Source organism: Shewanella vesiculosa, from assembly GCF_009994065.1.
GTDB lineage: Bacteria > Pseudomonadota > Gammaproteobacteria > Enterobacterales > Shewanellaceae > Shewanella > Shewanella vesiculosa.
The window spans coordinates 1-115,343 of the sequence record NZ_JAACSD010000009.1 but is presented as its reverse complement, the minus strand read 5'-3'; the positions used below and the strand labels follow the sequence as shown (position 1 = coordinate 115,343).

Here is a 115,343-nt window from a genome sequence, read left to right as displayed (position 1 = left end):
GAGGTGCCTTTTGTGCCTTGCTGGTCGGTGATGCCCCAACGGATGCCTAAATCTTCAGACACATCGTCTTTCACTGTCACCATGCGGGCTTCAATCAATACTTGCTTAATAGGAATGTCTAATACATCTATTAATCTGTGTACGTTCTCTAAAATTTCCGCAGTGTCTTTTACCAATAGCGTATTTGTACGTTCATCAACGGCAACACTGCCGCGAGATGATAGTAGAGTGGAATCGGTAGTTTTAAGTAAATCCGCTATATCGACGGCTTTAGCATAGTTTATTTGTAAATATTCAGAATATAACGGGGCTAACTCTTTTACTTCTTGGCGATTTTTCAAGTCGTTACTTTCGCGAATAGCAAGCTCTTCACTTGGTGCAACCATTAAAATATTGCCTTCAATACGTTTATCCAAACCTTTAGTTTGTAAAATAAGGTCCAAGGCTTGATCCCAAGGCACGTCATCTAAACGTAAGGTAATTTCACCTTCTACGGTATCGCTGGTAACAAGGTTAAAGTTATTGTAATCAGCAATAATTTGTAAAACAGTACGGACTGAAATATTTTGGAAGTTAAGTGACAATGAGCGACCATTATATTTTTTGGCCTCTTTAGCAACCGAAACTCGTTCAACTTTATCAATGCTAACTTTAAACACATTACCGTCTTGGCGGTAGTTGTAGTCATAGTTACCATCAACATCAACCAAGATACGGGCAGTAAGATCGTCTTTAAATGTTTCAAAACTATTCACTGGTGTGGCAAAATCTTGTACATCCATAACATAAAGCAAATCATTACCAATATCGGTGTTATAGAGTTTTATTTCGAGCTTTGAACCAACTTGTTCAACATTAGCGGCTACAGAACGATTGCTTAGATTAAATAATATTTCTCCGCCACCAGTTTTGTTGCGACGAAAATCAATACTACTAATACCGTTAACAAATGGATTATTAGCTTCTACTGGACCAGCGACATCATCATTAATCGTTAACCGATAACTATTACCAACAATTTTACCTTGGTACGGTTTTACTTTATTCATTGCAACAATGATCTGTAAATCGCCACCTTGTTGTTGTGTATTAATTTCTTTTACGCCAACAGTATTCACCGGAATATTGTTTTTAGTTAAATTAGAAATAGTATCAGAGAAATTCAACATGATTTCTGCTGGATCTGCCGATAAATCGACAGACGGTGACACTATTGATGATTCAAAAATCAACTCTAATTCTAATTGATGATCAACCATTGAATGGTATTTGACGTCCATAAGACGATTAGCAGCTATCGCACTGGGTATTAAACCCATTAATAATACTGCGCCTAAAAACGCTCTAAAAAATAATAACTTTGTTATTGCTTTTTTTATCGCGGCAGAAGATTCCATTATTCTCTCATCCTTCGCACGTTATTTTCCTGATAATTCTAAATTGCTGGATCTTTCTGACCAACAACCCGAACCATCAGGGATTAATTCTATAATTTCGATAAATTGCGGCGTTACTTTAGCAATTCGGCCATGATAAAGCCCTAAATACTCGCCTACACCCATGCGATAAACATTGGCATCGCTAGATTCGACTAAAGCCCAAATAGTTCCATCTTCGCTTAATGTTCCACGCATTCTTAAATTGTCTAATGCATAAGTTTCTAAACGACTTTTGCGACGTTTTAAGTCTGGTTGTAAACAATCTTTAGATGTATCAATCACCTCTTCTGTCAATTCCCTTGATGGTGGAACAAACGGGCTGCGCATTAACTCAGCTTGATATGCAAAATGTTCAAACTTTGGTGTTTGCTTCAAAGGCGGTATACGGGCGACGTGTTGTGCCTTTGTAGTAGTAACAAATAGCTCTAAATCGCTGCGATCGCCAATACAACCACTCAATAAAAACACCATTGATAAGAATAAAGGCAAAAATTTCATTATTTCTGTCCCTTATTGGCCTGTTGCGTTAATTCTGCCCCTTCTTTAAAGCGATAGGTTTTAGCGAGAATATCCATTGATAAACCACCACTATCGTTCTGCTTTATAATAAAGTCGTGCAGACTGACAATTCGAGGTAATTTTGCAACCCCGCTCACCATATTACCTATTTTATGATAATCACCTTCCACTGACATCTTAATTGGGAATTCAATATAAAAATCACGTTCGATTTCATCATCCCAATCTAGGCTATTAATTCTAAGGCCAGCATCAGTAGCAACAAACGTTAAATCATCTAATAAACCAGGCATCTCATTTTCAGAAGGCAACATTTTAAGCAATTCGGCAAACTGCACTTCCATCACGTCTAATTGCTCACGGTACAGTTTAAGATTAGCTGCTAAACGATATTTAGTTTCAAAATCTTCACGTAATTGAATTTCTTTTTGCTGTTCAGCTTCCATCTCATTGATCGAGTCGGAAATAAACAAGTAATAACTGCCACCAATAACACATAGAGACAAGAAACCAGCAAATACAATTTTTACCAGCTTAGGCCAACCACCAATGTTTTCAAAATCGATATCGTTAAATTGATCTAGGTCGAGATTCATTTTCTCGCTCCTTGGTTCGGATCAACATTCGCTTCTTGTGAATCATCACGAATAGTGACACGTAATTTAAAACGTTGTAACTGCCTTAACTCTTCATTTTGGGTCACAATCGATTGCATACTCGGATCATTCAGATAAGCAGAAGTTTTAACCTTTCTCATCATATTAGCGACGTTATTGTTCGATTCACTTCGTCCCTCAATTAATAACACGCTACCTTTCTTCTCTATACTTGAAAGATAAATACCAGGCGGAACAATTCGAACTAATTCATCTAAAACATGGGTCGGTAAATTACGCGATTGTTGTAAATTGAGAATAATCTCTGTGCGACGTTCTATGTCTTTTTTACGTTCGGTAATTTTTCTAATTTCGGCAATCTGGGTATCAAGCAAACTAATTTCCGATTCCAAATAGGCATTGCGTTGACGTTGATCATCAGTGACCACTTCCAGAAAACCCAGAAATAAATAAACGATTAATGAAGTCACTAAAAAGACTAATGCTAAAATACCGATGAAGTCGCGTTTTTGCTTCTCTCTTGCCTCTTCACGCCAAGGTAATAAGTTTATGTTCGCCATTGAGCATAACTCCTTAACGCAAGACCACATGCCACCATATATTTACTCATATTAGGTTGAAGCTGACTTTTCATCACATCATCTGCATGCAAACAGCCTTGGAAGGGGTCAGCAAGAATAGTATGAGTACCTAACTCGTTGGTAAGTAATTCAACCATTCCTTCTAACTTAGCTGTACCACCACATAAAACGATGTAGTCAACTTTTTCACGGCCACTGGCAGTACAGTATATCTGTAAGGTTCGTTTAATTTGTTGTAATAATTGCGTCTGAAAAGGTGATAGAACTTCGAACATATAATTACGGGGTAATTGCCCTGTTATCTTGGCTCGTTCAGCCTCATCATGGGGCATTCCATAAAATGACAAGATTGATTGAGTAAATAACTCACCACCAAAAGCTTGTTCACGTATGAAAGTAGTATCACCATTTTCAACCACTGAGAATGTGGTCATATTGGCACCGATATCAACCATGGCGATTGATTTATCTTTAGCACCATCAGGTAACTGGCCATAAATTAATTCTGCAGAACGTCCTAAAGCATAGGCTTCCACATCGACAACTTTTACATCCAGCTCGACAGCATCTAGTGCATCTACTCGTGAATCAATGTTTTCGGTGCGACATGCACTCAGTAGCACATTCACTTTCGTTGGATCGGTAATGTTAGGATTAAGTCTTTCAAAATCAATACTGACTTCATCGAGCGAATAAGGAATAAGATTGTCAGCTTCAATCTCAATTTGAGCTTCCATTTCCTCTTCATTCAACGCAGCATCCATATAAATGACCTTAGTCATTACAGCAGATCCTGAAACAGCAACAGCAGCAAATTTGAGGGATTTAGGTAATCCCCGTCGAATTTGTCTTAATGATTCAAGTACCGCTTCAGAATCACGAATATCATGATCAACTACAGCTCCTTTTCTAACAGGAACCGCCGCATGGTTTTGAATTTTATATCCATCCGCAGTCTTGCTCAACAATATGGCTTTGATTTCATGAGATCCAATATCGATCCCGACCATTTGAGGTGCTTGACGCTTCCATAATTTTGAAATCATAGTCCGTCATCACAATTGTATTTTTATTTTCTAAGAGATTAGCACATAATCAACTCGTTATAAGTATTTGTATAAAATGTTTCAACATTTTACAAATACTATTTAGTTATTTCATGTTTTACTTCACCAAAAACCCTCACGCTTATATACTAACGTCACTATTTGTAATTTTTCTGGAATTCTAGAGTGAAGTGGTTTAAACGTTTATTAATTGCATTTTTTAGCCTATCACTACTTGGCATTGCTGCTATAGCTGCCGCTTATTTTTATGTGCTACCCGATTTACCCGATGTTAATTCGCTAAAGACGGTTCAATTACAAACTCCGCTGCGTATTTATAGCCGCGATGGCAAACTGATTTCTCAGTTTGGTGAAAAACGTCGTATACCTGTTGAGTATGAAGAGGTCCCGACTCAGTTAATTAATGCCGTGCTCGATACCGAAGATGCGCGCTTTTTTGAACATAATGGCATTGATCCAATTGGTATTATTCGTGCGGCGGTCATTTTGATAACGACGGGTAAGAAAAGTCAAGGTGCCAGTACGATAACCCAGCAAGTTGCCCGAGGGTTTTTCTTATCGAATGAGAAAACGTACATTCGTAAAGTAAAAGAAATATTTCTAGCGCTAAAAATTGAAAAAGCACTCTCTAAGAAAGAAATCTTAGCTCTTTATTTAAATCGCTCATTTTTAGGTAACCGTGCCTATGGCGTTGGTGCTGCAGCGCAAGTTTATTATGGTAAAGAACTTAACCAACTGACGTTACCAGAGATGGCAATGATTGCCGGTTTACCACAAGCACCATCAGCAGCAAATCCTATTAGAAATACCGAACGGGCAATATCTCGTCGAAATTGGGTTCTAAGCCGCATGCTCGAGAAACGTAATATCACTCAAGCAGAATATCAAGAGGCCATCAATAGCGCTTCTACCGCGAAATATCATGGCGCTGAAATTGACTTATACGCTCCATATGTTTCGGAAATGGCACGTGATTACATGATCCAGAAGTACGGTGAAGAAGCCGCCTATACCAATGGATATAATGTCTACACCACTATATCTTCAGATCTACAATTGATGGCTCAGGAGTCATTAAGAGATAATGTTTTTGCTTACGACCAACGCCATGGTTACCGAGGCCCTGTCACTGAATTATGGACTGATACACCACTAAGCAACGATGAGATTGTGGCGATTTTAAAGCGCACGTCTTCGGTACAGGGCATTATGCCTGCAGCTGTGCTAAGCGTAAAAGACCAACAAGCACAAGTGATTGATGAAAAAGGCGAACTACTGACTCTTGAATGGAATGGCTTAAAATGGGCGCGTAAGTTTATTAGCGATAAACGTCAGAGCTTACCACCGAAACTTGCAAGCGATATATTAACCGCCGGCCAACAAGTCTGGATCCGTCACAATGGTAAGCATTGGCAATTATCACAAATTCCTCAGGTATCGAGTGCAACCGTCTCACTTGAACCTCATGACGGAGCAATTAAAACGCTTGTAGGCGGATTTAGCTTTAGCCAGAGTCAATTCAATCGAGTGACTCAAGCTAAGCGTCAATTAGGCTCTAATATTAAGCCTTTTATTTATGCCGCAGCTTTAGAAAAAGATTACACCTTGGCTACGCTTATCAATAACGCACCAATTAACAAACCCGATACCCGCCAAGGTACTGCATGGCGACCAAAGAACTCACCTGATATCTACGGCGGGCCAACACGCTTACGTGTGGGTTTAGCTCAGTCGATTAACGTTATGTCAGTTAGAGCAATGCGACATACCGGTTTAGACGACACCATAAAAGAGCTAATAAAGTTCGGATTCGACCCAAGTGATTTACCACGTAATGAATCGTTAGCTTTAGGTTCTGCATCGGTAACACCATTACAAGTTGCTACTGCATTTAATACTTTCGCTAATGGTGGCTACTTAGTTGAGCCTTACTTTATCGATCATGTCACCGATGCATACGACAACATGGTTGAACAAACCATTCCAACTATTGCATGCAGTAAACCAGAACCATCTATAACAGGGCCAACAGAGCTTACTGATATTGATGACCCATTTACTGTGATGGCAACAGAGGTAGATCAAGAGAATGTCAGCTCAATCACTGCAGAGCAAAATGTATGTACTAATCCACAAGCTCATTTTGCCAAAAGAGTTATCTCTGAACAGACAGCATTTTTGATTACTGAAGCTTTAAAAAGCGTGATTTGGGGTGGCGGTGACTGGAGCCATGGAACGGGATGGAATGGTACGGCTTGGCGAGCATCAAAATTAATTAAACGTCATGATATTGCGGGTAAAACAGGAACAACTAACGAATCTCGTGATACTTGGTTCAGTGGTTTTAATCCTACACTAACCGCAACCTTCTGGGTTGGTTTTGATGATCATGGTCGTCAATTAGGCCGTTCAAGCTGGATGGCTAATGGCTATCCAGATCAAATATCCGGTGCTGAAGCAGGAGCAAAAACTGCCGGTCCTGGTTGGAATGACTATATGAATAAAGCCCTATCTGGCACCCCAGAAGCGCCCGTCATTCCACCTAAAGGGATTGTATCTGCGCGTATTGATTTAGCCACGGGTAAATTGACTCGAAAAACAGACTATACGACAGAGTTTGAGTACTTTGTTGAAGGCACTGAACCTAAAGAATATGTCACTGAAACTCAGCAAAGTGGAGATATCTTTATCGACAATGTTGCTGAAGATTTATTCCAATAATATCGATTTACATTAGCTAATAAAAAAGCCATTCAACTGAATGGCTTTTTTATAACAGATGATATGACATTACAATGTAGCTAACCTGCTACTGATGTGTTCGGTATCAATAGTTGATGTAGCTCAGTTAAATTTCGTACCTGATAACTGGGAACAATATTATCGCTTATAGGTTGGTCATGATGATTTAACCAACATGTGTCGATACCCGCATTGATCCCCCCTAAAATATCTGAGTGTAGGTTATCACCGACCATCAGCACTTGGTGCTTCTGCGGCTCTCCCATTAAGCTGAACGCATGCTGAAAAATAGCTACATCAGGTTTTGCTTTACCCAGTTGTTCAGAAATTACCACTGGATTAAATGCATCTTGGAAACCGGTACGACTCAAACGGATATTTTGTAATTCGGTAAAGCCATTAGTAATAATGCCTAAATTGACCTTACCCGACAATGAATCAACTAATTCACGAGCTCCCGGTAAAGGGAGACAAATATCAGCCATAGCACTTAAAAACTGACTATTTAAATGCTGTGGTGTTACAGATAATTTAGCAGCCCAATGAGTAAATCGAGTGTGTTGCAAATGTGCTGCGCTGATTAAACCGTTCTGATACTCGACCCATAACGGTTTATTAACCTGCTGATAAACAGAAAAATCTTCTGCACTAAAATCAATATCAAAGCGCGAAAACATTAATTTCAATCCAGCAAATGCATCGAAATGAAATAGTGTTTCATCTGCATCAAATAAAATCCATTTATACTTATTGAGCATATTTGACATCAATTAAATCCTTATTTTAAAAAACGCTAACCTAACTAAGTTTGAATAATAAAAGTTATCGAGCAGAGCTTTGGTCTACTATTGGTATTGGCTAGCAATGGGCAATATAACGAGATGATTTTTACGATACTGGCTAAGCGCTAAATAAAGACATTAACCTAGTTTCTTGCTGCAGTAGACTTTGATAAATGGTTAACTGATTGATGGCACGATCAAGATTATGGTTTTCATATTTAATCCCAAAATAAATGTCACCATTTAAATAATCAGTTAAAAAACGAACACCAAGCATTAATGGCATCACTTTGGTTCCTAGCCACAGACTACGCTTTTCAAGCGGAGTAATAATACCAACAAGAGAAGCAATATAAGAGTTGGCAGCGGCGATAATAATTTCAGGACGCGCGTAAACATTGGCTAAATTAGTCGAATCTTCCGCCTCAGGTGAGCAAAATGCACGAACCATATCGCCAAAGTCATACATTAAATATCCTGTCATACAGGTATCTAAATCAATAATAGCTAAACTAGACATGTCTCGACTATCAAACAACATATTATTGATTTTAGTATCATTATGGCAAACCCTGATCGGTAAATCGCTTTCATATTGCAACAATGTTGTCACTAAATCAGTTTGAGCCAAACAAAAATCGACCCATTTTTTACACTGAGCTAATCGCTCATGACTATCGTTAATCTCAGCACTATGCAATTGAGCCATACGTTGAGGTAAATTTAAAAAATTGGGGATCACATCGATAATATCAGTGGGGGTTAAGTTACTCAGTGCCGCAGCAAAATGCCCAAACGCCTCGGCCGCTAACTTAGCTTGCTCGGGCGTATCAACTACTTCAATTGTATCGCTATGGGGCAAATAATCTATTGCCCGCCAAAATCCTTGCTCAGCTAAATCTACGTAAAGCGCGCCAGAAACGGTAGCGATTGGACTCACCACTTGCAAGGGATATTGTTGCTGTTGCCGCTTAGCCAATAAATGCTGACTAATGTTAGCGGCATTTTGAATCATAACCCTAGGATCAGTAAATATTTGAGTATTAATCCGCTGCAACACCATCGTTTTAGCTTGATCTCGCACCAAAAAAGTCTGATTTATATGGCCATTACCCAGTGGATGAATGGAGCTGTGCTCGGTACTAAAACCAAACTGAGGTAACACATTGCTACGGATAAAATTAACCAATCAACACTCCAACACTAATATCACCAAAACCTAAGGTAACCAATACATCACTTTGGTCCGGTTTCTCTCTGTAATCGTTACTGACTCAGTATCATTTCAAATTGAGGGTTTTGCATCAAGGTTGCTTGACTGCCCTTTAAGTTAAATTCATAGCCACACAACTTAAAGCTGCCTCTGAGCGCGACATCATTGACAATGGCATCTTTGTCTAATGGTGTAAATCTAGCCTCACTGGCACCATCATTAAGTAAATCAACGGTGATAGGTCGATAGCGACTACCGTCATTAAACTCAAGATTAGCGCAGGTTTTATCACCCGTTGCTGTCGCTAAACGCCACATATTTTGCGCAGCGCCGCTATCTCCTAACCAGCGCACAATCAAGATTTCACCCTCTAACGCCAGCCAAAATCCGTCTGGTAGTTTTACCATCTCTCGAGTGCCAGCTTGTTGTTGATGACTTATGCCATCAAGGTGTGCGGCTTGTTCGGTTTCGTCGCTAGAAAAAACATTGACCAATGCAAAGACCAAATACACGACTAAACAGATAGCCAAGATAAGCGCAGTAATTTTACCAATTAAAATAAGCTTTTGCTGGTGTAATTTGGCCACATTAAGCCAAGATTTTGCTAGCTCGGTAATCGACCCAGATTGTAATGCATCTTGATCGACATAAAGCGGTTGATTATTACGCACTGACGCTGTGGAAAATGAGCTAGTGTATTGGTCATCTATTGCAGCATCTGCATCGAGGGCCGTGTTATCTTGCTCAATATCAGCCTGTGGTAAAACATCATCAATAGTCTGATTGCTCTGGGTTTCGCCAGAATATGGCTCAGATGATGTACTAAAGTTCACGTCATTATCAGTTAACTCTACGGCTGAAAATGTACTCTCTGGCGTTGCCTGAACAGGCATAGCCTGCCCTTTCATAACTGGCTCTTGTCTGTGATAAACCGAACCTATATTGGATACTGGCGCCATATTTGGTCCATTATATCCTTGTACATAATTAATGATATTTCTAGGCGGTAAAAATGCCAAATAGCCACCACAGGCTAAGCCGAATAAAAATACGCCAGCTGACGCGCCCAAAGGCGCCATAAAGTAAGTCAATATGCCAAAAGCCAATACAGGTATGACACAAATCATCGCTAACTTAGCCGATTTATTGGCATCATTTAAGCGACGAAGTGCAGCCAAACCAACAATAGGCATAACCGCCAGCGTCACAATCACATTAATTACACTCGTCGGAAATACGATAGCAGCAACGGTTAACAACAAAAATGCAGCGAATATAATTGCCATTAACCTTAAGCCTGTGTCACGACCATCTCGGCACAGTAGGGTTTTTACAGACATCAATCATTCCTATTCATTTACGAAAAAATCAAAAAAAACAGCTAGGTACATAACAGAATTTATCGGTAATTATACACAGTGATGGCAAGGTGATTAGATTGTTTTCACCATCAAAACTGACAACCACTATCAATAGCGCAAAGCCTACAGAATTAATCTTATAAAGCCAGACCCAACCTAGGTTTTACATAACTTTTTTATTCATTAACCTGTCTGTTGCTTGTCGCCCATTTATCGCAACAAGGCACAGTAGCAATCGCTATGATTGCGCTAGCATAACCTTACAGTTAACGAGTATAATATTAAGCTTTCTTAATGAATAATCGGATGAGAAACCCTATTTATGAGCACTCGTGGAAATCTTTTTATTGTGTCAGCCCCCAGTGGCGCAGGTAAATCATCACTTATATCAGCACTATTAAAAGATACACCATCTGATAAACAGGTTTCAGTGTCACACACGACCCGTAAACCTCGCCCTGGCGAAGTCGATGGCCAACATTATCATTTTGTCACTGTTGAGCAATTTAAAGCATTAATTGACCAAAACGCCTTTATTGAATGGGCTGAAGTCTTTGGCAATTTTTATGGCACCTCCAAAACCGTCATTGAACACACTTTGACTAATGGTATCGACGTCTTTCTAGATATCGACTGGCAAGGTGGTGAACAAGTTAAAAAACTAATGCCATATGCGATTGGGGTATTTATTTTACCGCCATCGAAAACTGAACTAGAGCGTCGTTTAACTGGTCGAGGCCAAGACAGCCAACAAGTGATTGATTCACGCATGGCACAAGCGGTTTCTGAAATGTCACATTACGCACAATATGAATTTGTGATTGTAAATAATGATTTTGATGACGCCCTAACCGATTTAAACGCCATTATTCGCAGCCAAAGACTAACCTGTGCTAGTCAGCAGCATACCCACAATGATATGCTTATTGATCTCTTGGCAGACTAATTGTCATAGTGTACAATTTTGCGTCATTTTTCCCCATAGATAACACTGGAGTTTCAACACATGGCTCGCGTAACTGTAGAAGACGCCGTAAACAAAATCGGCAACCGTTTTGATATGATCCTGGTTGCAGCGCGTCGTGCACGCCAAATCGCCGTCCAAGGTAAAGAACCTATGGTTGATGAGATGAATGATAAACCAACGGTTGTCGCATTACGTGAAATCGAATTAGGTTTAGTCACCTCTAACACTTTAGATGCTGATGAGCGCCAAACTGTTCGTGAACGTGAAGCAGCTGAAATTGCCGCTGTAGCAGCCATAGCAGAAGGCCGCGTTTTATAAGGAGTAGCGCCACTTGTATCTGTTTGAAGGTCTAAAAGAGTCAGCATCCAGCTATCTAGAGCCGGATCAAGTAGAATTACTCAAGCAGGCCTATTTGGTTGCGCGTGATGCCCACGAAGGGCAAATGCGCACAAGTGGCGAGCCTTATATCACCCATCCCGTTGCGGTTAGCCGCATCTTGGCAGACATGCGCCTCGATCATGAGTCGCTTATGGCTGCCTTGCTTCATGACACCATTGAAGATACACCGGTAACCAAAGAAGAACTCACTGAGTTATTTGGTGCTGATGTTGCCGAACTGGTTGAAGGTGTTTCCAAGCTTGATAAAATCAAGTTTCGTGACAGAAAAGAAGCCCAAGCAGAAAACTTCCGTAAAATGATGATGGCAATGACTCAAGATATTCGAGTTATCCTCATCAAATTGGCCGACCGCACCCACAATATGCGCACATTAGGCGCTCTTCGCCCTGATAAGCGTCGTCGTATTGCTCGCGAAACGTTAGAAATATATGCTCCAATTGCTAATCGATTAGGTATTCATAATATTAAAATCGAACTTGAAGATCTCGGTTTTCAAGCCTATTACCCTATGCGACACAGAGTGATCCGCGATGTCGTAAAAGCAGCTCGTGGTAATCGTAAAGAACTGATTAACAGTATTGAAGTGGCTATTGAAACACGCCTTGAAGAAGCTGGAATTCCTACTAAAGTCAAAGGCCGTGAGAAAAATCTCTATTCAATCTATCGAAAGATGCGCAGTAAAGAACTTCAATTTCAAGAGGTTATGGATATATATGCGTTCCGCGTTATCGTCGACTCTATTGATACCTGCTATCGCGTATTAGGTGCTATGCACGGATTATACAAGCCGCGCCCTGGACGTTTTAAAGATTATATCGCCATTCCAAAAGCCAACGGTTACCAATCACTGCATACCTCGTTATTTGGCCCCCATGCGGTGCCTGTTGAAGTGCAAATTCGTACCGAAGAAATGGATCAAATGGCCGACAAAGGTGTCGCTGCGCATTGGATGTACAAAAACAATACCGATGCGGCTCAACAAAGCACTTCTCAAGTTCGCGCTCATAAATGGATGCAAAGTTTGCTGGAATTACAGCAAAGTGCTAGCAGCTCATTTGAATTTGTTGAAAACGTTAAAACTGAATTATTCCCTGAAGAAATTTACGTATTTACTCCAGAAGGCCGTATCTTAGAATTACCAGTCAATGCCACGGCGGTCGATTTTGCCTACGAAGTGCATACTGATGTGGGCAATACCTGTGTTGGCGCACGCGTTAATCGTCAAGCATACCCGCTGAGCCAACCATTAATTTCAGGGCAAACCGTTGAAATTATTACCGCCAAAGGTGCCCGCCCTAATGCTGCATGGCTAAATTTTGTGGTAACGGGTAAAGCCCGAGGTAAAATCCGTCAGGTATTAAAGAGCCTTAAAGGCGATAATGCTATCGCATTAGGCAAACGTTTATTAAACCATGCCTTGGGTGATACCAAGCTGGAAACTATTCCCGCTGAATTACTTGAGAAAGTGATCAAAGAAACCAAACACACATCATTAGACTCGCTGCTAGCAGATATTGGCTTAGGCAATGCCATGAGTATTGTGATTGCACAGCGCTTGGTTGGTGAGCAGTTTGATTCTCAAGACAGCAATAAAGAACGACCACAAATGCCAATTCGCGGTGCCGAAGGTATGTTGGTCACTTACGCCAATTGCTGCCGCCCAATCCCCGGCGATGCGGTCATTGCTCATGTGAGCCCAGGCAAAGGTCTGGTAGTGCACATGGAAAGCTGCGCCAATATTCGCGGCTATCAAGGCGAGCCAGATAAGTACATTTCAGTACATTGGGACAACGTAGAAGGGGTTGAATACCAAGCTAACTTACGCGTTGAAATTGTAAACCACCAAGGTGCGTTGGCAAAAATCACTTCGATCATTGCTTCTGCTGGTTCTAACATTCACAACCTCAGCACCGAAGAACGTGATGGCCGTGTATATCTGATTAATTTACGTATTTCAGTTAAAGATCGCGTTCATCTTGCAAACGTTATGCGCAGGATCCGTGTTTTACCTGAAGTCTTACGCACTTCGCGTAACCGCTAATGATTTCATGAGTGGTTTAGTTAACCTCTCATGAATATTCATATTTTAAGTTATTACTCAGTTATAGTCGCGGAAAATACTCTTTGTTCTTCCTCAATATAATCAGTTAACGACACCATCTGCATCACCCGTTGCTGGGTTTGATTGGCCGCATTGCGCCACTTTTTATGTTTATTAAAGCGATCAACGTGATGCTTAAACCGTACCACTAAAAAGTGTTGCTCATCTAAGCCTAGGCAATACATATCAGTTCGGTTTCTAGATTGGGGTTGCACTAACTGATGAAATACCCACTGATTGTCGTTAATTGTCACAGTGCTAGTATCATTATTTAGAGGGTAACCGCTACTGTTAATAAATGCCTTAAGCTGCATAGCTTCATGTTTTGGACTATGCTCGCGATATATTTTCAATATTTTTTGTCTTAAGTATGCTCTTTTTCCTCTAGAATCATCAACAGGTTCAAGTTGATAGTAACTTTCATCATACTTTTGATTAAGCCACTGCTTAAGCGACTGATTATCGAGCACATTGATATTCTCAGAAACTTTGTGTATCGCAAAAGCACAGCCCAGCATGCCATATTCACTGTCGGGTAAAATGCCAATGATTGGCTTGTATATCCAAAAAACCGTATGGAAAATTACATAGGACAGATCAATGTCGCTATTTCGATGTTCGTTAAACCATTGAGGATTTCTATATGGATACTTAACCTTCGGCTGTTCAACAGTGTCAATATTGTTAAGAGATAAACTACTGATAGGAAAATTAATGTCTAGCGTTCTATTCTCTAAAATAAACCGTTCTTCCACCATTTTGCTAAAGTCGGCGCCGCCGACAAAACCTTGCCTCAACACTCTAGGCAATGCTTTTATAATAGTGATGAATGCCACTATTATAATCTTTGTCAATAAAGCTATCATAAGAATCAGTTTCATATAGTCAACTTGATAAAAATACAGACTTCTAAACCCAAGCAGTACATGCCTGTGCGACTGTGGAAACAAAGATTCACCAATTGATAAAACACCCAATCTATGTCATTAATTTGTATAATGATAACAACAGGAATGGCGTATACCGCTGACCTTTATCGCCCCTCTAACTGCTCTGCCATCACCTCATCTGACAGTATGGATATTTACTCATTCCTTGTCTTAAATATGTATTCCAACTTAGTTCTTTCTCTTATGGTTCAGGGTGATTATAGTATTCTCGATTGCCCCAATGCCTAATTATAAAGTGCATTTATCCTATCTGGAATTTTCTTGATCCTAAACACACTGCTGGGGAAAATACCGATAATCGTAAGAGACATCCACAGCTCAGTATAAATATGGACATAGGTTTCATGGGTGTGAGTTTTTTGCTTCGTATTAAACCAATGCCTATTTCTATAAGGATAATTAACCTCTTTGGGTAACTGTCGAGCAACTATATTACTGATAGGAATAGTTATTTTTAACAGTTTGTCTTCTAAAATAAACCGCTCAGTGACGAGCTGAGTAAAATCAGCACCGCCAACAAAGCCTTGCCACAAGCTCTTCAATAACCCCATTATACTGTTTCTTGTCCAGATGAAGTTTGCAGAGCTGACGAAGTATCATTGGATAGTCGCGATTGTGGTTCATCTGCAACATAATCAGTTAATGACACCATCTCCATCACCCGTTGCTGCGTTTGATTGGCCGCCTTGCGCCACTTTTTATGTTTGTCAGAACGGTCAACCTGATGGTTAAAACGCACAACTAAATAATGACCTTCATCTAAACCTAAACAATACATGTCGGTGCGACTGCGTGAATGAGGTTTAATCAATTGATGAAACACCCACTCAGTACCATTTATTTGTACCGTAGTAGCATCTGGAATTTGGGGATAACCGCCGTTGTTTATAGCAGCTTCTAATTGAATAGCCATTACCTCATCGGAAAGAGTGGTATGTTTACTCATTTCTTGCCTTATTCTAGTGTTGCTACCTCGAGCTTTGTCACCAGGCTCAGGGTGATTATAATATTCATCATATTCTTGATTAAGCCATGAACCAAGGGCCTGATTATCAAGCGCATTAATACCATCATGGGTTTTTTTTATTCTAAACACACTGCTGAGCATGCCGTATTCACTGCTGGGAAAAATGCCGATAATGGGCAAATACATCCAAACTCGAGTATAGATATGCACATAGGTTTCATGGGTGTGAGTTTTTTGCTTCGTATTAAACCAATGCCTATTTCTATAAGGATAATTAACCTCTTTGGGTAACTGCCGAGCAACTACATTACTGATAGGAATAGTTATTTTTAACAGTTTGTCTTCTAAAATAAACCGCTCAGTGACGAGCTGAGTAAAATCAGCACCACCAACAAAACCTTGCCACAATGTTTTTAGTAATTTCTTCATAATGTTTTTTGTTTTTTTTGTGCTTCTTGCATTAATTGCTCAGCTTTCTGAATATATTTTTTAACTTCTTTTGCGCGAACTTTTGAACCTAACGTCGATAATTGGGCATAATAGGTTTTTACCCCCAAGAAAGGCAGTGTATGTGGACTTGCACCCGTAGAACTAAATATTATCGAGGGAAAAAATTTAATTGAACGAGCAAAACTACTGGCAGAGAGATCATTTTTACCGGCAAGATTAGGCACGGGATCGAATGGATTATTACGTGGTTCATGGGTTTTTAACCCCACCAATTTAGCCGCTTGCTGCAAGTCAGCCACATTAGCACCACTTCCATGAATAGCTAATTCTTGACTAGTTAATAAGCCTTGATAATGAACTCGATAATAGCGTAATGCCGATAAGAAAATAATTGCCCCTTGGCTGTGGGCGACCCATTTGACCTTTTTACCCAACTGCTGGTTTTGCTTCAATACTGCCGCCAAGTGCTGGGCATTATGCGAAGCATTACTTTGACTTTTATCAAATGCACACTCAATAAGATCGCGCACAACTTTATCACTAGGATTATGAAATAAAGTATAAGCTTGAATTGCATCACTTTGATAGGCAGTATCTAAATGAGTGCCCATTAGCCACTGTGCTTTAGCAAACTCATTTAGCATACCGTTTATGGCGGCATGGGCAGTTTTTACTTGTGTGGTAGGCTTTGCGCCCCCCCATTCAGTAGTTAATTCTGTAATTTCCTCTTCCATTTTTGCCCCATCGTATTTCGCTCCTGAGCCAATCCTTTCAACTCTATACAACATGGTGCGCTCATCTGTATGGCGATCTTTCTTACCATATAATTGTTGATCAAATAATATATCGGTGACGTGCACTTGTCCGTTCGCGGCAATTTTATAATCAATAAAGTAATGATAATTACGAAATGGAATATCAGAGCGGCGCATATGCCTAAAGGGATTACGGCTTTGTTTAATTGACGAGGCTGCTGTTGGGTGCAGGCTGATAAATTGAATTTCTTTAATCACCTGCTGTTGGTCATAATCATTAAGGCTTTGCAGCATAACAAATGCTTGATAGGAAAATTCAACTTTTTGGTAATTAAAGTCAACCGGTAATCGAAGTCCATGCTCTAATGCTGTTTGATGGTCTAAACCCATTAAACTATGAGGTGAACTCGGTTGTAGTGCATTTTTATTTGCGCCGCTGTTTTTCCATGTCATGCTAATCATCCCTGATATATAAATTATGTATCATAAAATGGATTGTCGATTTTATATATAGCTACAAATAACTGGTTTTATTATGGTAAGTAATACTTGATGATAATGAGATAATAATAAGCTCATATATACCCATTTAGGTCAGACGTTATTCGTAGCATTGAAACTGTTTAAGGAGGCTTGCTCAAATAGCGCTAAGCCGATACATTGACTATTAATTTTTACCAACCAACACAATTAAATAAAGAGAATTCAACATGGCTGAAAAAATTATCATCGCAACCGACAAAGCCCCCCAAGCTATTGGTACTTATTCACAAGCAGTTAAAGTCGGCAGTACCGTTTATCTTTCAGGTCAGATCCCATTAGACCCAAAAACCATGACCATGGTGAGCGATGATTTTGCAGAACAAGTTGTACAAGTGTTCGAAAATTTAACCGCGGTATGTGAAGCTGCTGGCGGAAAAATGAGTGACATCGTTAAGCTAAATATCTTCTTAACCGATTTATCTCATTTTGCCACGGTAAACGAAATTATGAGTCGTTACTTCCAACAACCTTATCCAGCTCGTGCCGCGATTGGCGTCAAAGAGTTACCAAAAGGGTCATTGGTTGAAATGGACGGAATCATGGAAATTTAGCGACAACCGTACAATTTTTTTAAAGGCACCTAGAGTGCCTTTTTTATTATCCGTGGGTTTTACACTGTAGAGTATTTACTCAACACCTATTGTTTCTTCAGTAAATTCTGCTAACGTGTTTGTTGTGTTACCTTGCACACATACTGTGCAATTGTTTGCGCCAGCGCACAAAAATGGCCATACTAAATTTATAGAGACCCACAATAACAATAAAGAACATGGAAGCGTCGATGGAAAATTTAATTAAAACTCCTGTTGAGATGTTGTCTCATTGGGTAGATACGCAAGGCGACAAAGTTTACCTTCGCCAGCCGATTGACGGTAAATATGTAGATTTCACCTGGCGTGAAGTTCAACAAAAAGTGCAACAAATTGCAGGTTCACTGCGCCATTTAGGTCTAGAGCGCGGTGATAAAGTTGCTGTACTGTCTAAGAACTGTGCCGAGTGGTTTATTGTCGATTTAGCATTAATGTACGGTGGTTATATTAGTGTGCCTGTTTATCCAACTGCTAATGCCGAAACGATTCGTTATATACTTGAGCACAGTGGTGCAAAAGCCATCTTTACTGGCAAGCTTGATCATTGGGCAGAACAAGAAGCTGCCGTGGGCGGTGAAATTCTCCGTTTAGCCATGCCATATGACACCATGCCTGCCCAATATCATTGGGAACAGCTATTGAAGCTGGGGCAACCTCTGGTTGACGAGCAGTTACCCACTGCAGATCAAGTCATGACGCTCATTTATACCTCAGGCTCAACTGGCAAACCTAAAGGCGCGATCCAAACCTTTACCAGTTATGGCTGGGCGTGTGAAGCCGTGATCCGTGATTTACAAGCAAACACGACTGACCGACTATTATCTTACTTACCGTTAGCACACATTACCGAACGCGTAGCTATTGAAGGTTCATCATTCTATTCTGGGGCAACGGTTTCTTTTGTTGAAGGTCTCGACTCATTTGTTGATGACATTCAGCGTTGTCGTCCAACGATATTTTTCTCCGTACCGCGTTTATGGACGGTATTCCAACTCAATATCATCAACAAAATTGGTGAGAAAAAACTTAAAACCTTACTTAAACTGCCCATTATTAGCAGTATTGTTAAGCGTAAGATTAAAAAAGGTTTAGGGCTGGATCAATCACGCTTAAACGGCTCAGGCTCGGCGCCAATACCACCATCATTGCTTCAATGGTACAACGATATCGGCATTGATATTTGTGAAGCATGGGGGATGACTGAAAACTGTGCTTACTCGATAATCAACCATCCATTTAATGCCAAGAAGATTGGCACTGTCGGCCGTCCAGTTGAAGGATGCTTGGTACGTCAAACTGAACAAGGTGAGTTGTTAGTTAAAAGTCCTGGCTTGATGAGCGGCTATTACTTACAAGACGAAGCCACCGCAGCCGCATTTACCGAAGATGGTTTTTTCCATACTGGCGATTTATGCGAAATTGATGCAGACGGTTATATCGATATTACTGGTCGAGTTAAAGACAACTTTAAAACCTCAAAAGGTAAATATGTCGCACCTGTCCCTATTGAACGTAAATTGGCTCAAGATTCACATATAGAGTTAATTTGTGTTATTGGTTCTGGCTTACCACACCCAGTCGCATTAGTGCAGCTTTCAGAAGGCTCTAAATTGCAGCCTCGTGAGGAAGTAAGAACATCATTGAAAGAGACGCTCGACAGCATTAACCCGCATCTTGAGTCACATGAGCACGTTGATGCCATTATAATCGTCAATGATGACTGGACCATTGAGAACGATGTGTTAACTCCAACGTTAAAAATTAAACGTCACGTACTGGAAAAAACATTCAGCGCCAAAGTAGACGGTGTGCGCGGTGCAAAAGTACGTTGGGAAGACGAATTGTAGTCATCCACTATCGATTATTTCGCCTCAAAAAATACACGCAATATGCGTGTATTTTTTTGACATATTCTGTCAATATACGCGCCATCAACTATGCAGAGTTTACATAGCGTTGCATACCCATTAATTAGGCAGAGACTCATGTTCATTGCGTTATATATTATCGGCGGTTTTATCATTTTAACCTTTGGCGCAGAAGCTCTTGTGCGCGGAGCCAGTGCCGTAGCGCTGCGTTTAGGTATTGCGCCGCTCATTATAGGCTTAACCATTGTGGCATTTGGTACTAGCGCCCCTGAATTAGCGGTGAGTGTAAAATCGGCATTAGCAGGTAATCCTGGGATTGCCTTAGGTAATGTTGTCGGTTCTAACATTGTTAATGTCGGTTTAATTTTAGCCATCACCGCCCTTATTCGCCCTATTACCGTGCAATCTCAAATGGTTAAGCGCGATATTCCTATTATGATTTGCGCGTCAGTACTAATGTGGTTTTTGCTGCTTGATGGTGAAGTCAGCTTTATCGACGGAGCCATCTTATTTGGTGCACTTGTTAGTTATTTAGTCTTTAGTTATGTCAGCGCCAAAAATAATCCAGAAGACGTTGATGTTAATACCAATCCACAACACCCAGGATTATCAATCGCATTAATTATTGCTGGAATCGCAATGTTAGTCGGTGGTGGCATATTATTTGTAGATGGTGCTGTTGATTTAGCCAAGCAGTTTGGCATTAGTGAAGTCATCATTGGCTTAACTATTGTGGCTATTGGCACCAGTATGCCAGAACTCGTTACCTCGGTGATGGCGGCTCTTAAAGGTCAAAGTGACATTGCCATCGGTAACGTTGTTGGCTCTAATATTTTCAACGTACTCGGTATTTTAGGCGCAACAGCATTAATTCACCCAGTATCCGCTGCCGGATTTAACGAAGTTGATTTTATCGCCATGCTGATTTTTGCGTTTATGGTATTGCCGTTTGCTTGGAGCGGTTTACGTATTGGTCGTCGTGAAGGTGGAGTGCTATTAGCTGGTTACCTTGGCTACACCAGTTATTTAGTGATGCAAGTGGTTTAAGTTATCGACAATAATACTCATACTAAAGGCCGAATATTCATTCGGTCTTTTCATAACACTTTGTAAGCCTATACTCATATTTAATACGAGATCCTGACAATACATGACATTTGTCATCTTCAATTGATGACCTTTGTGTCTAAGAATAACCCCCGCCTATAGCCATACTACACCTATCCCAACAACATCTTGATTGGGGGAAACGTAAATGGAGATAACCATGAAAACCTTACTACTGATCACCAGCTTAACCTTAGTCAGCCAAGCTAGCTTTGCTAACATTAGCGATATTGATGCTGCTGCCAACACCATGAACATCAATGAACTCAGCCAATACAGTGAACAGGCTATTGATTATGAAAAAGCCTATGCTGATTATCGTCTAGCCATTACTGCCAACATAATGGGTCAACGTCAACTCGCTACAGATTCATTAAACGATGCTCAGCAAACACTAGAATCTCTTTTAGACCAAGACCCATCTGCAGACCCACAAGCGCTACTTGCTGCGGTATATGGAATGCAAATCTCGTTTGATAATAGCAAAGGTGCTGTATTAGGAATGAAAACGGCACAATTACTTCAACAAGCAAACGATCTGGAACCTAACAATCCGCGCGTCAGTTTAGTGCGAGCAATTAATGCATTTTATACCCCTAGCGTATTTGGTGGCGGACTCGACAAGTCGCAAACATTAGTAACCCAAGCAATTAGTCAATTTGAGCAGCCTTGTAATGAAATCTGTTGGGGACATGCAGAAGCCTATACTTGGCGCGGACTCGCTAAACAAGAACAAGGCGACTTAAACGGTGCTTTACAAGATTGGCAAACCGCCATTGAAGTTGACCCTCAGTATGGTTGGGCAAGATATCTGTTAAACCAACAAACAGTAAAGCAGTAATCGACCAGTTTATTATTACTCGCATAGGTTTGAGTTAGCGCGCAGTTACTCTATGATTAACTGCGCTAGGAGGCACTATGACACTCGGTTTAACAATACCCAACGAAAAGAGTTATGAGCAAAAAACCGCTTGGGTTTACCTCATAAACTTAGGTTTTTACTTTATTCCATTGTATTTCATGCACGGTCAATGGTTAAACATTACGATCGCAATCTTATTATTAGTGCCATTTATTATCGGTTATTTCTGGGCTTATAACTGTAGCAAAGAGCGAGCCCTCAAACCTATTGGGTTAATGTTTGTCACAGCAATAGCCTCATCATTTGTTAGCAGTGGCGCCATATCACTGTTCAGTTTTTGCTGTTTCTTTATTGGTTTTTTCTACTCACTTCGTACTGCCATATTGAGTTTTATCGGACTGAGTATTTTGCTTTTAGTGATCGATATTAGCATGGATTACACAGGCTACTTTTTTACTTTTTATGGTATGGGAATTTGCTTAGGGGTGGGAGTGTTTGGGATAATTGAACAAAACCGCCAACGCATCAAACGCCAGCAACAACAATCAAAAGATGAAGTCGCAAATTTAGCTACCGCATTAGAACGCGAACGTATTGGCCGAGATTTACATGATGTGATGGGGCACCACTTAGCCGCCATCGCCTTAAAAGCTGAACTGGCAGACAAACTCATTGCCTCAGGTAAAATCGACTTAGCGCAGCAGCAAATTCATCAAGTGAGCGTGATAACTCGAGACTGTTTAAGCCAAATTCGCCACACGGTATCGGGCTATAAACATCAAGGCTTAACGCATACCCTAAACACCTTAGCCAACACGTTAAGAGATAACGCTATTGCTGTCAGCATAGAAGGCACATTCCCTAAACTCAGTGAACTCATGGAATCGCAAATCAGCTTGCTGTTAACTGAGTTGATTAATAACACCATAAAACACAGCCACGCAACACATTGCACCCTGCGTATTGAACAAAGCCCAAATTGCCTCAAACTCAACTTTATCGAGAATGTACCGGTTAAAACCATCACTAAAGGCAACGGATTAACCGGTATTCAAGAGCGAGTAACCTTGCTACATGGCACCATCGACTATCAATTAATTCCCCATTATAAAGTGAGTATCCAATTGCCACTAAGTGAGTCCGTTAGATGAAAATTCTATTAGCCGAAGATCAAGCCATGGTAAGAGGCGCCCTCGCCGCGTTACTCACATTAGGATGTGATAGCTTAAATGCAATAGAGATTGTCGAAGTCGAAGATGGCGATAAAGCGATGCAACAACTTAAAACCGATTCGTTTGACCTGCTACTTACCGACATTGAAATGCCTAGGAAATCAGGTTTAGAACTGAGCCTATGGTTGCAACAGCAACGCAGTCAGACCAAAGTGATTATTCTGACCACCTTTGGCCGAGCGGGTTATATCAAACGAGCATTAGAATACGGTGTCGGGGGCTTTTTATTAAAAGATGCACCTTCTGCTGACTTAATTAACGCGATTAAACAAGTCATGGCGGGTAAACGAGTCATCGATCCAGAATTGGCTTTCACCGCTATTGGTGAAATAGATCCTCTCAACGACAAAGAAAGGCGCGCATTGCGCCTAGCAAGCGAAGGCTTATCAACCAGCGATATTGCCAGTCAGTTGTTTATTGCAGAAGGTACAGTACGAAACTATTTGTCAGAAGCCATTAATAAACTCAATGCCAGTAACCGAATTGATGCCGCCAGAATTGCCAAGCAAAAGGGTTGGTTGTAATTAGTGGCTTAATATTGCCTTGTATGCAAAGTCTGCTAAGATACCTTAAACATCTGTATATAATTACAGTGATTTGAGATTGATAGCTTGAAATCACTATAATTTTTACATCTTTGGTAATCAATTTAGGTGAGCACAATTTGCTACGACTGGATCTTGTTCCGATCACCGACCTTAAAGGCGTTGCTAAAAAGGTTGCGGAAAAACTGGCTAAGTTAGGTATTAAAACAGTACAAGATGTGCTGTTTCATTTACCGCTGCGTTATGAAGACCGTACGCAAATCCATGCTATTGCCGCATTACCTCCTGGCAGTTATGGCACCATAGAAGCAGAAATTCAGTCAACTCAAATCATGCAAGGTCGGCGGCGCATGTTAGTGTGTAATGTCCGTGACCACAGCGGAATGATGAGCCTGCGATTTTTTAATTTCTCTATGGCGCAACGTAATGCCATGGAAAATGGCGCCAGCATTCGGGCTTACGGTGAAATACGCAGTGGCAATCATCATAAAGAAATTGTTCACCCCGAATATCAAATTATTCATCCTGGTGAATCTGTCACATTAAGCGACACCCTAACGCCGATTTACCCGACGACTGAAGGGGTAAAACAAGCCAGTTGGATCAAATTAACACAACAAGCCTTGGCGATGTTGGACCAAGGTGGATTACCTGAGTTGCTGCCCAGTGCATTACAGCCAAACAATATTAGCCTGCGTGATGCATTGCATATTTTACATCGCCCCCATAGCTCAGTATCACCTTTTGAATTAGAACAAGGTCTGCATCCTGCCCAACAAAGATTAATCCAAGAAGAACTGCTGGCACATAATCTGAGCATGTTGCAACTACGCCAACGCAGTAACCAAGATGCCGCGGTGCCAATGCCAGCGACAGGTCAGTTACTAACGCCTTTTCTAGCGCAACTGCCTTTTAAACCCACTGGAGCTCAACAGCGGGTTGTCGCCGAAATCAGCCAAGATATTCAACATCCAACGCCGATGATGCGTTTAGTTCAAGGCGACGTGGGTTCAGGTAAAACCTTGGTGGCGGCACTGGCGGCATTACAGGCAATTGAAAACGGTTACCAAGTGGCCATGATGGCACCGACTGAATTACTCGCCGAACAACATGCCAGCAACTTTGCAGCATGGTTCGAACCACTTGGGCTAAAAGTCGGCTGGCTGGCGGGTAAATTAAAAGGCAAAGCTAGGGTTCAATCACTTGAAGATATCGCTTCTGGCGCTGCACAAATGGTTATTGGAACTCATGCGATATTTCAACAAGCGGTGGTGTTTAATAAACTGGCGCTGATTATTATTGATGAGCAGCATCGTTTTGGTGTGCATCAACGCCTAGACTTACGAGAAAAAGGTGTCAGCCAAGGCTTCCATCCACACCAGCTTATTATGACTGCTACGCCAATTCCGCGTACCTTAGCCATGACCGCTTATGCCGATCTTGATACCTCGACCATTGATGAACTGCCTCCAGGACGAACTCCCGTAACCACAGTAGCCCTTGCCGACAGTCGCCGAGAGCAAGTGATTGAACGTGTAAAACAAGCAGCATTAAACGATAATCGCCAAGCTTATTGGGTCTGTACCTTAATTGAAGAGTCTGAAGTACTTGAATGCCAAGCGGCTGAAGACACTGCCACAGAACTCGCCATAGCGTTACCAGAACTGAAAATAGGCTTGATCCATGGAAGAATGAAAAGCGCTGAAAAACAACATATCATGGCGCAATTTAAAGCAGGTGAATTGAACTTACTCGTCGCCACCACCGTCATAGAAGTTGGCGTTGATGTGCCTAATGCCAGTTTAATGATTATCGAAAACCCTGAACGCTTAGGCCTAGCGCAGTTACACCAATTAAGAGGTCGAGTCGGCCGTGGGGCTGTCGCTAGCCATTGTGTATTACTTTACAAAGCCCCGTTATCACAAACGGCCACCAAACGTTTAGGCGTACTCAGAGACAGTAATGATGGTTTTGTTATTGCTCAAAAAGACTTAGAAATTAGAGGTCCAGGCGAAGTGCTTGGCACCAAACAAACCGGTTTGGCAGATCTTAAAATTGCTGATCTGATTCGTGATCAACACTTAATTGCACCAACTCAAAAATTAGCATCTCATGTTTACCAGCAAGTGCCACAAAACGTAGATGCTATCATTCATCGCTGGATCGGTGATAGACAACAATATGTCCAAGCGTAATATAGATCATAATATATTGTTCATTATCATCAGTTATCACTAGACAAGTGGGCCGAATATTGCAAAATGGTATATAAATTGTGTTTGTTATCTAGTCAGCTAGCGGGGATCACCTTACTGCAAGCAAAGCGAAAGCTTTAACGCAGTGAAAGCGATTTGAAATCAGTCCTCCGCAACTGTTTAGTTATTGAATGTAATTAGTATCATGCAGAATTTTTCGACTCCATCTAGATCTTTGTATCGATTAGCTATAACGCCAAGGAATTGAAATGCAAGTTAATGAAGAAGATAGAATTACCCCACAAGCCACGGAAAAAACTGGCTCTAACATGCTATTAATCGCTATAGCCGTTATCGCGCTATTAGGCGCCAGCAGTTACTTCTATTTTACGAGTGATGATACCGAAGAATTAGAACCGGTTGTCATGACGCCAGTTGAACTGCCAGAATCAGTACCAGAGGTGCCAATAGAACAAGCGCCGATTGAAGAACCGCAAAACGTTAGCACTGTTGATGATATGGTTCCCGCTGGAGAATCTGAATCGTCTGCTGCAGTGGCAGAGCCTCTGCCAGTATTAGCTGAATCTGATGATTTTGTTGAAGCAAAAACATTAGCCATTGCCAACGGTATGAAAATTGCGCCGATGATCTTGAAAAAGGACATAGCTCGCCAATTTGTGGTGTTTGTTGATAACCTAGCCCAAGGTGATATCGTGCATAAAGCAAGCCCGTTAAAAGGCCCTGATACCCAATTTACTGTGAGCGAGATAACCAATAAAACCTATCTTAATCCAGATGGATATCATCGATATGATTTGTATGCGAATTTCATCGAAGGCTTGAACGATAAAGATTTAGTCGCTACTTATATTGAATTAAAACCACTCTTTGCTGAAGCGTTTACTGAACTCGGTTACAGTGATATTGATTTTGATAAGCGTATGCAGCAAGCTTTTAGCATGGTTGCTAGCGCCCCGATTATTGAAGACCCTATTGAGCTTTCATCAATCAGTGTGAACTATAAATACGTTGATCCTAACCTTGAAGCGTTGCCCAGTGCACAAAAACTGTTGATCCGTATGGGACCTGACAATACTCGTAAAATTAAAGCTGCGGTCAAAAAGCTGCAACAAAGTTTTCCAAACAAATAAGCTTATATCCACGAGTAACCCTAGCAGATTAAGCTATCAAAAATGAACGCGACATATGTCGCGTTTTTTATTGAGCCATCACCTTAGCTAATCCCCCTCCACTATTAGGCTTTTTAGTTTGCATGACTTCTTATCTACATTAACTTCAGTGTACAATCGCTAAGGTTAACTAATCTTTATTATTTAAATGATTATTAACTATTAAATAAGGATAGCTTGGCAGTTATAGAGGGAAAGTAATGCAGTTAGTATTTGAGCTTCTATCATGGGGGGCATGGTCACCAAACTTTCAAACCACAGAAAGTTGGCTACAATGGCAACAGCCAAATGGCAACTTGACGCCTAAGCCCGACTCGCCAGCTTTAAAGCACATTCCGGCCATGCAACGTCGTCGTTTTAGTCGTTTAACTAAAATGATGCTAACAGCAGCTCACCAATGCCAGCCAGAAGAGCATTGTCGGAGCATTTTCTCATCTCGTCATGGCGAGCTCACGAGAACATTAGGCTTACTTAATGACATTACCCAGCAGCAAGCTTTATCGCCAATGGCTTTTAGTCAGTCAGTGCATAATACTGCCAGTGGTATTTTTGGCATTGTAAATAATAACACTACAGCCTCTACATCCATTGCTGCTGGTGAACAAACCCTTTCTCAAGCACTTATTGAAGCCTATGCCCAATTAGCACAATCTCCAGAGCCCTTATTAGTCATTTTTGGTGACGATCCTGTGCCACCGATATACAGCGAATTTACTCACGAAGTCGAACTGCCCCTCGCCTTGGGATTGTATCTTGCACCAAAAGATCACATAGGTTACCACGCTGAAAAACAGGCGCCTCAACGGACAACACTGAGCTTGTCTGATTATCCACTGGATGTCGCTAATCCACAGGGACAAAAAAATATAAGTTTAAGCGAGTTAATCCACCATATTGTTAGCGCAAAAAATATTCAAGGTAAATTGTGCCATTGGTATTGGTCGCTTGAACACCATGACTGATCAACACGAGATGCCACATGCTGATGCTATTGAGTCAACAAAAACACCCGCACCGAAACTCAGCGGAGTGCGATATATTCCTCGCTGGTTAGCTGGAGTTGGCTGTTATATTACCTTTGGTTTAGGTGGCCTATTGTGTTCATTAACTATTTTACCTCTATTACAACTTTGGCCCACTAAACCAGAACTGCGAGTTGCAAGAGTGCAACGATTAGTCAGCTGGATGTTTAGAGTATTTGTCGCCATGCTAAGTTTTGCTGGGGTGATTGCTGTGAGTACTAAGAATATCGAGGCACTGCAACACGCTAAAAGGCAAATTGTTATCGCTAATCACCCCACATTAGTGGATGTGGTGGTATTAATTAGCTTGATGCCTAATGCGGGCTGTATTGTCAAACAAGGTTTATGGCGTAATCCATTCTTTCGCGGCGTACTCGCCAGTGTAGGGTATATTCCCAATCGCGAAGTCAATTGGCTCCTGCACGACTGCTTGCAGGTATTAAATCGTGATACTAACTTAATTATTTTTCCAGAAGGTACCCGAACATTAACTGGTAATATCGTTAACTCATTTGCTCGTGGCGCCGCCAATATTGCGCTTCGCACCCAAACAGATATTTTACCTGTAGTATTAAGAACCGATGTTGCCGGCTTAACCAAACAACAACCTTGGTACCAAATACCGCGACAAACCATCAATATGTCAGTAGAAATTGGCACAAGCATCCCATACCTGCGGTATGATGCTCAACAGGGTAATGAAGCCAAAATGGCTCGACAGCTGACGCGCGACTTGCAGCAGTTTTACATTGATACACTTAAACAACCTATCAAGTTCAATTGATAGCCATACTGATAAGAAAGACAAATAATGAACTTACACAACCAAATAAAACAACTGATCATTGATTGCTTAGATTTAGAAGATGTCACTGTCGATGATATCGAAACTGACGCGGCCTTATTTGGTGACGGTCTGGGGTTAGACTCGATCGATGCGCTAGAGTTGGGCTTGGCGATTAAGAAAGAGTTTGATGTCAAAATTGAAGCCAATTCAGATGCAACTAAAGCACACTTTTTCAGTGTTGCTAGCTTAGCTAGCTTTATTGAATCTCAACGTGTTTAGGAGCTAGCATGCAAAATCGTGAACAAATACTCGAAATGCTTAGCACTATTTTAGTTGAAGACTTTGAAATAAATGCGGCAGATATCACCCTCGAAGCCACTTTGTACGAAGATCTGGATTTAGACAGTATTGATGCCGTTGACTTGGTGATTAAATTGCAACAGCAGACCGGCAAAAAAATTCAGCCTGAAGCCTTTAAAGCAGTGCGAAGCGTCGATGATATCGTCAATGCCATTGAAGGTTTAATTAAAAGCTAATGCGCTTAGTCCTGCTGATTATCACAACTTTGGTTATTATCACTTATCCTTTAGCTGTGTACTTTGGATTGCAATATTTACCACCGGGCACAATCGCCTTATTACTATGCTTATCGTTAATAATGCGATTTATTATCAATAAACAGCAAGTAAGATCCATGACGCTGCCAATATTGATTGGTATAGGATTAACTGCAGCCAGTTTTATTGCTCAGCGTCACGACTGGTTATTGTTCTATCCAGTGGTGATAAATATGAGTATGTTGGGATTATTTGGTTATTCACTGATTAATGGCCCAAGCATGATTGAGCGTTTAGCGCGCTTAAAAGAGCCTGACTTACCAGACTCCGCCATTACTTACTTACGCACTATTACCATACTCTGGTGTGGGTTATTTATTATTAATGGTGCCGTGGCTGCCTATACAGCCATGGCAACCAGTATTGAAATATGGACACTTTACAACGGACTGATAGCTTATCTGCTTATGGGTATGCTGCTCAGTGGAGAATGGATTTACCGTCGTTTTTGGTTGAAAAAACATGAATAAACTTTTACTCAATTGGTTAGCAACAGGGCCGGCCTCTCAGCAGCTGATAAGCTTTGATCATCATGACATCATGACGGGATCATTATTTTGTGCCCAAGTTGCTCATCTGCATGCGCAACTGAGCCAAAGTACAGCGAAGCGTTGGTTGCTTGCCGCCAAGCACAGTGACGTATTTGCCGCAGGTTTATGCGCGGCATTGTTGGCGGGTAAACAAGTGATATTACCTGCCAACACCCAAGGTGGCACCTTGAGCCAACTTAATCATGAATTTGATGCCATTATTGCCGACAGACCTCTATGTGAGGTGCGTGAGTACATTGCGCTAAAAAAAGAATTAAGTTTACCCGCTGCACCTTGGCCGAAAACAGAAACCTTGGGGGAATTAATCTTATTCACCTCAGGCAGTAGCGGTCAACCCAAAGCGGTTAAGAAAACCTTGCAACAACTGGATGCTGAAGTCAGCATTCTTGAACACACCTTCGCCGAACATTTACCTCATTGCTCAGTCGTTTCAACGGTTTCGCATCAACATATCTACGGCTTATTATTTAAAATTCTCTGGCCTTTGGCTGCGAGCCGCGCATTCTTAAGCGAACAAATCGACTATCCAGAAACCTTAAGCTACTACTTGGCTATTATGCCAAATTTATGTTTAATCAGTAGTCCTGCTCAATTGACTCGCTTACCTGATGCACTTGAAAACCAAAGGCAACAACGTATTCCTAGCTTAATTTTCAGCTCGGGTGGCCCGTTAAACTTTGAGGCAGCCCAGGCGGTTAAGCACTGTTTTAATCAATTACCGATTGAAATATTTGGCAGTACTGAAACTGGCGGTATTGCCTATCGCCGCCAGCTGCAACCTCAGCAGCCATGGCAAGCCTTTAACCAAGTCAATATTGATATCGCGCCACAAGATGGAGCATTAATGTTGCAGTCAGTCTATTTAGACGACCCAACTCAATGGTTAAAATGCGATGATAAAATTGAACTGGTAAATGATGGTCAGTTCCGTTTATTACACCGACTTGACCGCATTGTAAAAATTGAAGAAAAACGTTTGTCATTAGCCCAAGTTGAGCATTTACTGCAAACGCATCCTTTTGTGCGCGAAGCTGCGGTCACGGTATTAGAACAGCCGCGGACCATGTTAGGTGCTGCAATATGTTTAAGCGAGTTAGGCTTGCAAACCCTAAAGGACGAAGGCAAATTGGCAGTTAATAATGCATTAAAAAGCCATTTGTTGAGTCAGTTTGAGCGCATCACGTTACCAAGACGCTGGCGCTATCCAGAAAACTTGCCGCTCAATAGCCAAGGCAAGCGTACCCAATCAGAAATTGTAGCCTTATTTAGTCATGATTAAGTCCGAATTACCTCATATCATTAGCCATGAAGGCGATAATAATAGCTATCATTGGCGCTTATTTATTAGTGCAGATTTAGCCTTTTTTAAGGGCCATTTCCCAGAGCAAGCTGTATTACCTGGGATAACTCTAGTCGATTGGGCGGTCAAATTGGGTTGCGAGGCATTTGGCTATTCCGCTACGGTTGCCACATTAGAAGTACTTAAGTTTCAGCAACTCATATTACCCGACACCTATGTTGATTTGGTGATTGAACACCAAGCACAAAAAGCAAAACTGATTTTTAGTTACCGCGATCAAGATAAACGCTTTGCTTCTGGGCGTATTGTTATCAAACCCGCATGGGTTAATGCAGCAACCAATATTGAGAGTGACTCATGAAGCTCGCCTTGGTTATTCCTAACTACAATCATCATATCGCCATAGAGAAAACCCTCGCAGAGTTGGCAAAATTCAACCTGCAATGTTATTTGGTTGATGATGGCAGCCAAGATGAAACTCGTTACCTATTGCACGCCATGGCGGAAAAATTTGCCTGGGTAACGCTTATTAGTCATCCGTTTAATCGTGGTAAAGGAGCCGCTGTGACTAGCGGGCTGCGCCAAGCTTATCGTGATGGTTTTAGTCATGTATTACAGGTCGATGCTGATGGACAGCATAATTTAGACGATATTCCGTTAATGATATCGACCAGTAAGCAGCACCCACAAGCATTAATATCTGGCCAACCAATTTATGATGAGTCTGTACCTAAAGGGCGTTTATACGGGCGTTATATCACTCATTTTTGGGTGTGGGTTGAAACCTTAAGTTTTGATATTCAAGATTCTATGTGTGGCTTTCGGATCTACCCACTCGCTGCGACTGAGCAATTATTTAGCCAGCAAGCGTTAGGCGAACGGATGGACTTTGATATTGAGATCATGGTCAAGCTTTACTGGCAAGGCACTGCCGTCGTGCAGGTGCCAACCAAAGTCATCTATCCTGAAGATGGCATCAGTCACTTTCAAGGCGTTCAGGATAATGTGCGCATCAGCTGGATGCACACCAAGTTATTTTTTGGCATGTTAGGGCGTCTACCACGTATTATTAGCACACGGTTTTTGCAGCAAAAAGAGTCGCCCAAAACTCAAATTCAGTCACCAAAACATTGGTCCACAATGACCGAGCGAGGCAGTTTTTGGGGGATTAAGCTGTTAGCCCAATGCTATCGTTTGGGCGGGCATTGGTTGTGCCGAGCGGTTATGTATCCAGTAATTTGTTATTTTTTTCTCACTGGCTCAACAGCTCGACTCGCATCATTAGACTTTTTACGCCGAGTTCAACAGCAACAACCCAATCACCCTCATCTCAGTCGCGAGGTCAATTGGCGCGATAGCCTCAAACATTTTTTTGCCTTTGGTAATGCCGCCCTCGATAGAATTGACGCTTGGTGTAACCGGATAAATCTAGACCAAGTCGACTTTGACGACCGTAAAATACTCGCAGATCAAGCGGCTACTGGCAGGGGCGCCGTATTAATTGTGTCGCATTTAGGTAATATGGAACTGTGCCGCGCTATCTCTGTCCACCAGCAAAATGTCAAAGTGAATGTGATGGTGCTAACCCAAAATGCGGAAAATTTTAATAGGGTTCTACAGCAGCTTAATCCACAAAGTAGCCTAAATTTAATCCATGTTAACGAGCTCGATCCGAGTACTGCCATGTTACTGCAGCAAAAAATCAACCAAGGTGAAATTGTGGTAATTGCCGCTGACCGCACCTCGTCGAGCAGCCAGGGCCGTGTAACCTATTTACCGTTTTTAGGCCAAGATGCAGCGTTTCCACAAGGGCCATTTATTTTAGCAAGCTTACTCGACTGCCCGATTTACACCTTATTTTGTATTCGTCAGCATGGCCGTTATCAAGTACATGTTGAACATCTAAGCGACAGCTTAAAAGGTCCACGTACAGGTCGAATTGAACGCTTAACCGACGCCATGAGCCAATACAGCCAACGCTTAGCGCATTTTGCCCAACTCGCTCCGATGCAATGGTTTAACTTTTTCGATTTTTGGCGCAAAGACGAGCTGGTATGGCGTGATACTCAGCACTCTCCCTCAAGCGCAACCCATTTACCCAGTCAGGATAGATAATTAATGAGCCATTCATCTTCAATGTCATCAACCGCCGACAGCACAGTGCATTTAGGCCAACGCTATCTTAGTCTTGAGCAAGTGGTGGCTATAGCCAAAGGCGCTGCGGTCAAACTGACAGATACTGCTGACTATGTTGAATATATTCAAAAAGGTGCACGCTTTATTGACAGCGTACTCCATGAAGAAGGCGTGGTTTATGGCGTGACAACGGGTTACGGCGACTCGTGTACAGTTAATGTTAGCTTAGATTTAGTCCACGAATTACCGCTGCACTTAACCCGCTTCCATGGCTGTGGCTTAGGCGATGTATTTAGCCCGATGCAAGCCCGCGCGATTATGGCTTGCCGCTTAAACTCACTGGCGGTGGGCAAATCAGGCATAAGTTATTTACTGCTACAACGCATCGAGTGGCTCTTAAACAATGACATTACTCCAGTGATCCCCCAAGAGGGCTCGGTCGGCGCCAGTGGCGATTTAACCCCATTATCTTATCTTGCTGCGGTATTAGTTGGCGAACGTGAAGTGATTTACCAAGGTAAACGCCAAGCGACTAAAGATGTTTATCTACAATTTGGCATGATGCCATTAACCTTGCGCCCTAAAGAAGGTCTCGCATTAATGAATGGTACTGCGGTTATGACGGCACTTGCTTGTTTAGCCTATGACAGATCGCAATATTTAACCCGCCTATCAAGCCGGATAACCGCCATGGCATCGTTAACGCTCAAAGGTAACGCAAACCATTTTGATGAAATTTTATTTGCCGCCAAGCCTCACCCAGGTCAAAACCAGATTGCCAGTTGGATCCGTGAGGACTTAAATCATCATGTGCATCCCCGAAATTCAGACCGCCTACAAGACCGTTATTCTATCCGCTGTGCACCGCACATCATCGGCGTATTGCAAGATGCTCTACCCTTTATGCGTCAGTTTATTGAAACCGAACTTAACAGCGCTAACGATAATCCGATTGTTGATGCCGAAGGTGAACATATTCTCCATGGTGGCCATTTTTATGGTGGCCATATTGCCTTTGCCATGGATGCGATGAAAAATGCCGTAGCCAATATCGCCGACTTAATCGATCGCCAAATGGCCTTAGTGATGGACCCTAAATTTAACAATGGCTTACCAGCTAATTTATCTGCTGCAGAAGGTGAGCGCCGTGCAATTAATCACGGTTTTAAAGCCGTGCAAATTGGCGTATCAGCATGGACTGCTGAAGCATTAAAAAACACTATGCCAGCCAGCGTGTTTTCACGTTCAACAGAATGTCACAACCAAGACAAAGTGAGCATGGGCACCATAGCTGCACGTGATTGTATGCGTATTTTACAGCTCACAGAACAAGTCGCTGCCGCGGCATTGTTAGCCATGAGCCAAGGTATTCAACTGCGTATTATGCAGCAAGAACTCGATGCGAGTTCATTAACCCCCTCTCTTGCAACGACCTTAGCCCAAGTCAGCGAAGATTTTGAACTGCTAACCGAAGACCGTCCTTTAGAGACGGTATTGCGCCAAACAGTGGAAAAGATTCAATTGGGTCTGTGGGAGGTGTGCTAAATGAAAGGTTTATTACTGACCGAAATGGACATGGTGATCCCGTTTCACGATGTTGATTCGATGGGCATCACTTGGCATGGTAATTATTTACGTTACTTCGAAGTTGTGCGCTGCTTATTGCTGGATAAACTCGGTTATAACTACCGTACTATGCAACAATCGGGTTATGCGTGGCCGATTGTCGATGTACAAGTAAAGTATGTTAAAAGCAGCACTTTTGATCAAAAAATCAAAGTGATCGCCGCCATTGTTGAATGGGAAAATCGTTTACGCATTAACTACCAAATTGTTGATGCCCAAACCAATGCGCGGATAACGAAAGGCTATACCATTCAAGCTGCGGTAGATATTACGACCGAAGAATTATGCTTTGTCACCCCTGAAGTATTTCAGGAAAAAATTCGTCGATTACTTGATGTGAGCCAAGCTTAATGAATACTCGCAAAGGCATGTTTACTCAGGTTTGGATAGTGATCTGCCTCTGTTTGCCTCTTGGCAACATTTTCGCCAATGAACATTCACTAGCAAGCAGTAATGAACCACTGACTCAAGCGCAACTGGCAGATGTTCAGGCGTTGTATACCCAACCCGCCACCACAGAAGCGCTCAGTGCGCTAGCGCAACAACTGAATTTACAACTTGATACCAGAGGGCAGTTTATTCAGCAGCGTCACTTACAGGTGCTAAAAAAGCCCTTGCTCAGCCAGGGACAATTTATTTTTAGTCCGACGCAAGGGTTAGTATGGCAGCAGCTGCGACCATTTAGCACCTTGATGGTGCTAAAAGATCAGCAGTTAATTCAGCAAAACAGCCAAGGCAAGGTGCAACAACTGAATGCTATGGCCAGTGGTAGTCCAATCGCACAGCAAGTACCGCGGTTACTGCAAGCAATTATGGCGGGTAATATTGCTGCTTTAAGTGCGGATTTCACCTTATTTATGCCCGCTAATTACAACGCAGGCACGCCATGGCAACTTGGCTTGCAAGCTAAAGACCCACAACTACGTGCATCCATGGGCAATATCACGCTCAGTGGCGATACTCTATTACGCTCATTAATCATCACCAGCAGCCAGGCCGATATCAGCGATTATACTCAAATTCAATTTCTTGATGCCCAGCAAGGGCCGCTCAGCACAACTGAACTCGAGCTTTTTAGCCTTGGCAGTGAGTCCAATCAATAATGCTTCGATTATCGCTTAATGCAGTGTTATCTCCCATTGGGCGTTTTGCCTTATGGGGAGTATTGCTGCTAGCAATGATAGTCACAGGCTTTGTGCAATGGCAGCAAGGTGCACATATTCAGACTGATATTTTGGCCATGTTGCCGCACCTACAACAAGATAAGCTTACCGAGAAAGCCTTAAACAAGGTAGAACAGCAACTAGCTAATCAAGTGTATATTGCGGTAATTGCTCCAAACGAAACCCAAGCTATCGGCGCAGCCAAGCAGCTGATGACATCGCTCAATCAATCCAATCAATCGCCCTTTACTGCCGTTCGCAGCGGCGCAGATGATAATCTACAACACTTAGCTAAAGTCTACTTCGAACATCGCTTTGGCTTACTGACACCAGAGCAAGCGCAGGCCATTGAAACCGATAATTGGCGCCAACTGCTTACCGCAGCCCAAAGCCAACTTTATAGCACATTTGGTTTTGCCAACAGCCAACTGCTCAGCAATGATCCATTACTGATGTTTCCAGCCAACTTACTGGCGTTATCGCCCAATAATGCGCTGCGCAGCCAACAGGGTATTTTACTCACAGATTCTGCCGACGGTGTGGCGGCGATTGTGATGGCCAAAGGCCGTGACAGCGCCTTTAGCCCCAACGCTCAGCAACAGCAAATTCAAGCATTGGAATCTGCGTTGAGTCACATTAACCAGCAATATTCCCAAGTGAGCTTTCTTAAGGCTGGGGCGTTATTTCATGCCATTGCTGCCACCGAGTCAGCCAAACAAGAGATCAGCCGCATTGGCTTAATTTCCATGTTGGGGATTATCTTATTGGTCTGGTTGGCATTTCGATCAGTGATGCCATTATTTGCGGCACTACTTACCTTAACGAGCGGTGTGGTGTTTGCGCTAGTCGCCACCTTAAGCCTTTTTGGCGAGCTGCATTTACTGACATTGGTATTTGGCACCAGCTTAATTGGCGTAGCGATTGATTACAGCTTTCACTTTTACTGTGAAAAACAGGCTCACCCCAATGACAACGCCAGTGACACCTTAAGGCGTATTTTTCCGGCGCTCACTCTCGCTCTTGCTACCAGTGCCAGTGCCTTTATCGCTATTGGTTTTACCCCGTTTCCTGGGATGCAACAGGTGGCAGTATTTTGCGCCGCTGGCTTAATAGGTGCGTACCTAACCCTACTACTGGTGTTCCCATTATTGGGCAACCATGCGCTTAAACCAACACCTGGATTAACCCTAGCACAAGGTTATCTAACGTTATTAAAACGCATTTTTACTGCGCCGCAATGGTGGCAAAAAATCACCATTGCGGCACTGCTGCTGTGTTTAACCGCTATATTATTTTTTGGCTTATCCAAAGCAGACGCTAATGATGATATTCGCCAATTACAGCAAAGTCCTGCAGCCATCACCACAGAAGAAAATAAGCTTAGACAACTACTTAGCGGCGGCACAGACAACCAATTTATTTTAGTCAGCAGTAACAATGAACAAGGTTTATTGCAAACCTTAGAACAACTGACACCTGTGCTTAATCAAGCCATTGGCGATGGCGAATTAGACCAAGCCATTAGCCTAAGCCGCTTTATGCCCAGCATTGCCAGTCAACGCCACAATTATGAGTTACAACAACAACTTTATCAGCAACATTTGCACGAAATCATTAGCAACATGGGCCTAGATGACAACATAAATACCAGCCTGTTGAGACAACTTGAACAGGCAAAATCAAAATATCTAACCCCAAAAGAGGTGTTAGCCCTAGCCAATGATGACTTACGTGCCTTATGGCTTGGTGCTGTAGCGACCACAGAGCAAACCCAGCAATATGGCGCAATTGTATTGCTAGGTGGCATTCACTCATTAGCCTCTATTGAGCAACGACTGACTCGCCATGATTGGTCTTTGGGGCAGGTGCAGTTAATTGATAAAGTCGGTGATATATCGGCTTTAATGGGCCAATATCGTCAACTAACATTGCAGTTATTAGTGTGGGTATTTGCTTTGGCTTGCCTACTCTTCAGTATTAAATACGGCATTAAGCTAGCATTAGCCATTGTTTCAGTACCCGCGTTATCAGTACTGCTCACCCTGGCGTGTTTAGGCTTAGTTGGTTCAAGCATTAGCTTGTTTCACGCCTTAGCGCTTATTTTAGTGCTGGGAATTGGTATCGATTACAGTCTCTTTTTCGCCGAAGCCAAACACACCAGTCGCGGAGTCATGATGGCTATCTTTATGTCAGCCTGTTCAACACTATTGGCTTTTGGTTTGCTGGCGCTGAGTCAAACTCATGCGATTCACTTTTTTGGTCTTACATTATTATTTGGGATCAGTTTTTCCTTTTTGCTCGCACCATTTATTTCATTTATCACAAGGAAAACAGTGTAAATGTTAAGCCATCAGACACATAAAATCAGCAACATGGATGTTGATGTAGCCATCATTGGCGCCGGCCCTTCAGGTGCTATAGCCGCAAGCTTGTTACGCCAGCAGGGCCATCGCGTTGTGGTGATTGAAAAACAACATTTTCCGCGTTTTTCAATTGGCGAAAGCTTACTCCCCTGTTGCATGCAATTTATTGAACAAGCCGGCATGCTCGAAGCCGTTAATAATGCTGGGTTTCAGTTTAAAAACGGCGCAGCATTTAGCCACCAAGGTCGCTATACCACCTTCGACTTTACCGATAAGTTTACTCCAGGCCCGGGTACCACCTTTCAAGTTCAGCGGGCTGATTTTGATAAACTCTTAGCTGATACAGCAATAAGCCAAGGGGTTGAGATTCGATTTGGACATCAAGTCGATGCAATTGATTTAACTCACGATCCTCGCTTAACCGTAACCAACGAGCAAGGATCACAGTATCAGGTGAATGCTAAATTTGTGCTTGATGCCAGTGGCTTTGGTCGAGTACTACCACGATTGTTAAACCTAGAACAATCGTCAACGTTACCCCCACGAAGTGCTATTTTTACCCATATTGAAGACAACATCAGCGATCCTAGTTTTGATCGCAATAAGATCCTCATTAGCGTGCACCCCAAGCATAAGGATATTTGGTACTGGTTAATCCCTTTTAGCAATAATCGGTGTTCAATTGGGGTGGTCGCTGAACCGCATTTACTCCAACGTTTATCTGGTAGTCTTGAACAACAGTTGTTAGCTATCATCAATGAAGAGCCGGTACTGCAACGCTTGCTGACCAAGGCTAATATCGTTCAGCCCTGTGCCACCCTAAAAGGTTATTCGGCCAACGTCACCACTTTAGCAACCAACAAGTTTGCTTTATTGGGTAATGCAGGCGAGTTTCTTGATCCGGTATTTTCATCAGGGGTAACGATTGCAATGCAATCAGCATCTATGGCTGTAGCATGTTTACATAAGCAACTTAATGGCCAAAAAATTGATTGGGATAGCCAATACTCAGAGCCATTAATGCAAGGGGTTAATACCTTTAGAACTTATGTCCAAGCTTGGTATGATGGTCGATTTCAAGATGTCATTTTCTATCAACAACCTAACAACACCATTAAACAAATGATTTGCTCAATCTTAGCCGGCTATGCTTGGGACATGAATAACCCATTTGTAAAAGAGTCTGAACGCCGCCTCAATACCATTGTCGAGTTATGTCGGGAGCCCAATGTTGCTTAACTTATTTGGGCATTTTATTGATGTGTTATCACGCCGTGTTGTGGCCCTGCTTCTGTTAAGCTTTTTAACCGCTTGTAGCCAGCAAATAGCCAGACAAACTTGTGTCCCTCTAACGAGTGAAGCACAATATTGCTTAAATCCAACCTCGTCGGTATTAACTGATGCTCAGCATCAAGACATTAATTTAACTCAAATGGTTAACTTTACCCGTGGCCAAGATAGCCATGAGTTATTAACCCAGCTTGACGTTAATTCACAACGGATGACATTAGTGGGATTAGCCCCGCTTGGGCAAGCGTTATTCACTCTTGTATACGATGGACAAACTCTGCAAAGTGAGCAAAGTTTGTTATTGGGTAAACAGTTTAAAGCAGAATACTTGATGGCAATAATGCAGTTAATTTACTGGCCAACAGAGCAAGTTAATCAACAATTGAGTGGTGGAAACTTGGTAACAATATCCTGTGATATGGCACTATGTAAGCAACTGGTCGATGATAATGGCGCGTCAATAACATTAACGTACAACAATATTGATCCTTGGTTGGCACAAGTGAATGTCGACATCGATGCTGCTGATGTTCACCTGCAAATTAACCCGATTGAATAATCAGTGTGCCACCAATAAACAGACAGTGATAAATAGGCCATATAAGCAAATATGAATAGTCGCATTGCAATAACTCACATTGGATTGTGTACACCTCTGGGCAACTCGCCTGAAGAAGTGTTGCCACGTCTCATTAATGGTGATGTCAGTGCCATGCAATGGCGCGATAATTTGCTGTTCAATGCGCCCACATTAGTCGGTTGCGTTGATGATAAACGTTTAATTGCTATCGCCGATCATTTAAGCCTGTTTGCTTGTCGGAATAATCGTTTATTAAACACCGCTGCTCAGCAGCTTATCCCTGCCGTTGAGCAAGCCAAGCAACGTTTTGGAGCCGATCGGATTGGCGTCGTGTTAGGCACGAGTACCTCAGGTATTTCTAAAGGCGAAGCGGCGTTAAAATATAAGCTTGAACATGGCAATTTCCCGCCAAGCTACCATTATTCACAGCAGGAACTGGGCAGTACTAGTGAGTATCTTAAGCAGTTATTTTCGCTATCAGGCCCTTGTTATACAGTCTCTACAGCGTGTTCATCAAGCGCCAAAGTGTTTGCCAGTGCCCAACGATTACTTAATGCCAATTTATGCGATATGGTGATTGTGGGTGGCGTAGACAGTTTATGCCAACTAACCGTTAATGGCTTTGCTGCATTAGAGTCGGTATCCAAAGGTCATTGTAATCCATTCAGTCGCCATCGTGATGGGATCAATATTGGTGAAGGTGCAGCCTTATTCACTTTAGAACGCGGCCAAAGCGATGTAATGCTAGCGGGAATAGGCGAGTCTGCCGATGCACATCATATTTCAGCGCCACACCCCCAAGGGCATGGCGCAATTGCCGCTATGCAATTGGCGCTATCTGCCGCTAATATTTCGCCGCAGCAGATTAATTATGTCAATCTGCATGGCACTGCCACACCTAAAAATGATGCCATGGAGTCTCGCGCAATAAATGCGGTATTTAACCATTTATCACCACTGTGTAGCTCAACTAAACCACTAACTGGCCATACCTTGGGAGCTGCTGGAGCCATTGAAGCAGCCTTTTGCTATTTGTTATTAAGTCCCCTTAATCATAGTAAGCGCCTACCTCCTCATGTCTGGGATGGCCAATTTGATGATAACGACCCGCAAATCTCCTTGATTAATGCCCACAGTAATACTGGGCTCAGTGAACTCAATTTCATTATGAGTAATTCATTTGCCTTTGGCGGTAGTAATGCCAGCCTGATTTTTTGTCGAAAGGATGCCTAGTTTCATGTCTACACTCACAGCTGATGCTGCTATGTTAGCGCAAGATGTTAGCAATTTTATTCCGCACCGTGCGCCGATGATCTTAATCGATAAGCTGTTAGAGCATCGTCCAGATAGCCTAACCACAGAAACCCATATTAGCCCTAGAAGTGCTTTTTTTAATAGCAAAATCAATGGGGTGCCTAATTATGTTGCGATAGAGTATATGGCTCAAAGCGTGGCGGCATTAGCAGGCATCGAAGCTCGACTAGACAACGAAGCTATCCTCGCCGGTTTTTTACTCGGTACCCGCAAGCTACAAATGCATATAGACACTTTTACCTTAGGCCAGTCATATCGCACTCAAGTGACTAGACTGTACCAAGAAGAGTCGGGATTAGCGGTATTTGATTGCCATATTTATCATCAAGATACCTTAATAGCACAAGCCAATATCAATGTGTTCCAACCCAAAGATACCCAAGCTTATATTGATGAAAGCCAAGCCACTGCTAAGCATGATCAATAAACCTTTTTACATCCCATTGGAGTTCCTCGAATAAATCACGGAGAGACATTTTGAATAACAGAGTATTAGTTACCGGTTCAAGCCGAGGAATAGGCAAAGCCATCGCGATAAAATTAGCCGAAAATGGCTTTGATATTGCGCTGCACTTTCACAGCAATCATGCCGCAGTGGCGCAAGTACAAAAAACCTTATTAGATCTTGGTGTTCAAGTTAGCGTATTGCAATTTGATATTGCTGACCGCCAGGCAGTTAAGCTTGCTATCGAAACGGACATTGACGCAAATGGTGCTTATTACGGGGTAATTCTGAATGCTGGCATCAACCGTGACACCGCCTTTCCTGCCATGACCGAAGAGGAGTGGGATAGCGTGATCCACACCAATCTTGATGGTTTCTATAATGTTATTCACCCAACGGTGATGCCGATGGTACAAGCACGTAAAGGCGGGCGCATTATCACTCTCGCATCAGTATCTGGCATTGCAGGCAACCGTGGTCAAGTCAATTACAGCGCCTCAAAAGCGGGGATTATTGGAGCCACTAAAGCGCTGTCTCTTGAATTGGCAAAGCGCAAAATTACTGTCAATTGCATTGCCCCAGGGTTAATTGAAACCGATATGGTCAGCGATATTCCAACCGAAATGGTTAACCAAATAGTGCCGATGAAACGCATGGGTAAACCCAGTGAAATAGCGGGCCTGACTAACTTTTTAATGTCAGATGATGCCGCCTATATTACTCGTCAAGTGATCTCAGTTAATGGAGGCATGATATGAAGCGTGTGGTCGTGACTGGAATTGGCGGCATTTCTGCATTAGGCCAAGACTGGCAGCAAATTAAAGCGAGCCTATTAGCTAAACATAATTGTGTCATTCGCATGGATGAATGGGACAGATACCCAGGCTTAAATACTCGTCTTGCGGCACCAGTCACTGAGTTTGTTACTCCTAAGCACTATTCACGCAAAAAAATTCGCTCCATGGGTAGAGTGTCTCTAATGGCCACTCGAGCCAGTGAATTAGCGTTAGAGGATGCGGGGTTATTAGATGATCCTATTCTTAATTCTGGCCAAGTTGGAGTCGCTTATGGTTCATCAACTGGCAGCACCGATCCCATTATTGGATTTGGTGAGATGTTAAAAACCGGCGAAATGTCTGGCTTAACCGCCACCAGCTATATCCGTATGATGGCACACACAACGGCAGTCAATGTGGGGGTATTTTTTGGCTTACAGGGCCGAATTCATACCACCAGTAGTGCATGCACATCAGCCAGCCAAGGCATAGGCTACGCCTACGAGGCGATTAAGTACGGTATGCAAACGATTATGTTGGCCGGCGGTGCTGAAGAACTTTGCCCGACTGAAGCGGTAGTATTTGATACCTTATTTGCCACCAGCACCAAAAATGATCAACCAGAGCTAACACCACGCCCATTTGACAGCCAACGAGACGGTTTAGTTATCGGTGAAGGTGCGTGTACACTAATATTGGAGGAGCTTGAGCATGCTCAAGCGCGTGGCGTTAAAATTTATGCTGAGTTAATTGGTTTTGGCACAAACTCAGATGGCCAGCATGTCACCCAACCCAATTCCAAAACGATGGAGGTGGCGATTCGTTTAGCCTTAACGGATGCCAAATTATCCGAACAACAAATTGGCTATATCAGTGCTCATGGTACGGCGACAGATCGGGGAGATGTAGCCGAAACGGCTGCAACTTATGCGGTCTTTGGCGCTAATACGCCAATCTCATCACTTAAAAGTTATACCGGCCATACTCTAGGGGCTTGTGGCTCATTGGAAGCCTGGACCAGTATCGAAATGATGAATGAGGGTTGGTTTGCGCCAACGCTTAATCTCACGGATATTGATTCTGAGTGCGCACAACTCGATTATATTAAAGACGAGATACGCTACATAGATACCAATTATATTATGAGCAACAACTTTGCGTTTGGTGGCATTAATACTTCATTAATCTTTAAACGCTGGCGCTGATCGCAGCAAGCTGTATAAGCCCAACTAGCTGTCTGCGACAAGCAAATAATAAAACAGGCGAAAGTTATCCATTCGCCTGTTTTACTGTGGATTACACTTTATAAGCCGCTGCTTTAGCTTGATAATCTTCGGTGATTCGTTTCATCTCTACCGCTCCACCGGCCAATTTTTGCACCTGTTCCGATAGCAGCACTACCGCTTTGGCATTGTCTAAAATCTCCGCACCAATTTGAGTCAGTCTACCCGCTTGCTCTTGGGTACCATTAGCCACATTGTTACTCAAAGTCGCCACTTGGCCAATCTGACCAGAACGTTGATCTAACCCTTGGGCAATATTATTTGTATGCTGTACATTTTGGCTCGTACGCTGCCTACCTTGATCCATTGACTCAACGGTTTTTAACATGCTGACATTCAAACGACTGAGTACTTTTTCAATGCTATCGGTCGATTGACTAGTCCGTTTTGCTAGAGTACGAACTTCATCTGCCACAACCGCAAAACCTCGGCCACTCTCACCCGCTCTCGCCGCTTCAATGGCTGCGTTTAATGCCAGTAAGTTAGTCTGATCTGAAATACTGCGGATCGCCTGAAGTAAAGTGGTGATCGAAGTGACATCTTGAGTTAAATCAGTCATCGACTCGGTCACTTCAGTCATATTGGTTTCTAGCGCCTGCATGTCTTTCATGATATTTAATGCACTTTGACGATCACCAATACTTGAGGTTGCCCCCTCTCTTGCTTGATCAGCAGAAACTTGGCTATCGTGAGCCATTTGCTGAAAACTATCGATCACATGTTGAGTCGATTCGGCAATAATTCCAGCTTGAGCATTTTGCTGTTGAACCCCCTGCTGAGCTTGCTCGCTCAAGCTCATCAAATTATCTGAAGTACTGCCCATCTTGACGGCAATATCGCGATAGTCATTAAATAGCTGCGACAACTCTTCGAGCATTAAATTAAAGGATATCTCCGCTGGTGTGTCAGCAGAAGATAAGCGTATCGATAAATCTTTATTAGACGATATCTGCTCGATGGCACCGGCAATACGTTGATTGGCAATGGCATCGGTGCGCATAAAAAAGGCAATACGAATAAGAATAAAGGTTTCGGCGGCAGCAAATAATGCATGGACCAACATGATGGTCCAGTTGCAATCGCCGGCAAATATCATCACTGGAGTATCAAACAAGCTCACACCTTGCAGCTGAATATAGGTTAAGCCAATATGATGTACTGCAACGGTAAGAAGCGAGGCCAGTAAAGGCTGCCAGCGTAAGTAAATTAAAAACACCCCCATAGAAGCAAAAATATGAAAATGCATTTCAATCATGCCCATTTGGCTTTGGATCAGCAACGCCGAGACGGTCATCATGATCACAGCACCAACAATCGCAAATAACTCAGTCCCCTTTAGCAGACTATAGCTAAGCTGTACTATGACTAAAATCGCGACTGCCGAAAAGGTACTGAAAGTCAGCATTTTTGCGCCAAAGAAACCGCTAATAAACAATAATGGCGCTTGCAACATTAAAATTTGATATATGTGTGAATCGTGTTTTTTTAACAGTTCAATTGTGTATTTATCACTCATAGACATACCTAAGTTTCAGAGGAAATAATTTGCTTAAGTTCAAGCAACATTTTTTGAGTTGAAAGCTGCTTCGACGTGTAGATCCGCTTGACCGCCCCATTAGGCGACAATAAAAACAACTTGCCGACATGATTAATGCTGGCGAGCTCAAGATTAATATTTTCAGATAAACGTCTATCCAGTTGCTGTAAAGCATCGTCAGACAATGACGCACTCACAAAACGCGGTGAGATATCATCTATTATGCTTTTACGAACTGCCAGAGTGTCATTGTTGGGGTCAATCGTCACAAACATAAATTGCACCTCAGCTTCAGTTAACAAAGCATCCTGCTGTATGTGTTGCTCCAATTGCATCATTTGTTGGATCCGTATCGGGCAAATTTCAGAGCACGATAAAAAACCCATAAATAAATAAGTGTATCCTGCAGAAGAGACAGGAAAGTGATGAATGTGCTTGTCAACGCCTTGCCAACTAAAGCTCAGCTGTTCGCTGTCATTGCGACTAATGCCATATGCCTGCTCATTGGCAGACCATTGGCTAACCACCATCAATATAGGCACAAGACCTAAGGTGATAAAAATCAGCACTATTGCAATCGCTACTCTTTTTAAATGCATAAGTTCATATCAATCAGCATAAAATCATTATAGTCACTATTTTATATTTGCCCATAGCGCCCTCAGGCATCATTAATAAGTGAGCCTATTACATTTTTTACCATAGCCGCGACAATACGGTTCAAAATGAGCTTTAGGTTCATTCAATGAGTAAATTAATTTTTTAATAGTAGTATAAGTATCACAAAGGCAAATGCTCAGTAACGGAAGTAATCTAGAGTCTGCTGAGCTATGAAGGCTGTTTTAGCAACAAACTATTGGTCCATAGCTCAAACCGTGAGTGATCTAGTTTCGTTGTGTCGTTACGCTATATAAAAAAGCCAATAACGCTGTAGAAATGGCCAACAAGGTTACCAAAGGGTCGACTAAAAGTATTTTACTCATTGTTGAGCGAATTTTGCTTAGATTGCCAGGCAGCAATCGCCTCGCTTAACACGCTTTAATCTCGAAAAAATTTAACCAAAAATAGATCAACCGCCTATCAAAGGTAATAGACACAATTAGTATAAAAAAACACCTAAACCCGCAATGGGTTTAGGTGCTCTTAACTCGAAAACTGACTTAACTTAACCTGAACTCGGGTTAACTTAGAGTGTAATAGCGTCAATCGCTTTTTTAGCTTGGCTTATCCCAGCTTCTGCGGCATCTGGGCCCATGTTTAATGATTCAGCATAAACGGTTTCAACATCAGTAATCCCAATAAAACCAAGAACTGTGATTAAATAAGGCACTACGTGATCTGTGGTGCCACCTTTATGAGCCCCGCCGCGGGTGGTCACTATAATGGCACGCTTACCTTCAATCAAGCCAACTGGGCCGGTATCGGTATAAGTAAAAGTCACGCCAGCACGGGCAATGAAATCGATCCAACTTTTTAACGTAGTTGGTATGCTAAAATTGTACATTGGTGCAGCAATAACAATAGTGTCATGAGCTTTAATTTCAGCCACTAATTCGTTCGATAGGGCTAATGCAGCTAATTGACGCTCAGACAAATCATCGCCACCACGAAGACCAGAAGCAATTTCACCATCTAACATTGGTACTGGTTCACGGCCTAAATCACGCACAGTAATTTGCGCACCTTTGCTGCTCCATTGTTGATTTAAATAATCAACTAATGCTGAAGATTGTGAATAACTGCCTAAAACGCTTGATTTTAAAATTAATACTTTTGCCATTGTTAAGTCTCACCCATATGTTTGTTAGGTCATATGGCTACACGCCTGACCAATTGAGCCAGTATATTAGTCTATAAAAAAGAAGAAAAGTGCATTAATTTCGCAATAACATTCGATAAAATAGAAAGATATTAATTCAATCTACACTAGATGATTGTTGTGGCAAAGACACAAACTGGCCAGTGAACGTAGCGCACATGATCTCATCGCAATACAAGGCGACCTCTAAAGTCATCTTGACGCGTCTACCTCTGGTTAATGGAGTTAAATCGGTATAAGGCCAAATCACTTTAGCATAAGGCTGTTTAGTAACAGGCTTCAAATACCTTACTTTCGCATCAGCCAAGACAATGTCGCCATGAGCTTGTGACAACTGCTGCTGTAACCACACCATTCCCCATCCAGTTAGGGTCATTAAAGTATAAATGCTGCCAGCAAACATGGTGTGATGTAAGTTAATGTTGGGCTCAATTGGTGCGGTCACCTTTAAGCTATCGCCATTGAATAATACTGGAGTAATCCCCATAAATTTACTGACAGGAATAGTGTTGTGCCAAGTTTCACACAAGGTTTTGAGCAAGGCTGTCACCTTAGCGTCTGATTGTGCTTCAGTGAACGACATATCAATCATAACGGCATCCCTCCGATGGTTGATCTATGATGACAATAGAACTGTCCTATACCTGCAGATTGAAGGTTACAGGGCCATCATTGACCAACTCGACCTGCATATCTGCACCAAATTGACCCGTCTCGGTCATAACCCCTTGTTGACGGCAATACTCCACAAAAGCCAGATAAAGACTATCAGCTTGCTCGGGTGTTGCGGCACAAGAAAAACTCGGTCTTAAACCTTTACCAGTATCAGCTGCCAAGGTAAATTGTGACACCACTAATAATTTGCCACCAACTTGAGCCAGATTTAGATTCATCTTGCCATTTTCATCACTAAACACCCGATAGTTAATGACTTTCATGGCTAATTTAGCCATTTTATCAATATTATCTTCGCGCTCCACACCGAGTAGCACTAATAAGCCTTGGTCAATTTTGCCGACTATTGCGTCGTCTACCGAGACTGATGCGCGTTTAACACGTTGAATTAATGCAATCATAACCATCCTAAAAATATTCTATTTAGCGACATTTTTTGGATAACATCATATTAAATAGAACAACATTAACAAATTATTATTAAATGAAGCTGTTTATTAGCTGAACTTAGATGCCGCGTTATCTAAACGTAAAATGGCTTGGGTAACGGCTTGAAAAACGGCTTGATCCGTTAAGGCATGATATCCCGCGCTAACATGCTGATAATCTATAGATTGATGACCACACTCTTCAATAAACGCCGTTAATATATGTTGAGGACAAACCCAATCATATTCACCTTGGATTAATACTGTTGTGGCCTCAATAGCGCTTGCAAGTGTTTTAAATTGGCTATACACATCAAAAAAATGCTGTTGCACATAATGATGACCTATTTTCGCGCAGCTTAACGGTTGGGCTACCTCGCCCATAAACTGACTTGGCTGCGCTAATGCATATTCCCACATAAGCCAGTGTTGCACTGCATTTTCAACTACTTGTGGATTATGATGATTGAGAACAACTTGGTAAGCATTCATAAGGTGATCAATAGCAATGGCCGGACTATGTGTATCGGCCTGTGGTAAAGCCGTTGTAAGCTTGGGCTCAAGAACATCAATGAATCGTGCATATTGAGTGTTAAAAAACTGGCTTGCACCATTAGGTCCATATAACCAATTTATGCCAAGTTGAGAGGGAATAAACATTCCCCATAACACTTGAGCGATCACGCGGCTAGGATACAAACCACTGTACAACCAAGCCAATGTCGCGCCAAAAGAACCTCCGGCTAAATACCATTGCTCAACATCAAAGGTGCACCTTAGCGTTTCAATATCAGCCACCAAATCCATTACTGTGTTGTGCAATAGACACCCAGATGGTAACGAGCGTCCCGCGCCGCGTTGGTCAACAAAATAAATATGAAACCCTGTACTAACAAATAAGCTTAGCTCACTCCGGCAACAACCTGCACCCGGGCCGCCGTGTAAATACAATAATGCTGGGCCCTTTTCGCAACCATATTCAGCAACATGTAATTGATGACTGTTACCCACATCAACAAATTGCTGTTGAATAAATAGCGGTAATTCAGTCATCAAGATTAATACTTATCAGTTGAGGAAACCGATCCAGTAGACGGCTTATCAACTACTAAAGGATCATGCACATTGTGTAGGCTTTGCTTTTCAGTCTCTGAAAATATTTCGGCTTTAAGATCTTCTGCAATGACAGATAAGCCCTCTAAATATTCTGGTAAAGCCGCGGTAATTTCAGCACCAAGCAAAACAATAATCCACGATAAATATACCCAAACAAATAAAATAGGAATAACCGCCAGCGCCCCATATATCGCTTCGTAACTTGGAAATTGAGTCACATAAAACGCAAAGCCTTTTTTACCGGCTTCAAACAAAACTGCTGCAACAATGGCCCCTAATAAGGCATGTGAAAACTGCACTTTTTTATTCGGTACCACCATGTACAACAGTAATATTGAGGCCGCAGAAAACAGTAACGGCAGGCGTTCAACAATCCACGGCACTAATCCAGACAACTCACTGCCAGTTACCACCTCTAATGACACAACATATGAGGTTGCCACCAAACTAGCACCAATAAGCACAGGACCTAGGGTCAATACCATCCAATACATTGAAAAAGAAACAACATATGAGCGTTTATCAGTAATTCGCCAAATATTATTGAGCGCTTTATCAATAGCGGAAATCAGCATAATAGCAACGAACACTAACGCAATAATACCGACAAAAGTGCCTTTAGATGCATTGGCAACAAACTCATTAATATAAACTTGAACCGTATCCCCTGCAGCAGGGATAAAATTATTATAAATAAACCCTTCAATGTTACCTCTAATGCCTTTAAACACCGGAAAAGCCGATAACATCGACATGGTGACGGCGATCATAGGCACCAATGACAGCAGGGTCACATAAGCTAAATGCCCTGCGCGGATATTAATTTGATCTTCTGTCAGCCGTTGTTTGAGATGGAGTAGAAACTGCCAAATCCCACTCAAAAAAGCCACAATAGGGCTGTAATTAAACTTTTTGGGCATAATAATCCTTATTTAATACCTCGTTAGTGGAGATAACATTTGTATTAAGTCACTAACTTCGTACAATGTTATAACATATTAGTCATCGAATAATGGAGCAAATTGATGTCACAACAAGGTTCGGCGGGCAATGTGCTCGCAGCTGTCGCGAGTTTGTTTTTCCCGGGTTTAGGGCAGCTTTTACAAGGGCGTATCTTAGCGGCTTTATTATTTTTCTGCATTACTGCCGTTTGCTATTTCTTTTTTGTGCTGGTGATCCCTGCAATCATTGGTGGTCTATTCCATTTGTGGAGCATCATCGACGCTGCAAAATTTAAATCAGGCAGTTAATCAAATAATTAACCTCAGCGAAGTCTTTTTCGCCTCACACAATAAAAGAGACACATTGATGAAAAAATGGATATCACTGGCACTATTAAGTAGCAGTTTACTGTTGAGCGGTTGTCAAAGCGCCTACTACGGTGCAATGGAAAAAGTCGGCTATCACAAGCGCGACATTATGGTTGATAGAGTACAAAGCGCTAAAGAGTCGCAACAAGACGCTCAAAAGGAGTTTAGTTCTGCGTTGGCAGAAATGCAGGCATTATTGGCATTTGATGGCGGTGATTTAGAAGATGCCTACAATAAAGCCAAAGATGAGTATGAGTCAGCTCAATCTGCAGCTGATGAAGTCAGCAATCGCATTGAGAAAGTCGAAGATGTCGCTGATGCATTATTTGACGAATGGCAAACTGAAATCGAAGAAATTAGCAAAGCCAGTTTACGCCGCAACAGCACCAACAAACTCAATGAGACCAAGCGTTCATATAACTCGCTGGTCAAAAGCATGCGTCGTGCCGAAGCCAAAATGCCACCCATTTTAACGGCAATGAAAGATAATATGTTGTATTTAAAACATAACCTAAACGCGCAAGCGATTGGGGCCATTAAAGGCGATTTTGCCAATTTACAAACCGACATATCCAGCCTGATTAACGACATGAACAAATCAATTGCTGAATCAAATAAGTTTATTGAGTCAATGGAGCAAGGCTAGCCATTAGCAAAAACATCAATTCAATACCCAAAAGCACTGTCTCTACATTCGTCATCTATGATGTTCTGACAGCTGCTTTGGAGATTGTTGAACTGATTGATATTCCAGGGTAGCTCAATCGATCGGCGATTCATCTACCGGTAAGGCAGTGCGGCTAAAAATTTGCTTTAGTACCACAGTGGTTTCAATGCTCGCGACAAACTTGAGGTTACCAAGAGATTTCTTGATGAAGTGCTCATAGGAAACTAAGTCTTTAGCAACTATTTTGAGCACATAATCATACGCCCCAGTCACTACTGCACACTCCATCACTTGTGGGAGTTGCGCCATAGTAGATTCAAATAATGCGGTTGATTGATCAGTATGCTCAGTTAAACGAACCGATGTATAAACCACCACATTCAAGCCTACCTTTAGCGGATCAACTTGCGCACCATAACCTAAAATAACCTTATCTTGTTCAAGCTTTTTGACTCGTCGCAAACAAGGAGTATCTGACATATTAACCTTGTCGGCCAATTCAGAAACTGCCATTCGGCCCTGACGTTGCAGTATTTCTAATAGCTTGAGGTCTTTCTTATCCATTGAACACATCGTTTTTGAGTGAGTGATTAACGGTATAAATATCACACTCTTGAGTGAAATCCTCTAAAAACTTACGTTATTCACAAAAATATCAAACAATTGCGCACTACAAAAAATAAGCCTGACAATATTGTTATTTTTTCACATAAAAAAAACCCGATAAGTGATTATCGGGTTTTGTTGACTGATTTATTGCCGAAACAATTGAGTCATTACAAGCTGTAGTACATTTCAAACTCAAGTGGATGAGTAGTACGTGCTACACGCTCAGATTCTGCTGTTTTAAGCTGAATATAAGACTGAATAAAGTCTTCGCTGAACACGCCGCCTTTAGTTAAGAACTCATGATCCGCTTGTAAATTTTCTAGTGCGTTTTCTAATGAAGTCGCAACCTGTGGAATTTCAGCCGCTTCTTCAGCAGGTAAGTCATATAGATCTTTATCCATCGCTTCGCCTGGGTGGATCTTGTTTTGAATACCGTCAAGACCAGCCATTAGCAATGCTGCAAAACCTAAATATGGGTTTGCATGTGGATCAGGGAAGCGCGCTTCGATACGACGACCTTTAGGGCTTGGTACCACTGGAATACGAATTGAAGCACTGCGGTTACGAGCAGAATACGCAAGCATGACTGGCGCTTCAAAATGTGGCACTAAACGCTTGTAAGAGTTAGTGCTTGGGTTAGTGAATGCATTCAATGCACGAGCATGCTTAATGATGCCGCCGATGTAATAAAGAGCAAGGTCACTCAAACCAGCATACTTATCACCAGCAAATAAGTTTACGCCATCTTTAGACAAAGATTGATGCACGTGCATACCACTACCGTTGTCGCCAACGATTGGTTTTGGCATAAATGTCGCCGTCTTGCCATAAGCATGAGCCATGTTATGAACGACATACTTAAGAATTTGAATTTCGTCCGCTTTTTTAGTCAATGTGTTAAAACGCGTAGCGATTTCGTTTTGACCGGCTGTTGCCACTTCATGGTGATGCGCTTCAACCACTTGACCCATTTCTTCCAGCACTAAACACATTGCTGAACGTAAGTCTTGTGAAGAGTCAACTGGTGCAACTGGGAAGTAACCACCTTTCACCATTGGACGGTGACCAGTGTTACCTTCTTCATAGCTTTTAGCTGAGTTCCATGAAGCTTCTTTAGCATCAATTTTAACAAAACAACCTGACATGTCAGTACCAAAACGGACATCGTCAAATAGGAAGAATTCAGGCTCTGGACCAATCAATACTGTATCTGCGATACCAGTAGAAATTAGATACTGCTCAGCTTTTTTTGCAATTGAACGTGGGTCGCGATCATAACCTGTCATAGTACCAGGCTCTAAAATATCACAACGAATAAGTGCGGTTGTTTCTTCAGTAAAAGGATCAAGTACAAACGTTGTAGGATCAGGCATGAGTACCATGTCAGATTCATTAATGCCTTTCCAGCCTGCGATTGAAGAGCCATCAAACATTTTACCGTCTTCAAAAAATTCTTCATTTACTTGATGAGAAGGAATAGAAACGTGCTGCTCTTTACCTTTAGTGTCGGTAAAGCGTAAGTCTACAAACTTAACTTCTAACTCTACAAGTTGTTTTAAAACTGATTCAACTGACATTCTCAAGCCTCCGGTAGGGTAAAGGGTTGTCCCTTAATATAATCTTGGTATTCGCCAGATGGTGCATCTGGAAAACGAATCTGTGCATAATGGTCTGTAATAAGCGATATTCATGCCACTTCGCTAACTAATTGATTTTATTGATATGAGACTTCTATCAAATCTTCAAAAAAATAAATCTGCACCATCTTCGAGCACCACTATGTTTCATCATGGTGCAAAAGTCCATAATAGTACACCCTGTAAATATGGCTATTTTAAACAATGTCACATTTTTGTATTACAGTATGGTTATGCTTAATATATAAACGTTTTATGCTGTTTTTTAATCCATAGCAAGCGATAGATTTACAAGTGTTCAAAAATAATCCTATCTACAAAAGCTGCTGTGAAGTAGAATGGCACGCTTTTTTACAGTAGCTATAACCTATAACTACTGTTAGATCCTTTTTTTTTATTTGCTGGTTTAGAGGTTTATCCGTGCTAGAGAATTTACGTAACATCGCCATTATTGCCCACGTTGACCATGGCAAAACAACCCTGGTTGACAAAATGTTGGCGCAGTCAGGAACCCTTGCATCTCGTGGAGAAGCTACTGAGCGGGTTATGGATTCTAACGATCTTGAAAAAGAACGTGGGATCACCATTCTGGCAAAGAACACAGCCATCCAGTGGAACGACTACCGTATTAATATCGTAGATACTCCTGGCCACGCCGATTTCGGTGGTGAAGTTGAACGTGTTCTATCTATGGTTGACTCAGTATTACTTTTGGTTGATGCAGTTGATGGTCCTATGCCACAAACTCGCTTTGTAACCAAGAAAGCATTCGCTCAAGGCCTTAAGCCAATTGTTGTTATCAACAAAATTGACCGTCCAAGTGCTCGTCCTGATTGGGTTATTGACCAAGTATTCGATTTATTCGTTAACTTAGGTGCCACTGACGAACAACTCGATTTCCCAATCGTTTATGCTTCGGCATTAAATGGTTTTGCAACCTTAGATCCAGATGTAGCGAGCGATGATATGACGCCGCTATTCCAAACTATCGTTGAGAAAGTGTCTTTCCCAGATGCTGATGCAGAAGCGCCATTCCAAATGCAAATTTCTCAAATCGATTATAACTCATACGTGGGTGTTATCGGTATTGGGCGTATTACCCGTGGTAGCGTTAAGACTAACCAACAAGTGACCATTATTGGCGCTGACGGTAAGACACGTAACGGTAAAATGGGCCAAGTATTAGGTTACATGGGTCTAGATCGTACTGAAGTACCAATTGCAAATGCTGGTGACATCGTTGCCATCACAGGTTTAGGCGAGCTTAAAATCTCTGACACTATCTGTGCTGTGAATGCAGTAGAAGCAATGCCACCGTTAACTGTTGATGAACCAACACTAACGATGACATTCCAAGTAAACACTTCTCCGTTCGCGGGTAAAGAAGGTAAGTACGTTACTTCACGTAACATTCTTGAACGTTTACAGACTGAATTAGTTCACAACGTAGCACTACGCGTTGAAGAAACAGAAAGTCCAGACCGTTTCCGCGTTTCAGGTCGTGGTGAATTACACTTATCGATTCTAATTGAAAACATGCGTCGTGAAGGTTATGAATTAGCTGTATCGCGTCCAGAAGTTATTCTAAAAACAATCGATGGTGAGTTATGTGAACCATACGAAACAGTTACTGTTGATGTTGAAGAAGATCATCAAGGTACCGTAATTGAAAAATTAGGTGTTCGTAAAGGCGAAATGAAAGACATGCAGCTTGATGGTAAAGGTCGTGTACGTATCGACTTCGTTATCCCAAGCCGTGGCTTAATTGGTTTCCAAACCGAATTCTTAACTGCAACATCTGGTACTGGTCTAATTTATCATTCATTTGATCATTACGGTCCACACAAAGGTGGCGATATTGGTCAACGCGCTAACGGCGTATTGATTTCAAACGCAACAGGTAAGGCACTAACATTCGCGTTATTCGCATTACAAGACCGTGGTCGTATGTTTATTGGTCACGCTGCTGAAGTGTATGAAGGTCAAGTAGTGGGTATTCATGCTCGCTCTAACGATTTGACAGTAAACTGTTTGAAAGGTAAGCAGCTAACTAACATGCGCGCATCAGGTACTGATGAAGCACAAGTATTGACGACTCCTATTACACTGACACTTGAGCAAGCTCTTGAATTCATCGATGATGATGAATTAGTTGAAGTAACTCCTAAGAACATCCGTGTTCGTAAGAGATTCTTAACTGAAAACGAGCGTAAGCGTAATAACCGCAGTTAATTACCATTAATGAGTGGCAACACTCATTAAGACCTAAAAAGCCCAGATGCCTGCATCTGGGCTTTTTGTTGCCTGATCTCTACAGGCTAAATGCAAAAGAGCCTAGGACGCTGCGCTGCTAGTACGCTTCGCGGCTAGAGGCTATAAAGTCAACAGCTTAACAGCAAAGCGATTCTAGCTGTGACGTAGTCACGCCCTAGCAGCGAAGCGACGCTAATGATACAAGATGAAAACATTTAACTAGATATTTCCGACAAACGCAGATAGATTCAACTCAAGATGATTTTTAAGGAGAATATATGAGTATGTTGCAACAGGTAAGCGTCGCTAAAAAAGCCAATGTGTATTTTAACGGTAAAGTGATTAGTAGAAGTGTGGTGTTGGCTGATGACAGTAAACAAACTTTAGGTGTTGTGTTGCCTGGTGAATATGAATTTGCTACTGCTCAAGGTGAAATAATGCAGGTCATCTCAGGCGAATTTGAAGTGTTATTGCCTGGTCAAACTGAATGGGCAGTCTATGCTACAGGTACACACTTTCAGCTTGCACCAAATGTGAGCTTTAGTATCCGTACGGCACAAATTTCAGAGTACTGCTGCCAATATATATAGGGTTATTGCACCTTAATAAACAATATTGATTTAATAGTGCCCGCTTACATTCAGCTTAAACAACACAGTTTAAGCTGATTTTTTTTATAAAAACGTCTACTCTAATTGAAACTATCGTTTTATGGAGTGCATTATGCGTATTCTCATCCTTATTGGTTTATTATTATTAAGCGCGCAAAGCCTCGCAACCGTTTACCGCTGGGTCGATGAAAATGGTAAAGTGCATTACTCAGATGAAGCGAAAAAGAATGCTGAAGCTGTTGATCTAAAAGAAAATACGCAGAATAATATAACCATTAACACTCCCACCAAAATCAACACCACTGAGCCAAAAGAAGCCCCAATTAGCTACTCAATCTCAATCACTTCTCCTCAAGAAGAGGCAACGATTCGAGATAATAACGGCGCGTTCACTGTATCAGTAAGTGTCTTTCCGGAACTGCCTCGCGGTGTGATGATGACATTATTGGTTGATGGTATTGTCACTGCACCACCTCAAGCATCAAATATATTTACATTAACCGGCATTAACCGAGGTGAACACTCACTGGTTGTTAATGCTGTAACACAAAGCGGCAAAGTCCTTGCATCAAGCTCTCCTAGAAAGATATTTCTTCACCAAGCATCTGTATTTGGACCCGCAAGAAAGTCCAAGTAAATAAGATAAAAATCAGTTTATTCATTAACTTAAAAAAATATGTGTGACTACTTATCTTAGTGAGAGCTTGTGTGTTTCGGGTTGCGAATTGCACCAATTCGGTGCAATATGATAGTGCAACCCTATACTAGGACGGCTAATGGACACAAATAACCTGCTCAATCACTTAGTTACCGCTGTGCTGGTTATTAATAATCAGCTCAAGCCATGTTATGCCAATGCTGCTGCTGAACAATTATTGGGGGTCGGTAACCACAAGCTATTAGAACAAACGCTTCCTGAACTTTATCAGCTTATGGGAGTTGAGCCACAGTTATTGCGCGATGCCGTTAATGCCGGCCAAGGGCTCACCATTAATACTGCCGTATTGATTACCCTTGATGGTCAGCATCACACTGTTGATATTACCTTGATGCCAATTGAAAATGATAATAACCTCAGCATCTTAGAACTGCGTCAAGTGGATCAACAGCGGCGTATTCATCAACAGCTGAATATGGACGCGCAACAGCAAGCTGCACAGTTTTTGGTCCGTAACTTAGCTCATGAAATTAAAAACCCACTGGGCGGCCTTCGTGGTGCGGCACAGTTATTGTCTCGAGAACTAACTTCACCTGATTTAAAAGAATTTACCACCTTAATCATCGAACAAGCAGATAGGTTGCGTAATCTAGTAGACCGCTTACTTGGCCCGCAACGTCCGACACAGCATACACAACAAAGTATTCATCAAGTCATTGAAAAAGTGCTTAAACTAATTGAAATGGCGCTGCCAGACAATATCCATTTAAAACGAGATTACGACCCGTCCATTCCTGACATTGAAATGGACTCAGATCAAATGCAACAGGCTGTATTGAATATTGTCCAAAATGCCATTCAGGCTTTAGAGCATTGTGGCGGAGATATTGTTATCCGCACTCGCACCCAGCATCAGGTCACGATTGGAACCCACCGCTATAAAGTGGTACTTGCATTGTCGATTATTGATAACGGCCCAGGTATTCCATCTGAACTATTGGATACCCTTTTTTATCCTATGGTTACCGGTCGGGATGAAGGGTCTGGATTAGGTTTATCCATTGCACACAACATTGCCCGATTACACCGCGGTCGCATCGATTGTATTTCGGTTCCAGGTCATACCGAATTTATTATTAATCTGCCATTACAATAACTAGCATGCCCTATGTAGGCAGAATGAGGTAGTAACATGAACATTAGTGAACAAGTTTGGATCCTCGATGATGATAGTTCGATCCGTTGGGTACTCGAAAAAGCTCTTAAAGGCGCATCACTGTCAACAGCCAGCTTTGCTGCTGCAGAATCTTTATGGCAAGCCTTAGAGGCATCTCAACCACAAGTCATAGTGTCAGACATCCGCATGCCAGGGACTGATGGGTTAACCTTACTGGATCGCTTACAGCTGCATTATCCGCATATTCCAGTGATCATCATGACAGCTCACTCTGACTTAGACAGTGCGGTGAGCGCATATCAAGCAGGTGCATTTGAATACTTGCCCAAACCGTTTGATATCGACGAGGCGATTAATTTAGTAGAACGCGCACTGACTCATGCCACAGAGCAAACACCTCAGCCGGTGATAGATACTTCGATTAAAACCCCTGAAATTATTGGTGAAGCACCAGCGATGCAGGAAGTTTTTCGGGCCATAGGTCGCTTATCTCGTTCGTCAATTAGTGTATTGATCAATGGTCAATCAGGTACAGGTAAAGAACTCGTTGCCGGGGCATTGCACAAACACAGCCCGCGTAAGGAAAAACCCTTTATTGCGCTTAATATGGCTGCCATCCCAAAAGATTTGATTGAATCAGAACTCTTCGGTCACGAAAAAGGAGCATTTACAGGTGCCGCGAATGTGCGCCAAGGTCGTTTTGAGCAAGCCAATGGCGGTACCTTATTTTTAGATGAAATTGGTGATATGCCAATCGATGTGCAAACTCGGTTATTACGAGTACTTGCTGATGGACAATTCTATCGTGTTGGCGGCCATCAAGCTGTGCAAGTGGACGTTCGCATTATTGCTGCAACCCACCAAAATCTTGAAGTATTGGTACAAAAAGGCACCTTCCGTGAAGATTTATTTCATCGTCTCAATGTGATTCGAGTTCACCTACCGCCATTATCACAGCGTCGTGAAGACATTGCCCAGCTCGCTAATCATTTTTTAACCACAGCAGCAAAAGAAATTGGCGTAGAGCCCAAAATATTAACCAAAGCCACCGCAGTAAAACTGGCTAATTTACCTTGGCCAGGCAATGTGCGACAACTGGAAAATACGTGTCGATGGTTAACTGTAATGGCTTCTGGACAAGAAATATTACCACAGGATTTACCACCAGAATTACTTAAAGATCCGGTTAGCAGCCAACAGAAAACAGCTGGAGCAAGTGATTGGCAAACCGCGTTAACAGATTGGATTGATGAAAAGCTTGCTGCGGGTGAAAGTGATTTATTAACTGAAGTTCAGCCTGAGTTTGAGCGTATCTTACTTGAAACAGCGTTAAGACATACTCAAGGCCATAAACAAGAAGCAGCTAAACGCCTCGGCTGGGGAAGAAATACTCTGACTCGTAAATTAAAAGAGCTATCAATGGACTAAAAGCAGAACTACACAATATAGCCATAATGATGTTATAACATTGTTAAGCTTATTGCTGTGGCAGCACTATTTTTGTCTAATTCTAATATAAAACATGATCTCAAATAGTCGACGTTACCGCATTTACACATGGCATTGACTTGGCTGCAGAAGCAATAGTATACGTACCATGAAAATTGCGGCCTAAAATGTAATATTCAACTAAGGACAGATTGTGAATTCTGATGCTCCTTTTGGTGTGGTTATTCATCAAGACTTTATACCACTGTATGCAGATGATAGTTATGCAAAAATCTTCGGTTATCAAACCGCTAAAGAAATCTTAGCGCTGAAAAGTATTTTAGAGTTAATCGATCCTGAACTACAGGATCTCGCGGCACACACTTACTATGCATTAATGAGTGGAATCGAAAAGCCTCAGGTGCGAAATTATATTAATCGTAACCGTCTTGGTATGACGATTAATGTATTAGCCATTGAACACCTTGTCGAATGGCAAGGTCGAACAGCACTGCAAATAACGATTGTTGATTTAACCGAAGTCACCGCACTCAAACAAGCTGTTGTACAAAGTGAGCATCGCTATCAACAGTTAGCTAATGGATCGGTGCAAGGTGTTTTGGTGCATCGCAACTTTAGCCCGCTATATTGTAATGAAACACTCGCGACCCTACTTGGTTACCCTAATCGCCAAAGTATTATGTCACTAAAATCTATTATGGGTATCATTGAACCTAGTTATCAAGCACAGCGAATAGAGGCTAACAATGCATTGCTAGCCAATACCATTACACCTCATACTGTCGATATCCAGTGCTTGCATTCAAGTGGTCGTCTCATATGGGTAAAAATACTGGAGACTATTATCAGTTGGGAGGGACAACCCGCCACTCAAATGACCATGACCGATATTACTGAATCTTATTTGCTAGAGGACTTACTCAATAAGGAAATCTATATTGATTACCTTACCAAGGTGCTGAATCGACGAGGACTATTGCATTTTAGTCAGCGATTAATAACCGATACCAATCTTAAACGTGAGCACCTTTATTGCTTATTGATCGGCGTAGACGATTTAAAGCAAATTAATCATTTATTTGGCCATAAAATGGGTGATAAAGCCCTAGTTAATTTTGCTCAACATTGCCAAAACAATCTAGGTGAAATCGACTTAATCGCTCGTTGGAGTGGTGATGAGTTTATTGCCATCATCCAAGCTAATAGCAAAAAGATAGTCTTAAATATTGCCGAGAATATTCGCCATAGCAACGACGATACATCGCTAATAGAACCAGAAACCAATAAGCCTATTCGTTTTAGCGCCAGTGTTGGCGTGTCGAACTGGCAAGCCGATGATACTATCGACAGTTTTATTTTGCGGGCAGATTCAGCATTAGAGCAAGCTCGATCCCAAATAACTAATCAACTTGTTTTTACATAATATAAAGGCGATCAACACACTATATTACATGAACAAAAAGCCGCTACTGCGGCTTTTTAGTATCGAAAATATCAACCCCATCACTGGCTGATATTTACAACAGTATGCTTAGTGAACCCACAATGATAAAGGCAATAGTACCCAGTAGGGTTTCCATAACGGTCCACGTTTTTAAGGTGGTTTTTTCATCCATTCCCATTAAACGTCCAACCAACCAAAAACCGGAATCATTAAAGTGTGATAACACCGTTGAACCACCAGCAATGGCAATAACAATAAAACATAAATCCAAAGCACTTAATCCAGCGGTTGCCGCTACCATAGGCGCAATTAACGCCGCTGTTGTGGTTAATGCGACGGTTGCCGACCCTTGTGCCACCCGAAGACAGGTGGCAATGACAAATGCCGCAACGATTAGTGGCATACCTGTATGTGACAATGCATCCGCTAATGCCTGACCAATTCCACTTGCACGTAATACGCCACCAAACATGCCACCGGCACCCGTCACTAATATAACCGCGCAAATAGGCCCTAATGAGTCGCCACACAATTTCTCAAGCTGTTGCATACCATAGTCTTTGGCAAATACCACTAAACATACTAATAAGGTAATCAGTAATGCAATTGGCGTCTTACCCAGCATTCGCAGTAATTCAACTAATGGTGACTTACCATCGATAACGCCAGCAACGGCTAAGGTGTTTAGCCCAGTGTCCATAAAAATGAGTATCACAGGTAACAGCAAAATCGACATTACCGTGGCAAAGTTCGGGATCTTATCGACATCGATAATCGGAGCTGTACTGAGGAACACTTTTGACACGGGAATATCAAATTTTTTACCCGCATATAACCCAAATAAATAAGCACCAATATACCAAGTGGGGATCGCCACCATCATGCCAACAAAGAGTAATAAACCAATGTTAGCGCCGAGTAAATCCGCAGCCGCTACCGGTCCAGGATGTGGAGGAACAAACGCATGCATCACGGCAAATGCACCGGCAGACGGTAACGCATACTTAAGAGGTGAATCGCCAAAGCGTTTAGCTACACTAAAAATAATCGGCATCATCACAATTAGGCCGGCATCAAAAAATATTGGGAAACCAAATAATAACGAAGCAATACCTAAGGCTAATGGGGCTTTTTCTTCACCAAAACGGCAAATTAAACTATCAGCAAGCACTTTCGCACCGCCAGTTACCTCCAAAATCTTCCCTATCATAGCGCCAAGACCAACAAGCAAGGCAACAGAAGCTAAAGTGCCACCAAAACCCGCCATCATTGTTGGCACCACTTGATCACTGTTAATACCACTGGCCAGTGCTGTTGCCACACACACCAATGTTAATGACACAAAAGCGTGCAGTTTCATTTTAATAATCAGTATTAATAACGCGATAATGGCTAGCGCAGCGATCATCAGCAAGTAAGTCGGGTCTGCGGTTGGTACTATTGTGTCCATACTATATTCCAAAGAGATTAATGAGAGTGCTAATTCGAATTCACAAACCTCAATGAGATCAGTAAACTCAAGGCATAAACTGAGCTGAAAAAATAAGCCTTTAATTATATAAGCTTATATTAAGGAATGGTAAGAAAATGACAGGGAAATGCATTATTGTAATGGGTGTGTGCGCATGTGGTAAAAGCAGCGTAGGCGAACTGTTAGCAAAAGTGATGAATGCCACTTTTGTAGACGGTGATGATCTGCATCCGCAAGCCAACATAGAAAAAATGGCTCAAGGAGAACCCCTAGATGATGCCGATAGGGCACCTTGGTTATCACGTATTCGAGATTTGGCTTTCGAATTTGAAACCCAACATAAAACGGTGATCATTGGCTGTTCAGCACTCAAACAATCCTATCGGGACCAAATCCGTAAAGGTAATCAACAGGTCGGATTTTTATATTTAAAGGGTAGCTATGAACTGATTTTAGCGCGGATAATGGCAAGAAAAGGCCACTTTATGAAACAGAACATGGTCGATAGTCAGTTTGCCACATTAGAAGAACCCACTAATGAACCATTAGTGGTAACCGTCGATATTGATGCCAGTATTACAGAAATAGTGCAGCAAGCTTTAGCACAATTTCGTGCTCAGGGATTTTAAGCTAACACGTCTGAACGCTAACCTGTGCCAGCTTAAACACAAATATTGTTGAGCTGGCATTGATTGCGATTCTCTAATCTCTCTACACCGGATCTTGGTGAATAATCACCTCTGCATCATCAAACGCCGCTTTAATCGTCAAGCCTGCTTTATCTGCTATTTCATGAGCATCATGCAATGATAAGTTACCCGCTAATTCCATGTGCAACTGAATAAAGGTCGTTTTCCCAGCCTGGCGAGTACGTAAATCATGAATGCCTTGGACGCGAGGATCTTGCTTAGCTAAGGCTTTAATTTTATCACGAGTCTCAGTGTCTAATTCGCGATCAAGCAAGCTTTGAACTGAACGATAACCTAACCCAAGCGCTTGATTACCGATAAAAAATGCAATGAACACCGCAAACAAACCATCGGCCCACCACCAGCCATATTGCGCCAATATTAGGGCGAACAACACAGCCGCATTCAATAATAAGTCCGACTTATAATGCAATGAATCAGCTTCAACTAACGAGCTCTTAGTTTTTTTCAAAGCATGTCGTTGCAACAAAACAAGGGCAAATGTCATGACTATCGCAATAATAGTGACCACGATACCACTCATGGCATTGGTAACTGGTACTGGATGAATTAACTTTTCGCCGCCATACAATAATAACAGCGACGCCGAGCCTAAAATAAACGCAGCTTGCGCCAAACTCGCTAATGGCTCAGCTTTTCCGTGACCATATCGGTGATCTTTGTCCGCAGGAACAATGGCATATCGAATGGCAATAAAATTAACTATCGACGCGAGTGCATCAGCAAATGAATCCGTTAATGACCCCAACATACTGGCAGAGCCTGAATACAACCAAGCCAATAATTTGATCACGATAAGGCACAGTGCTGTAGCGACTGAAGCGCGGCTCGCTAATTTGACCCAAAAGTCATATTCAGATGATGTACTCATAAAGACGTTGTCGACTCTTTTTACAGATAATTTAACAGACCTTACTATAGCAAGTTAGCTGGCTGTTTTGGGTAATGTTTTATTAAATAATCTTAAATTGCACCAAGACCTTATATAAAGTCGCAACAGAGACAATGCCACTCCATATAGGCATTAACTAAAAAGCCATTACCCAAAGGTAATGGCGATTATGTTGCTTTAACCATGCTGAACTAGCAACTGATTAACGACGTGGCTTGTGGCCTTTACCTTGTTGAAAGTTATCTTGAAACATTTGTTGCTGTTCAGGGGTCAATAGTTGATAAATTTCATTCTGCATTTTCAAGTGGTTCAACATTTTTTGCATGTGTTGCTGTTGCTTTGCTTGGGCCATTTCAGTGGCTTTCGCTTCATCAAAACCAGCGGTAGTGATTAACGCTAGCATATCAGCTCGGTGCGCAGCTCGCTGTTCTTTCGTTGGGCGCTCAGGACGATTACCTTGATATTTATTTAACACGGCTTTGACATCAGCTCGCTGTGAATCCGTTAAATCTAACATGCGTAGCATTTTATGCATGCCACCCTTATGACCATGATATCGGTCACCTTTAGCGGCGACATTCTCTGTCTTTACCGTGTTGTCAGTAGTCTCTGCCGCATATAACTGGCTGGCTAATAACGCTGAACTTGCCACTAAGGCCACTAAACTCGTTTTGATGATTGATGATGTTTTCATTGTTAAGTTCCTCGGTATGTATGGGATTTATTGTCTGCCTCAGCAGATTTGATACTCAGTTTACCGAATGCAATGTCAATGAGGGTTAAGACAGAGTAAACCTATGTAAAGAAGGTTTTTCATAGCACTTTAGCGCCAGTAATTCATGATCAAGTTGGCATATTGAATGATAAAAACCCCAGTAATGCGAGCCAGTTAACGTAATTCAGACTTGATCCTTACAGTAATCATATTAGGGCATAAAATCTAACTATTAGCGCTTTAATGGAATAAATTATGAACCGATTGATTGGCCAATTACTGTTACTTCTTTGTGTATTGATATTAGCTCCAAGCTCAATAGCCAGTACCGTGGCCTCAACAGACGACTCAATTTGGTATACTCAGCAAAACCAGCAGCCAGTGGTAAAGCTGCATTTCTTTTGGTCGAAAACCTGCCCTCATTGTCGTGAAGCCCATCCTTTTATTGATGCTCTAGGCGAACGTTTTGACTGGATCGAATTACACGACTACGTCATTAGTGAACCCGGCAATGTTGATAAACTCATGGAAATGGGTCAAAAAACAGGTGTTGAACCCAAATCGGTGCCCTACTTTGCTATTTGTGGTGAGGCCGTAGTGGGTTATAACAGCCATGAAGTGACTGGACGTTTCATTCTAGAGCGCTTGGTTAACTGCTACCAACGCCAAGGTGGTAAAGCAGATATTGGTGATAAGCTTGATGATTTCCTCGGAGCTGCGCCAGTTGCAAGCGCACCACTGTTTGAAACCTGTAGTGACAATAGCGACGATCCACAAGCCGAAGGCTCATGTGGTATGTCATTTGACCAAGCCAGCGACATAGCCCCTGCGCCAACGGTTCAACCTGTCGACATTCCACTCATTGGCGCTGTACATCCAGAAGAAATGTCATTGCCGGTTCTAACCTTAGTGTTAGCTGGTGTTGATGCCTTTAACCCGTGCGCCTTTTTCGTGCTGCTATTTTTACTGAGCATTATGGTGAATGCTGGCAGCCGCAAACGTATGCTGTTAGTGGGCGGTATTTTTGTATTTTTCTCCGGCCTTATCTACTTCGTATTTATGAGCGCCTGGCTTAACTTATTCCAAGTTCTCGGCGGCGGTGATGGCGGTATCATTATCACTTGTGCGGGGGTATTGGCGTTGATAGCAGCAATCGTCAATATAAAAGATTACTTTTATGGCCGAGGCGACGTTAGCTTATCCATGTCGGTCGAAAACCGTGGTTCGCTTATTAAGCGTATGGGGAAATTATCTAAAGCCAGTTCATTACCAACAATGATTTTAGGTTCAACTATTCTGGCAATTTTAGCTAATACCTACGAGCTGCTCTGCACCGCTGGCTTTCCAATGATTTACACCTCAGTGTTGTCATTATCAGATCTCGATACCATGCAACGTTACTTATACCTCATCGCTTATAATGTGGTTTACGTTATACCACTGGCCGCTATTGTGATTGTCTTCTCAATGACATTAGGTAAACGCAAACTCACCGAAAAAGAAGGTGAAGTGCTTAAACTGATGTCAGGCATAATGATGTTAGGTTTAGGCAGCATGTTAGTGTTTAATCCTAATGCTCTACAAAATGCGGTCTTCTCGGTCGGCCTGATCCTCGGCTCAATTATACTGACCTTTATCATTGCCAGAATTAAACGCTACATAGTGCAAAATAAAGCGGGGTAAATGTAAAACTGTGCAATGTTGATATGATTTAATCTTGGCATGAGATAAGCTCAATTGATCGAAAAATCTGTATGTTAACGTCAACATACAGATTTTCTTTGTGCCAGAGGACAGTTATGAATCGCATTTTACTTATCGACGATGATATTGGTTTATCCGATCTACTCAGCCAATTACTTGAGTTAGAAGGATTTGCACTAAGCCAAGCTTACGATGGTGAGCAAGGGCTGATGATGGCACAACAGCAAGACTTCGATTTAATCCTTCTTGACGTTATGCTACCCAAGCTTAATGGCTTTGAAGTATTGCGGGCTTTACGGCAGCGCAAACAAACTCCAGTATTGATGCTCACCGCCCGCGGTGATGAAATCGATCGGGTTGTCGGTCTTGAAATCGGCGCCGATGACTACTTACCAAAACCGTTTAATGATCGCGAATTAGTCGCTCGAATTCGTGCCATATTACGGCGTGCACAAACCACCCAACAAGATAGCCAAGCCCATGAAATGATGCAGTTTGGTGATTTACGACTCGATCCGACCCGCCAAGAAACCTATTGCAATGAGCAACTGATTATCCTTACTGGTACCGAATTTTCCTTGCTGTTCAATTTAGTTGAAAAATCTGGCGAACTGGTGACCAAAGACTCGTTAAGCGAAAATGTATTAGGCAAAAAATTAATGCCATTTGACCGTAGCTTAGATATGCATTTATCTAACTTACGTAAAAAATTACCTGAACGCAAAGACGGCCGCCCACGAGTTAAAACCCTCCGCGGTAAAGGCTATATTTGGATACCGTAATGCTGAAAAACAATCCATTTAATCGGCTGTTTTTTAAATTATTGCTCGGCTTTTGGCTATGCAGTTCGTTAATTATTGCTCTAGTGTCGTTATTACCGCTATTACAGCAAAGCCATGATCGCTCACCTTTACCACCTAGCTTAGAGCAGGTGCTAAAAAACATCGCTGAACGAATACAACAGCAACCACAGTTACTCGAAGGCAAAAGCCTCCAACGTCTGCATCGTAGTCGCAATAAGGATGGAAGCCGCAACCATGGTCCTATGCGGGTATATTTAACCGACGGCGAAGGACAAGTGCTAAATACTCAACGAGTATCACGCGAATTTAGACGTTTTCAGTTGATGGCCGAAGAGGCAGATCAGCCCATTAGCCACCAATTTAGAGATGAATTTATTTTTGGCCCCTATTCTTTTGAGGTCAATGATAAAGCCTATCAGTTATTTGGCCGTTTACCCGATAGTCATCCTCGGCCATGGTTTTTATTCTTTGCCGATAATAAATTACTCACAGCAGGCTTAGCCATTTTATTATCTGGGTTATTATGTGGTTTGCTGGCGTGGTACTTAGGTAAACCATTACGCTCGCTTAAACACAGCGCTAATGCCCTCGCAAGAGGTGATTTATCGAGCCGAGTTGATGCAGCCACAGCGAGTAGACGTGATGAAATGGGCCAGTTAGCCCAAGCGTTCAATGGCATGGCTGACGCAGTACAAACCATGATTAACAATCAGCAACGATTAATGGGTGATATTTCTCACGAACTGCGCACGCCGCTCACTAGACTGCAATTAGCCTTGGCCCTCGGCCGTAAAAAAGGTCAGCAAAGTGAAGAACTAGAACGTATTGGCTATGAAGCTTTACAGCTTGAAGCATTAATCAGTGAGTTACTTACCCTATCTCGGGTTAGCTTGGCCAGCCATGAAAATAAAATCGAGCTCGAATTAGCCGAGTCACTAAGCCAAGTGTTAGATGACGCTGAATTTGAAGCCGAGCAGCAAGGGAAGCTATTACAAATTGATATACCAGAGGCACTGCAATTGCCTCTTCACCCAAAGACACTCTCGCGCGCCATAGAAAATCTGCTGCGTAATGCAATTTGCTATGCCAACAGTCAAATAACCATCAGTGCGGTCCAGGCGGGTAAACATATACTCATTACAGTAGAAGATGACGGTCCTGGTATCGACCCCAAAGAACTTGAAGCTATTTTTAAACCTTTCTATCGCCCAGATACCGCTAGAGACAGAAAAAGTGGCGGTTGGGGATTAGGCTTGGCAATCACCCAAGCTGCCATTACGCTACATCAGGGCAGCATAGTGGCAGAAAATCTGATTGGCCCGACGGGCAAGCGCCAAGGCCTTAAACTGAGTATCAGTTTACCGGTAAATGAGGCTAGCTAAAAAAGATAACAACTTCACCGGTGCATGCTTATCGCCCTGAATAATGGCATTATCTAAAACCCCTGCACACGCAGGGAACAAGCAAACATCAATAACAGCTCAGTTTCATAAAACGACACCGCTAAATTAACGTTGTAAACATTTAATAGAAAAGCAATTCAACGATAAGCATGTATTTAGGTAAAAATTACCCTTAACTGGCAACATTTTCCGATTAATGTAAGCAGCCTGAGCCGCTTAACCTTTAGGCATACTTATCTTGACCGCTACTAACGTTTAGCAATCACCCATACTGCGTGAACTATCCCTGGAATGTAGCCTAGCAAGGTTAAAATTATGTTTAATAATAAGGTTTTACTTAGCCCTACTTGTAGAAAAACCCCAAGTGGCGGCAGTAAAATTGCGATTATAATACGTAATAAATCCATGATATTCTCCATTTTGAATGACTGAGGTTAGCGGTTCCCCCCAGCGTGTATTAACTAACTTGCATTGATGGTCATAAAGTACAACGCAATTACCAGACCACTATTGCAAGTGTTGCTATTATTACCCTTAATGAGCATCATTTTTTAAACAACGACAACACCGCATATATTGACTTATTAGTATGCCTTTAGTAGAAAAAAGCCCTTTTTGCATACTGCAAAAACATTAGCGGATAACGCTTACAAGCTTTGGTGTCGGTGACGATTATTTGCTAATATTGAATAAAGACGGGCTTGTACCTTGCGGGTAATCTTATGATTTGTCGATTTTTTTTAAATAGCATTCCTCATTGCAACCACCGCTCATGCTCAACATTAAGTCGATGGATTCTCCTATGGAGTTTAGTCACTACTTTTGTTTGCTTGACCAGCTTTGCGCCTACTTATGCCCAGGCAGCCCCCTCGCCCAACACGGTGAAACAACTCATACAAATTAACGATCCAAGCAGTGCAATCGACATTGAAATACAAGGCTCTGTCGTCAATCTCCATGGCTCCATCACCGAGCAAGCCAGTAAAGAACGCATACTGCAAACCATCGCCGCCTTACCTGGTGTGACTCAGGTTGTAGATAATATTCAATTACGCGCTATGGAGCCGTTATCTTTAGCTCCTCTGCAGCAAGATGCACGGCAGTTTTGGGCCAAAACCTTACAGTATTTGCCCAGCTTAGCCCTAGGACTGGCAATATTTTTGCTACTCTTTTGGCTTTCTCGCCCTATTGCTCGCCTGCTTATTCAGCCCTTAACTTGGGTCACACAGAGTGAACTTATTCGTTTAGTGATGCAGCGCAGCTTTAGTATGCTGATCATATTATTAGGGCTGTATATCTTTTTGCGTCTCGCCGGCTTAACTCAGTTTGCCGTTGCCATTATTAGTAGCACTGGGGTAATAGGTCTCATTTTAGGTTTTGCCTTTAAAGACATCGCCGAAAACTTTATTTCCAGCTTACTGCTCAGTGTCCAGCGCCCGTTCAAATTAGGCGACGTCATTGCTGTGGAAGGTCAATTAGGCATTGTAAAAAAAGTCACCGCAAGGGCCACTACGTTAGTCGACTACGATGGCAACCACATCCAAATTCCCAATGCCACAATTTATAAAAACGTGATTAAAAACCTGACCGCAAACCCAAGAATACGGGGCAATTTTATGATTGGTATTGGCTACGATACCAGTATTCGTAAGGCTCAGGACATCGCCATGGAGATCATGATGGCTCACCACGGCGTACTAGCAGATCCTGAACCGCAGGTACTGATAACCAACCTAGGTTCTTCCACTATTAACCTGCAAGTGTATTTTTGGGTTAATGCAGAAACTCATAGTGTTCCAAAAGTGGCTTCAATTTTAATGCGCTTACTGGTACGCGCTTATGAAGCGAATAAAATCAGCATGCCAGATGATGCTCGCGAACGCATTTTCCCTCAAGGGATACAATTGGTCTCCAGCAGACATCAGCAAGACCAAACTCAGTTAAGTGGCCAACCAATAACGGAGCAAGCTAATTTACCAAATGAGCAAAAAATTTCGGATTTATCCGATGAAGTCCATGATGATGCTAGCGTTGATATCAGCAGCGATACTGATGATATACGCCGACAGGCAGCGCAATCTCGCGATCCAGAGAATGGTGCCAATATTATCTAATAACGATGTTCACAACCTATATTCAGCCTAATATTGGCGATAACAGCAGTAGAATCGGCTGCTAAAGTATCAATAAATAACTGGTCTTTAATTAACTGTGACTGCCTCAAATACAGTTGGCGCTAAGTCTCCATCAAGGATGATCATTCGTGCTATACCGCCCATTTCACCAAGTCGGCATTGATAACGTCTCGCAGAAAAACCTTGCTTAAGGTATAATTCGTCCCTCTTTTTATGCTTCGTACCTAAGGTTGCTATGTTTCATATTGCCCTTTATGAACCCGAAATTGCTCCAAATACCGGAAATATCATTCGTCTATGTGCCAACAACGGTTCACAGTTACATTTGATTGAGCCATTGGGTTTTGATCTCGAAGAAAAGAAACTCCGTCGCGCTGGACTTGATTATTCCGATATGACCAGCGTCACTCGCCATAAAGACTATGCCGCGTTTTTAGAGGCGATGGCAGGAAAACGGATTATTGCCTGTACCACTAAAGGTAGTCGTCCTCATACTCAAATTGCTTTCCAAGAAAATGATGTCTTGTTATTTGGCCCTGAAACCCGTGGCTTACCAATGGATATTATTGATGCAACCCCACTGGGGCAGCGATTACGTATTCCAATGACCGCCAATAGTCGTAGTTTAAATTTATCAAATTCAGTTGCCATCATTAGCTACGAAGCATGGCGTCAACTGGATTTTGCAGGCGCTGAATAATGAAGAAAACGCTATCCCCAGAAACCCAAAATGATGCTTTAGCAATTGCCAAGGCCACTCAAAAGCCTGGACAAGTTAAAGAACAAACTAAGCTGATTGCCGCGGGGATTGAAAAAGGTATAGCGGAATACAAAAAACGTGAAAAAGCGAAAGCTCGGGAACGTGATAAAGCGCGTAAACAGCAACAGAAAAACAAACATGCGATTCCAAGCAATGATGATGCGGATATGTCTTACAATGAGCCACAGAGTCTATTCAACCCTCTAACATGGTCGTTAGCCGCCTTATTACTCTTGAGTTGGGCTGGATTTGCAGCTTATCTATTTTATCGCTAATTGAATGATTTAAATTAGTTTCTAATCTGTCGGCGGCGCAACCTCTGCCGACGGTTTAAGTAAGCTAATGGCTCTAATAACCTGATACTGATCACTGTCGTCATCTAAATAATGGGCGTTTTGTTGCCACTGCCAGCCTTTTATTGTCGGTTTTGCATCACCAATCACGGGATCAAACTGTAACTGCACTAATGCAGGACGCTGATTTATTTCACCTTTACCTAGAAATGAATAACTGCCCGCTTGCTCATACAGGGTCAGCTGTTGTGATATATCGTCGGTGACGCCATTGGCATACAACAATAAAATATGATCTTCTTGTTGTCTAAACCACCAAGTCTCGCTGTTTGAAAAGCGGCTACCACGGCTAACACTAATGTATAAATTCCGTTGATCAGCCGAACACATTACCGAAGTAGTTACCTTTTTAGCAACTGTATTAGGATTAGCTGCATTGCCCTGCCACTCGCCAGCTAATTGACTACAAAATATATCTAAAGTCACTTTGCCTGCATAAGAGGCCGTTGAATGCACTAGTAACAAGATCGCTGTCAACGGTATTATTGATCGATATTTTGCGCTCATCAAACCTCCACTTATTAACATATCCTTTCACATTGCAAACAGACCAAACTCAATATAGCTAACCCTATCGGCCTCTATTTAGGCGCAGCGATCTCATTGACTCAAAGAATTGAGTTAATGAACTTACTCAATGAACTTACTCGATGAACTTAGCTGCTAACGTTTAGCCTCTAAATTTAATCACATTATCAGTTAGATCCATAAAAAATGGCCCACTTATGTGAGCCATCATAGGATATTACGAATTAACTAACTGACTCGCAACTACTGGCCAAAGCCTGTAGCTGTGATGTCGACTTTAGTGACTTCACCATACTGCGCTGCAACATCAGCAATGTTGTCAGCGTTACCAATCAACACAAACTGTAAGTTTTGTTGCGGGAAATATTGCTTAATCAAACGTTGTGTATCTGCAACAGTAAGCCCATCAACCTTGGCTTGGAATTGATTAATAAAATCATCATTAAAACCATACAAGTACATGTCAGACAATAAACCAGCTAATTGACCACTGGTCTCATATTTAGGTGGAAACTGGCCTTTCACATAGGCTTTAGCAGAATCTAAAGTGGTTTGATCAATGCCCTTTTCCCATAGTCGAGCATAGGTTTTTAAGGCTAAATCAATGGCTTCTTTTGTTGTTGATGATTTAGTAAACGTACTGATTTGAAAAACGCCAGATTGCGCATAAGGGCTAAAACCAGAACGAGCACCATAAGTTAAACCAGCATTGACGCGTAATTCATCATTTAACCATGAGGTAAAACGACCACCTAAAATAGTGTTAACGACAGTTAACCCAACATAATCTGGATTGTCATAACGAATACCCACGCCACCAATTAAAAAAGTGGTTTCAATTGCATCAGGCTTGTCGACCAACAATACATGCGGCTGAGTTAATGTCGGTAAGTTTTGGCTTAAGTCAGGTTGAACCACTGTTTCTGTGGTCTGCCAATCACCAAAGGCTTTATTAAGCTTGGCGGTCATCTCAGCAACATCAAAATCACCCACCACATTAATGGTCATGTTACTTGGTTGATAGTAGCCTTTATGAAAAGCGCGTAACTCTGCAACAGACAGTTTAGCGATAGTGTCACTATTACCCGATACCGGATTAGCATAAGGATGTTCACCAAAAACTAACTTATTAAAGTAGCGTCCGATCACGGCCCGAGGGCTTTCTTTTTGTTGAGACAAACCGACGATTTCACGTTGTTTTAGCTTATCAAATTCGGCGCTATCAAAGTCTGGTTGACGTAATACATGACTAAAAATAGCGAGCACGGTATCGACATCTTTGCTCATCATATTGGCACGAATATAACTGCCTTCTAGATCGGCACTGGTATCAATACTGGCACCCATAAAGTCTAGTTGTTGCTCGATGTCTGCCTTAGATTGGCCCGCAGCACCTAGCATTAAACTTTGTGAGGTAATGTACGCCATACCAGAGGTAAGATCATTCACCGCCCCGGCCTTAACCACGGCATCAATGGTCACTAATGGCACTTCTTTTTGTACCATTAAGGTCACTTTTAAACCATTATCTAGGGTAATAGATTGGTAGCTTGGCATCACAAAACTCGCCGAGACAGCGCTTGGACTAGCAGAGGCATTATCGGCCGTTGATTGCTGCGAAGTCGCACAACCACTTATGGCTAAACTACAAGTTAACGCGATGGCCGATAACGATAGGTTAATATGGGTGTGAGCTATAGTTTTCATTTGTCAGACTCCTCAGTCGCAGCGAGCACACCAACAGTTCGATTCGCTTTAATTAAATAGGTTTGTGCAACACGCTGGATGTCAGCTGGAGTCACTTTGTTATACGCTTCTGGGGCATTAAACAGTTTGGTGTAATCCCCAAAATACAGCTCGTATGTGCCTAAGGTATTGGCTTTACCGTTAATGGTTTCCATGGTGCGGTAAAAATCCATTAGCTTAATATTTTTGACTTTTTCAAGCTCTTGTTGAGTCACACCTAGGGTGGCAATAAGGTTAATTTGCTCAATTAAGGCTTGCTCTAACGTCTCGGCGCTCACGCCAGCATTCGCCACACCTAAAATATAAAATAAATTAGGGTCGAACGACATCGGCATGTAAGTTTCGGCAGCAACCGCTAATTGCTTGTCGACTAAAGCTTGATAAAAACGTGAGCTATTACCTTCACTGAGCATTGACGCTAACAAATCCAATGCATAGTAGTCAGCATGGCTAGTTGCGGGTACATGGTAAGCCAACATAATGTTTGGTGTGCTCACAGACTCTTTTTTAACAAAGACTCGGCGTTCACCATTCTGTTGCGGTTCAATAGTACGCACTGCTTTTGGCGGTGCTTGGGCAGGAATAGGCGCAAAATACTGATTAGCTAATGCTTTCACTTCGGCTAACTTCACATCACCGGTAATGACCACTAGCGCATTGTTCGGGGCATAGTAGGTTTTATGGTATTGCTGTAAATCTTCTAAGGTCCAAGCAGCAATATCCGACTCATAACCAATCACTGACCAGCTATATGGATGTGCAGCAAAGGCAACACTTTTTAGCGCTTCTTGAATCGTGCGCCAGTTAGAGTTTTCCAGCCCGGTAGTGCGCTCTGACTGCACCACACCACGCTCGCTTTCTACCATCTCAGAGTTAATATCGAGGTTGGCAATGCGATCAGCTTCTAAATCAAAAATGGTTTCTAAACCATTGGCAGGAAACCAATCTGTATACACTGTCATGTCTTCTGTGGTGTAGGCATTATTCGCGCCACCAGCAGCTTCCATTGTGCGATCAAACATTTTCGGGCCAAACTTTTTAGAACCGTTAAACATCATGTGTTCAAAAAAGTGTGAAATGCCAGTAATGCCAGGCACTTCATTGCGCGAACCGACTTTCCAAAAAATATACATGTTGGCATTAGGGATAGAGCTATCCTCCAGCACCATAATCTTCATGCCATTGTCTAAGGTAAAGCTATTGATGTCTTCAGCTTGTGTTGCTAACACGGCAGGCGCACTCAGTACGCCTATCGTCATCAGCAACGCCATTATCTTACGGGTCATATCTCGCTCCTTTTGAGCTATCATCCAAAGGTTTATCTAAAATGGGTTTTATTGTGCGACGCTTAATGCGGTTAAGGCAACTTGCGTCATGGTTTGCACACCTACTCTCAAGGCACTTTCATCAACATAAAATGCGGGTGAGTGGTTGCTGGCAACTTGACTGATATCTTGGTCCGCTGGTGTCACACCTAAGAAAAAGAACATCCCCGGCGTTTGCAGCGCATAATACGAAAAGTCTTCCGCGCCAGTCATTAGCCCGGGCTCTATTAACATATTGTCACCCACCACAGAAGCAATAACAGGGCGCATTTTACTGACTAATTCTGGGTTATTAACGGTTACTGGGTAACCAGATTGGATAATAGTTACCGCCGTAGCACCTAGGGTTTTAGCCGCATTAGCAGCCACTTCGGCCAATTTAACTTTAATGTCGGCACGCATCTGTTGATCAAAGGTACGAATGGTTCCGATGAGCTCTACTTCATCGGGAATAATATTCGATCGAATTCCACCATTAATGGCCCCAAAACTCACCACTGCAGGTGCTTTGGTAATATCAACTTGGCGACTAATAATGGTTTGCACACTGTTAATAATTTGCGCTGATGCCACAATAGGATCAACACCACTCCAAGGACGCGATCCATGGGTTTGCTTGCCAGTAACCTTAATCGTAAATGAATCTTCACTTGCCATCGCGGGGCCAGAACGCAAGCCTATTACGCCAGAGGGCATACTCGACGTAACGTGCATTCCAAAGACTTGATCGGGTTTACGCTTGGCGAATAAACCTTGCTTGAGCATTAACTCTGCGCCGCCTTCTTCACCTTCTGGAGCACCCTCTTCGGCAGGCTGAAAGATAAACATTACGTCACCAGCCAAACTGTCTTTTACCTTCACTAAATTGTCGGCAACGCCCATCAACATGGCAACATGAGTATCATGACCACATGCGTGCATGACGCCAACTTTTTGACCGCGATAAGTATCGGTGACTTTAGATGCAAAAGGCAAATCAACGACTTCAGTTACGGGTAAGGCATCCATATCGGCACGTAAAGCAATTAAAGGCCCAGGCTTACCGCCTTTGAGTATCGCTACCACGCCGGTATGGGCAATACCGGTTTGCACTTCAAGTCCCAAGGACTTAAGGTGTTTTGCAATCACCTCACTGGTACGAAACTCTCGGTTAGATAATTCAGGATGTTGGTGAAAATCGCGGCGCCATGCAATCACTTTACTTTCGACTTCAGCGCTTAACTCTGCGGCATTGGGCACACTTGCTACGGTTGATGCACTGTAAACACTGGAGGCAAATAAGCTTGCAAATACTAAAGCGAGAGAGGTCAGGCGCATGTCCATTCCATTGGTTATTATATGAGTACAACAAAACTACCTTGAAATGACAATTTTGTTAAATTTTTTACTCAATTGCTAACAAGTCAATTGTATCTATTTATTAACGCGCAATGGTCGCGATTAAGCTTATGAACTTTCATTGGGCTTAAGAAGTGGGATAAGTGAGGGCAAATAACAATATTTGGCCTATTTCACATCAAACTTTACCCATAGTGAGCCTATTGCAAGTCAGGGCAGCATTATTAGTGATACTGAGGCCTGTCCAATAAAGATTGATATCCCGAGCTGATATTTATAACTCATCATGCAACTCAATCAACCATGATTGAGCCAATACTAACAAGCGGGCAGGTGAAAAAATACCACGTCGCTGTCGATCACCTCAAGCTGCCAGCCTTGTTGCCGCGCTATCCATTCAAAGGTTTCTAGGGCGTAAAAATTAATATGAGTCGGGTCGATTTTATAGTGCCAGTTGATAAACCCATCAAGGTCCGACACCCGCTTGGTCATCACGGCTAATATGCCACCTGGGAGCACTAATTGGCTTAATTGCTCAACTAACGTCTGTGCATCGGCAATGTGTTCAATCACTTCGGTTAAACAGACAAAATCATACTGCTGACTTAGTACTCGAGTATCTGGGTGATAAAACAAATCATAATTAGCAACGTTAATACCGTGCTTTGCAGCCATTTGACTTAATACTGCGCCTTCGCCGCAACCAAAATCTAATCCATTTGCATTTGGTTCTACGCGGGTCAATAACGGAGTTAAGGTGCGGGATAAAAAATGTTGATAACCCGCATCGGCAAAGTCGTTATGGTGGCAATCGTAGTGAGCTTTCTCAGCGGCTTCATCCCAATAAAACGCCGTTGGAACTGATACCATAAAACACTGCGGACAACGAACATAAGCTCTTTTTTTATCTTGATGAAAAGCTACTGTGTCATGGTGACATAAAGGACAAGACGACAAAGGGACGCTCCAAAATAAGCCAAATACAGATAATTAACGCACTCACACTATTCAGATTGAACAGGCTCAATACTGGTTTCTTTAGGGATTTTACGAGTTTGAGTTGCAGCTTCTTGCGCCTGTTGTAAATACTTCTGCTGACGGGTTAAACGCTCATCAGATTGGACTCGGGCTTTTTCGAGCTGTTGTGCTTCCCAGTCATTAGACTGCACTTTTGCCAATGCTTTTTGTTCACGTTCCGCGGTGGCTTTGGCAGCCTCACGCGCTTTTTGCAATTGTGTTTGTTCAAGTTCAGCCGACTCTTGACGTGCTTGCTCGCCCTTTTCAGCCAAAGTCATTTTTTTATGTGGCTTATCTGCCGCGACGGTAACGAATGCTAATGAACTCGCAGTAACGAGCAAAATCAATGAGCCTATCAGCTGATGTTTCATATGGTCTATCCTTTGAGTTTATCGCCGTTATAACGCTCACGAACCAGAGCTGGCATAGCCGTTAACTTATGTTGCACCATTGCGTTAAACACTGCAAATATTGGCGCAATGTCTGCTGCAGGATTTAATGCAACCAGAGTGTAGGCAGCCGCTTCGAGGGTTGACAGGCTGTCGCTGCGTTTCGCTTTACGAATAACATATTGCGACTCATCTTCACATTCTAGATGCAATGAAGGGTAATTAAGTAACCACGGATTGAGCTGCAACATTCGGTATGCTTTACGCCAAGTACCGTCAACTAAAATAATAATCGCCGCCTCACTCGCTCCAGCCTCGGCGACAGTTTGACTGTGCTCATTAGGGTAAACCACATAAATCGGCTTCGTTTGCGCAGCTAAATAATGTTGCAGCTCAATAAAGTCCGTGGCAGCCTCACCCACGTAAATTTTCATCTGCGGCATCACCAGCTTCAATAACCTCACGGTATTTTTAGCATGACCCACTTCAGATGGGTGCTGCATCACCACTACCTCGGTATTTGAAGATACCTGTTTGATCGCATGACACACGCAAGCCGACTGTGGATATTGGCAATATATACAATAACTTCTGCTCATTTTTTGCCTTATCTTGTTGCAAACATGTAAAGTTAAGTTCAATATGCTTGGCTTTACACCATAACATCTCAAGGAAGAACCACTATTATGACAGGAATTATGACAAGAACTATGACAAAGATGTCTGTGGCATTAATGCTCGCATTTGCCACAAGTTCCGTTTATGCCGCTCAAAATAATGCCTACCATCACGAAGCAGAAATCGGTTTTTTAGACTCATCAGGTGAAGCGGATGGCCTAGTTAACGCCAATTATCACTATTATTTTAAAGCGGTTGAACAAGCTGAAAAACCCTACGAATTAGCCGCGTTCTTTAATCAAGGCTCAACTATTTCAGCGCGTTATGCCAAGACTGACATCGAAGATTTATATAATATCTCTGGAGAATACGTTTTTGACTCAAAATGGTTTTTGGGGGCTGGAGTCACCCAGTTAAGTACAGATAATGCTGTATCTGACACCACAACATACGAGATTATTGCAGGATATTTTTTTAGCGAACACTCAAAGTTATCCTTGAACTACGCTACCAACTCAGAATCAAAATCTAACAATGGCGCATATCTAGAATATGAATTTGAATCATATTTTAGCCAAGATATTGATGCTATCACGTTAACTTACGAACATTTTATTCCATTACAATCAACCGCTGGAGTGTTTATAACTGGGGCTGTAGGTTATCAAAACCCACAATATACCAACAACGAAATTCTCACCCAAGTTGATGGACCTACTCCGACTATAGTGGAAAATTCTAAATTAAACTTTGAAAATGACATTTATACTGTTGCAGTGTTTGCAGATTGGTATATCAATAACGCATGGTCTGTGGGTGCGACTTACTACCGGGCAGATGTAAATACTGATTTCAGCAGCAGTAATATTGATGACTCAAATCAAAGTAGCCACAGCAACAACATCACTGAAACGGGTTTAAATACACGTTACTTCTGGCATTTTTCAGATGTGTTCTCGGCTAAGTTTTCGCTAGAACATTATTTCGAGAATAGTGAATATAATAGTGATTCAGAAACTAATTTTGGCGTAGCAATTAACGCCCGCTTTTAAGTCTCACCATATTGAGGCAAAAAAATACCCGCGGAATGTGGTTAGCATTCTGCGGGTTAAAGGTGATGTTACTAAAGCTTAATTAATCGTGTTGTAATTGTTCTTGATGCAAATGACTTAAGCGATTCATTGCCATAATAATCAGCAATACCGAACTAAAACCGCCCATCACTAGTGCGATGGCATAAGGCGCAGGTATATCGGTTAGTTGGATCAACGCCGTCAGTATTGATGCCCCACTCATTTGAATACATCCCAGCATAGCCGTCGCAGTACCTGCTCGCTCACCGAAAGCTGACAATGCCATACTGGTTGCAGGGCCAAGTAAAATAGCAAAGCCAACACACAAAATCATCATCGGAGCCATAAATGCTATTGCGGCGGCTAAGCCTGCTTGTGGACCGGCAAAGTAAACCGCTGCTTCAATAACCGCAGCAAGCAGCATTAACGACAAAGCTACCACTACGCCAGGTCTATTCCCAATACGCTTAACCAACACTGGAGCGGCAAAACACGCGACAATATTGATGGCAGCATTAAGGCCAAACAGACCACTGAAGGTTAATTCTGAGATGCCTAAGTGACCAATTATCCACACAGGTGAGTACGACACGTAACATAATATCGATGCCATCGCGATCATGCAGCAACTGGCATAAAACATAAAATGTGGGTCACCAATAACCGGCTTATAACGACTCCAACGGTATAAAGGTCCTGTGCTGTCGGTATTTAATGGACGCGTTTCAGGGAAACGGAACCCCACTAAAAACAACACAAAAATGGCATACAAAGCCATAAAAATGAAGGTAGAACGCCAGCCAAACTGTAAGGCTAATAAGCCACCAAATGTTGGAGCCAGCGCGGGCACCACACAAATGGCACCATTGAGATAACTGTACATCGACACGCTTTCTTTGCGGGAATAGCAGTCACGTACCGCGCTAAAGACCACAATAGAGGTTGAACATGCGGCTAACCCTTGAAAAACTCGAGCAATCTGCAACCATTCAAATTCAACCGAGTAAGCACCCAATAAACTGCTAATGCCATAAAGCACAATCCCAAATAACGCGACAGGTTTACGACCAAAACGGTCGGCGAGTGGACCAATTAAAATTTGCCCTACGCCCATCGCAAATAAAAATAACACTAAGGTGGACTGTACTTCACTGTTAGAGACACCATATTCCAATGCCATTGCAGGCATAGACGGCAGATAAATATCAATAGCTAATGGGCTTAATAGCACCATAAACATTAACAGTGGCAATAGGTTACGACGCATAAACTTCTTTCTCTTAAATTTTTAATGCACAAAGGTCACCCTTAATAGGGCGTTATAATAAGCCAAATGGAGGTATGAACGAAAATGATATAAAATCCAAAGTGAATTTCCATTTGAGAATATCACATGAATTTAGACAATCTGGCTCGGGTCGACCTTAATCTATTAGTCATTCTCCAAGTATTACTTGAGGAGCAAAGTGTGACTCGAGCAGCTCATCGATTGCATGTTAGTCAATCGGCGGTGAGTAAAAGCTTAAATCGTTTGCGAGAAACATTAGATGACCCACTATTTCAACGCACAGCGCACGGTTTAAAGCCCACGGCTCATGCAGATGCATTAAGACAGCAACTGCCGTTAGTGCTGCAAAACTTATATCAACTTACCCAGCCTCCCACTTTTTATCCCGCGACCAGTAACCGCCAATTCTCATTATCTATGGTTGAAAGTGCTTATGAAACCTTAATCCCCTATTTTATCGGGCCACTATTGCAACAAGCACCGTCAATAAAATTAGATTCCTATGTCTGGACCGAAAAATCTATGCAAGATCTACAGCAAGGGCAAATCGATTTTGGCCTGGCTGGCAGAGATATTTATCCACAAACTGATGTCAATATTGAAAAAGTACCCGAAGGTATAGAATCACAAACACTATTTAACGACCATCAAGTTTGCCTAGTGCGTAAAGATCATCCTATTTTACAGCAAGTAAAAGCGGGTCAATGGGATCAAGCTCACTACCTTAGCATGTCTCATGTTCAGGTAAGATGTGAAGGCAACGATTGGTGGGCTCTCGATTATCATCTGGCCAATTTAGGCTTACATCGTCATCTATCGACTACAGTACCAGACTTTTATGGTGCGGCCAGCGTCTGCGCGAATACTGATTTAATTTTTACCTTGCCATCAAGTTTTGCTCATCATGCTCAAAAGCTCTATTCACTGGTTTCTATTCCCTTACCGTTTGAATTTATGCCAATGGCTTATGTGTTTCTATGGCATGAAAGAAATAACCAAGAACCAGGGCATCAATGGTTTCGTAATATTATTTTCAACAGTGTCGAACGAGCTATCGCGAATCAACACATGAGTAAAAATGATTACTGATACTTTTACTCAATCCCGCTCAAGCGGGCTATTAGCAAGTATTTACCTTAAATAGTTGAGCGCCAAAGCGTAAACATTAACCGAATTTAACGTGACATATTATGTCTCAGCAATGCAGACTGTACTTTAAATCATCGTTACTGATTTATAGGTAACCTTTTTAGACCCCATTTTCAGGCTAAGTGTACCCAGGAGCTACTATGAGATTTAATCAATCATTCCACACTGCCAATTTGAAAAACAGGTTCACTAACATGAACCCTATTTGGACATTACTGATGCTGTTTGCCATCGCATTGACCACCATAGTGTTATTACCGTTTTTATTGTTGTTAGGCTTATTAAGCTTTATTACTTTACAGTTGCTAGGTAAAAAAATATTGCAGAGAAAACAAGCACAATCCCAACAAGGCGATATCTACCAAGGCCGTGCGGATGTGCAGCGCGAACAAACAGCGCCATACGCTGATATGTTCAGTCGTGCTAAGCCCAATCAATCACAACGCAATGGACGTACGTTTGAGCATCAAGCAGATTAACGAACCGCAGGTTGCGCGTAGTGAAGATCCATTAGCGGCTGCGATCATTAATCAACATGACCGCTGCCTAAGTTGATGTAACTGTTATCTTGATTATCGCTAATTGCCAAACGCAGCAGTCCTTTAGCACAAAGCGAATGTAGTGATAGCCCAAATGTGAGCAAGCGGCCTTTGCGCGGGTGATGAAGAGATCAAAATGCAAACTTAAAAATAAAGCGAAGTCAGAGACTTCGCTTTAGGATTAAGTTAATTTTGTATACAAGCAGTAAAGACTAAAAGTTATAAGTGACACCAAACATCACGTTACGGCCCATTAGCGGAGCGTAGTCCTTAAGTAATGAAGTATGTGGTCTTGCTTCTTGATTCAATAGGTTATTTGCTTTGACATAAAGCAACATATCACCCGAATTCGTGTATAAACGATAGGTAACCGCTGCATTTGCTAAAGCATAACCTGCTGTTTCAGTTTCATTTTCTGCTGTATCAGTTTGTTTACCATAACCAATCGCGGCAATTTCCGCGTGCCATTGCTGTTGATCATAGTTTAACGTTGAGCCTATACGCATAGGCGGCATGAGCGGTAAATTACCACCATCAACCAATTTGCCGCGAGTGTAATCACTGAACATATCTAACGACCAATTATCATTGAATGGGATAGTGGCCTGAGCCTCAAGTGAATATAACTCAGCATCACCTTGGGTAAATTGATATACAGGTAAATCACCTTCTGGATCAGCGCCAACAATATCAGAGGCAATTAAACCGGTATTTTTCTCGTAGTAGAAATTGTTCACTCTGTTATAAGCCATGCTTAATGAACCAGTCCATGCCCCCTCTAATTTACGTAAGGTTAGGTCGATATTATTCGCGATCTCTTTGTCGTTATTACCACTGTCAGTCATAATTTGACCGTTTACAATGGTAAACTGTGAACCGATCTCAAAGCTTTGCGTAGCATCATGAGGTCCGAAGCTGTAAAGCTCTTCGGCGGTTGGAGAACGCTGAGCTCGAGTCAAGGACAAACCTAAATTGTACGACGGTGCGAAATCCCAAACCATTCCTGCCGACAAGGTCAAATCATTGTCGACTAAATCTTCAGCTTGATAGTTTTGCTCACCATTAATGGTCTCTAAAATCATCCCCTCTGGCGCTAAACGATAATGTTCTATGCGTCCACCGAGTTCAAAACGAAAATCTCCGACTTTACGCTCCTGGACAATAAAAGCCGCCAAAGTATCTGTTTTACTGTTTGGCGTGAGCGCTTCCTCGCCCTCAACAGAAAAGTCACGGTGAACCATATGCAATCCCATGGTGCCTTGCCATTCACCCCAAGGGTTATTGTTCAGGCTTAAGCGCGCCTCACTTTGTTTATTAAAGAAAGTGGTGCCTGCAACGCCATCTTCTTCTTCTGAGTGTTGATAGTCAGTATAACCAGCATCAAAACGCAACTTACTAAAACCAGCAAATGGGTCTAATAAGCCGCTGTGTAACTGCCACGCAGTTTTCTTTAAATCGATGGTGATATCCGCAGCATCAGCCTCGCCGCGTCCAGGAATACCGTAGTTAGATTCGGTTCGAGCACCTGATACGCTGACAAATCCAGTATCTGCGGTATAACCAACACCAGCAGCATAGTCATCGAGTTTTAAGCTACTGTTATCGAGTTTGCCATGGGTTTCGGGCATATCGACAATTGCATTACCAGGGATATCAACATCATCGGTAACGCGATGAGTACCATCTAAATGCCAATTGAACTGACCATTGCCACCATCAATATCGCCGTTGAATGTACGACCATTACTGGCAGTATCGTAGCGAGTACCAAGTTGTCCTGAAACGCCATCGACAGGCGCCTCGTGGTATCGCTTATCGACCACATTGACCACGCCACCAATTGCGCCGTTGCCATAAAGCAAAGTGCCAGGACCGCGAAGAATTTCAATCTGTTGTGCCGATGCAGCCTCAGTGGTTACTGCGTGATCCGCAGATACAGTAGATGCGTCACCTACAGAGAGACCATTTTCAAGTACTTGCACACGAGGGCCGCCCATACCACGGATAATAGGACGACTGGCCCCAGCACCAAAGTGGGAAGCTTGTACACCGGGGAGTTTTTCTAGGGTATCGCCGAGCGTGGGTTCGATATTAAGTTTAAGCTGATCTTCGGTAAGTACACTTATTGGTGTGGTACTTTCGAGTGCCGAACGCGCAAGAGGTGAGGCAGTGACCACGATATTTTCCATTATGGCCTGCTTGAGTGAAACATCCTGTTTAATCACACCTGTAGTTATCTGCAAATCCTGATCAACATGCTTAAAATTATCATCACTTACGTGCAAATGCACATGGCTATTATCGGCAACGGTTAACTGATACTGACCTTGTGAGTTAGTCATTGTCCGAGGGCCACCATCAATGCTGACTTGAGCACCAACAATAGGTGTACCTTGTGGGTCGGTGACTTGGCCTTGTAGCTGCGCAGCCATAACCGGTGAACATACGCCAGCAACTGCTAGCGCTATAGAAGATAATGCAAGTTTCATTGTGCCTTTCCTTTAGATAAGCAAAAAATTATAAATTTTTATATTGTGATATTGCTTAAAAAAGGCAGGGAGGAGCACGAACATTGAAGTGACGTAATACCGACAAGCTAGGTTGTTGATAAGGTGTATGCGCAATATATTCCGGCTGTTGCAATCCCATCGGCGGCATGCGCAAAGATGATGGACCGGCATTTAGGTTATGACCAAAATCGCACACAATACAATGAGTATGCTGATGTTCCAGACCGTGCTCAGCAGAATGCAGCAGCGCGAATGATTGTATTACAATCAGCCATACGCCGAGCAGTAGCCATAGCCACTTTTTGTGAGTCTGAAACATTGAGTGAGTCATGATTATTCTACGGGTCAAATTCATCTTAATCGGATTATTATCCGAATGATTGATTTAATAGATCCTAATTTATGCTCTCACCCTACTTGATTTTTTAGTCTGTCGTCTAGTGGCTTTTAGTAACAAAACTTATTTAATACTCATTCCATTAAAAATCTGCTCAGTTAACAATGATTCAGCACTCTCTAGACAAATAACAGCATTGAAGGCTTTCTCTATCTAGCCAGCGTATTAAGCTGCGTAGTGTGAGTAATATCAGCAGCTAGAGTGTTAACGTTGAAAGGATTAACGGATTAATATCCATGATATTCAAGCATCATGCCCGCCAGCAACTTACCTTACAGAAGTAAGCTCTTGGCCTGTTGCAAGGTAATTAACTCTTCTTCAGTGGGGTTGAGTGCGATGACACTGTCAATCTGCATGGCTAATGATTGCCACAATGGCTCGATGACTTGTCGGTGTTCCTCATTAGCATGCGTTCTAGCGAGTGTGAGTAGATATGCGGCTTGTACTACATCGATACGGCCTAAAATACCGTCAGCTAACGCCACGCTTAACTCTATCATTGCACTCACATTGTGGCCGTACTTAATCGCCTGGTGTAAGTAATGTTCGGCCTTAGTTCGTTGTTGTTGGCTGGCATTGTCATCGTGCAAAATATCACTGCCACAATGTAGCATGGCATCAACCTGCCCTTGCTCAGCGGCTTCGTTCATCCATTGCAGGCTTGCAGGTACGTCTATATCACATCCTAGCCCTTCGACTAGCATCAAAGCTAAATGATATTGGGCATTAGAATATCCGGCTTTCGCGGCTTTATTCACCCATAAAAATGCATCTTCAAATTGTTGGGTTTGATAAAACAACACTCCAAGATTTGACATGGCCTCAGCATTTTCAGCATTGGCGGCAAGGGTTAATAAACGCTCGGCTTGGAGCAGATCAACACTAAATTGAGAGCTGCCAACAAGGTAGAAAAACCCCAGTAATGCTTGTGCTTCGACAATGCCTTTTTCGGCAGCCTTAGCAATAAGTTGCTCACCTTCAATTGGATTTGGATGACCACAATATCCATGTAATAAGCTCACACCATGTTCAAATAATGCTGCTTGATCCTGAGTGGATGCTAAAGCAAACCAATAACCCGCTTGTGCAAACGCGTCCGCGGCAGAGTTTCGCGTTGATGTTTTTTCTGTCATTGAATCAACATCATTAAACGTAGAACGAGCCAGTAATACTTGGGCTAAAGCCTGTTCCTGCTCTTGTAGCATTAAGCCTTTGGCTTTTAGAGACATGCCAACTAAATACTGCGCTTGCGCGTCGTTATCCATCACTGCGCGGTAACATAAATCACGCCCAGCAAATGAGTCAAAAGCGTCAAATTGATACCTAGGTGCTGATTGCTGTACTAATGGGTACAGTTTTTTAATCAATTGCAAAATATGCTCAATCGACTTTTCTGCAATCGTCACGAGTTGTGCTTGGGTTAAATGGTATTTTTCTGGATGGGCACCACGGTTACCGTCACTGCGAAGCCGATGTAATGCGCGCACAGCTGGCGGATCGATTAATCGTGCTTGATGTAATTGTTCAATTCGGTCGTACAAATTAGGGCTAGTGAAAATAAGCCCATGGGGAATGGCGAGTTGGCTAGTGAGCTTATGGGTAAAACTGCGTATATACACTAGCGCTTGAGTAGGAATATCACGAACATAACTTTTGGCTAAACGATAATCGTCGCTAAGCTCAGTAGAGAAACCATCAATAAACTCAATATCATTTAACAATGGTCTCTCCTTTTTGAGTGTCTACAAGCTATTATCCCTCGGTGATGTCAGCATCCGCAGTTTTACGATTGACCATATACAATCTAAACAAAGCGATGTTAACAAACAAACCTAAGAATGAAAAAGTCGCTTCTACGATAAGTTGCAGTGGAAAGCCAACTTGCATCGCGACTTGTGAAAACATGCCAGCCAATAAAGACAATGGCACGTATAGCATTAATACTGCAATGGTTTTAATCGTGATAGGGCCACTGAATTTAAAGCTGCTCTTAATCGCTTCAAGGGGCGTTAAACGTTCAACCACTACCATAAAGTTCACGTATGCAAGCCGAGAAAACAAATATAAGCTGACTAATAAACCAATTAACCACAACGGGCCAAATGCAGCAAAAATCATTACCGGCGCTAAAATGGCTAAGCCAGAAAATACACCAGCTAATAATAATGGTGGTACAAATGGCAAGCTAGCCTTCAATATTTGTCCCGGCGCAAGATCATGCCCTTGAGAGCGTAGCTCTAAATAGAGTGTTAAAGCCGCAATTAAAAATGAAAATACTAACAACAGTACCATCATTGCCGCAGCATGAACTGCGCCAAATTGTGGGTTTTCAGCATCAGCCTGCATCATTTCATTACCTAGCCAAAGTTGGATAGCGACTTGGATTAATAGTAATGGCAATGTCAGTATGGCAAGCTGACGGATGTGGTTTCGAAAAAAGTTAAATGCTTCAGTCAAAATTGCAAACAATGACATGTGGGTTCCAGTAATCTATTAACGACAAATATTGCGCTTAGGATACCCAAAAAAAAAGCATTTTGCACAAGTCTAATGAGCAAAAATCGTGATCACCTGTCGCATTTATGTAAATCAGGCTAAAATGACCCGAAGTTTAGACATTGAATGGCATGATAGGACACTCACTATGAAATTAGCATCCGCATTACCGGTACTGGTTACCTTATTGATATTCTCGGCACCGACATCTGCAGGCTGGTTAGATAACGTGACTGAAATAACTAAAAAACCAGCAACAGAACAAGCTAAAGCCATTGCACAGCCAGCAGCATCAGAGCAATCAAGTGCATTAGTGAGCAGCGTTATGTCGCAACTTGGATTATCTCAAACTCAAGCTGAAGGCGGATTAGGATCATTGCTTAATTTGGCCCAAACCAATTTAGGTAACAATGATTTCAGTCAGCTAAGCAACAGTATCCCCAATGCTGATGGGCTAATGGCTGCGGTACCTGCACTATCATCAGATAATGGTATGTCGGGATTATTATCAAAAGCAGGTAATTTAGGCTCTTCGTTACAAGGGAGCGCTATGGTATATGATGCTTTTGAAAAACTCGGTATATCAAAAGACTACATTGTACCTATGGTTGATATCGCTAAAAACTATCTTCAGCAAAGTGGTGGTGAAGGCACAGTGGATTTATTAATGAAAGGTCTAGGTTCAATCTTATAACCTGCTTTCAAGAGCCTAACTTGTTAACCCAAGCAACACTTGGGTTAACATAATTTAATCCCAAGCTATTCGCTTGGGATTATCATTTTTGCTAGCATCAAAATGAACAGTAATATTGGACAGCCTAATTATGATCGCAAAACTAAAGCACTTTATCCAATCCCATACTCAAGAAAGTAGCCCAGAAGACAAGGTAAAACACCTCAATCTTGCTGCAGCAACGCTGTTGCTTGAAGTTGTCTATGCAGATGAACACTTGGCATCGTCGGAAGCCGCTTTGCTACCCGCAATGCTGGTTAATACACTACATATTAGTGCAGATGAAGCCTCTGAACTGATCAATGAAGCTAAACTCAGCCGCCATAATGCCACCTCATTATTTGAGTTTACCACTGAGATCAATAGTCAGTTTAGCGTTGAAGATAAGCAGAAACTACTGCTTGCGATGTGGAAATTAGCCTATGCCGATGGTGAATTGTCGCAATATGAAGACCAAATTATTCGCCGCACAGCTGATTTACTGTATTTAAAACACAGTGAACTGATTCAAATGCGCAATATCGCCATGGAAATACGTTAAGTCATGGCCAATTAGCCTTGGGTATTACTCATTAAATACTTACGCGTAAGATGGGCTTTTTGCCAAAACATAAACGGCGCAATCACTAACACCAATACCGTGGCGTAAATCATATTACTGCCAAGGGCAATGCCCAAACCAATACAAAACACACAACCTGCAATAACTAATGGCAAATATCGTTTACTGAGTAATTTAGCCGCTGACAACATCGCCAGTAAGTAAATAATCACAAAAACGCCATTGCTCCATGCAATTAAGTCTTCTAATTCTTGCGAGCTAAAATAGGTAACAACAATCACCACCGCCATTGAGCCCAAAATCGCAAACAAGGCTCTAAAAGGGACTCCATGTGGGTTTAACTTGTCGAAATAGCGCGGCAAAATACCTTCTTTACTAAAACTCCACAATAAACGGGCGGCACTGGCAGCATAGACATTGACCGTGGCTAAACCGCTGGCTATGCCTAAAATACCAATAATATAGGCGCCATATCCACTGAGAAAAGTGTTTGATAATAAATAATCAAATGCCGATATCATGGCTAAGCCGGCACCCTCTGTTGGCACCATGAGAAGTAAAAACGTGCAGGCTAAGTAAATAACCCCAACCAATACCGTGCCCATCATCATGGCAGGCAGCAAATCTTTATCCGGCTGACGAAAATCACTGGCCAAATGCGTCATGGCTTCGATGCCTAAAAAGCTCCAAAAACCAATGCCCATGGCTAACATCACCCCACTAAATTGCGGATGGCTACTGTGGGCAAAGTTTTCTAGCTGCCCAACATTTAAGCCACTGGCTCCAAATAATATTGCCACAACCGCAACAATCAATAGTGTCAGCATAAACTGTAACTTTGCCGACACTTGAATACCTTTAATATTGAGCAGCAATAACACAGCAACAATCAATAACTCTGCGACTAATTGACCTAGCCCTGATATTGATATCAGTGCTTCTAAAAATTGAAAGGTCATCAAAATTGCAGCAGGTGCCCCAATGGGGATAACTAATAAAAAGATCAGTCCAATGGTTCTCCCTGCGGTTGCACCAAATGCCTTTTCAATAAAGTAAGCAGGACCAGAAGCATGAGGAAAACGACTGGCTAACAAACCAAATACTAATGCGACAGGGATAATTGCTACCGTTAAGAGTAACCATGCTAATAATGAGGCTGAACCCGCTACCTCTATAGTCATTTGCGGTAAAATAAATACCCCGGTACCTAACAAAGTGGTGGCCATTAAGCCTGCACCTTGCCAGCGGCCTATTGTTGCATTCATTTGATTCATTATTTTATTCTTACTGAAATAGGTGGCGACATTATAAGGCCAAACAGCAAAACATTCTGCGGGTTAATTGGCTCAAGTTGCTTTACTAAACCGACATAATGACGGAAAAGTGACAACTTTCCATCATAATGACAGAATAGAACGATAGTACTCAATTACTGAGATATAAATCATTGGATAAATTTGATAAAGCGATTGTAAGCGAATTACGCCTCAATGCTCGGCAGAGCATTTCGTTTATTGCCGAAAAAGTGAGTTTATCGCGCAGCGCTGTGACAGAACGAATCAAGAAGTTGGAGCAAACGGGTGTTATCCGTGGTTATCAGGTTTTACTGAGTGAGTCGCAAAAGCAAGGGGTATCAGCCTACTTTGAAATTCAGCATCGTTGCGCCCGTTGCGCTGAAGTGATTCATATTTTTACCACAATACCGGAAGTGATTACCTGCCAAGGCATTACAGGAGACATGGATTTACTGGTCTATGTACATGCTAACTCAATGCAGCGATTACATGAAATCCGTGAATTTATCGATGCTCAGGCTGACATAGTCAAAATAAAAACTCATGTGGTATTAAGCGAGTGGATTAACAATCAAGCATAAAAAAGCTCTGTATAAACAGAGCTTAATAGTTAAGTCTCGTGACTAGGCTAATTGTTTACCTATCTCTAAACCCTTACCGCGTAATTCATCGAATCGGTCGGCTAATCCATCCATATCCATCTTGATGATACCCGCTTCATGGTTGGCCTTTTCGGCTAACCAAGCGGTAAACGATTCTTCATCTCGATCATCATCCCAGTGACGAAAGACTTGGTGCGATAAATAAATCACCGAAGCAAGTTTAGATGCAGGTTTTGCCGCTAACGGATCTCGTTGATATTGAATGCCTTGTACCAATGATGGCGTAAATTTCCAGGTCTTAGCTAATAATGCCCCGACAGCAGGAGAGTCAAAACCGAGTAATTCGGTTTCAAGTTGCTGCTTATCCCCACCCGCTTGCACTGCGAGTCGAATGTTAGCTGACATCTTAGGCTCAACGACAGCAATTAATAAATCGCCAATATTATGTAAAATTGCGCAGGTAAAGGCTTCATCTGGAGGAACACCACAGCGCTTAGCCATTTCTTGCGCATATAGCGCCTCTTCAAATGTCTCGCCCCAAAAATCAGCTAAGTCAACACCATCAACATTGGGAATGGCACCAATTACCGCAGAAGCAATAACTAAGGTTCGTAAGGTTTGCATGCCTAAGCGGATCACGGCTTCATCTATACTGCCTACTTCGCGGCTTCGCCCAAAATGGGCAGAATTAGCGAGTCTTAATACCCTTGCACTAATTAAAGGATCTTGAGCAACTTTCGCAGAAATACTTTTTACCGTGCTATTGTCATTGTTTACCGCATCTAACAGCTCACTAACCGCTTTAGGTAAACGGGGTAATTCATCGACTCGTTTTAATAATGCCGCTGATTCCATATTTATAGTGTCCTTGTTGTTATTGTTTTTAATGTCTTATTTAAATCATATTAGTAACTGTAGTACAACAAAAATAAAACAAGACCGAATATGGCTGCTGTTTGATTGAAACGTTAAGCATTTTTTTCGTCATTTTTGGATAAAAACCTGCACTAAATCTTAGATGTAACGCTAACTTAGCGTTACACTAATATTCGATTATTTATTTGTAATATGAGCCGATATGCAACAACAAACCAGCGCCGATATGAATTTGTTATGGGGTCAATTGATCTTGGAGGAACTGGCACGCTTAGGAGTTAAGCATGTCTGTATGGCACCAGGTTCTCGCTCTACTCCGTTAACATTGGCCGCTGCGAGTCAAACCTTACTGACACGCCACATTCATTTTGATGAGCGTGGATTAGGATTTATGGCCCTCGGACTGGCAAAGGCCAGCAATGCGCCTGTCGCCATCATTACCACTTCAGGTACTGCGGTGGCAAACCTTTACCCGGCCATTGTAGAAGCATGGTTAACCCATGTGCCGTTGATTATTTTATCGGGTGACAGACCGCCTGAATTGATTGATTGCGGTGCTAATCAAGCGATTATTCAGCCCGCCATATTTGCGCAATACGCCAAGCAAGTTAATTTACCGACGCCTGATCTGGGTTATCCGGCGAGTGCATTACTGAGTACTATTGATCACGCTGTGGCCAACCAGCATCAACCAGTACACATAAATTGTATGTACCGCGAGCCTCTATACCCCGCAGAATTGGTCACATTAGCTCATGTGAAGAAAACGGCTAGTGTAACAACATCAACGTATCTTGCGCCCTTAAACCAATGGTTTGAAACCACAAAGCCACTGACTCGTTATGCTCGTCCAGCCAGTGCTGAGTTACCGTCTACCGACACCTTAATGCGCTTTGTTCATGGTAAAGGCGTGATAGTAGTAGGAACTTTAGCTCCAGAGGATAATGCTCAGCAAATCGTCGCATTAGGGCAAAAGTTGGGCTGGCCAGTATTGGTCGATGCGCAATCACAATTACGCCAGCATCCTGGGGTAATTGGTCACGTTGATCAGTTATTATTAAACGCTAAAGCCAACAAACAACTTGAACAAGCTGAGCGGATATTAGTGTTTGGTGGGCGCTTTATTTCCAAACGATTAATTCAATATATTGCCCAGCAAAATTGGCATAGCTATTGGCAAATAGGTAAGTACAGCGATCGTTTAGATCCGGCCCATCAAGCTAAAGATTTTTTCCAAGCCAGTGTTCAAGCCGTATGCCAGCTACCTTGGCCACGCTCATCACAGGCCAACTGGGCATTAGCATTATTACCGCTAAATGAGTCGATAGAGTCGCTACTGAAACAACAAATAGACAATACAACCTTTGGTGAAGCGCAAGTGATACGTGCAATCGCTTTAGCGCAAACAGACCAAGATGTACTGTTTATTGGTAATAGTTTACCGATTCGCCTCTACGATATGTATGCGCCAATTGCCACTAACACACCGGCAATTTATACCAATCGTGGCGCGTCGGGTATTGATGGTTTAATTGCCACAGCTTGTGGTATTGCTGCAGATAAAAATGCACCAACCACCCTAGTTATGGGCGACTTGTCTTGCTTGCATGATTTCAATTCATTGGCACTCTTGAAGCAAATGACTCAACCATTTGTGCTGGTTATTATCAATAACGATGGCGGCAATATCTTTAATTTATTGCCTGTGCCTAATGAAAGCCTGCGTAATGATTTTTACCGCTTAAGCCATGGTTTAGAGTTTGGCTATGGTGCCGCCATGTTTGGTTTGGCATATCGACAAGCAGATGACATTGAATCGTTTAATCAAGCTTATCATGAAGCCTTTGAGTTCAATTGTGCGTCAGTCATTGAAGTTAATGTCAGCCCAACACAAGCGAGCGATCAAATAACGCAAATCAACCAATGGGTGAAACAACACTAATGGTGATGATCCGTCGTTTTGGCCAACCACAATTACCCGCATTACTGATGCTGCATGGTTTTTTGGGCAGCAAAGACGACTGGTCTATTTTAATGCCACGTTTAAGCCAATATTTTCATTGTATTTGTATTGATTTACCTGGTCATGGCGAGAATATCGACACTTTAGACTCGCCGGGGTTGCACCAAGCTGCAAAGCTGATCGTCAATAAAATACATGCCATGGGCTATAGGCAGTTTCATTTACTCGGCTATTCTCTTGGGGGTCGAATTGCACTGCATATTGCCGATGACTTTGCAGGTTCACTCTTAAGCTTAACCCTCGAATCTGCTCATCCAGGTTTGCAAGACCCTCAGCAGCAAGCGGCTCGATCACAAAGCGATAACCTGTGGGCGAACAAACTCAAGTATTTACCCATAACGGACTTTCTCAGCCTGTGGTATCAGCAAGCTGTTTTTAGCGACTTGAGTAAACATCAAAAACAACAACTTATCGCTATACGGCGGATTAACGATCCCCAACGCTTGGCTAATTGCTTTATAACAACCTCACTGAGCTTGCAACAAGACTGTCGAACGGTGCTTGAGCGCCTTAACTGCCCGTGTCATTTTATTTATGGTGTAGATGATAAAAAGTTTGCACAAGTTGCTATCGATTGGCAGGCTTCACTCGCCGATTCTGCTCAACACTTACAGCTAAAGCCATTGCATGCCGCAGGGCATAATATTCACAGCCTGCACCCTGACTTATTTACCGATACCTTACTGGCGTTATTATGCCCAGAACCGTTAACCGGTTTAAAGGAGCAATAATGTCATTACTTGACCACTTAACCATCAGCCGTTGTAGCCTGTATCAGTATCAAATTGAGCTTACCCCTTATTTACCTGTAGGTAAGCAACGAATTGATTGTCGTAAAGGCTTGGTGCTCGAGATCCAACTCAATAACCAGCAAACAGCTTGGGTTGAAATCGCGCCACTGTCAGGCTTGGACATTAATAGCCAAGTGATCAGCGGGTTTAGTCAAGAATCCCTTGCTGAGGTGCAATGGCAACTGCAGCATGTGTTAGGAAATTTAATTGATCAACCCTTGGCGATATTAAATGACATGGCCCAGCAGATGTCGCTACCATCGCTAGCATTTTCATTGAGCTTATTGGATGCAAAACTAACTCATAAATTGCCTATTCGCATCGATAATCCTCATACACAATCAGCTGTAGTTCCATTACTTTATGATGGTATGTCAATCGAGGTTATGACCCAAAAGCTCCTAACACAAGGCGACATAAACAGCGTTAAAGTTAAAGTGGCTCAAACCGACATGGCAAGCGAGATCCAATTTGTGTATCAAATACTGGCTATCGCACCGCACGTCACTTTACGTTTAGATGCCAATGCAGGCTTTAGTCTTGAACAAGCTATCGACTTTTTAGCCTGCTTACCCAAACACAAAATTGAATATATTGAAGAGCCTTGCATTAACCCTAACGATAATCGACAAATATATCGCCAATTAGGGATTAAATATGCGCTTGATGAATCACTCAACTCGCCTCAGTTTGATCTAGATGTCGCCTTACAACAACCCGGTTTAGGCGCATTAATCATCAAACCCATGTTATTGGGTTCGCTGGAGAAATTGCAAAATATGATAAGCCAAGCTCATCTTGAGGGGGTACGTTGTATATTAAGCTCAAGCTTAGAAGCGAATATGGGCATTAACGACTTACGCTTGGTAAGCCAAGCTTTAACCCCTGATGAGTCACCGGGCCTTGATACATTAAGCGCCTTTACGCAGCCCTTGCTGTTGGCTACATCAGAACTATCACCGCAACTCAATGATCAAGTACTAGAGCCGCTGATGCATATAGGCCATGCTCGTGACTCAAACAAGGTGAATTAATCATGATGTCACCTTTGCATCAAGCAGGGTTAAATTACCCGAACGCCATTGCCATTGAAGAGGCCACTTTAGACCAAGATGTGAACTCTCGGATCAACTACGCTCGCTTAAGTGGTTTAGTCCATCATGTAGGGCAACAATTACAAGCTCAAGGCGTCAAGCAAGGCGACATAGTCGCATGTTTATCCCACAATAATATTGAGATGATCTGTCTGTATTGGGCCTGCGTTGATGCTGGGTGGGTATTTTTACCTCTGTCGCCTAGATTTGCCGATATGCAGATCAATCAGCTTATTGAACGCTTTGATCTGCAATGGCTCTGGACCGATACTCCCACCAGAAAAACGCTAATAAAAATCCGCCATTGGCTCGATATTGATCTGCCTAAAACCTTACCTCAAGGCGCCAGCCACAGCGCTGAAATATCACCCCATATAGCTTCAAACATTATTCTCACCTCTGGCTCAAGTGGCCCACCAAAAGCAGCGGTCCATTGTTTAAACAACCATCTGAGAAGCGCCAGAGGGTCTGCGAGCTTCATTGCTCTTAAGGTATCTGACACTTGGTTATTATCATTGCCACTATTTCACATTGGTGGTTTAGCCATTATTCATCGCTGCACCTTAGCCGGCGCCTGCATTGTGCTACGAAATTCCGCACAGCCACTGGCTGAGCAACTGACTGACAACCATATTACTCATGTGTCATTAGTGCCCACCCAAGCGATTCAGATACTGCAACAGCAACCTGATGCATTTGCCCATATCAGCGCCTTACTTTTAGGTGGTGGCGTCATAGAACCCGCTCTTATTGAGACGCTAAAGCAGCAAAACATTAATGCTTACACTAGCTATGGTATGACAGAAATGAGTTCGCAAATTACCACAGCGAAAGCGAATTTATTAGGCCATCATGGGTATCCTTTACCTTCGAGACAGCTTAGCTTGAAAGATGGCGTTGTTTACGTCAAAGGCGAGTGTTTATTTTTAGGCTATTTAACCGAGCAAGGGTTAACCTTACCATTAGATGATCAAGGCTGGTTTTGTACCAATGATAAGGGCCAATTAGATCCTGAAGGGCAGCTCAGTATTTTAGGGCGAGTGGATAACATGTTTATCTGTGGCGGTGAAAATATTCATCCAGAACAAATTGAAGCTGTGTTATTGAGCCATCCAAATGTCGCCCAGGCAATTGTATTTGCAGTAACCGATGCGACGTTTGGTCACTTACCTGGCGCTATTATTGATTATTGCGCAGTAGACAATAGCCATAACGTTGGGAGCAACCATAGCCACCATTGTGACCATAATAAAATGGCGATCGATATAGACGTTGTCAACTTGCAACTGAGTCAGTTAGTAGAATCAACACTGGCACGCTTCAAGCGTCCTAGGCAGTTTTTTACCTGGCCACAAAATGTGGTTTCAAGTGGGTTAAAAGTGCCAAGAAAAAGCATTATTGCGGCAATTCAACAGCAGATAAACGCATCAAAAACAGCGCAGTAATTCATAGCGATACCCTAAACAAAGTGGCTATCAGCCATAGCAGTTTATTAGACTCACGTTACCTGCAACAGATAATGCCGCGTAAACGACACTGCAAATTTTAGCCATAAAAAAACCTGCCGTAGCAGGTTTTAATTGAGCAACAAACAGGCTGGAGTATTACTCCATGCAAGATTTAAGCTTGTTCATGGCATTTTTTTCTAGCTGTCTAATACGTTCAGCAGACACTTGATAAGTCGATGCAAGCTCTTGCAAGGTGACTTTATTATCATCTAACCAACGCGCACGTAATATGTGCTGACTGCGTTCATCTAAGGTTTTGATAGCTGATAATAAACGTGCTTGAGAATCAGCTTCCCAATTAGCATGTTCAACCTGATCGGCCAAATCTGAAGAATGATCTTCTAGATACAATGCTGGGGCAAAATCATGATTATCATCATCACTGTCATTGGTTAAGTCAAAAGCCGGATCTTGGGCTGCCATCCGCGACTCCATTTCGGTCACGTCAGCTTTCGATACTCCCAAATTCTCCGCGACCATAGTCACTTCAGCGTCACTAAACCAACCTAAACGTTTTTTAGATTTACGAATATTAAAGAATAACTTACGTTGTGCTTTTGTGGTCGCAACTTTCACAATACGCCAGTTTTTCAACACGTATTCATGAATTTCAGCTTTAATCCAATGCACGGCAAAAGACACCAGACGCACCCCGACATCAGGGTCGAAGCGTTTAACCGCTTTCATCAAGCCGATATTACCTTCTTGAATAAGGTCCGCCTGCGGCAAACCGTATCCTGAGTAACCTTTGGCAACATGCACAACAAAACGAAGATGGGACATAATTAGTTGCTTTGCAGCATGTAGATCGCCATTTTCTTGTAAACGCTTGGCGATGTCGTACTCGGTATCCGCATCCAACATGTTAATGCTGGTCACAGACTGGATGTACGCTTCTAGACTGCTAGTGCTGTGTGGTACAGCCAGCGCCATTGATTGCGTTTGATAAGTCATTCGCTCTCCTACTACATTCAAAAATATATTTCAGCTAACTCAATACGATGAGTCGAGTCTGTTAGTTCACAACACTATCAGCTAACAACACTGAAGTTGAGAAAGAAACGAGGCTCACTCGATTTAGCCGATAAACTATCAACTATATGACATCATATGTCAAATAAGGTTCAACTAGGTGAACATTTTTACCGCAAGATAGCCACAAAGCAAGTGAACAAAGGTTCATTTATTATCAGCTGCTGATAATTATACGCCTGCTATTATGACGGTTCAATGCTACGTAAGTGCTGACGTACAGACAAATACGAACCCAACCAGCCTAAAAATGAGGCCAATAATACCAGCTTAATCAACTCAGAAAATGTTAATGCTTGAATCGTTAACTCACTACCGTATAAACCCAATAACTCGGCTAAAGCACCATCAAGATACCACACTAACACATTAATAATCAGCCACGCCAAAATCCCGCCTATCACGCCATACCAAATTCCAGTATATAAAAATGGCCGTTGAATAAAGGCTTCTGTCGCGCCGACGAGTTTCATGACTTCAATTTCGGTTCGACGATTCATGATCGCCAAACGAATGGTGTTACCAATCACTAATACCACTGCGAGTACCAATAAAGCAGCAATCGCTAGTACGGTTTTTTCAAGTAACTTAAGCAATGCTTGCAAACGTTCTAGCCATTCAATGTCTAAACGACCAAAATCAACTTCGGATTCGCGTTCTAATTTTACTAATAACTCACGCGCACCTGTTGGACTAGAGTATTTAAGCGAAGGCGTTACCGTAACTACAGCAGGTAATGGGTTTTCATCTAAATATGACAGCGCCTCACCAAAACCAGATAAACGCTGAAACTCTTCTAGTGCTTGCTCGCGACTAATGTAAGTGACTGATTCAACTTCACGAAAAGCTTTAATGCGCGACAATAAACTTTGAATAGATTGTTCACTGCGCCCTTTGTTAATAAACAATGAAATTTCTGCGGCACTGTTCCAAGACTGAGTGATATTTTCGGCATTTTTAACCAATACCTGCAGTGCAGCCGGTAAGCTTAAACTCACGCCCAATACAGCCATAGTCATAATAGATGATACTGGGTTGCGCCAAAGTTCGCCCATACTCGACATGCCTTGCTGCACATGACGAATAAAAAACATCACGATTCGGCCACTCAAGGGTAATTTACTTTGAGTAATACTCGGTTTTTTACTCATCGCATATTCTCCTCAGCAGCTGAACGTTCCCCACCAAGCATTCGTCCTTCACGCAGCGTAAAAGTACGGTATTTCATGCGCGCGATGAGACCTAAATCATGGGTGGCAATAAGCACGCTGGTACCTGAGTCATTAAAGGCCTCAAATAAGCGTAAAATATCCATCGATAATTTAGGGTCCAAGTTACCCGTAGGTTCATCGGCTAGCAGTAAAGGAGGCTTATTAACAATAGCGCGCGCGATACCGACGCGTTGTTGCTCACCACCAGACAGCATTATCGGTAAATGTCGTTCTTTGCCATATAAACCGACCATGTCGAGAGCACCTGCGACACGCTTACGAATTTCACCATGGGTAAAGCCTTCAATCACTAACGGTAAGGCGATATTGTCAAAGACAGTTTTATCCATCAGCAAGTGATGATTTTGGAAAATCATGCCGATATTACGTCGTAAATAGGGCACATGTTTCGGCCCTACATTCGCAATATTATGCCCATTAATAGACACCTTACCTGCCGTGGCACGTTCAATCACGGTAATCAATTTGAGCAAAGTGCTTTTACCGGCACCAGAATGGCCAGTTAAAAAGGCCATTTCACCTTGTCGAAGATGAAAATTGACATCCATAAGGGCTTTTTGGCCCCCTGAATAGACTTTACTGACCTGCTCAAATTGGATCATATATTATTGGTCCGTTTTATCCTGACTAAATAATGCTTCAATAAAATCATTGGCGTTAAAGGTACGCAAATCATCAATTTGCTCACCCACACCAATATGGCGGATCGGAATAGAAAATTTATCGGCAATCGCAAAAATAACCCCACCTTTGGCGGTACCATCTAACTTACTGATGGTAATGCCAGTCACACCAACCGCTTCTTTAAAGAGTTGCGCTTGGCTAATGGCATTCTGCCCGGTACTCGCATCCAAGGTTAGCATCACTTCATGGGGAGCATCAGGGTCGAGTTTTTTCATTACTCGCAACACCTTTTTTAACTCTTCCATTAAGTGGCTTTTATTCTGTAAACGCCCAGCGGTATCGGCAATCAATACGTCAACTTTACGTGCTTTAGCAGCTTGTAAGGCATCAAATATGACTGAAGCACTGTCAGCACCAGTATGTTGTGCCACTACCGGAATATTATTGCGCTGCCCCCATACTTGTAACTGCTCTACCGCTGCTGCGCGGAAAGTGTCACCCGCTGCTAACATGACAGATTTACCTTGGCTTTGATACTGTTTAGCGAGCTTACCTATGGTGGTGGTTTTGCCCACGCCGTTGACACCAATCATTAAAATTACAAACGGGCCATTAGCATTTTCGGCAACCAAAGGAACGGCTACCGGATCGAGCATTTTTTGCATTTCTTCACGCATTAAATCATAAAGTGCTTCGGCATTTTTAAGTTGTTTACGTGATGCATGTTCGGTGAGGCTTTTGATCAATTTAGTCGTCGTTTCTACGCCAACATCGGCAATCAATAATTGTTCTTCAAGTTCTTCAAATAACTCATCATCAATTTTTTTACCGCGGAAAAAGCCAATGAAACCTGAACCGATATTTTCACTGGTGCGCATCAAGCCACGCTTTAAACGGGCAAACATACCTTCTTTCTGCGGTTTAGCTTGAGGCTCATCTTGTTCCTCTAACGCAATCGACTCTATTGGAGCCTGTTGTTCAACTAACTGCTCGGCGGCTAGCGCTTCACTAGCTAAGATTTGCGCAGCAATATGCTCGGCCTCAATACGGGCTTGCTCTGCTTGCTCATGCTCAAGGCGTTGTTGCTCCGCCTGTTCGGCTGCCAGCTTTTGGGCTGCCAACACTTCTGCGGCCTGACGTTCTGCTGCAATTCGAGCGGCCTCAAGACGATAAGCCTCAACACGATCAGCCTCAACACGAGCCTGCTCTGCTTGCTCATGCTCAAGCCGTTGTTGCTCCGCCTGTTCTACTGCCAGCTTTTGGGCTGCTAGCACTTCTGCAGCCTGACGTTCTGCTGCAATACGAGCTGCCTCAAGACGATCAGCTTCAACACGAGCCTGCTCTGCTTGCTCATGCTCAAGCCGTTGTTGCTCCGCCTGCTCGGTTGCCAGCTTTTGGGCTGCTAGCACTTCTGCGGCCTGACGTTCTGCAGCAATACGAGCTTGCTCAGCGCGTTCATTGTCTAGACGCTGATGCTCGAGGCGCTCAAGTTCCAGTCGCTCAGTTTCTTCTATACGGGCGGTGTCATCGGCTTGCTTGTGCAGCTCAGCATGTTGGGGTTGTTCAGTAGCCTCTGTAGCAATGTCATGCTGTTTATCAACATCAAGCTGTTGTTGATCTTCACCTTCAGGGACGGGCTTATCTTTACGAAACCAGGAAAAAAAACCTTTCTTTGCCATGTTTGCTACCAGTATTTATATGCTTAAAAATTCAGTTGAAGCCGTTTGTTGCATCTCTAACCAGTAAAATGATGAATACTCACATTTAATCACAAGTTTGATATAAAATAACGACGGTTCAGATTGTGGCATAGTCTACCACTTTCTTTTTTCTTTGTTCAGGCAAAATCACGAGGATGAGATGGCTAAAAAAAATACCAGCAGCGGTCAGGTGCGGATTATTTCAGGTCAATGGCGATCTCGAAAGCTACCCATACATGATCTTGAAGGTTTACGCCCAACAACCGATCGTGTGCGCGAGACCTTATTTAATTGGCTTGCTAACGATATTCGTGGCGCCAGAGTACTTGATTGCTTCGCTGGCAGTGGCGCATTATCCCTCGAAGCTTTATCCCGTTATGCCAGCTTTGCAACCATGATTGAACTGCAAAAAAATGCGGCTAATCAGCTAAAACAAAATCTTGCCACCCTGCAATGCCAAAATGCACAGGTTATTAATGGCGATAGTTTACAAATACTTGCAAAAGGCACTACAACAGGATTTGATATGGTGTTTATCGATCCGCCGTTTCGTAAAGATTTAGTAAACAACACCATTGAGTTATTGATGCAACATCAATGGTTAAACCCCAATGCACAAATTTATCTCGAAACCGAATCAGAATTGACCTCATTCAATGTGCCAGCTACCTGGGTTGCCTTAAAAGAAAAAAAGGCAGGTCAAGTATGTTATCGACTGTACCAATACCAGCCGAACAATACCGAATTATCGGCCGATTAAGTCAATGCCGATATCAATAAACGATATTGTACTTATTGGTAAAGCGGCTACTTTGTCGATGTGGTGTTTGGTGGCTTACGGCTGGTTTATTTTCAGCGCAGACGTTTTGCTCTTTATTAATGTATTAGCCTGCATTACCGCGGTGATGCACCTGCTACTAGTACTCATCACATTCTTAAAAAATCCCCGTAACAACAAGCCTGCGTCACATTATCGGGCGATTTTGCTTTGGGGAGTATTTGCGCTATTTGAGCAGTATCATTCACAGCACTCTAGCCCGCTTATTAACAGCATCAACAAATAATCAAACGCCGAGAAGCTGAACCATTGGTATAAAAAAACCTCGTTATTTAACGAGGTTTTTTAGTTAACAATATCGGCACATTACTTTTTAGGATAAGGATGCGCGACACCTTTGTGACAATCGACACAGGTCTTTCTGTCTTCTGGTGCTTTTTTAAAGTTCATACTGTGCATTCTTACGGCCATTTTCTTCATCGTATCTGGCTGATCTTCATAAATTCGAGTGTGGCAATGGCGACAGTTAGCTGAATCATTACCGCGAAAGTATTCTAATGCTAAATCAGCTTGTTCTTTACGGTTTTCATCTAACCATTCTTGCGTCATAAAGCCATCAATGGTCATTAAACCAATTAAATCTTTAGAAACAATAATTTTTTTAACTAAATAATCAAATGGGCCATGTGGTAAATGACAATCTTGACATTGCACTGTGACACCGGCTCTACCACCACCATGAGCTGACGCCATAACCTCATCTCTTAACGAATGGTCACGGTGACATGTCATACAAAAAGCATCGGTACTTGTTGCATGCAAAGTTTGTTGTGTTGTGAAATAACCTACGACACCCACTATTACACCAACCACTATAAGGGCAATAATCGAGTACTTCGCGCTTGGTTTAAATAGTGCACGCCAGTTCATTGTTCAATCTCCGTAATAGCAAAAAAGGAATTTCTAATATTTATAAGTCTAGTTTAGGATTATTCGAAATTATAAAATTGATTTTAGTCGCTATTTTGAGAATTATTTATCTAAAAAATGTCTAAAGTGCGAGCTAGGTCTCGACTTTTGCACATACATGACCGAAATAAATATCGATGACTAAATTTAGTTAACCAAGCGGTCAATAAAGATAATGCTCAGCGACAAAATGAGTTAAATGCCACCTAATTTGACTACGGCTATAAGCCTTCGCCCTTGGCTAGCGGCTGATAACACTTAAGGCAAAATATTAACCACAGCAAATTTAAGTCAATGCATTTTCTTTGATAAAGGTACGGCTATTGTCGTCCGTTGACAGCACTTGTTTAGCTTCACGATTAACATAAATTGCTGCAAACTGTGAGTCACTTAACCGCTAATGCTAACTCGATGGTCATTTAAAGCCTGATTGACTCGCATAAAACGCTTTTTAACCAAACCAACAACAAAAATAATAAGGTTAATTTGAATGCATAAAACTGCAAGAACACTCCATAAATGGCTAATGCTTTTTCTCGGGCTACAGTTCGTTATTTGGTCAGTGACAGGAACATATATGGTGTTTATGCATATTGACTATATTCATGGTGATTCGCTGATCAGTAACCCCCAGACAAAAATCAACCCCGATAAACTAGAGTATTCATTGGCAAAACTGTTACAAACTTACCCTAAAGCTGAGCAAATAAGCGTCGGTAAACTGATGCAACAAGACGTATATCGCTTTTCCATTCCAACCAAAACAGCAACTCAGCAGCTAATGCTAAATGCCCAAACAGGGGAACGTTTATCGCCACTTAATCAAACAACAGCCATTGCATTAGCCCAATATTATTACCTTGGTAATGAGCCTATTACCGACGTGAGTTTACTGACCGATAATCCGCCTTTTGAACTTAGTGCTCGCCACTTACCTGCGTGGCGAATTAATTTCGACCACTTTTCCGCACCATCAATTTATATCTCTGCTGACAGCGGATTAGTAGTAGCAAAGCGCCATGCATTTTGGCGTTTATTCGACTGGATGTTTCGCTTTCATGTGATGGATTATGGCGATGCTGAAGAAATCGATAATCAATTATTATTCTGGATAGCTCTGTTCTCAACTTTAGCTGCCGTTAGCGGGTTAACCTTGACGTATTTCAGGGTATTACGTCGTACTACAAACAAACGCAAGCCTATGTTGAGTAAGCGTAAACACAGTGGGGTTACCTAATGCTTTGGGTCAGAAAACTGCATAAATGGGCATCTGTCATTGTAGGGATCCAGTTACTGCTATGGTTAATCAGCGGCCTGTATTTTAATCTCATGGATCACAATAAAGCCCAAGGACGGACTCATCTTAACGATACTCACGCTGACGTGGTCATAGAAACTCATCGTTTGCTTGAACCTAGCACTATTTTGGCCACGTTTAAGCCTAGCGTGTCACTGAACCTCATGACTTTATTAGGTAAGCCTTACTACTTATTAACCCATGAAAAAGGCTTATACAATAATCTCAACCATGACTACACCTTAGTTGATGCGTATAACGGTAACCCAGTCGTAATTGATACCACAATGGCACAACAGCTGGCCAAAGCGTCCTACTCCGGAGAGGCCGAAATCAGTTCAACTCGCTTACTCACCCCACCATTAGACGACTTTCCAAAACAGCACAATGACACTTGGCAGATAAACTTTGCCGATAACATTACCACCAGCGTGTATATTGAAGCGCAGTCGGGTCGACTCGTCGGCCACAGTGATGAACATACACGTTTAGCCGATGTATTTTTTATGCTGCACTTTATGGATTACACCAATCAAGGCAGTTTTAATAACATCCCTATTATGATGTTTGCATTTATCACTTTATGGTTAACCTTCAGTGGATTAATTTGGGTGATTGATATGCTCAAGCGCAACAGGTATCGGCTCAAACTAAAAGGTAAATAATGCCGTTTTAAACCTAAGTGGACCCTAAATTAATGAAATGGAATGTGTATCACACGATAATGGTCATAAAAGCGTTATCATCATTTTCAGATTAATGAATATAATGTGTTATTACTTGAAAGATGTTTACTGAAGTAAAGGTCTGTTAAGCTAACCCCATAAAACGACTTGGTTAAGGCTAAATGAGAGCAAAGCAGTCAAACTATTGGATCATCATAATCACTTTGTTCGCACTTGTCGGACAGGGGTTGCTGACTAATGACAGTTTGATGGTGCCAATGGCCCATGCAGAAATGGCTCAAAAAATGTCCGCTAACACTGACACCAACACCACAACAACGATGATTCACGGAGCAATGAAGAATTGCCATGATATGCCAAGTGCTGTCAATAATGTGGATGAATCCATTGCTGCATCGTTACCGCAAACCAGCTGTTGTAATGGTTCAGGTGTTTGTAGTCCGGATTGTAACCACTGTTTGACTATTTCGTTTACCGCTAACCTAATTGATATGCCATTGGCGATGCTTAATATTCCGGTCTATCCTGCACCGCTTGCGATGGTTGTTAACCGTGTATCAATCGCTTTCCCTCCTGCGTTCCGCCCTCCTATCGCTTAATTCAATTGATCATTCTTGTGCGTTGAGCACAGTCAATACTATTGTTTTTTAGCGTTTATCATCATGACGATCGTCAGTATTATCATGATGAATATCGAGGTTATTATGAAAAATTTACCATTTTTTAGCGTGCTATTAAGCGCATTCGTTGGTGTCATCATCCCAGCAGTTCTCACATCACCTGTTGCTTATGGCGCAGAGCACGATCATACCCAGCATCAGTCGCAAGCCAGTCAAACCTATACTTGCCCGATGCACCCTGAAGTGATCAGCGATAAAGAGGGACGCTGTCCCATCTGCAATATGTTCCTCGTCGTCAAAGAGGAGCAAGCTGAGTCCAGCGCTGGCGACACTCATCATCCAATGGCAAACATGCAGCATCCAATGACAAACATGCAAAACGCTATCCCAGTAGAACAAAGCATAGCAAACAAGTTTAATTGATTATCCTTGTGCATTGCGTACGTTCAATATAATTGTTTTTAGTGTTTCTCATCATGACGATCGTCAGTATCGTCATGATGAATATCGAGGTTGTTATGAAGAAATTACCACTTTCTAGTGTGCTACTAGGCGCGTTTGTTGGGGTAATAATCCCTATTACTATGACATCACCTGTCGTTTATGGCGCAGAGCACGATCATGCCCAGCATCAGGTACAAGCTGGTAAAACCTATACTTGCCCGATGCACCCTGAAGTGATCAGTGATAAAGAGGGAACCTGTCCAATTTGTAATATGTTTCTCGTCGTCAAAGAGGAGGAAGAAGAATCCACAGTTGACGACACTCAGGCGCCAATGGCAAACATGCAAAGTGCTGCTTCTGTAGAAAAAAGCCAAGCAGATAAGGTGTTTAGTCAACCTGAACCCGCATTAGTCGCTAAATTAATGCCGACAGCCAATCAAAGCGATAGCACCAATGTAAAATATGTCTGTCCTATGCATCCACATGTGATATCCGATGCACCTGGAACTTGCCCTATCTGTGGTATGAACCTTGAAAAAGTGACCGTGACAGACCCAAGCCAAGAAATTGTGGTCGGTGTATCTGGCGGCATGCAGCAGGCATTAGGCATGCGAAGTCATGTCGTCGAAAGAACGAGCTTATCTCGCCAAGTGAACACCATAGGCACAGTAGAATATAACCAGAATGCAATTGGCCATGTGCATACACGCGCAACCGGGTGGATAGAAACGCTAACGGTAAATAACGTGGGACAACAAATAAAAAAGGGCCAACTTTTATATGAGCTGTACTCGCCAGAACTGGTCAATGCCCAAGACGACTATTCCCAAGCACAAGACTACCTTAAACAAGATACAAAACGGGGCAGTAGTTTATTACGCAAAGCACGCAAACGCTTAGAACTACTCGGTGTTGATAGCTCTGTAATTAAGCACTTAGAAAAAACCGGTGAAACCATTTTTAAAGTACCTTTTTATGCTCCGCAAGATGGCTTTATCAGTAAGTTAACCGTTCGCGATGGTATGTACATTCAGCCAGGTGATACCTTGTTTGAAATCGTTAATTTAGACAGCGTATGGGTGATTGCAGATGTGTTTGAAAACGAACAAAATTGGTTACAACAAGGTCGTAAAGTCACTGTGAGTGCCGCGGCGCAAGGACTGTTTGATATCGACTCAACCATTGACTACATCTACCCCGAATTAGACCCAGTCACCCGCGCAATGCGAGTGCGGATCAAACTGAATAATCATCACGACAAGCTTAGACCCGGTAGCTTAGTGGATGTGACCTTATATGGTTTGCCTAAAAATAACGTGCTCACTGTACCAACTGAAGCGCTGATTCTTACCGGACGTGAGAACCGTATTGTGGTGCAGCGCAGTGATACCAGCTTTGCTTCGGTGCCAGTCAAAATTGGTATGATGGCAGACGGTAGAGCCGAAATTTTAGAGGGACTGAATGAACATGACAAAGTGGTTATTTCAGGGCAGTTCTTATTGGACTCAGAAGCCAGTATTCAAGGCAGTTTACAGCGTTTAAGTAATGCGCCAATAAACGCCACTGCGACAGATGCTCACCAGCACTAAAGGAGCACAACAATGTTAGCAAAAATTATCAGTGCTTCAATAAAACAACGCGTTATGGTGTTGGTACTCACGGCCGTTATCGCCTTAGTGGGTTATCAAGCGATGCGCATGACACCACTCGATGCGCTTCCCGACTTATCCGATGTGCAAGTGATTGTTAAAACGTCATACCCAGGCCAAGCACCGCAATTGGTTGAAGATCAAATTACCTATCCATTGTCATCGGCCATGCTTGCCGTGCCCGGTGCTAAAACGGTGCGTGGGTTTTCAATGTTTGGCGATTCATTTGTGTACGTCATTTTTGAAGACGGCACCGACATTTATTGGGCACGTTCACGGGTATTAGAATACTTGTCTCAAACCCAAGATCAACTGCCTGCCGGCGTTACGCCAAGCATTGGGCCAGATGCTTCTGGTGTAGGTTGGATTTTTCAATACGCCTTAGTCGATCGCAACGGACAATATGATTTAGCTCAATTACGTTCATTACAAGATTGGTTTTTAAAGCTTGAATTACAAAGTGTTGCAGGAGTATCTGAAGTTGCTACCGTCGGTGGTATGGAACAAACTTATCAAGTGGTCGTCGACCCGCATAAGCTAGCTTTGTATCAAATCGACTTAATGACCATTAAAAATGCCTTAGATAATTCCAATAGTTCGACTGGCGGCTCGGTGATTGAAATGGCCGAAGCAGAATATATGATCACCTCAAGTGGTTATCGCCAGACCATTGCTGACTTTGCTGAAATTCCCTTAGGTATTTTGTCCGAAACCGGCACGCCGGTATTAATGAAAGATGTCGCGCAATTAAGAACCGGCCCGGCAGCGCGCCGTGGCATTGCCGAGCTTGATGGTAAAGGCGAAGTCGTCGGCGGCATTGTCGTAATGCGCTACGGTGAAAATGCCCTTGAAACCATTAATAATGTGAAGAAAAAACTCGAGCAAATCAGTAATGGACTACCTGATGGTGTCGAGTTAGTCACCACTTATGACCGCTCAGACTTAATCCTGCGCTCAGTCGATAACCTTACCCATAAAGTGCTTGAAGAAATGCTCGTAGTTGGGCTTATTTGCCTACTGTTTTTACTGCATGCCCGCTCAACCTTAGTGGCGATTATCACCTTACCTATTTCAATTTTAGTCAGCTTTATCGCCATGAATATTATTGGAGTCAATGCCAACATTATGAGCTTAGGCGGCATTGCCATTGCCATTGGTGCTGTGGTTGATGCCTCTATTGTGATGGTCGAAAATACTCATAAACATTTAGAACATTATCGTCAAAAACACGGTAAGGCTCCTGAGGGAGAAGATCACTGGCAACTGGTAAAAGAAGCCTCAATTGAGGTCGGCCCAGCACTGTTCTTCAGCTTATTGATCATTACATTAAGCTTTACTCCAGTCTTTGCCCTTGAAGCGCAAGAAGGACGTTTATTCCATCCACTGGCCTTTACTAAAACCTTTGCTATGGCCGCATCTGCAATCTTAGCAATCACCTTAATTCCGGTATTAATGGGCTATTTTGTCCGAGGAAAAATCCCTGATGAGCGTAAAAACCCTATTAGTCGGGTATTGATTGCTATCTATCAGCCATTACTTAAATGGGTACTGAACTTCCCTAAAATCACCATTGGATTGGCGATTATTGTACTATTCAGTGCTTACTACCCATTAAGCCAGATGGGATCAGAATTTATGCCCACCTTGGAAGAAGGTGATCTGCTCTATATGCCAACCACATTGCCCAGTGTCAGCGCGGGTAAAGCGGCAGAAATATTGCAGCAAACCGACCGACTAATAAAAACCGTTCCCGAAGTTAAACGGGTATTTGGCAAAGTGGGCCGCGCTATTACCGCAACGGATCCTGCACCGCTCACCATGCTCGAAACCACTATTATGCTCAAACCCACAGCAGAATGGCGTGATGGCGTAACCTTAGAAAGCATTATTGCAGAACTGCAAAAAACTGTACGTATTCCAGGGATGACCAATGCTTGGGTGCAACCGATTAAAACTCGTATCGATATGTTATCTACTGGGGTGAGAACACCTGTTGGCATAAAGATATCGGGGTCGAATGTCGAAGAACTGCAACGTATTGGCGCTGAAATAGAAGCGGTAGTAAACCAATTACCTGGGACAGTGTCAGCATTTTCACAGCGCAGTAGCGGTGGGCGATATATTGATATTACCCCAGATCTTAAAAATGCTGCACGCTATGGCATGACCTTAAAAGATATCCAAGATGTAGTGCAAATGGCTATTGGTGGCATGACCATTGGTGAGTCAATTCAAGGCCAAGAACGCTATCCCATCAACATACGTTATCCGCGAGAGTTACGAGATAATATCGAGAAACTCAAAAACTTACCTGTGCTGACTAAAACGGGGAAATACTTACCCTTAAGCTATTTAGCTGATCTCAAAATCAGTGATGGTGCCCCCATGTTAGCCAGTGAAAATGGCCGCCTGATCTCATGGGTGTTTGTCGATCTCAAAGACATTTCGATTGGTGAATATATCGTTGCGGCTGAAAAGGCACTTAAGCAACAAATTACTCTGCCTCCGCGCTACAACTATAGCTTTGCGGGACAATACGAGTACATGCAGCGGGTTGATGCTAAGATGAAAATGGTGATCCCATTAATGATTGCGGTGATTTTTATGCTGCTAATGATGACATTTAATTCGGTCATACAAGCATCGGTGATCATGCTAAGTTTGCCTTTTTCATTGGTAGGTAGCGCATGGCTACTTTATGGGCTGGATTTTAACTTTTCCGTTGCAGTATCGGTCGGTATGATTGCCCTCGCTGGGGTTGCAGCCGAGTTTGGCGTAGTAATGCAGGTATACCTTAATAATAGTATTAAGGCCTATAAACAAGCCGGCAACTACCACAGTAGAGCGGATTTAACTGCCGCCTTAGTTGAGGGTGCCGTAATGCGAATTCGCCCTAAAGCCATGACAGTCGCCACCATATTTTTTGGTTTACTGCCAATTATGTGGGGTAGCGGTACTGGCAATGAAGTTATGCAAAAAATTGCCGCACCTATGGTCGGCGGTATGGTGACTGCGCCGCTATTATCGCTATTTGTTATCCCCGCAATTTACTTACTGATATATGGTCGCAAGTTGCCTAAGCAATAGCGGAAACGTTAACGCCAAGTAGATATAGACTACAAATATTTACAGCAGAAATATTTACAGCAAAAACAATCCCCAAGTCATCTTATGGCTTGGGGATTGTTGTATAAGCCTTGCTTTGGTGAACTTAAATTCGACTTAATCGATTATTAACTCAGACAAAGACGATGTAAATTAGGCAGGTTTAGGCCTGAACGGAACCGGTTTAGGGCCTTTTTACCTTAAGTAAAAAGATGTCTATGGATTTAGTTGAGCAGCACAAAGTCCTCAAGTTCAGAGTTTACTTATCCATTTCTACGCCAAGAAAACTAACTTATTTGTGGCCCATTATTGGCTGGTAGTTAAACTTTCGTCCGAATAATGCCCAACCTATTTAATATCTACTAGTTTGTTTTAAATCGTTAATTCAATGTTATTAATTACCTGCCGCAGGCTTTAGTGCAGATAATCCAGTGAGACGCCGCAAGCACATCCTTGTGGGCTTAACCAAAACATCCGTGCTTTGGATACTCCCTAGCTTATCTACACCTGAATTTTATCTCTTCGATTCAACTTAATTGATCGCTATGGAAAAGTGCTATACAAGAACATGAGTTAACTTATTTCTGGACAAAAGTGGATTTAAGATAGACCTACGATCACTAACGCTTAAGATCGCAAGGTTCCACACTGCACGGGCCAAATACTTTGTCATTCCGGCAATGTTTTTGAGCCGGAATCCAGCTTTGTTTTTTATATCTTGTACTTATGGCCTTCGGCCTACGGCCGCTAACGTCGTGGCGCTTCGACCACACCAGACCAAGAGGAAACCAACGGCTGTTCCCTCTTTACTCTTTATAAAAGAATTAGCCCAGCTGCCCGCAACATTTTCGCTTTTTACAAAAAAACAGCTGCGAAAAGTCGCCATGGGGTCAGATTTAACTTTGACCTACATTTGCAGACTGCTTCGGCCCATCATGCAATAAAGAGTGAAAATACTAACGCTTCCGATGGTACATCTGATGTGAATGGATTCACGAATGTCGTGATGGCAGGATGCCAAGGAACGACCTGTACCACGAAAGCTAGCGGGCTAGCTCACGCACTCTTTTATAAAAAAGGCTTCAACGGCCTCAAGTTCAAAGCTGAATTTAGGCTTTTTCAATCAAGGAATCTAAATCATTTATGGACAAAAATGAGCTAGAACCAAACTCTAAAAATGACGACTAGTGTTAGGAAAAGTATGGCAATCGAATATTCGATAACGCCGTTTTAAGCGGCAAATTGCAGTTGGCTAAAATAAGTGAGGCACGAACAAAAAGCCAACTGTAATTTGTCCGACTTGAAAACCCTTGTTAGGGAGAGTGTTTCCAAACCATCACATTTGCTAATTCTGCCAATGGATTTGAGAGAGTTATAATCTTTTTCAAATCATACCTTTTGGCTGAAAAAGTAACTTTGCCTTTAGTAATTTGACTTGTCCAAATGACTTTTACATTTCTACCTGGAAAGCGGGTAGTTATAGGGACTATAAATTGAGAGCAATGAATCTGTCTATTAGAAGTTACTTGTTCAGACAAATCTATAAAAGTAGCTTCAATCTGTCTGTCTTCATCAGTAAATTTAACCATCTTAAAGCCTTGTGTCGCAAATGAAGAAGCCAATTCAGTAATAGCCCCATAATTCTTTAATGACTCAACTTTTGGAAGGGCGGGAATAATAGATTCGTTATAATTTAAAATTGTTAATTCTCGGCTAGATTTTAGCGCGCCTAATCGACGTATTAACTCTTTCGATAAATTGAATAATTCATGCTTTTCCAATTCAATATTTTTTAAATTATTACCCTTTCCAAATTCAGCTAATACTAGATCATTTGAAACGCTATAAGAGTGATGCTGTGCAATATTTCTCCATTGATTGATTCTAATTCCCCACGGATATGGCTTCGTAAAGCTATCAGATGAATTTAACTCTTCAATATTATTTATGATACGTCCGAAATCCGACTTTATCACCGATGCAATATCAAAATCTCTATCATGGCAAATTAAAAGTAAACAATAATACTCTCTTAGGAATGGCTGTATAACTGATTCTATTAATGCGCCTATTATTCTAAATAATTCAAACGCATATTCATCAAGTTCGTAATCTTCTCGAATATTTTCAAAAATAATTTGCAGTGAATACTTTGCTTGGGCCTCCCTGATTGATGGCTCGAAATTAGCCATAACATCAATTGCTTTTTGTTTGTCTTTATCTAAAGAGGAGTTCCTAACTTCAAACGCGTCAACTAAAAGCGTTTTCCATCGAGGCTTTGACATCAGCTGACCTATGCATGTAGCCTCATTCGCCAAAAGGGAAACCGCATTCTTTTCAAGAAAGTCTATGTCTTGAACGAAAGGGGTTAATAAATGAATCACCGAGCTCTTAATATCTTCTGAACTATGACCGTCTTGAACCATTCGTGTAAACGGTTCAAAACTATTAACAGAATCTAGATACTCCTGACGCAACTTTACTCTCCCTAACGCCTCAATAAGAGGCAAAAAATAGTTGGTTAAAATAAGCGACGCAGGAGCAAAAACCAACTGTTTTTTGTCCTTTGGAATGACTTGTTTTTTGTCCTTTGGAATGACTTGATACTCATTGAGCCTCCTCCCTAGCAAGCCGCATCAGCGGTATGCTTAAGGTGACTAAACCAACAGGAGAAAGCTC

107 protein-coding genes and 1 pseudogene (1 of these 108 running past the window's edge) are annotated in these 115,343 nt (G+C 42.3%); 63 read left to right on the top strand and 45 right to left on the bottom strand.

Going from position 1 to position 115,343, the window contains the following annotated elements; genetic code table 11:
• The 5 genes in view from GW828_RS11295 to GW828_RS11275 are tightly spaced (at most 21 nt apart) and all read right to left on the bottom strand, a layout consistent with a single transcriptional unit that may run on beyond the window.
• Nucleotides 1-1,397, bottom strand: the 5' portion of a protein-coding gene (locus GW828_RS11295; protein WP_124017493.1) for a type IV pilus secretin PilQ. It extends 652 nt beyond the left edge of the window; 1,397 of the gene's 2,049 nt are visible here — the first part of the coding sequence; it begins with the start codon at nucleotides 1,395-1,397; its stop codon lies beyond the left edge, outside the window.
• A 21-nt stretch (nucleotides 1,398-1,418) separates the two neighbouring features.
• The gene (locus tag GW828_RS11290) at nucleotides 1,419-1,937 is read right to left on the bottom strand and encodes a pilus assembly protein PilP (RefSeq protein WP_124017492.1); all 519 of its coding nucleotides are present in this window, start codon (nucleotides 1,935-1,937) and stop codon (nucleotides 1,419-1,421) included.
• Nucleotides 1,937-2,554, bottom strand: coding sequence for a type IV pilus inner membrane component PilO (locus GW828_RS11285; RefSeq protein ID WP_124017491.1), 618 nt, complete (start codon nucleotides 2,552-2,554; stop codon nucleotides 1,937-1,939). The genes GW828_RS11290 and GW828_RS11285 overlap by 1 nt, the downstream gene beginning before the upstream one ends.
• Nucleotides 2,551-3,135 carry a PilN domain-containing protein gene (locus GW828_RS11280; RefSeq protein WP_182742754.1) on the bottom strand — a complete coding sequence of 195 codons (585 nt, stop codon included), beginning with the start codon at nucleotides 3,133-3,135 and terminating at the stop codon, nucleotides 2,551-2,553. Before GW828_RS11280 ends, GW828_RS11285 begins: the two co-directional genes overlap by 4 nt.
• Nucleotides 3,123-4,202: a pilus assembly protein PilM gene (locus tag GW828_RS11275; RefSeq protein WP_124017489.1), complete on the bottom strand. Its 1,080-nt coding sequence runs from the start codon at nucleotides 4,200-4,202 to the stop codon at nucleotides 3,123-3,125. Before GW828_RS11275 ends, GW828_RS11280 begins: the two co-directional genes overlap by 13 nt.
• A gap of 186 nt (nucleotides 4,203-4,388) precedes the next feature.
• Here GW828_RS11275 and GW828_RS11270 point away from each other — a divergent pair, with 186 nt between their 5' ends.
• Nucleotides 4,389-6,944, top strand: a complete 2,556-nt coding sequence (locus GW828_RS11270; RefSeq protein ID WP_273058861.1) for a penicillin-binding protein 1A — start codon at nucleotides 4,389-4,391, stop codon at nucleotides 6,942-6,944.
• A gap of 80 nt (nucleotides 6,945-7,024) precedes the next feature.
• On the opposite strand, the gene yjjG is transcribed toward GW828_RS11270, so the two are convergent.
• From yjjG to GW828_RS11255, 3 genes are all read right to left on the bottom strand, one after another.
• Nucleotides 7,025-7,732: a pyrimidine 5'-nucleotidase gene (yjjG, locus tag GW828_RS11265; RefSeq protein ID WP_182697755.1), complete on the bottom strand. Its 708-nt coding sequence runs from the start codon at nucleotides 7,730-7,732 to the stop codon at nucleotides 7,025-7,027.
• Nucleotides 7,733-7,865: 133 nt separating this feature from the next.
• Entirely contained in the window at nucleotides 7,866-8,936 is a 1,071-nt protein-coding gene (locus GW828_RS11260; protein ID WP_273058864.1) for a phosphotransferase enzyme family protein, read from the bottom strand.
• A gap of 77 nt (nucleotides 8,937-9,013) precedes the next feature.
• Nucleotides 9,014-10,300 (bottom strand): DUF805 domain-containing protein, encoded by a 1,287-nt coding sequence (locus GW828_RS11255; RefSeq protein WP_182697753.1) that lies wholly within the window; start codon nucleotides 10,298-10,300, stop codon nucleotides 9,014-9,016.
• Between the two features lie 343 nt (nucleotides 10,301-10,643).
• Between GW828_RS11255 and gmk the strand changes: the two genes are divergently transcribed.
• Genes gmk through spoT form a run of 3 tightly spaced genes read left to right on the top strand, consistent with a single transcriptional unit; the run spans nucleotide 10,644 to nucleotide 13,728 of the window.
• On the top strand, nucleotides 10,644-11,267 hold the full coding sequence (gmk, locus tag GW828_RS11250; protein WP_273058867.1) for a guanylate kinase: 624 nt from the start codon (nucleotides 10,644-10,646) through the stop codon (nucleotides 11,265-11,267).
• A 60-nt stretch (nucleotides 11,268-11,327) separates the two neighbouring features.
• The gene (gene rpoZ, locus GW828_RS11245; protein WP_011635854.1) at nucleotides 11,328-11,606 is read left to right on the top strand and encodes a DNA-directed RNA polymerase subunit omega; all 279 of its coding nucleotides are present in this window, start codon (nucleotides 11,328-11,330) and stop codon (nucleotides 11,604-11,606) included.
• Nucleotides 11,607-11,619: 13 nt separating this feature from the next.
• Nucleotides 11,620-13,728: a bifunctional GTP diphosphokinase/guanosine-3',5'-bis pyrophosphate 3'-pyrophosphohydrolase gene (gene spoT, locus GW828_RS11240; protein WP_124017483.1), complete on the top strand. Its 2,109-nt coding sequence runs from the start codon at nucleotides 11,620-11,622 to the stop codon at nucleotides 13,726-13,728.
• Between the two features lie 53 nt (nucleotides 13,729-13,781).
• On the opposite strand, the gene GW828_RS11235 is transcribed toward spoT, so the two are convergent.
• From GW828_RS11235 to GW828_RS11220, 4 genes are all read right to left on the bottom strand, one after another.
• Complete coding sequence (locus tag GW828_RS11235) at nucleotides 13,782-14,624, bottom strand: hypothetical protein (RefSeq protein ID WP_182723093.1); 843 nt, start codon at nucleotides 14,622-14,624, stop codon at nucleotides 13,782-13,784.
• Nucleotides 14,625-14,962: 338 nt separating this feature from the next.
• The gene (locus GW828_RS11230) at nucleotides 14,963-15,289 is read right to left on the bottom strand and encodes a hypothetical protein (protein ID WP_273058870.1); all 327 of its coding nucleotides are present in this window, start codon (nucleotides 15,287-15,289) and stop codon (nucleotides 14,963-14,965) included.
• Entirely contained in the window at nucleotides 15,289-16,134 is an 846-nt protein-coding gene (locus GW828_RS11225; RefSeq protein WP_273058872.1) for a hypothetical protein, read from the bottom strand. The genes GW828_RS11230 and GW828_RS11225 overlap by 1 nt, the downstream gene beginning before the upstream one ends.
• Nucleotides 16,131-17,363, bottom strand: a complete 1,233-nt coding sequence (locus GW828_RS11220; protein WP_273058874.1) for a hypothetical protein — start codon at nucleotides 17,361-17,363, stop codon at nucleotides 16,131-16,133. The genes GW828_RS11225 and GW828_RS11220 overlap by 4 nt, the downstream gene beginning before the upstream one ends.
• Before the next feature lie 257 nt (nucleotides 17,364-17,620).
• Here GW828_RS11220 and GW828_RS11215 point away from each other — a divergent pair, with 257 nt between their 5' ends.
• The 26 genes from GW828_RS11215 to GW828_RS11095 all read left to right on the top strand — a co-directional run bounded on the left by GW828_RS11215 (nucleotide 17,621) and on the right by GW828_RS11095 (nucleotide 44,217).
• A complete protein-coding gene (locus GW828_RS11215) occupies nucleotides 17,621-18,004 on the top strand; it encodes a RidA family protein (protein ID WP_182697748.1) in 384 nt (127 codons plus the stop codon).
• 230 nt (nucleotides 18,005-18,234) lie between these two features.
• Nucleotides 18,235-19,890 (top strand): AMP-binding protein, encoded by a 1,656-nt coding sequence (locus GW828_RS11210; RefSeq protein ID WP_182723090.1) that lies wholly within the window; start codon nucleotides 18,235-18,237, stop codon nucleotides 19,888-19,890.
• A gap of 138 nt (nucleotides 19,891-20,028) precedes the next feature.
• The gene (locus GW828_RS11205) at nucleotides 20,029-20,958 is read left to right on the top strand and encodes a calcium/sodium antiporter (protein ID WP_182697746.1); all 930 of its coding nucleotides are present in this window, start codon (nucleotides 20,029-20,031) and stop codon (nucleotides 20,956-20,958) included.
• Between the two features lie 220 nt (nucleotides 20,959-21,178).
• Nucleotides 21,179-21,859 (top strand): tetratricopeptide repeat protein, encoded by a 681-nt coding sequence (locus GW828_RS11200; protein ID WP_273058878.1) that lies wholly within the window; start codon nucleotides 21,179-21,181, stop codon nucleotides 21,857-21,859.
• A 77-nt stretch (nucleotides 21,860-21,936) separates the two neighbouring features.
• Nucleotides 21,937-23,031, top strand: coding sequence for a sensor histidine kinase (locus GW828_RS11195; protein WP_273058880.1), 1,095 nt, complete (start codon nucleotides 21,937-21,939; stop codon nucleotides 23,029-23,031).
• A complete protein-coding gene (locus tag GW828_RS11190) occupies nucleotides 23,028-23,636 on the top strand; it encodes a response regulator transcription factor (protein WP_273058882.1) in 609 nt (202 codons plus the stop codon). Before GW828_RS11195 ends, GW828_RS11190 begins: the two co-directional genes overlap by 4 nt.
• A 140-nt stretch (nucleotides 23,637-23,776) precedes the next feature.
• Complete coding sequence (gene recG, locus GW828_RS11185; protein ID WP_273058884.1) at nucleotides 23,777-25,852, top strand: ATP-dependent DNA helicase RecG; 2,076 nt, start codon at nucleotides 23,777-23,779, stop codon at nucleotides 25,850-25,852.
• Nucleotides 25,853-26,121: 269 nt separating this feature from the next.
• Nucleotides 26,122-27,003 carry a DUF3014 domain-containing protein gene (locus GW828_RS11180; protein WP_182697741.1) on the top strand — a complete coding sequence of 294 codons (882 nt, stop codon included), beginning with the start codon at nucleotides 26,122-26,124 and terminating at the stop codon, nucleotides 27,001-27,003.
• Between the two features lie 239 nt (nucleotides 27,004-27,242).
• Nucleotides 27,243-28,004: a beta-ketoacyl synthase chain length factor gene (locus GW828_RS11175; protein WP_273058886.1), complete on the top strand. Its 762-nt coding sequence runs from the start codon at nucleotides 27,243-27,245 to the stop codon at nucleotides 28,002-28,004.
• The gene (locus GW828_RS11170; protein WP_420542424.1) at nucleotides 27,997-28,848 is read left to right on the top strand and encodes a lysophospholipid acyltransferase family protein; all 852 of its coding nucleotides are present in this window, start codon (nucleotides 27,997-27,999) and stop codon (nucleotides 28,846-28,848) included. The genes GW828_RS11175 and GW828_RS11170 overlap by 8 nt, the downstream gene beginning before the upstream one ends.
• A gap of 27 nt (nucleotides 28,849-28,875) precedes the next feature.
• On the top strand, nucleotides 28,876-29,130 hold the full coding sequence (locus GW828_RS11165; protein ID WP_011635842.1) for a phosphopantetheine-binding protein: 255 nt from the start codon (nucleotides 28,876-28,878) through the stop codon (nucleotides 29,128-29,130).
• 8 nt (nucleotides 29,131-29,138) lie between these two features.
• Nucleotides 29,139-29,387 carry an acyl carrier protein gene (locus GW828_RS11160; RefSeq protein WP_124017468.1) on the top strand — a complete coding sequence of 83 codons (249 nt, stop codon included), beginning with the start codon at nucleotides 29,139-29,141 and terminating at the stop codon, nucleotides 29,385-29,387.
• Nucleotides 29,387-29,938 (top strand): COG4648 family protein, encoded by a 552-nt coding sequence (locus GW828_RS11155; protein WP_273058887.1) that lies wholly within the window; start codon nucleotides 29,387-29,389, stop codon nucleotides 29,936-29,938. Before GW828_RS11160 ends, GW828_RS11155 begins: the two co-directional genes overlap by 1 nt.
• Complete coding sequence (locus GW828_RS11150; RefSeq protein WP_124017466.1) at nucleotides 29,931-31,298, top strand: AMP-binding protein; 1,368 nt, start codon at nucleotides 29,931-29,933, stop codon at nucleotides 31,296-31,298. Before GW828_RS11155 ends, GW828_RS11150 begins: the two co-directional genes overlap by 8 nt.
• The gene (locus GW828_RS19285; RefSeq protein ID WP_124017465.1) at nucleotides 31,291-31,680 is read left to right on the top strand and encodes an ApeI family dehydratase; all 390 of its coding nucleotides are present in this window, start codon (nucleotides 31,291-31,293) and stop codon (nucleotides 31,678-31,680) included. The genes GW828_RS11150 and GW828_RS19285 overlap by 8 nt, the downstream gene beginning before the upstream one ends.
• Nucleotides 31,677-33,434 (top strand): glycosyltransferase family 2 protein, encoded by a 1,758-nt coding sequence (locus GW828_RS11145; RefSeq protein ID WP_420542423.1) that lies wholly within the window; start codon nucleotides 31,677-31,679, stop codon nucleotides 33,432-33,434. The genes GW828_RS19285 and GW828_RS11145 overlap by 4 nt, the downstream gene beginning before the upstream one ends.
• Before the next feature lie 3 nt (nucleotides 33,435-33,437).
• Nucleotides 33,438-35,000, top strand: coding sequence for an HAL/PAL/TAL family ammonia-lyase (locus GW828_RS11140; protein WP_273058888.1), 1,563 nt, complete (start codon nucleotides 33,438-33,440; stop codon nucleotides 34,998-35,000).
• Nucleotides 35,001-35,432: an acyl-CoA thioesterase gene (locus GW828_RS11135; RefSeq protein ID WP_124017462.1), complete on the top strand. Its 432-nt coding sequence runs from the start codon at nucleotides 35,001-35,003 to the stop codon at nucleotides 35,430-35,432.
• Nucleotides 35,432-36,184, top strand: coding sequence for an outer membrane lipoprotein carrier protein LolA (locus GW828_RS11130; RefSeq protein ID WP_273058889.1), 753 nt, complete (start codon nucleotides 35,432-35,434; stop codon nucleotides 36,182-36,184). The genes GW828_RS11135 and GW828_RS11130 overlap by 1 nt, the downstream gene beginning before the upstream one ends.
• Nucleotides 36,184-38,583, top strand: coding sequence for an MMPL family transporter (locus GW828_RS11125; RefSeq protein ID WP_273058891.1), 2,400 nt, complete (start codon nucleotides 36,184-36,186; stop codon nucleotides 38,581-38,583). The genes GW828_RS11130 and GW828_RS11125 overlap by 1 nt, the downstream gene beginning before the upstream one ends.
• Nucleotides 38,584-39,846 carry an NAD(P)/FAD-dependent oxidoreductase gene (locus tag GW828_RS11120; RefSeq protein WP_273058893.1) on the top strand — a complete coding sequence of 421 codons (1,263 nt, stop codon included), beginning with the start codon at nucleotides 38,584-38,586 and terminating at the stop codon, nucleotides 39,844-39,846.
• The gene (locus GW828_RS11115; protein WP_273058895.1) at nucleotides 39,836-40,456 is read left to right on the top strand and encodes a DUF3261 domain-containing protein; all 621 of its coding nucleotides are present in this window, start codon (nucleotides 39,836-39,838) and stop codon (nucleotides 40,454-40,456) included. Before GW828_RS11120 ends, GW828_RS11115 begins: the two co-directional genes overlap by 11 nt.
• Before the next feature lie 51 nt (nucleotides 40,457-40,507).
• The gene (locus tag GW828_RS11110) at nucleotides 40,508-41,710 is read left to right on the top strand and encodes a beta-ketoacyl-[acyl-carrier-protein] synthase family protein (protein ID WP_182755915.1); all 1,203 of its coding nucleotides are present in this window, start codon (nucleotides 40,508-40,510) and stop codon (nucleotides 41,708-41,710) included.
• Nucleotides 41,711-41,714: 4 nt separating this feature from the next.
• Nucleotides 41,715-42,218, top strand: a complete 504-nt coding sequence (locus tag GW828_RS11105) for a hotdog family protein (RefSeq protein WP_273058898.1) — start codon at nucleotides 41,715-41,717, stop codon at nucleotides 42,216-42,218.
• A gap of 50 nt (nucleotides 42,219-42,268) precedes the next feature.
• The gene (locus tag GW828_RS11100; protein ID WP_124017455.1) at nucleotides 42,269-42,994 is read left to right on the top strand and encodes a 3-ketoacyl-ACP reductase FabG2; all 726 of its coding nucleotides are present in this window, start codon (nucleotides 42,269-42,271) and stop codon (nucleotides 42,992-42,994) included.
• Entirely contained in the window at nucleotides 42,991-44,217 is a 1,227-nt protein-coding gene (locus GW828_RS11095) for a beta-ketoacyl-ACP synthase (RefSeq protein ID WP_273058901.1), read from the top strand. Before GW828_RS11100 ends, GW828_RS11095 begins: the two co-directional genes overlap by 4 nt.
• Before the next feature lie 91 nt (nucleotides 44,218-44,308).
• Here the strand turns inward: GW828_RS11095 and GW828_RS11090 are convergent, their stop codons facing one another.
• From GW828_RS11090 to GW828_RS11060, 7 genes are all read right to left on the bottom strand, one after another.
• Nucleotides 44,309-45,811 carry a methyl-accepting chemotaxis protein gene (locus GW828_RS11090; protein ID WP_182697727.1) on the bottom strand — a complete coding sequence of 501 codons (1,503 nt, stop codon included), beginning with the start codon at nucleotides 45,809-45,811 and terminating at the stop codon, nucleotides 44,309-44,311.
• An 8-nt stretch (nucleotides 45,812-45,819) separates the two neighbouring features.
• Complete coding sequence (locus GW828_RS11085) at nucleotides 45,820-46,431, bottom strand: SCO family protein (RefSeq protein WP_273058903.1); 612 nt, start codon at nucleotides 46,429-46,431, stop codon at nucleotides 45,820-45,822.
• 587 nt (nucleotides 46,432-47,018) lie between these two features.
• Nucleotides 47,019-47,612 carry an FMN-dependent NADH-azoreductase gene (locus GW828_RS11080; protein ID WP_273058905.1) on the bottom strand — a complete coding sequence of 198 codons (594 nt, stop codon included), beginning with the start codon at nucleotides 47,610-47,612 and terminating at the stop codon, nucleotides 47,019-47,021.
• A gap of 136 nt (nucleotides 47,613-47,748) precedes the next feature.
• The gene (locus tag GW828_RS11075; protein ID WP_124017450.1) at nucleotides 47,749-48,243 is read right to left on the bottom strand and encodes a thioesterase domain-containing protein; all 495 of its coding nucleotides are present in this window, start codon (nucleotides 48,241-48,243) and stop codon (nucleotides 47,749-47,751) included.
• Between the two features lie 46 nt (nucleotides 48,244-48,289).
• Nucleotides 48,290-48,727, bottom strand: coding sequence for a D-aminoacyl-tRNA deacylase (gene dtd, locus GW828_RS11070; protein WP_124017449.1), 438 nt, complete (start codon nucleotides 48,725-48,727; stop codon nucleotides 48,290-48,292).
• Nucleotides 48,728-48,823: 96 nt separating this feature from the next.
• Entirely contained in the window at nucleotides 48,824-49,807 is a 984-nt protein-coding gene (locus GW828_RS11065) for an alpha/beta fold hydrolase (protein WP_124017448.1), read from the bottom strand.
• A gap of 5 nt (nucleotides 49,808-49,812) precedes the next feature.
• Complete coding sequence (locus tag GW828_RS11060) at nucleotides 49,813-50,790, bottom strand: virulence factor BrkB family protein (protein ID WP_124017447.1); 978 nt, start codon at nucleotides 50,788-50,790, stop codon at nucleotides 49,813-49,815.
• A 105-nt stretch (nucleotides 50,791-50,895) separates the two neighbouring features.
• Here GW828_RS11060 and GW828_RS11055 point away from each other — a divergent pair, with 105 nt between their 5' ends.
• Nucleotides 50,896-51,120, top strand: coding sequence for a hypothetical protein (locus tag GW828_RS11055; RefSeq protein ID WP_011635820.1), 225 nt, complete (start codon nucleotides 50,896-50,898; stop codon nucleotides 51,118-51,120).
• A 58-nt stretch (nucleotides 51,121-51,178) separates the two neighbouring features.
• Entirely contained in the window at nucleotides 51,179-51,826 is a 648-nt protein-coding gene (locus GW828_RS11050; RefSeq protein WP_124017446.1) for a DUF2959 domain-containing protein, read from the top strand.
• Between the two features lie 114 nt (nucleotides 51,827-51,940).
• Here the strand turns inward: GW828_RS11050 and GW828_RS11045 are convergent, their stop codons facing one another.
• Nucleotides 51,941-52,411, bottom strand: coding sequence for an Lrp/AsnC family transcriptional regulator (locus tag GW828_RS11045; protein WP_124017445.1), 471 nt, complete (start codon nucleotides 52,409-52,411; stop codon nucleotides 51,941-51,943).
• A 212-nt stretch (nucleotides 52,412-52,623) separates the two neighbouring features.
• A complete protein-coding gene (gene glnA, locus GW828_RS11040) occupies nucleotides 52,624-54,033 on the bottom strand; it encodes a glutamate--ammonia ligase (RefSeq protein WP_124017444.1) in 1,410 nt (469 codons plus the stop codon).
• A 480-nt stretch (nucleotides 54,034-54,513) separates the two neighbouring features.
• Here glnA and typA point away from each other — a divergent pair, with 480 nt between their 5' ends.
• The 6 genes from typA to GW828_RS11010 all read left to right on the top strand — a co-directional run bounded on the left by typA (nucleotide 54,514) and on the right by GW828_RS11010 (nucleotide 61,664).
• A complete protein-coding gene (gene typA / locus GW828_RS11035; RefSeq protein ID WP_124017443.1) occupies nucleotides 54,514-56,325 on the top strand; it encodes a translational GTPase TypA in 1,812 nt (603 codons plus the stop codon).
• A gap of 299 nt (nucleotides 56,326-56,624) precedes the next feature.
• Nucleotides 56,625-56,936, top strand: a complete 312-nt coding sequence (gene ppnP, locus GW828_RS11030) for a pyrimidine/purine nucleoside phosphorylase (RefSeq protein WP_124017442.1) — start codon at nucleotides 56,625-56,627, stop codon at nucleotides 56,934-56,936.
• A gap of 133 nt (nucleotides 56,937-57,069) precedes the next feature.
• A complete protein-coding gene (locus tag GW828_RS11025) occupies nucleotides 57,070-57,594 on the top strand; it encodes a DUF4124 domain-containing protein (protein WP_273058910.1) in 525 nt (174 codons plus the stop codon).
• 139 nt (nucleotides 57,595-57,733) lie between these two features.
• Nucleotides 57,734-58,771, top strand: a complete 1,038-nt coding sequence (gene glnL, locus GW828_RS11020; RefSeq protein WP_124017440.1) for a nitrogen regulation protein NR(II) — start codon at nucleotides 57,734-57,736, stop codon at nucleotides 58,769-58,771.
• A gap of 36 nt (nucleotides 58,772-58,807) precedes the next feature.
• Nucleotides 58,808-60,220 carry a nitrogen regulation protein NR(I) gene (glnG, locus tag GW828_RS11015; RefSeq protein ID WP_124017439.1) on the top strand — a complete coding sequence of 471 codons (1,413 nt, stop codon included), beginning with the start codon at nucleotides 58,808-58,810 and terminating at the stop codon, nucleotides 60,218-60,220.
• Between the two features lie 214 nt (nucleotides 60,221-60,434).
• Complete coding sequence (locus GW828_RS11010) at nucleotides 60,435-61,664, top strand: sensor domain-containing diguanylate cyclase (RefSeq protein ID WP_273058913.1); 1,230 nt, start codon at nucleotides 60,435-60,437, stop codon at nucleotides 61,662-61,664.
• Nucleotides 61,665-61,758: 94 nt separating this feature from the next.
• Here GW828_RS11010 and GW828_RS11005 read toward each other — a convergent pair whose 3' ends face one another.
• The gene (locus GW828_RS11005; RefSeq protein ID WP_124017437.1) at nucleotides 61,759-63,135 is read right to left on the bottom strand and encodes a GntP family permease; all 1,377 of its coding nucleotides are present in this window, start codon (nucleotides 63,133-63,135) and stop codon (nucleotides 61,759-61,761) included.
• Nucleotides 63,136-63,272: 137 nt separating this feature from the next.
• Between GW828_RS11005 and GW828_RS11000 the strand changes: the two genes are divergently transcribed.
• Nucleotides 63,273-63,785, top strand: coding sequence for a gluconokinase (locus GW828_RS11000; protein WP_273058915.1), 513 nt, complete (start codon nucleotides 63,273-63,275; stop codon nucleotides 63,783-63,785).
• 82 nt (nucleotides 63,786-63,867) lie between these two features.
• Here GW828_RS11000 and fieF read toward each other — a convergent pair whose 3' ends face one another.
• Together fieF and GW828_RS10990 are read right to left on the bottom strand one after the other, a co-directional pair.
• Nucleotides 63,868-64,737 (bottom strand): cation efflux pump FieF, encoded by an 870-nt coding sequence (fieF, locus tag GW828_RS10995; protein ID WP_182697718.1) that lies wholly within the window; start codon nucleotides 64,735-64,737, stop codon nucleotides 63,868-63,870.
• A gap of 223 nt (nucleotides 64,738-64,960) precedes the next feature.
• Nucleotides 64,961-65,452: a Spy/CpxP family protein refolding chaperone gene (locus GW828_RS10990; protein ID WP_182755929.1), complete on the bottom strand. Its 492-nt coding sequence runs from the start codon at nucleotides 65,450-65,452 to the stop codon at nucleotides 64,961-64,963.
• A gap of 276 nt (nucleotides 65,453-65,728) precedes the next feature.
• On the opposite strand from GW828_RS10990, the gene GW828_RS10985 reads away from it, so the two are divergent.
• From GW828_RS10985 to GW828_RS10975, 3 genes are all read left to right on the top strand, one after another.
• Nucleotides 65,729-67,156 (top strand): thioredoxin family protein, encoded by a 1,428-nt coding sequence (locus GW828_RS10985; RefSeq protein ID WP_182697717.1) that lies wholly within the window; start codon nucleotides 65,729-65,731, stop codon nucleotides 67,154-67,156.
• A gap of 116 nt (nucleotides 67,157-67,272) precedes the next feature.
• A complete protein-coding gene (locus GW828_RS10980) occupies nucleotides 67,273-67,959 on the top strand; it encodes a response regulator (RefSeq protein WP_273058918.1) in 687 nt (228 codons plus the stop codon).
• Entirely contained in the window at nucleotides 67,959-69,362 is a 1,404-nt protein-coding gene (locus GW828_RS10975) for an ATP-binding protein (protein WP_273058920.1), read from the top strand. Before GW828_RS10980 ends, GW828_RS10975 begins: the two co-directional genes overlap by 1 nt.
• 269 nt (nucleotides 69,363-69,631) lie before the next feature.
• On the opposite strand, the gene GW828_RS10970 is transcribed toward GW828_RS10975, so the two are convergent.
• Nucleotides 69,632-69,790 (bottom strand): YqaE/Pmp3 family membrane protein, encoded by a 159-nt coding sequence (locus GW828_RS10970; protein ID WP_124017430.1) that lies wholly within the window; start codon nucleotides 69,788-69,790, stop codon nucleotides 69,632-69,634.
• 315 nt (nucleotides 69,791-70,105) lie between these two features.
• Here GW828_RS10970 and GW828_RS10965 point away from each other — a divergent pair, with 315 nt between their 5' ends.
• The 3 genes from GW828_RS10965 to GW828_RS10955 all read left to right on the top strand — a co-directional run bounded on the left by GW828_RS10965 (nucleotide 70,106) and on the right by GW828_RS10955 (nucleotide 72,553).
• Nucleotides 70,106-71,497 carry a mechanosensitive ion channel domain-containing protein gene (locus tag GW828_RS10965; protein ID WP_420542422.1) on the top strand — a complete coding sequence of 464 codons (1,392 nt, stop codon included), beginning with the start codon at nucleotides 70,106-70,108 and terminating at the stop codon, nucleotides 71,495-71,497.
• Between the two features lie 256 nt (nucleotides 71,498-71,753).
• Complete coding sequence (trmL, locus tag GW828_RS10960; RefSeq protein ID WP_124017428.1) at nucleotides 71,754-72,218, top strand: tRNA (uridine(34)/cytosine(34)/5-carboxymethylaminomethyluridine(34)-2'-O)-methyltransferase TrmL; 465 nt, start codon at nucleotides 71,754-71,756, stop codon at nucleotides 72,216-72,218.
• Complete coding sequence (locus GW828_RS10955) at nucleotides 72,218-72,553, top strand: DUF2956 domain-containing protein (RefSeq protein ID WP_273058924.1); 336 nt, start codon at nucleotides 72,218-72,220, stop codon at nucleotides 72,551-72,553. The genes trmL and GW828_RS10955 overlap by 1 nt, the downstream gene beginning before the upstream one ends.
• A 21-nt stretch (nucleotides 72,554-72,574) precedes the next feature.
• On the opposite strand, the gene GW828_RS10950 is transcribed toward GW828_RS10955, so the two are convergent.
• The 7 genes from GW828_RS10950 to GW828_RS10920 form a co-directional block, all read right to left on the bottom strand.
• Entirely contained in the window at nucleotides 72,575-73,138 is a 564-nt protein-coding gene (locus tag GW828_RS10950) for a hypothetical protein (protein WP_273058926.1), read from the bottom strand.
• Between the two features lie 264 nt (nucleotides 73,139-73,402).
• Nucleotides 73,403-74,866, bottom strand: a complete 1,464-nt coding sequence (locus GW828_RS10945; RefSeq protein ID WP_182742639.1) for a M16 family metallopeptidase — start codon at nucleotides 74,864-74,866, stop codon at nucleotides 73,403-73,405.
• Nucleotides 74,863-76,176 carry a M16 family metallopeptidase gene (locus tag GW828_RS10940; protein ID WP_404948465.1) on the bottom strand — a complete coding sequence of 438 codons (1,314 nt, stop codon included), beginning with the start codon at nucleotides 76,174-76,176 and terminating at the stop codon, nucleotides 74,863-74,865. Before GW828_RS10940 ends, GW828_RS10945 begins: the two co-directional genes overlap by 4 nt.
• Nucleotides 76,177-76,239: 63 nt before the next feature.
• The gene (locus tag GW828_RS10935; RefSeq protein ID WP_182742637.1) at nucleotides 76,240-77,553 is read right to left on the bottom strand and encodes an amidohydrolase; all 1,314 of its coding nucleotides are present in this window, start codon (nucleotides 77,551-77,553) and stop codon (nucleotides 76,240-76,242) included.
• A gap of 333 nt (nucleotides 77,554-77,886) precedes the next feature.
• Nucleotides 77,887-78,525, bottom strand: a complete 639-nt coding sequence (locus GW828_RS10930; RefSeq protein ID WP_182742636.1) for a class I SAM-dependent methyltransferase — start codon at nucleotides 78,523-78,525, stop codon at nucleotides 77,887-77,889.
• A gap of 47 nt (nucleotides 78,526-78,572) precedes the next feature.
• Nucleotides 78,573-78,956, bottom strand: a complete 384-nt coding sequence (locus tag GW828_RS10925; protein ID WP_182742635.1) for a hypothetical protein — start codon at nucleotides 78,954-78,956, stop codon at nucleotides 78,573-78,575.
• 5 nt (nucleotides 78,957-78,961) lie between these two features.
• Nucleotides 78,962-79,573, bottom strand: a complete 612-nt coding sequence (locus GW828_RS10920) for a tRNA-uridine aminocarboxypropyltransferase (RefSeq protein WP_124017420.1) — start codon at nucleotides 79,571-79,573, stop codon at nucleotides 78,962-78,964.
• Between the two features lie 111 nt (nucleotides 79,574-79,684).
• Between GW828_RS10920 and GW828_RS10915 the strand changes: the two genes are divergently transcribed.
• Nucleotides 79,685-80,644, top strand: coding sequence for a putative porin (locus tag GW828_RS10915; protein ID WP_182742634.1), 960 nt, complete (start codon nucleotides 79,685-79,687; stop codon nucleotides 80,642-80,644).
• Nucleotides 80,645-80,726: 82 nt separating this feature from the next.
• On the opposite strand, the gene GW828_RS10910 is transcribed toward GW828_RS10915, so the two are convergent.
• Nucleotides 80,727-81,932 (bottom strand): multidrug effflux MFS transporter, encoded by a 1,206-nt coding sequence (locus GW828_RS10910; protein ID WP_182723054.1) that lies wholly within the window; start codon nucleotides 81,930-81,932, stop codon nucleotides 80,727-80,729.
• A gap of 126 nt (nucleotides 81,933-82,058) precedes the next feature.
• Between GW828_RS10910 and GW828_RS10905 the strand changes: the two genes are divergently transcribed.
• Together GW828_RS10905 and GW828_RS10900 are read left to right on the top strand one after the other, a co-directional pair.
• Nucleotides 82,059-83,042: a LysR family transcriptional regulator gene (locus GW828_RS10905; protein ID WP_182723053.1), complete on the top strand. Its 984-nt coding sequence runs from the start codon at nucleotides 82,059-82,061 to the stop codon at nucleotides 83,040-83,042.
• 200 nt (nucleotides 83,043-83,242) lie between these two features.
• Nucleotides 83,243-83,581, top strand: a complete 339-nt coding sequence (locus GW828_RS10900) for a hypothetical protein (protein WP_182742394.1) — start codon at nucleotides 83,243-83,245, stop codon at nucleotides 83,579-83,581.
• Nucleotides 83,582-83,853: 272 nt separating this feature from the next.
• On the opposite strand, the gene GW828_RS10895 is transcribed toward GW828_RS10900, so the two are convergent.
• The 4 genes from GW828_RS10895 to GW828_RS10880 all read right to left on the bottom strand — a co-directional run bounded on the left by GW828_RS10895 (nucleotide 83,854) and on the right by GW828_RS10880 (nucleotide 89,023).
• Complete coding sequence (locus GW828_RS10895; protein ID WP_182742393.1) at nucleotides 83,854-86,130, bottom strand: TonB-dependent receptor; 2,277 nt, start codon at nucleotides 86,128-86,130, stop codon at nucleotides 83,854-83,856.
• A 55-nt stretch (nucleotides 86,131-86,185) separates the two neighbouring features.
• Entirely contained in the window at nucleotides 86,186-86,470 is a 285-nt protein-coding gene (locus GW828_RS10890) for a hypothetical protein (RefSeq protein ID WP_259395285.1), read from the bottom strand.
• Nucleotides 86,471-86,820: 350 nt separating this feature from the next.
• Nucleotides 86,821-88,269 carry a DUF4145 domain-containing protein gene (locus GW828_RS10885; RefSeq protein ID WP_182742392.1) on the bottom strand — a complete coding sequence of 483 codons (1,449 nt, stop codon included), beginning with the start codon at nucleotides 88,267-88,269 and terminating at the stop codon, nucleotides 86,821-86,823.
• Between the two features lie 31 nt (nucleotides 88,270-88,300).
• Nucleotides 88,301-89,023: a hypothetical protein gene (locus GW828_RS10880; RefSeq protein ID WP_124017412.1), complete on the bottom strand. Its 723-nt coding sequence runs from the start codon at nucleotides 89,021-89,023 to the stop codon at nucleotides 88,301-88,303.
• A gap of 169 nt (nucleotides 89,024-89,192) precedes the next feature.
• Here GW828_RS10880 and GW828_RS10875 point away from each other — a divergent pair, with 169 nt between their 5' ends.
• Nucleotides 89,193-89,738, top strand: coding sequence for a DUF2780 domain-containing protein (locus GW828_RS10875; protein ID WP_273058932.1), 546 nt, complete (start codon nucleotides 89,193-89,195; stop codon nucleotides 89,736-89,738).
• A gap of 130 nt (nucleotides 89,739-89,868) precedes the next feature.
• On the top strand, nucleotides 89,869-90,318 hold the full coding sequence (locus GW828_RS10870; protein ID WP_124017410.1) for a tellurite resistance TerB family protein: 450 nt from the start codon (nucleotides 89,869-89,871) through the stop codon (nucleotides 90,316-90,318).
• 11 nt (nucleotides 90,319-90,329) lie between these two features.
• Here GW828_RS10870 and yjeH read toward each other — a convergent pair whose 3' ends face one another.
• Nucleotides 90,330-91,613 carry an L-methionine/branched-chain amino acid transporter gene (gene yjeH / locus GW828_RS10865; protein WP_182697702.1) on the bottom strand — a complete coding sequence of 428 codons (1,284 nt, stop codon included), beginning with the start codon at nucleotides 91,611-91,613 and terminating at the stop codon, nucleotides 90,330-90,332.
• Nucleotides 91,614-91,786: 173 nt separating this feature from the next.
• On the opposite strand from yjeH, the gene GW828_RS10860 reads away from it, so the two are divergent.
• Nucleotides 91,787-92,215, top strand: coding sequence for an Lrp/AsnC family transcriptional regulator (locus tag GW828_RS10860; protein WP_124017408.1), 429 nt, complete (start codon nucleotides 91,787-91,789; stop codon nucleotides 92,213-92,215).
• A 42-nt stretch (nucleotides 92,216-92,257) separates the two neighbouring features.
• Here the strand turns inward: GW828_RS10860 and GW828_RS10855 are convergent, their stop codons facing one another.
• Nucleotides 92,258-93,091, bottom strand: coding sequence for an HDOD domain-containing protein (locus GW828_RS10855; protein WP_273058936.1), 834 nt, complete (start codon nucleotides 93,089-93,091; stop codon nucleotides 92,258-92,260).
• Between the two features lie 223 nt (nucleotides 93,092-93,314).
• Between GW828_RS10855 and menD the strand changes: the two genes are divergently transcribed.
• Genes menD through menE form a run of 4 tightly spaced genes read left to right on the top strand, consistent with a single transcriptional unit; the run spans nucleotide 93,315 to nucleotide 98,465 of the window.
• Complete coding sequence (gene menD, locus GW828_RS10850; RefSeq protein WP_273058937.1) at nucleotides 93,315-95,054, top strand: 2-succinyl-5-enolpyruvyl-6-hydroxy-3-cyclohexene-1-carboxylic-acid synthase; 1,740 nt, start codon at nucleotides 93,315-93,317, stop codon at nucleotides 95,052-95,054.
• Nucleotides 95,036-95,866, top strand: a complete 831-nt coding sequence (gene menH, locus GW828_RS10845) for a 2-succinyl-6-hydroxy-2,4-cyclohexadiene-1-carboxylate synthase (protein WP_273058939.1) — start codon at nucleotides 95,036-95,038, stop codon at nucleotides 95,864-95,866. Before menD ends, menH begins: the two co-directional genes overlap by 19 nt.
• The gene (gene menC, locus GW828_RS10840) at nucleotides 95,866-96,960 is read left to right on the top strand and encodes an o-succinylbenzoate synthase (protein WP_273058941.1); all 1,095 of its coding nucleotides are present in this window, start codon (nucleotides 95,866-95,868) and stop codon (nucleotides 96,958-96,960) included. Before menH ends, menC begins: the two co-directional genes overlap by 1 nt.
• A 2-nt stretch (nucleotides 96,961-96,962) precedes the next feature.
• Entirely contained in the window at nucleotides 96,963-98,465 is a 1,503-nt protein-coding gene (gene menE / locus GW828_RS10835) for an o-succinylbenzoate--CoA ligase (protein ID WP_273058943.1), read from the top strand.
• A gap of 159 nt (nucleotides 98,466-98,624) precedes the next feature.
• On the opposite strand, the gene rpoH is transcribed toward menE, so the two are convergent.
• The 4 genes from rpoH to ftsY form a co-directional block, all read right to left on the bottom strand.
• Nucleotides 98,625-99,482 carry an RNA polymerase sigma factor RpoH gene (gene rpoH / locus GW828_RS10830; RefSeq protein WP_124017402.1) on the bottom strand — a complete coding sequence of 286 codons (858 nt, stop codon included), beginning with the start codon at nucleotides 99,480-99,482 and terminating at the stop codon, nucleotides 98,625-98,627.
• Between the two features lie 263 nt (nucleotides 99,483-99,745).
• On the bottom strand, nucleotides 99,746-100,711 hold the full coding sequence (ftsX, locus tag GW828_RS10825) for a permease-like cell division protein FtsX (RefSeq protein ID WP_273058945.1): 966 nt from the start codon (nucleotides 100,709-100,711) through the stop codon (nucleotides 99,746-99,748).
• Nucleotides 100,708-101,394, bottom strand: coding sequence for a cell division ATP-binding protein FtsE (gene ftsE, locus GW828_RS10820; RefSeq protein ID WP_124017400.1), 687 nt, complete (start codon nucleotides 101,392-101,394; stop codon nucleotides 100,708-100,710). The genes ftsX and ftsE overlap by 4 nt, the downstream gene beginning before the upstream one ends.
• A gap of 3 nt (nucleotides 101,395-101,397) precedes the next feature.
• Nucleotides 101,398-103,095 (bottom strand): signal recognition particle-docking protein FtsY, encoded by a 1,698-nt coding sequence (gene ftsY / locus GW828_RS10815; RefSeq protein ID WP_273058947.1) that lies wholly within the window; start codon nucleotides 103,093-103,095, stop codon nucleotides 101,398-101,400.
• A 181-nt stretch (nucleotides 103,096-103,276) separates the two neighbouring features.
• Here ftsY and rsmD point away from each other — a divergent pair, with 181 nt between their 5' ends.
• A complete protein-coding gene (gene rsmD, locus GW828_RS10810) occupies nucleotides 103,277-103,876 on the top strand; it encodes a 16S rRNA (guanine(966)-N(2))-methyltransferase RsmD (RefSeq protein ID WP_273058949.1) in 600 nt (199 codons plus the stop codon).
• A 4-nt stretch (nucleotides 103,877-103,880) separates the two neighbouring features.
• The gene (locus GW828_RS10805) at nucleotides 103,881-104,180 is read left to right on the top strand and encodes a hypothetical protein (RefSeq protein ID WP_273058951.1); all 300 of its coding nucleotides are present in this window, start codon (nucleotides 103,881-103,883) and stop codon (nucleotides 104,178-104,180) included.
• 80 nt (nucleotides 104,181-104,260) lie between these two features.
• On the opposite strand, the gene GW828_RS10800 is transcribed toward GW828_RS10805, so the two are convergent.
• A complete protein-coding gene (locus GW828_RS10800) occupies nucleotides 104,261-104,824 on the bottom strand; it encodes a NapC/NirT family cytochrome c (RefSeq protein WP_124017396.1) in 564 nt (187 codons plus the stop codon).
• A 529-nt stretch (nucleotides 104,825-105,353) separates the two neighbouring features.
• On the opposite strand from GW828_RS10800, the gene GW828_RS10795 reads away from it, so the two are divergent.
• From GW828_RS10795 to GW828_RS10770, 6 genes and pseudogenes are all read left to right on the top strand, one after another.
• Nucleotides 105,354-106,100: a PepSY domain-containing protein gene (locus GW828_RS10795; protein ID WP_273058953.1), complete on the top strand. Its 747-nt coding sequence runs from the start codon at nucleotides 105,354-105,356 to the stop codon at nucleotides 106,098-106,100.
• Nucleotides 106,100-106,825: a hypothetical protein gene (locus tag GW828_RS10790; protein ID WP_273058955.1), complete on the top strand. Its 726-nt coding sequence runs from the start codon at nucleotides 106,100-106,102 to the stop codon at nucleotides 106,823-106,825. The genes GW828_RS10795 and GW828_RS10790 overlap by 1 nt, the downstream gene beginning before the upstream one ends.
• A gap of 248 nt (nucleotides 106,826-107,073) precedes the next feature.
• Nucleotides 107,074-107,445 (top strand): hypothetical protein, encoded by a 372-nt coding sequence (locus GW828_RS10785; RefSeq protein WP_273058957.1) that lies wholly within the window; start codon nucleotides 107,074-107,076, stop codon nucleotides 107,443-107,445.
• Between the two features lie 105 nt (nucleotides 107,446-107,550).
• Nucleotides 107,551-107,770: pseudogene (locus GW828_RS10780) on the top strand (heavy metal-binding domain-containing protein); the annotation flags it as partial.
• Between the two features lie 214 nt (nucleotides 107,771-107,984).
• Entirely contained in the window at nucleotides 107,985-109,499 is a 1,515-nt protein-coding gene (locus tag GW828_RS10775) for an efflux RND transporter periplasmic adaptor subunit (RefSeq protein WP_182697690.1), read from the top strand.
• Nucleotides 109,500-109,511: 12 nt separating this feature from the next.
• The gene (locus tag GW828_RS10770) at nucleotides 109,512-112,646 is read left to right on the top strand and encodes an efflux RND transporter permease subunit (protein WP_124017391.1); all 3,135 of its coding nucleotides are present in this window, start codon (nucleotides 109,512-109,514) and stop codon (nucleotides 112,644-112,646) included.
• Nucleotides 112,647-113,977: 1,331 nt separating this feature from the next.
• Here the strand turns inward: GW828_RS10770 and GW828_RS10765 are convergent.
• Nucleotides 113,978-115,216, bottom strand: coding sequence for a hypothetical protein (locus tag GW828_RS10765; protein ID WP_273058959.1), 1,239 nt, complete (start codon nucleotides 115,214-115,216; stop codon nucleotides 113,978-113,980).
• Between the last annotated feature and the right edge of the window lie 127 nt (nucleotides 115,217-115,343).

Coding starts and splice junctions, on each gene's coding strand:
- GW828_RS10905 (WP_182723053.1), top strand. CDS start 82,059: ATGAATTTAGACAATCTGGCTCGGGTCGACCTTAATCTATTAGTCATT.
- GW828_RS11160 (WP_124017468.1), top strand. CDS start 29,139: ATGCAAAATCGTGAACAAATACTCGAAATGCTTAGCACTATTTTAGTT.
- GW828_RS11225 (WP_273058872.1), bottom strand. CDS start 16,134: ATGAAGAAATTACTAAAAACATTGTGGCAAGGTTTTGTTGGTGGTGCT.
- GW828_RS10770 (WP_124017391.1), top strand. CDS start 109,512: ATGTTAGCAAAAATTATCAGTGCTTCAATAAAACAACGCGTTATGGTG.
- GW828_RS11190 (WP_273058882.1), top strand. CDS start 23,028: ATGAAAATTCTATTAGCCGAAGATCAAGCCATGGTAAGAGGCGCCCTC.
- GW828_RS11135 (WP_124017462.1), top strand. CDS start 35,001: ATGAAAGGTTTATTACTGACCGAAATGGACATGGTGATCCCGTTTCAC.
- GW828_RS11055 (WP_011635820.1), top strand. CDS start 50,896: ATGTCACAACAAGGTTCGGCGGGCAATGTGCTCGCAGCTGTCGCGAGT.
- GW828_RS11065 (WP_124017448.1), bottom strand. CDS start 49,807: ATGACTGAATTACCGCTATTTATTCAACAGCAATTTGTTGATGTGGGT.
- GW828_RS11145 (WP_420542423.1), top strand. CDS start 31,677: ATGAAGCTCGCCTTGGTTATTCCTAACTACAATCATCATATCGCCATA.
- menC (WP_273058941.1), top strand. CDS start 95,866: ATGTCATTACTTGACCACTTAACCATCAGCCGTTGTAGCCTGTATCAG.
- GW828_RS11075 (WP_124017450.1), bottom strand. CDS start 48,243: ATGATTGATATGTCGTTCACTGAAGCACAATCAGACGCTAAGGTGACA.
- GW828_RS11195 (WP_273058880.1), top strand. CDS start 21,937: ATGACACTCGGTTTAACAATACCCAACGAAAAGAGTTATGAGCAAAAA.
- glnG (WP_124017439.1), top strand. CDS start 58,808: ATGAACATTAGTGAACAAGTTTGGATCCTCGATGATGATAGTTCGATC.
- menE (WP_273058943.1), top strand. CDS start 96,963: ATGATGTCACCTTTGCATCAAGCAGGGTTAAATTACCCGAACGCCATT.
- GW828_RS10910 (WP_182723054.1), bottom strand. CDS start 81,932: ATGCGTCGTAACCTATTGCCACTGTTAATGTTTATGGTGCTATTAAGC.
- yjeH (WP_182697702.1), bottom strand. CDS start 91,613: ATGAATCAAATGAATGCAACAATAGGCCGCTGGCAAGGTGCAGGCTTA.
- GW828_RS10805 (WP_273058951.1), top strand. CDS start 103,881: ATGCCGATATCAATAAACGATATTGTACTTATTGGTAAAGCGGCTACT.
- GW828_RS11180 (WP_182697741.1), top strand. CDS start 26,122: ATGCAAGTTAATGAAGAAGATAGAATTACCCCACAAGCCACGGAAAAA.
- GW828_RS10775 (WP_182697690.1), top strand. CDS start 107,985: ATGAAGAAATTACCACTTTCTAGTGTGCTACTAGGCGCGTTTGTTGGG.
- menH (WP_273058939.1), top strand. CDS start 95,036: ATGGGTGAAACAACACTAATGGTGATGATCCGTCGTTTTGGCCAACCA.
- GW828_RS10970 (WP_124017430.1), bottom strand. CDS start 69,790: ATGGATTTATTACGTATTATAATCGCAATTTTACTGCCGCCACTTGGG.
- GW828_RS11045 (WP_124017445.1), bottom strand. CDS start 52,411: ATGGATAAGAAAGACCTCAAGCTATTAGAAATACTGCAACGTCAGGGC.
- GW828_RS10895 (WP_182742393.1), bottom strand. CDS start 86,130: ATGAAACTTGCATTATCTTCTATAGCGCTAGCAGTTGCTGGCGTATGT.
- GW828_RS10880 (WP_124017412.1), bottom strand. CDS start 89,023: ATGTCATTGTTTGCAATTTTGACTGAAGCATTTAACTTTTTTCGAAAC.
- GW828_RS10800 (WP_124017396.1), bottom strand. CDS start 104,824: ATGAACTGGCGTGCACTATTTAAACCAAGCGCGAAGTACTCGATTATT.
- GW828_RS11200 (WP_273058878.1), top strand. CDS start 21,179: ATGAAAACCTTACTACTGATCACCAGCTTAACCTTAGTCAGCCAAGCT.
- GW828_RS11170 (WP_420542424.1), top strand. CDS start 27,997: ATGACTGATCAACACGAGATGCCACATGCTGATGCTATTGAGTCAACA.
- GW828_RS11255 (WP_182697753.1), bottom strand. CDS start 10,300: ATGTCTGTAAAAACCCTACTGTGCCGAGATGGTCGTGACACAGGCTTA.
- GW828_RS11230 (WP_273058870.1), bottom strand. CDS start 15,289: ATGGGGTTATTGAAGAGCTTGTGGCAAGGCTTTGTTGGCGGTGCTGAT.
- GW828_RS10915 (WP_182742634.1), top strand. CDS start 79,685: ATGACAAAGATGTCTGTGGCATTAATGCTCGCATTTGCCACAAGTTCC.
- GW828_RS11285 (WP_124017491.1), bottom strand. CDS start 2,554: ATGAATCTCGACCTAGATCAATTTAACGATATCGATTTTGAAAACATT.
- GW828_RS11085 (WP_273058903.1), bottom strand. CDS start 46,431: ATGCATTTAAAAAGAGTAGCGATTGCAATAGTGCTGATTTTTATCACC.
- GW828_RS11115 (WP_273058895.1), top strand. CDS start 39,836: ATGTTGCTTAACTTATTTGGGCATTTTATTGATGTGTTATCACGCCGT.
- GW828_RS11220 (WP_273058874.1), bottom strand. CDS start 17,363: ATGACATGGAAAAACAGCGGCGCAAATAAAAATGCACTACAACCGAGT.
- GW828_RS10920 (WP_124017420.1), bottom strand. CDS start 79,573: ATGAGCAGAAGTTATTGTATATATTGCCAATATCCACAGTCGGCTTGC.
- GW828_RS10950 (WP_273058926.1), bottom strand. CDS start 73,138: ATGAGCGCAAAATATCGATCAATAATACCGTTGACAGCGATCTTGTTA.
- GW828_RS10940 (WP_404948465.1), bottom strand. CDS start 76,176: ATGGCGTTGCTGATGACGATAGGCGTACTGAGTGCGCCTGCCGTGTTA.
- GW828_RS11175 (WP_273058886.1), top strand. CDS start 27,243: ATGCAGTTAGTATTTGAGCTTCTATCATGGGGGGCATGGTCACCAAAC.
- ppnP (WP_124017442.1), top strand. CDS start 56,625: ATGAGTATGTTGCAACAGGTAAGCGTCGCTAAAAAAGCCAATGTGTAT.
- GW828_RS19285 (WP_124017465.1), top strand. CDS start 31,291: ATGATTAAGTCCGAATTACCTCATATCATTAGCCATGAAGGCGATAAT.
- GW828_RS11140 (WP_273058888.1), top strand. CDS start 33,438: ATGAGCCATTCATCTTCAATGTCATCAACCGCCGACAGCACAGTGCAT.
- GW828_RS10875 (WP_273058932.1), top strand. CDS start 89,193: ATGAAATTAGCATCCGCATTACCGGTACTGGTTACCTTATTGATATTC.
- menD (WP_273058937.1), top strand. CDS start 93,315: ATGCAACAACAAACCAGCGCCGATATGAATTTGTTATGGGGTCAATTG.
- GW828_RS10795 (WP_273058953.1), top strand. CDS start 105,354: ATGCATAAAACTGCAAGAACACTCCATAAATGGCTAATGCTTTTTCTC.
- GW828_RS10935 (WP_182742637.1), bottom strand. CDS start 77,553: ATGGACATGCGCCTGACCTCTCTCGCTTTAGTATTTGCAAGCTTATTT.
- GW828_RS11120 (WP_273058893.1), top strand. CDS start 38,584: ATGTTAAGCCATCAGACACATAAAATCAGCAACATGGATGTTGATGTA.
- GW828_RS11130 (WP_273058889.1), top strand. CDS start 35,432: ATGAATACTCGCAAAGGCATGTTTACTCAGGTTTGGATAGTGATCTGC.
- GW828_RS10900 (WP_182742394.1), top strand. CDS start 83,243: ATGAGATTTAATCAATCATTCCACACTGCCAATTTGAAAAACAGGTTC.
- GW828_RS11025 (WP_273058910.1), top strand. CDS start 57,070: ATGCGTATTCTCATCCTTATTGGTTTATTATTATTAAGCGCGCAAAGC.
- GW828_RS10855 (WP_273058936.1), bottom strand. CDS start 93,091: ATGGAATCAGCGGCATTATTAAAACGAGTCGATGAATTACCCCGTTTA.
- glnA (WP_124017444.1), bottom strand. CDS start 54,033: ATGTCAGTTGAATCAGTTTTAAAACAACTTGTAGAGTTAGAAGTTAAG.
- GW828_RS10965 (WP_420542422.1), top strand. CDS start 70,106: ATGATTTGTCGATTTTTTTTAAATAGCATTCCTCATTGCAACCACCGC.
- ftsY (WP_273058947.1), bottom strand. CDS start 103,095: ATGGCAAAGAAAGGTTTTTTTTCCTGGTTTCGTAAAGATAAGCCCGTC.
- dtd (WP_124017449.1), bottom strand. CDS start 48,727: ATGATTGCATTAATTCAACGTGTTAAACGCGCATCAGTCTCGGTAGAC.
- rpoH (WP_124017402.1), bottom strand. CDS start 99,482: ATGACTTATCAAACGCAATCAATGGCGCTGGCTGTACCACACAGCACT.
- GW828_RS11090 (WP_182697727.1), bottom strand. CDS start 45,811: ATGAGTGATAAATACACAATTGAACTGTTAAAAAAACACGATTCACAC.
- GW828_RS11125 (WP_273058891.1), top strand. CDS start 36,184: ATGCTTCGATTATCGCTTAATGCAGTGTTATCTCCCATTGGGCGTTTT.
- ftsX (WP_273058945.1), bottom strand. CDS start 100,711: ATGAGTAAAAAACCGAGTATTACTCAAAGTAAATTACCCTTGAGTGGC.
- GW828_RS11000 (WP_273058915.1), top strand. CDS start 63,273: ATGACAGGGAAATGCATTATTGTAATGGGTGTGTGCGCATGTGGTAAA.
- rpoZ (WP_011635854.1), top strand. CDS start 11,328: ATGGCTCGCGTAACTGTAGAAGACGCCGTAAACAAAATCGGCAACCGT.
- GW828_RS10985 (WP_182697717.1), top strand. CDS start 65,729: ATGAACCGATTGATTGGCCAATTACTGTTACTTCTTTGTGTATTGATA.
- GW828_RS11165 (WP_011635842.1), top strand. CDS start 28,876: ATGAACTTACACAACCAAATAAAACAACTGATCATTGATTGCTTAGAT.
- GW828_RS11290 (WP_124017492.1), bottom strand. CDS start 1,937: ATGAAATTTTTGCCTTTATTCTTATCAATGGTGTTTTTATTGAGTGGT.
- GW828_RS10975 (WP_273058920.1), top strand. CDS start 67,959: ATGCTGAAAAACAATCCATTTAATCGGCTGTTTTTTAAATTATTGCTC.
- GW828_RS11275 (WP_124017489.1), bottom strand. CDS start 4,202: ATGATTTCAAAATTATGGAAGCGTCAAGCACCTCAAATGGTCGGGATC.
- glnL (WP_124017440.1), top strand. CDS start 57,734: ATGGACACAAATAACCTGCTCAATCACTTAGTTACCGCTGTGCTGGTT.
- GW828_RS11095 (WP_273058901.1), top strand. CDS start 42,991: ATGAAGCGTGTGGTCGTGACTGGAATTGGCGGCATTTCTGCATTAGGC.
- trmL (WP_124017428.1), top strand. CDS start 71,754: ATGTTTCATATTGCCCTTTATGAACCCGAAATTGCTCCAAATACCGGA.
- GW828_RS11005 (WP_124017437.1), bottom strand. CDS start 63,135: ATGGACACAATAGTACCAACCGCAGACCCGACTTACTTGCTGATGATC.
- GW828_RS10790 (WP_273058955.1), top strand. CDS start 106,100: ATGCTTTGGGTCAGAAAACTGCATAAATGGGCATCTGTCATTGTAGGG.
- GW828_RS11105 (WP_273058898.1), top strand. CDS start 41,715: ATGTCTACACTCACAGCTGATGCTGCTATGTTAGCGCAAGATGTTAGC.
- GW828_RS11205 (WP_182697746.1), top strand. CDS start 20,029: ATGTTCATTGCGTTATATATTATCGGCGGTTTTATCATTTTAACCTTT.
- gmk (WP_273058867.1), top strand. CDS start 10,644: ATGAGCACTCGTGGAAATCTTTTTATTGTGTCAGCCCCCAGTGGCGCA.
- GW828_RS10890 (WP_259395285.1), bottom strand. CDS start 86,470: ATGTTTCAGACTCACAAAAAGTGGCTATGGCTACTGCTCGGCGTATGG.
- GW828_RS10945 (WP_182742639.1), bottom strand. CDS start 74,866: ATGAAAACTATAGCTCACACCCATATTAACCTATCGTTATCGGCCATC.
- fieF (WP_182697718.1), bottom strand. CDS start 64,737: ATGAGTACATCATCTGAATATGACTTTTGGGTCAAATTAGCGAGCCGC.
- GW828_RS11280 (WP_182742754.1), bottom strand. CDS start 3,135: ATGGCGAACATAAACTTATTACCTTGGCGTGAAGAGGCAAGAGAGAAG.
- GW828_RS11110 (WP_182755915.1), top strand. CDS start 40,508: ATGAATAGTCGCATTGCAATAACTCACATTGGATTGTGTACACCTCTG.
- GW828_RS11080 (WP_273058905.1), bottom strand. CDS start 47,612: ATGGCAAAAGTATTAATTTTAAAATCAAGCGTTTTAGGCAGTTATTCA.
- rsmD (WP_273058949.1), top strand. CDS start 103,277: ATGGCTAAAAAAAATACCAGCAGCGGTCAGGTGCGGATTATTTCAGGT.
- GW828_RS10925 (WP_182742635.1), bottom strand. CDS start 78,956: ATGAAACATCAGCTGATAGGCTCATTGATTTTGCTCGTTACTGCGAGT.
- GW828_RS11060 (WP_124017447.1), bottom strand. CDS start 50,790: ATGCCCAAAAAGTTTAATTACAGCCCTATTGTGGCTTTTTTGAGTGGG.
- GW828_RS11155 (WP_273058887.1), top strand. CDS start 29,387: ATGCGCTTAGTCCTGCTGATTATCACAACTTTGGTTATTATCACTTAT.
- GW828_RS10955 (WP_273058924.1), top strand. CDS start 72,218: ATGAAGAAAACGCTATCCCCAGAAACCCAAAATGATGCTTTAGCAATT.
- GW828_RS11210 (WP_182723090.1), top strand. CDS start 18,235: ATGGAAAATTTAATTAAAACTCCTGTTGAGATGTTGTCTCATTGGGTA.
- ftsE (WP_124017400.1), bottom strand. CDS start 101,394: ATGATCCAATTTGAGCAGGTCAGTAAAGTCTATTCAGGGGGCCAAAAA.
- GW828_RS10980 (WP_273058918.1), top strand. CDS start 67,273: ATGAATCGCATTTTACTTATCGACGATGATATTGGTTTATCCGATCTA.
- GW828_RS11215 (WP_182697748.1), top strand. CDS start 17,621: ATGGCTGAAAAAATTATCATCGCAACCGACAAAGCCCCCCAAGCTATT.
- GW828_RS10870 (WP_124017410.1), top strand. CDS start 89,869: ATGATCGCAAAACTAAAGCACTTTATCCAATCCCATACTCAAGAAAGT.
- yjjG (WP_182697755.1), bottom strand. CDS start 7,732: ATGTCAAATATGCTCAATAAGTATAAATGGATTTTATTTGATGCAGAT.
- GW828_RS11150 (WP_124017466.1), top strand. CDS start 29,931: ATGAATAAACTTTTACTCAATTGGTTAGCAACAGGGCCGGCCTCTCAG.
- GW828_RS11050 (WP_124017446.1), top strand. CDS start 51,179: ATGAAAAAATGGATATCACTGGCACTATTAAGTAGCAGTTTACTGTTG.
- GW828_RS10990 (WP_182755929.1), bottom strand. CDS start 65,452: ATGAAAACATCATCAATCATCAAAACGAGTTTAGTGGCCTTAGTGGCA.